49 protein-coding genes and 5 pseudogenes (1 of these 54 cut by a window edge) are annotated in these 86,439 nt (G+C 73.2%); 38 read left to right on the top strand and 16 right to left on the bottom strand.

Features of this window, described 5'->3' with window-relative positions:
- Positions 1–281: 281 nt before the first annotated feature.
- From CC117_RS37025 to CC117_RS10020, 8 genes and pseudogenes are all read right to left on the bottom strand, one after another.
- Positions 282–818 carry a hypothetical protein gene (locus CC117_RS37025; protein WP_131803046.1) on the bottom strand — a complete coding sequence of 179 codons (537 nt, stop codon included), beginning with the start codon at positions 816–818 and terminating at the stop codon, positions 282–284.
- Between the two features lie 60 nt (positions 819–878).
- A pseudogene (locus CC117_RS10050) lies at positions 879–1,076 on the bottom strand (DDE-type integrase/transposase/recombinase); the annotation flags it as partial.
- Positions 1,077–1,841 carry a 5'/3'-nucleotidase SurE gene (surE, locus tag CC117_RS10045; protein ID WP_071083454.1) on the bottom strand — a complete coding sequence of 255 codons (765 nt, stop codon included), beginning with the start codon at positions 1,839–1,841 and terminating at the stop codon, positions 1,077–1,079.
- Positions 1,841–2,764, bottom strand: a complete 924-nt coding sequence (locus tag CC117_RS10040; RefSeq protein ID WP_071083453.1) for a PfkB family carbohydrate kinase — start codon at positions 2,762–2,764, stop codon at positions 1,841–1,843. The genes surE and CC117_RS10040 overlap by 1 nt, the downstream gene beginning before the upstream one ends.
- Positions 2,765–3,110: 346 nt before the next feature.
- Positions 3,111–3,434 (bottom strand): annotated as a pseudogene (locus CC117_RS10035) (endonuclease/exonuclease/phosphatase family protein); the annotation flags it as partial.
- A 124-nt stretch (positions 3,435–3,558) separates the two neighbouring features.
- The gene (locus tag CC117_RS37990; protein WP_198541793.1) at positions 3,559–4,437 is read right to left on the bottom strand and encodes a tetratricopeptide repeat protein; all 879 of its coding nucleotides are present in this window, start codon (positions 4,435–4,437) and stop codon (positions 3,559–3,561) included.
- A 35-nt stretch (positions 4,438–4,472) separates the two neighbouring features.
- Positions 4,473–8,429 (bottom strand): protein kinase domain-containing protein, encoded by a 3,957-nt coding sequence (locus CC117_RS10025; RefSeq protein ID WP_131803044.1) that lies wholly within the window; start codon positions 8,427–8,429, stop codon positions 4,473–4,475.
- 158 nt (positions 8,430–8,587) lie between these two features.
- Positions 8,588–10,195, bottom strand: a complete 1,608-nt coding sequence (locus CC117_RS10020) for a rhodanese-like domain-containing protein (protein WP_071083449.1) — start codon at positions 10,193–10,195, stop codon at positions 8,588–8,590.
- Between the two features lie 29 nt (positions 10,196–10,224).
- Here CC117_RS10020 and CC117_RS37985 point away from each other — a divergent pair, with 29 nt between their 5' ends.
- The 3 genes and pseudogenes from CC117_RS37985 to CC117_RS10010 all read left to right on the top strand — a co-directional run bounded on the left by CC117_RS37985 (position 10,225) and on the right by CC117_RS10010 (position 12,843).
- Positions 10,225–10,446: a hypothetical protein gene (locus CC117_RS37985; RefSeq protein WP_071083448.1), complete on the top strand. Its 222-nt coding sequence runs from the start codon at positions 10,225–10,227 to the stop codon at positions 10,444–10,446.
- Positions 10,349–10,705 (top strand): annotated as a pseudogene (locus CC117_RS40475) (sigma factor-like helix-turn-helix DNA-binding protein); the annotation flags it as partial. The gene CC117_RS37985 and the pseudogene CC117_RS40475, both read left to right, overlap by 98 nt.
- Before the next feature lie 308 nt (positions 10,706–11,013).
- Positions 11,014–12,843, top strand: a complete 1,830-nt coding sequence (locus CC117_RS10010) for a flavin-containing monooxygenase (protein WP_071083447.1) — start codon at positions 11,014–11,016, stop codon at positions 12,841–12,843.
- Positions 12,844–12,949: 106 nt separating this feature from the next.
- On the opposite strand, the gene CC117_RS10005 is transcribed toward CC117_RS10010, so the two are convergent.
- The gene (locus tag CC117_RS10005) at positions 12,950–14,200 is read right to left on the bottom strand and encodes an acyl-CoA dehydrogenase family protein (protein ID WP_071083446.1); all 1,251 of its coding nucleotides are present in this window, start codon (positions 14,198–14,200) and stop codon (positions 12,950–12,952) included.
- A 163-nt stretch (positions 14,201–14,363) separates the two neighbouring features.
- Entirely contained in the window at positions 14,364–14,867 is a 504-nt protein-coding gene (locus tag CC117_RS10000) for a DUF5990 family protein (protein ID WP_071083445.1), read from the bottom strand.
- A 157-nt stretch (positions 14,868–15,024) separates the two neighbouring features.
- Between CC117_RS10000 and CC117_RS09995 the strand changes: the two are divergent.
- The 9 genes and pseudogenes from CC117_RS09995 to CC117_RS09960 all read left to right on the top strand — a co-directional run.
- Positions 15,025–15,471 (top strand): annotated as a pseudogene (locus CC117_RS09995) (LLM class F420-dependent oxidoreductase); the annotation flags it as partial.
- 10 nt (positions 15,472–15,481) lie between these two features.
- On the top strand, positions 15,482–16,483 hold the full coding sequence (locus tag CC117_RS09990; protein WP_084131859.1) for an LLM class flavin-dependent oxidoreductase: 1,002 nt from the start codon (positions 15,482–15,484) through the stop codon (positions 16,481–16,483).
- A gap of 408 nt (positions 16,484–16,891) precedes the next feature.
- A complete protein-coding gene (locus CC117_RS09985) occupies positions 16,892–17,692 on the top strand; it encodes an SAM-dependent methyltransferase (RefSeq protein ID WP_084131857.1) in 801 nt (266 codons plus the stop codon).
- 107 nt (positions 17,693–17,799) lie between these two features.
- On the top strand, positions 17,800–18,426 hold the full coding sequence (locus CC117_RS09980) for a PaaI family thioesterase (protein WP_071083444.1): 627 nt from the start codon (positions 17,800–17,802) through the stop codon (positions 18,424–18,426).
- A gap of 480 nt (positions 18,427–18,906) precedes the next feature.
- Positions 18,907–19,038: a hypothetical protein gene (locus tag CC117_RS39780; protein ID WP_256385368.1), complete on the top strand. Its 132-nt coding sequence runs from the start codon at positions 18,907–18,909 to the stop codon at positions 19,036–19,038.
- 120 nt (positions 19,039–19,158) lie between these two features.
- Positions 19,159–19,488, top strand: coding sequence for a GPP34 family phosphoprotein (locus tag CC117_RS09975; RefSeq protein ID WP_071083443.1), 330 nt, complete (start codon positions 19,159–19,161; stop codon positions 19,486–19,488).
- 534 nt (positions 19,489–20,022) lie between these two features.
- Complete coding sequence (locus CC117_RS09970) at positions 20,023–26,673, top strand: type I polyketide synthase (protein WP_084131855.1); 6,651 nt, start codon at positions 20,023–20,025, stop codon at positions 26,671–26,673.
- Between the two features lie 381 nt (positions 26,674–27,054).
- On the top strand, positions 27,055–27,744 hold the full coding sequence (locus CC117_RS09965; protein WP_071083441.1) for a TetR/AcrR family transcriptional regulator: 690 nt from the start codon (positions 27,055–27,057) through the stop codon (positions 27,742–27,744).
- A 369-nt stretch (positions 27,745–28,113) separates the two neighbouring features.
- Entirely contained in the window at positions 28,114–29,079 is a 966-nt protein-coding gene (locus CC117_RS09960; protein WP_071083440.1) for an SDR family NAD(P)-dependent oxidoreductase, read from the top strand.
- Between the two features lie 43 nt (positions 29,080–29,122).
- On the opposite strand, the gene CC117_RS09955 is transcribed toward CC117_RS09960, so the two are convergent.
- Positions 29,123–29,635: an NUDIX domain-containing protein gene (locus tag CC117_RS09955; protein ID WP_071083439.1), complete on the bottom strand. Its 513-nt coding sequence runs from the start codon at positions 29,633–29,635 to the stop codon at positions 29,123–29,125.
- Between the two features lie 121 nt (positions 29,636–29,756).
- On the opposite strand from CC117_RS09955, the gene CC117_RS09950 reads away from it, so the two are divergent.
- The gene (locus CC117_RS09950; RefSeq protein ID WP_071083438.1) at positions 29,757–30,203 is read left to right on the top strand and encodes a nuclear transport factor 2 family protein; all 447 of its coding nucleotides are present in this window, start codon (positions 29,757–29,759) and stop codon (positions 30,201–30,203) included.
- Between the two features lie 46 nt (positions 30,204–30,249).
- Here CC117_RS09950 and CC117_RS09945 read toward each other — a convergent pair whose 3' ends face one another.
- Positions 30,250–31,005: a DUF3710 domain-containing protein gene (locus tag CC117_RS09945; RefSeq protein WP_071083437.1), complete on the bottom strand. Its 756-nt coding sequence runs from the start codon at positions 31,003–31,005 to the stop codon at positions 30,250–30,252.
- A gap of 240 nt (positions 31,006–31,245) precedes the next feature.
- Here CC117_RS09945 and CC117_RS09940 point away from each other — a divergent pair, with 240 nt between their 5' ends.
- The 3 genes from CC117_RS09940 (at position 31,246) to CC117_RS09930 (ending at position 34,923) form a co-directional block, all read left to right on the top strand.
- Entirely contained in the window at positions 31,246–32,502 is a 1,257-nt protein-coding gene (locus CC117_RS09940) for an amidohydrolase family protein (protein WP_084131849.1), read from the top strand.
- Positions 32,503–32,764: 262 nt separating this feature from the next.
- Complete coding sequence (locus CC117_RS09935) at positions 32,765–34,690, top strand: HAD-IIIC family phosphatase (protein ID WP_084131874.1); 1,926 nt, start codon at positions 32,765–32,767, stop codon at positions 34,688–34,690.
- Positions 34,687–34,923, top strand: coding sequence for an acyl carrier protein (locus tag CC117_RS09930; protein ID WP_071083436.1), 237 nt, complete (start codon positions 34,687–34,689; stop codon positions 34,921–34,923). Before CC117_RS09935 ends, CC117_RS09930 begins: the two co-directional genes overlap by 4 nt.
- A 124-nt stretch (positions 34,924–35,047) precedes the next feature.
- Here CC117_RS09930 and CC117_RS09925 read toward each other — a convergent pair whose 3' ends face one another.
- On the bottom strand, positions 35,048–35,830 hold the full coding sequence (locus CC117_RS09925; RefSeq protein ID WP_071083435.1) for an AfsR/SARP family transcriptional regulator: 783 nt from the start codon (positions 35,828–35,830) through the stop codon (positions 35,048–35,050).
- A gap of 1,480 nt (positions 35,831–37,310) precedes the next feature.
- On the opposite strand from CC117_RS09925, the gene CC117_RS09920 reads away from it, so the two are divergent.
- From CC117_RS09920 to CC117_RS09860, 13 genes and pseudogenes are all read left to right on the top strand, one after another.
- Complete coding sequence (locus tag CC117_RS09920; RefSeq protein ID WP_071083434.1) at positions 37,311–38,234, top strand: TauD/TfdA dioxygenase family protein; 924 nt, start codon at positions 37,311–37,313, stop codon at positions 38,232–38,234.
- A 677-nt stretch (positions 38,235–38,911) separates the two neighbouring features.
- Entirely contained in the window at positions 38,912–40,504 is a 1,593-nt protein-coding gene (locus CC117_RS09915) for an ABC transporter substrate-binding protein (RefSeq protein ID WP_198541791.1), read from the top strand.
- An 85-nt stretch (positions 40,505–40,589) separates the two neighbouring features.
- Positions 40,590–41,558: an ABC transporter permease gene (locus tag CC117_RS09910; RefSeq protein ID WP_071083432.1), complete on the top strand. Its 969-nt coding sequence runs from the start codon at positions 40,590–40,592 to the stop codon at positions 41,556–41,558.
- Entirely contained in the window at positions 41,555–42,505 is a 951-nt protein-coding gene (locus tag CC117_RS09905) for an ABC transporter permease (protein ID WP_084131843.1), read from the top strand. Before CC117_RS09910 ends, CC117_RS09905 begins: the two co-directional genes overlap by 4 nt.
- Entirely contained in the window at positions 42,502–44,268 is a 1,767-nt protein-coding gene (locus tag CC117_RS09900; protein WP_071083431.1) for a dipeptide ABC transporter ATP-binding protein, read from the top strand. Before CC117_RS09905 ends, CC117_RS09900 begins: the two co-directional genes overlap by 4 nt.
- Before the next feature lie 133 nt (positions 44,269–44,401).
- Complete coding sequence (locus tag CC117_RS09895) at positions 44,402–44,596, top strand: ferredoxin (RefSeq protein ID WP_071083430.1); 195 nt, start codon at positions 44,402–44,404, stop codon at positions 44,594–44,596.
- A gap of 106 nt (positions 44,597–44,702) precedes the next feature.
- Positions 44,703–45,956 carry a cytochrome P450 gene (locus tag CC117_RS09890; RefSeq protein WP_071083429.1) on the top strand — a complete coding sequence of 418 codons (1,254 nt, stop codon included), beginning with the start codon at positions 44,703–44,705 and terminating at the stop codon, positions 45,954–45,956.
- A complete protein-coding gene (locus CC117_RS09885) occupies positions 45,956–46,510 on the top strand; it encodes an allene oxide cyclase barrel-like domain-containing protein (RefSeq protein ID WP_131803042.1) in 555 nt (184 codons plus the stop codon). Before CC117_RS09890 ends, CC117_RS09885 begins: the two co-directional genes overlap by 1 nt.
- 76 nt (positions 46,511–46,586) lie before the next feature.
- Positions 46,587–47,156, top strand: a complete 570-nt coding sequence (locus CC117_RS09880) for an allene oxide cyclase barrel-like domain-containing protein (RefSeq protein WP_198541790.1) — start codon at positions 46,587–46,589, stop codon at positions 47,154–47,156.
- A gap of 55 nt (positions 47,157–47,211) precedes the next feature.
- Positions 47,212–48,252 carry a 3-oxoacyl-ACP synthase III family protein gene (locus tag CC117_RS09875; RefSeq protein ID WP_071083427.1) on the top strand — a complete coding sequence of 347 codons (1,041 nt, stop codon included), beginning with the start codon at positions 47,212–47,214 and terminating at the stop codon, positions 48,250–48,252.
- An 86-nt stretch (positions 48,253–48,338) separates the two neighbouring features.
- A pseudogene (locus CC117_RS09870) lies at positions 48,339–51,767 on the top strand (type I polyketide synthase); the annotation flags it as partial.
- An 87-nt stretch (positions 51,768–51,854) separates the two neighbouring features.
- Positions 51,855–52,901, top strand: a complete 1,047-nt coding sequence (locus CC117_RS09865; protein WP_071083425.1) for an LLM class flavin-dependent oxidoreductase — start codon at positions 51,855–51,857, stop codon at positions 52,899–52,901.
- A gap of 168 nt (positions 52,902–53,069) precedes the next feature.
- Positions 53,070–54,134 (top strand): LLM class flavin-dependent oxidoreductase, encoded by a 1,065-nt coding sequence (locus CC117_RS09860; RefSeq protein ID WP_071083424.1) that lies wholly within the window; start codon positions 53,070–53,072, stop codon positions 54,132–54,134.
- Between the two features lie 123 nt (positions 54,135–54,257).
- On the opposite strand, the gene CC117_RS09855 is transcribed toward CC117_RS09860, so the two are convergent.
- The gene (locus CC117_RS09855) at positions 54,258–55,703 is read right to left on the bottom strand and encodes a DHA2 family efflux MFS transporter permease subunit (protein ID WP_071083423.1); all 1,446 of its coding nucleotides are present in this window, start codon (positions 55,701–55,703) and stop codon (positions 54,258–54,260) included.
- A 199-nt stretch (positions 55,704–55,902) separates the two neighbouring features.
- On the opposite strand from CC117_RS09855, the gene CC117_RS09850 reads away from it, so the two are divergent.
- From CC117_RS09850 to CC117_RS38845, 9 genes are all read left to right on the top strand, one after another.
- Complete coding sequence (locus tag CC117_RS09850; RefSeq protein WP_084131837.1) at positions 55,903–57,357, top strand: LLM class flavin-dependent oxidoreductase; 1,455 nt, start codon at positions 55,903–55,905, stop codon at positions 57,355–57,357.
- A 77-nt stretch (positions 57,358–57,434) separates the two neighbouring features.
- Positions 57,435–59,006: an ABC transporter substrate-binding protein gene (locus CC117_RS09845; RefSeq protein WP_071083474.1), complete on the top strand. Its 1,572-nt coding sequence runs from the start codon at positions 57,435–57,437 to the stop codon at positions 59,004–59,006.
- 7 nt (positions 59,007–59,013) lie between these two features.
- Positions 59,014–59,988 (top strand): ABC transporter permease, encoded by a 975-nt coding sequence (locus CC117_RS09840; protein ID WP_071083421.1) that lies wholly within the window; start codon positions 59,014–59,016, stop codon positions 59,986–59,988.
- A complete protein-coding gene (locus tag CC117_RS09835; RefSeq protein ID WP_071083420.1) occupies positions 59,985–60,821 on the top strand; it encodes an ABC transporter permease in 837 nt (278 codons plus the stop codon). Before CC117_RS09840 ends, CC117_RS09835 begins: the two co-directional genes overlap by 4 nt.
- Entirely contained in the window at positions 60,818–61,903 is a 1,086-nt protein-coding gene (locus CC117_RS09830) for an ABC transporter ATP-binding protein (RefSeq protein ID WP_241829973.1), read from the top strand. Before CC117_RS09835 ends, CC117_RS09830 begins: the two co-directional genes overlap by 4 nt.
- Positions 61,900–62,913, top strand: a complete 1,014-nt coding sequence (locus CC117_RS09825) for an ABC transporter ATP-binding protein (protein ID WP_071083419.1) — start codon at positions 61,900–61,902, stop codon at positions 62,911–62,913. Before CC117_RS09830 ends, CC117_RS09825 begins: the two co-directional genes overlap by 4 nt.
- A 135-nt stretch (positions 62,914–63,048) precedes the next feature.
- Complete coding sequence (locus CC117_RS09820; protein ID WP_071083418.1) at positions 63,049–63,837, top strand: 2-oxo acid dehydrogenase subunit E2; 789 nt, start codon at positions 63,049–63,051, stop codon at positions 63,835–63,837.
- Positions 63,834–64,925, top strand: coding sequence for an alpha/beta hydrolase (locus CC117_RS09815; protein ID WP_071083417.1), 1,092 nt, complete (start codon positions 63,834–63,836; stop codon positions 64,923–64,925). The genes CC117_RS09820 and CC117_RS09815 overlap by 4 nt, the downstream gene beginning before the upstream one ends.
- A 168-nt stretch (positions 64,926–65,093) precedes the next feature.
- On the top strand, positions 65,094–85,310 hold the full coding sequence (locus CC117_RS38845; RefSeq protein ID WP_071083416.1) for a type I polyketide synthase: 20,217 nt from the start codon (positions 65,094–65,096) through the stop codon (positions 85,308–85,310).
- Between the two features lie 95 nt (positions 85,311–85,405).
- Here CC117_RS38845 and CC117_RS09805 read toward each other — a convergent pair whose 3' ends face one another.
- The gene (locus CC117_RS09805) at positions 85,406–86,074 is read right to left on the bottom strand and encodes a TetR/AcrR family transcriptional regulator (protein WP_241829972.1); all 669 of its coding nucleotides are present in this window, start codon (positions 86,072–86,074) and stop codon (positions 85,406–85,408) included.
- A gap of 94 nt (positions 86,075–86,168) precedes the next feature.
- Positions 86,169–86,439 carry the final stretch of an MFS transporter gene (locus CC117_RS09800; RefSeq protein WP_071083414.1) on the bottom strand. Its footprint extends 1,265 nt past the window's final position, so only the last 271 of its 1,536 coding nucleotides appear in the window; the start codon falls outside the window, past its right edge; its stop codon occupies positions 86,169–86,171.

The following is an 86,439-nucleotide window of genomic DNA, read 5'->3' as shown; positions in this document are numbered from 1 at the left end:
CAGTACTAGAACAGCCCGTAGATCGTCTGCCAGGTGCCATACCCGGACCGGGACGTCCCGACACGGTGTCCCGGCCCGGGCCGGGACACCGTGTCCCGTCGATCAGCTTCCGGCGGGTCCACGTCTGTGGCCGCTCCGGCTTCCCTTCTCGCTAGGCAGCAGCGGCTCCAGCACAGCCCACTGCTCGTTCGTGAGGTCACCCCGCGCCACACAACGGATCATGCAACCCGAAAGGCGCCAGCAGATCCCGGACAACCTCAGGATGCATTTCTGAAACAATCCTAATAGTGGATGCAGCGATCACCGGTGGTATAGAATACGCTACCTATGCTGTAGCCAAGGTACCCACAAACCCAATAGTTCAACCCGTACTCAATATCGGAGCACCACGCACCAGTCGGAGCCACCCCAATATCGCCGGTCTGTCCAAGTTGGGCGCCCCCCGAAGAAGTCCCCGCCTTTCCTAGCACGCCAGACTTTCCGTTTGCTTGAAGATTGACGATTCTCACTACATTGAGCGCAGGGTCGGGGTTATAGCGAAGAAACTGAACAGCTGCACCGTAGTTGATATTTCCCGTGTTATTCTTCTCGCTCGGGTATATGGTCTGTACGACCGACCAGTCCGGATTGTACTGACCGCACAAACTTGCCGCGCTGGCGGGCGAGGAGGAAAGGAAGGAAAGAGAGGTAGCCGCCAACAGCGTGGCGGCAAACAGTACTAGACGGCGCACTCGGTCAACTCCTTGCTGATCGATCCGGGCAAGCAGACTTGAAAAGAGTATCGACTCGCCATAATTCTGCGATAATTCGGATATCACGAGGGCGCTGTTGCGTTACGGGAAGTTGGACATGCCAGCTGGCGCCGGGGCGGCTGCCGATCAGACGGCGGCGGCGAGTTCGGTGAACGCGGCGGCCAGCCGAAGCTGTGGGTTGCTGTCGATCCCGAGTTCGTAGTAGCCGCGGCGAATGTTCTGGACCAGGGCGTGGCCGGCGCTGATCGTCTGGACGGACCGCAGGCGTTTCAGCCCGCGCATCGGCCGCAGCCGTGCTTTCAACCGGCTGTGGCCGGCTTCGATTCAGGCGCTGGTGTCCCAGGCGAGCTGTGTGAGGTCGATGGCTTCGGATTCCGTGGGCCGTTCGAGGGCGGTGATCGTCGCCCAGCCCTGTCGGAGCAGGGCGACGTCGCTGCCCGCACCGGCCTCCTCCGAGGTCTCACTGAAGGTGGTGGTGAGGTAGCCGCGTCCCCGTTCACCGATTCGCGCCTGCACCGCGCCGAAGGGCGCCAGAGCCGCCGGCCGCATTCCGCGCAGCTGCTCGGACGGCAGGTCGGGCACGTTCACGTTGAGCACGAACGGCGCGCCACGGTACGCGAGCAGCCAGCCGAGGGCCCGGTCCGCGACCAGCACCGACGACTCCCAGTGGACGGGCTGCGTCGCGGCGCACGAGACGGCCAGCGCCGGCAGGCCGTGGGTGACCGCCGTGAGAGCCGCCCCGACCGTGCCGGAGTGCAGCACGGCCTGACCGGTGTTCGGTCCGTGGTTGACGCCCGTGAGCACGACGTCGGGTACCGTGCCGAACGCACCGCGGACACCCACGAAAACGATCAGCGCGGGCGACGCGTGGACGGACAGAGCTGCCAGATCCGGGACGCCGTCGAGCACGCGTTCCTCCACCAGCAGGCGCCCCTGCGACTCCAGCGCGGACAGGGAGGCGCTGCTCCCGCTCCGTTCGCCGTCGGGCGCCGCCACAGTCACGTCCAGCCCACACGCGACGGCGGTCCGGACGAGGGTGCGCAGGCCACCGCTGTCGATACCGTCGTCGTTGGTGATCAGTGCGTGCATCAGCGCGTGGCGTCCTCGCTCGCCGGGCAGATCTCCACCCGGGCCGCCAGACGTTCGATCAGGTCCCGTTCGCCGGTGGCGAGCCCGTGCCGGGTCGTGTTCAACGCACCGGCCGCCGCCCCGAGGCGCAGCGCCTGGTCCATGTCCGCCCCGCGTGCCAGGGCGGCCGCGACACCGGCCGTCATCGAGTCACCCGCGCCGCGGTGGTCGAGCATGGTGAACCGGGGCGTGCGGATCTCGGCCGCGCGGTCGCCGACCAGTGCCAGCGCCGGCTGCTCCGCGCGGGACACGATCACCGTCTCGGCACCGGAACGGGCCAGCTTCCCCATGACCGCCCGCAGCTCGTCCGGGTCGTCGGAGCCGGCGTGCCCGTCCCGGACAAGATCGTCGTGGCTGACCTTGAGCACCGCGACCCCGCCCTCCAGCGCCGCCGTCAGGCACTCCCCCGACAGGTCCGCCACCACCCGGGTGCCCGCCCCGGTGAGGTCCGCCGCCAGCCGCCGGTAGGTGTCGGCGGGCAGCACGCCCGCACCGTCAGGGCCACCGAAGACCGCCACACCGGCGTCGAGCCCTTCGACCAACGCCGTGTTGTACAGCCCGTCGAGGTCGTGACGGGTAAGCGGCGGCGCCGGAGCCGTCGCCACAGCCTCGCGCCGTCCCGCGCGGCGGTCGTGCACATAGCCCCCGTTGTCGCTGCCGGCCGCAACCGGCCGGATGGCGACACCGCTGTACCCCAACAGGGTCATGAGCACCTCGCCGGTCTCCCCGCCGAACGGCGCGCACAGCCGGGCCTCGACGTCCAGCACCATCATCAGGTGCGCGATCCACACCCCCTGGCCGCCCGCGTGCAGGTGGATGTCGCTCGCCCCGTCCGGTCGCGCCTCGATCGTCACCGTCAGCAGTGGTGACGGGGCGAACACCATGACCCGCGGTGATCGGGATCGCTCTCCCCCGATCGTCCGTGGTGCGGGGTGCGTCGTGACGGATGCGGCCACGCGGTGACTGTTCCCGCCGGGCGGGCCCCGACACGCCCTGCCGGCCTGCCGATGGGCCCACCGTGCCCGCCGAGGCCCCCTGGCCGAACAGGCCGCGCCTGCCACACCGCTGCCCGGGGCCGGCGTGTGTCCGCGGCAGCGCCCTACGGTCGATCAGGCCGTTCAGCCCGGTGATCAGGTCAGGCCACGCCGTCGGTGCTGGCCGCCGGTGTACGGGCGGCCAGCGCCCCACCCCACGCTGTGACGCGACGTGCCCGTCCGTGGGCCTCCGCTGTCAGCGGCGGAGAGTTCGGACGTCCAGCCAGACCAGCCGGTGGTCGGAGCTCGGGAACGGGTAGGTGCCGGTGAGCTGGGACAGCGGGTCCGAGGACGGCGGCCAGAACACCCCGGCGCCCGCAACGGCGAGGGTGCGCGACGGCAGGACGTAGTCGGCGCGCAGGTTGCCCGGGGCCGTGTCCGCGAAGTCGGCCGTGTCCTGGGCGGGGTCGCCTCGGTGGGTGGCGTTGGCACCGCCCTGCAGTGCGGCGGCCTCGACGGCACCGGCGCTCGTCGGGGTGGCCGAGGCATTCACCCAGCGGCTGTCGAGCAGCTGGGTCGCAGCGGACATGTCGACATCTGACGGTGCTGTCGCCGAGGTTGCGGCAGCGACCGGCGCCACGTCCACGCAGACTGCACTCGCCTGGCTGCTGGCCCGCGCGGACGTGGTAACCATCGCCGCGCGGCTACCGCCCGGCCCGGGCTGCCGCCTCCGCCTCCAGCCGGCGGGCCAGGTCGGCTTCGGCCGCGCGACCGAGCCGTTCCAGCGCCAGGGCCTTCATCGCATAGTGGAGGGGGATGTCCGGGCCGGATTCGATCGCCTCGTCCGCGGCGGCGAGGGCCTCCTCGTTCCGCCCCAGGTTCAGCAGCGCCATCGCCCGCACGTTGCTCGCGTAGGCCAGCAGGCCGGCCGTGACGCCGAGCGCCCGGGTGTCCCTGCTCAGCTCGCTGACGCGCCGGGCGGCGTCGAGCGCCTCCTCGTACCGGCGGGAAGCGTTGAGAACCGAGGCGAGGCGGGCCAGCGCGACCATGTGCAGGGGTGACAGCCGCAGCGCGCGGTCGAACCAGGCCGCGGCGGCGTCGAGCTGCTGGCGGTCGGAGAGGCCGTCGGCCTTCTCGAGGATCGCGCTGACGTTGGTCGGGTCGAGCGCGAGGAGCGTGTCGTACGCCGCGTCCGACTCGTCGTGGCGGCCCAGCCTGACCAGTGCACGGGCCCTGCCCTGGTGGGCGGCGTAGTAGGTGGCCCGCTCCGCGACGGCCCGTTCGAAGGCGGCCAGCGCATCCTGGTGGCGGCCTTCGCCGGCCAGTTCGGTGCCCTCGTTGAACCGGAGCACCGGCTCCGGGTAGCGGCGCGCGGCCAGGCTCTCCCGGTGCGAGCCGTCGAGCAGCTCGCCGTCGCACCGGCGGCAGCCGCCCAGCGGGCCGGCCGGTCCCGGCCGCGCGAGCATGCAGCGGTCGCAGTAGGTGGTCCGGCAGTCGGCGCACACGACGTACGTGATGGAGAAGTGCTCGGGATCCTTCAGCGCGGCCGGGTTCCCCCCGGGGATGGCCGAGACGGAGATCATCCGTTGGCAGCTGTAGCCTCCGCAGTAGAGAAGCATCACCACGTCCCTTCGGGTTGTTGTTGGTCGGCCCGGGCCAGCTCGGCGCGGATCCCCGCCGGCCGAATCCAGCCGAGGCCGGCGTCCTGCAGGCCCGCGAGCAGGCGCTCGACGTCCTCGTTCGTCCACTCGGCACCGCGCCAGCGGTGGCGCCGCAGGAACGCGTCCAGGTGCCAGCGGGCTGACTCGTCCCAGTCGGCTGCGGCTGGGAAGGCGTGGTCCCAGTCGAGCTGCCACGCCCGCACCCGGCCGTCCTCGCCCAGCGACAGCAGCGTGCGCGCGTCGGCGCTGGCGAGCACCGCCCGGACGGGGCCACGGTGTGCCGACAGACTCCGCAGGCAGCTGCCCTCGGCAAGGTCCCAGACGCGGACGGTGCCGTCCGCCCCGCCGGACAGCGCGAACCGGCCGTCGGTGGTCAGCCCGAGCGCTGTCACCGCCCCGTCGTGGCCGGTCAGCCGGTGCCGCGGCTCGTGCCATCCACCGTCGTCGGCGCCGGCCAGGTCCCAGACCCACAGCGATCCCGCGCTGGTCGCCGCGACCGCGAGCTGACCGTCCTGGCTCATCTCGATCCTGGTCAGCGGTTCGCGGCCGCACAGCAGCATGCCCCGCAGCTCACCGGTCGGCGGGTCGAACAACCGAAGGGCGCTCGCGGTGCTGCTGGCGGAGATCCCGAGGCAGCCGCCGGGACCGACCCGGGTCGTGTGCGCGCTCGTCACCCAGCAGGGGACGGTGGCGGGGGGCGCGTTCCGCGGCAGCTCCCAGACGAACGCGAAGTGCAGGCTCTCCAGGCCGCCGACCACCTCGAACTCGTGGGAGACGAGGAAACGCGCGTCGGCGCCGAGGGTGAGCCCGGTGACGAACCTCGGCGAGTCCCGCATCGTGCGCAGGCACCGCCGCGTCACCGTGTCCCAGACCTTCAGCGTGCCGTCCCGGCAGCCGGTGACCAGCAGCCGGCCGTCCACACTGGACGTGACGGCCTCCACCGCCGCCGGGTGGTCGTCGAGTGCGAACAGGCGCTGCCCGGACTCCACCTCCCAGACCAGCAGGCTCCCGTCGTCGCCGCCGGTCAGTGCGAACCGGCTGTCGGGAGTGAACCCCACACAGCGGACCTGCGGCCCGAAGGTCGACAGCCGGTGCCGGCGCTCGCCGGTGGCGACGTCGACGAGCGCGGCGGACGAGTGCTGCCGGCTCAACGCCAGCCGGCCGTCCGGGCTCAGCGCGAACCCGCCGGCGACCAGCGGCGAGTAGTCGCTGCGGGTGCCGGCCGCGATGCCGAGCTGGTCGGACAGACCAGCCGGGGGGTCGCGCAGGTCGCGCAGGTGCCAGGCCCCCAGCAGGCCCGTCCGCCGGCCGTGCCGTCCGACGGCCGCCCACCGGGTGAGCAGGTCCGCGTCGCGTTCGTGGCCGGCGACGCCGCGGGCCGCCCGGAGCTCGCCGGCTGCCTCCGCCCAGCGGCCCTCCCCCGCGAGCCGTTCGCCGCGCCGTGCCGCGAGCTGGACGGCGCCCGCCTCGCGGGACGCCTCGCCCGCGTCCCGCGGCCGCGCGTAGCTCCACGGCGACAGCGCCACCGACGGCCCGGCGGTCCGCCACACCAGTACCGATGTGCCCTGGCCGCAGGCAGCCACCTCGCCTGCGTCGTCGAGCGCCAGGACGGCGTCGCCCGGGCCGGGCAGGGTCCCGCCCGGGCCGGGCAGGGTCCGCAGGCAGCGGCCGGCCGCCAGGTCCCAGACCTCCACGCCGCCCGCGACGGACATCACCGCGCGCCGCCCGTCGCCGCTGACCGCGCCGAAGCGCCGCGTCACGGCCAGGGTGCGGAGTTCGCGTGCGGCCACCGTGTCCCAGACCTGGGTCCGTCCTTCGCCGTCGACGACGCCCACCCGACCGCCGGGGCCGAGCAGGCCGGTCATCCGGTGGAACTGGACCGAGTGCAGGAGCTGGCCGGCGGCGGCGTCCCAGACCCGGAGCCGGTTCGTCCCGGGCTCCCAGTGGACGACGCGCCGCCCGTCGGCGCTGACCGCGACCTGTTCGCCGTGGCTGTGGTCGACGCGCCGCCGGCGCAGCGCCCGGGCGAGCCGGCCGCCGGCGACGTCCCAGACCAGGAACGTGCCGTCGTCGGCCACCGACGCCGCGGTCGTGCCGTCCTGGCTGACCGCGACCGACCGCACCCGCAGGGAGTGTTCGCCGAAGCGGTGAAGCGGCCGCCCCGAGTCGACGTCCCACACCACGACCGACCCGTCGTCTCCCCCGGAGACCAGGACCCGTCCCGCGCCGTCGAGGGCGACCGTTCCGATCGTGCCCGCGTGTCCGGGCAGCACGGCCACGCATCGTCCGCCGGCGGCGTCCGGCGCTGCGGCGTCCGGCGCTGCGGCGTCCGGCGCTGCGGCGGCACCGCCGTCGACGTCCCAGACGCGGATCTCGGCGGCGTGGCCGGGTCCCGTCGGGCGTGACGGGTCCGCCGTGGCGGCGGCGACCCGGCGGCCGTCGCCGCTGACCGCCACCGCCTGGACGGGGTTGCGGTGCCCGGCGAGGATCCGGGCCACCGGCACGGGCGCTGCCCGGCGGGCGGATGCGAGGGCCCGGGCGACCTGGGGGTCGGGCCCGCCGGGACCGTGGGGGCTGCCGGACGCGCCGGAGCGGGCGGCCGCCGTGGCGAGCAGCGGTTCCGCGCTGCCCGGATCGCCGCGTTCGAGGTGGACGAGCCCGAGCAGGTGGTCGTCGAGCCAGTGCTGCCGCCGGTTGCCGGCTCGGATGTCCGCCAGCTCGGCGACGAGCTGCAGGTCCGTGCACGCACCCGTCCGCCAGCGGTGCAGGCCCCGGTTGTAGACGGCGTGCGCGTGCCGCGGGTCCGCCCGCAGTGCCTGTTCCCACAGTGCCTCGGCCTGCTCCGCCCGGCCGAGGTCGAGCAGCGACAGCGCCTGGTTCGACAGGCCGTCGGCGAGCATGCGCACGGCGGACGGCCGCTCGCGCGGATAGGGCTCGCCGATCACCTCGCTGTAGAGGGCGACGAGCTCCTCGGCGACCTGTTCCATTCGGGACGGCCGGTCCGCCGGCCGGCGCGCGAGGCAGCGCCGGAGCAGGTCGGCGACCGCCGAGGGCAGGGCGGGTGGGATGTCGGCCGGCCCGGTGGCACGCGGGCGGTTCGCCGGCGGCCGGCCCACGAACGACTCCAGGGCCGCGTCCGCGAGGTGCCCGTACCGGGCTGGCGGCCCGCCGGTGAACAGGTCCAGGACGCTGACCGCCCACGACCAGATGTCGGTGGCCCGGGAGACCCGCACGTACCGGCCGGCCGCCGCGTCAGCCTGTTCCGGCGAGCAGTAGGCGGGAGTGAGACCACCGTAGGTGACCAGCACGGTGCCGGCCGGGGCGGCCGCGGCGCCCACGGCGGCCGCGGCGGCCGGTGTCGGACCGCCCGCCACCATCCGCGCCCGGGCCAGCCCGAAGTCGGTCACCTTCACCGTGCCGCCGCGGGTCAGCATGACGTTGGCGGGCTTGACGTCCTGGTGGACGAGCCCGCTGCGGTGCGCGTGCTCCAGGCCCCAGGCGAACTGGATCGCCACGTCGAGCACCCGCCGCAGCGCCTCGGCCGGCCCGCCCTGGTACAGCCGGCGGCTGCGGACGGCCTCGGCCAGGCTGCCGCCGTCGACCCACTCGGCGAACACCCTTGGCACCGCGCCCAGCCGGCGCACGTAGGCGCAGCTGACGACATGTGGATGCAGGCCGAGGGCCATCCAGGCCTCGGCCTCGTGCTCGAACGCGACCCGCCCGCGTTCGGTGGCGACGAACTCCGGGCGGGGCGCCTTCACCGCCAGCTCGATGTTCCAGCCGCGGTGCCGGACCCGGTAGACCAGGCCCATCGCGCCGGAGGCCACCACGTCCAGGACGTCGTAGAGCCCGAGCACCACGTCACCGGGACGCCAGGGTCGGTCGGGCCCGGCCGACCACGCAGCCTCACCCACGGTGGCACCCACATCGCGGAGGCGCGTCGACCATGGGCGCAGTCTGTCACGTTACGTGGCGATTCCGACCGGGCTAGGCCTATCGGACTCTGGACACCACGGACACCACGGCGCACGTCGCCGTGACGGTGCCGTCCGGCGGTTGGTCAGCGCCGGTCTCAGACCGGCGCGAAGAAGTGGGTCCCGTCGCGCTCCAGCTGTGCGACCAGACCGAACTCCCAGTCGAGGTAGGCCTGCATCGACTCGTGGGCGTTGTCCGTGCCCTCGTACGGCCGGCGGTAGCGGTCGGTGGCCGGGGTGAGGAACCGCTGTTCGCCGGTCTCGATCGCGGCGCCCGACGCACGCCAGGCCCGTGTACCTCCGGCGAGTGCGAACGCCGGCAGACCGGGTCCGTCCGCCAGGTCGGCAACCGCCCAGCGGGCAAGATCGCCGGTGGGCGAGGTGACGACGAGGCGCGGGTGTGACGGCAGCCTGCGCAGAGCCGGCTCCAGCTGGGCCCGGATCGCGAACCACGCCCCCGGTAGATGGCCCTGTGCGTACGCACGGCTCGGGCCGATGTCGACGACCACGGCGGTGGACGCCGCCAGCCAGGCGGCCAGTTCAGCGGGCTCGACCTCGTCGACCGCCGGAGGGTCGGGCGCCCGGGTGGGCGCGTGCCCCACCTCCGTGAGGCCGGGGCCGGCGTCGACGACGTAGGTCTCCCAGCCCATCTGGGCCAGCCACGAGGCCGTCATGCCTGCGCGGACCCCGTCGTCGTCCGCGAGGACCAGACGGGCGCCCCGGACGGGCGCGAAATGATCGGTCTCCTGGACCAGCTGCCCGCCGGGCGCATGGCGGAAGCCGGGCAGGTGCCCCGCCACGTACTCGTCCTCGGTGCGGACGTCGAAGCGATACACGGTTCGCCCGGGATCGTCGAGGGTCGCGAGCTCGCAGGGTTCGAGCGGGCGCACGCCCGCGCGCAGCGCCATCTCCCGTGCACCGCGCCGTGCTGCCTCGCGGTGATCCGCCCGCACCTGCGTCGGCGCGCGCCGGGTGGCCCCGTGGTCGAGACCGAGGCCGGCCAGCTTCCAGCCGATCGTGCCGTTCCGCAGCGCCGTGACCGGATTGGGCAGACCCGCGTTGATGAGTGACTGGGTGCCGATGATGCTTCGCGTGYGACCGGCGCAGTTGACCACGATCGGCGTGCGAGGGTCGGGTGCCAGCTCACGGATGCGCAACACGAGYTCGCCTCCCGGAACGCTCACCGCAGACGGAATGCTCATCGTGTGGTATTCGTCGTACCGTCGTACATCGACGATGAGCGGCGGCGTTTCGCCGAGCAGGCGTCGGACCTCCTGYGCCGGCAGCGAGGGTGTGTGCCTGACCGCCTCGACGAGCTCACCGAACGCCTTGCTGGGCACGTTGACGTCCCGAAAAAGCTCACCGCCGGCCGATCGCCAGCCGTCGAGCCCGCCGGCCAGCTCCCAGACCTGGGAATAGCCCAGCTGGTGCAGGCGGGCGACCGCGCGCGGTGCCAGATCAACGCCGTCGTGCTCTCCGTAGACCACGATGGGCGTCTCCGGGCGTGGAACACGCTCCCAGATCTCCGCCTCCAGGCGTGAAAGCGGAAGACTGGCGGCCCACAGCGGGTGCTCCTGCGCGAAGGGATCCTCCTCCCGCAGGTCGAGCAGAGCGATCTCCTCCCGTTTCAGCAGAAGGCCGCGCACCTGGCCGGCGTCCAACGTTCGGGTCGCTCCCGCTTCCTGCGCACGCTCCACGGGCCCCATTCTTGCCGGTGGCGGGTCGGGACAGCGCCATGTCCGGCATCCGGGTGGACGGCGCGGCCTCCCTCGTCACGGAGGACTGCGTCCTGGACGGGAACGCGACCGGGCTCGCCCTCGCCCCGGAGACGTCCGCGACCTGCTCCGCCACGGTGGTGAGTGCGAGCGCCGGGGCGGGCTCGCCGCCCATGCCAGCGCCCGGGCGTGGCTGTTCCTCGTCGCGCGCAATCTCACCGTCGACTGGCACCGTCGACTGACACCGCCGGCAGGCTGCGCGCCCGCAGGAACTGCCCGTGCCCACCGCCGAACCGGCGCGCGCGACCGACCGGCGGGCAGCCGACAGCCTGGACGCCGCACTGCTTGCGTACCGATCTGGTCCGGGCGCTGCGCACACTGTCCCGGCAGCACCGCGAAACCCTCGTCCACCTGCACTGCCTGGATCGGACCCAGCGCGAGACGGCCGGCGTCCTGGAGATCCCGCTCGGGACCGTCAAGTCACGCCACCACACCGCCGTGCAGGAGTTGCGCCGGGCGCTCGCCACCCGGGGAATCCACGGCCGCCGATCAGACGGATGGGCCGTTGATGGGCGCAGTCAACATTGCTATCCTTGCAAGGATACATGGCATAAGCGCGTGGCGAAATGGCATGCGGCGTGCCGCCGACGGCCAGCGACGGAGACGTGTCAGAACACCGGCGTCCTCACGTGCAGGGGGTCTCGACCGTGGTTTGTCACCGGTGTCGGCCGCCCAGCCAGGCGCGGAGCCGGCCATGACCGGATCCGCAATACCCGACAACACCCACGAGCAGGACCGAGGATTCTCCTATGCAGCCCTGTGAACCCACGAACACCCCGGAAGTCGTCGACCAGGAGGCGCTTCACCAGAAGTACCTCGCCGAGCGCGACAAGCGGTTACGTCGCGACGGCCAGCGGCAGTACGTGGAGACCGGCGACGATTTCGCCGAGTTCTACGAGGCCGATCCGCACACCCCGGTCACGCCGCGCACGCCCATCGACGGCGATATCGAGGTGGTGATCCTCGGCGGCGGCTTCTCGGGTCTGATCGCCGCACACCGGCTGCAGCAGGCCGGCATCACCGACTTCCGGATCGTGGAGCTGGGCGGGGACTTCGGCGGCGTCTGGTACTGGAACCGCTATCCGGGAATCCAGATCGACTCGGACGCCTACTGCTATCTCCCGCTTCTTGAGGAGACCGGCTACCTGCCGAAGGAGAAGTTCTCCCACGGCGACGAGTGCTACGAGCACGCACAGCGCGTCGGGCGCCATCTCGGAGCGTACGAGAAGGCACTGTTTCACACCCTGATCCGTTCGCTGGAGTGGGACGAGGAGATCCAGCGCTGGCGGATCGCCACCAACCGCGGTGACACGATCCGGGCCCGGTTCGTCATCATGTGCCAGGGCCCCTACAACCGGCCCAAGCTCCCCGGCATCCCCGGCATCTCCGACTTCCGCGGGCACACCATCCACACCGCACGCTGGGATTTCGACTACACCGGCGGGAACCTGCACGGCGGGCTCGACAGGATCGCCGACAAGCGGATCGCCGTGATCGGCACGGGTTCCAGCGGCGTCCAGGCGATTCCGCACCTGGCCCGCGGCGCGAAGCACCTGACGGTGTTCCAGCGGACGCCGTCCTACGTCTTCGAGCGCTCCGACTCCCCGACCGACCCGGAATGGGCGGCGTCCCTGAAGCCCGGGTGGCGGGAGGAGCGCCAGCGCAACTTCCACAACGCGACCTTCGCCTTCTACTCCCCCGGCGAGCAGGACTGGATCTGCGACGCCTGGACGGAGGTCTCCCGCAACCTGGCAGCCCGCCTCAACGCCACGGACGGCTGGGGCGCGCTGGCCGACCCCGTGAAGTTCGCCGAGATGCACGAGGCCGAGGACTACCGGGTCGCGGAGCGGATCCGTCAGCGGGTCGACAGTGTCGTCACCGACCCGAAGACCGCGGAGGTCCTCAAGCCGTACTTCCGCATCCTGTGCAAGCGCCCGGTCTTCAACGACGAGTACCTGCCGACCTTCAACCGCCCGAACGTGACCCTCGTCGACGTGTCGGACGCGAAGGGCGTAGAGCGGATCACCGAGCGCGGGGTCGTCGCGAACGGCATCGAGTACGAGGTCGACTGCATCGTCTTCGCCAGCGGCTTCGAGATCACCAGCTCCCTCGACCGGCAGCTGGCCATCCAGCCGCTCGCCGGGCGCGAGGGCAGGTCCCTCTACGACCACTGGGACAAGGGCTTCCGCACGCTGCACGGCATCATGTCGCACGGCTTCCCGAACTACTTCTCGACCGGCTTCATCCAGGGCGGCGTCACCGCGTCCACGACCAAGATGTTCGAACAGCAGGCCGACCACATCGCCTACATCATCGCGGCGGCGAAGACGCGCGGGGCGACGGTCGTGGAGCCCACCGCCGAGGCGGAGGAGAACTGGATCCGCACCATCCGCGAGAACAGGATCGACAACACCAGGTTCGTCGGCGAGTGCACCCCCGGCTACTACAACAGCGAGGGCGAGACGAACGGGCGCTTCTTCCTCGGCGAGCCGTACGGCCCCGGCTTCTACGCCCTCGAGGAGCTGCTGCAGAACTGGCGTGACGCCGGCGATCTCGCCGGTCTCGACCTGACCAGCTGACACCGCGCGACCTTGTCGGCCGGTCCCGCCGCCCGTGGCGGTGGCGGGACCGGCCGGCTGACCGGGTCGGTCCGGCCGGCCAGACGCCCAGCCGGACCAGCCTGGATCAGCCGGGCTGGCGTGCCGCGCGGGCGGCCGCCTGCCGGCGGATCTCGGCGCGGGCCAGCGCCGCCCGGTGGACCTCGTCGGGCCCGTCCGCGAAGCGCAGCGTCCGGATGCTCGCGTAGGCCTCCGCGAGCGGGAGGTCCTGGGACAGGCCCGCGGCACCGTGCGCCTGGATGGCCTTGTCGAGGATCCACTGCACCGCGGCCGGGGTAGCGATCTTGATCGCCTGGATCTCGGTGTGCGCCGCCCGGTTCCCGACGGTGTCYATCAACCAGGCCGTCTTGAGGACCAGCAGCCGCAGCTGCTCCACCCGCACCCGGGCCTCGGCGATCCAGTCGCGGATCACGCCCTGCTCGGCCAGCGGACGCCCGAACGCGACCCGGTTCTCCACCCGCTCGCACATCAGCGAGATCGCCCGCTCCGCGACGCCGATCGAGCGCATGCAGTGGTGGATCCGCCCGGGCCCCAACCGGGCCTGCGCGATCCCGAAGCCCTGCCCCTGCGCGCCGATGAGGTTCGCGGCCGGCACGCGGGCGTTGACGAACTCCAGCTCCGCGTGGCCCCCGTGGTGATGGTCGTCGTAGCCGAACACCTCCATCCCCCGGCGTATCACCAGCCCGGGGGTGTCCCGCGGGACGAGGATCATCGACTGCTGGTGGTGCCGGTCAGCATCGGGGTCGGTCTTCCCCATCACGATGAAGATCTTCGCGTCGGGGTTCATCGCACCGGTGATCCACCATTTCCGGCCGTTGATGACGTACTCGTCGCCGTCACGCTCGATCCGGGTGGAGATGTTGGTCGCGTCGGAGGAGGCCACGTCCGGCTCGGTCATCGCGAACGACGAGCGGATCTCGCCGGCCAGCAGCGGCTCCAGCCACTGCGCCCGCTGCGCCTCGCTGCCGAACATCGACAGCACCTCCATGTTGCCCGTGTCCGGCGCGGAGCAGTTCAGCGCCGCCGGCGCCAGGCGGCCACCATGGCCGGTGATCTCCGCCAGTGGCGCGTACTGCAGGTTCGTCAGGCCGGCGCCGTGCTCCCCGGGGAGGAACAGGTTCCACAGCCCACGGCTGCGCGCCTCGGCCCGCAGCTCGGCCAGGACCGGCGGCCGCGTCCAGGCCCACCGCTGCCCCTGCTGCTCAAGCTCGGCGAGCTGCTCCCGGAACACCGGTTGCGCCGGCTCGACGTGGGTCGCCATGAAGTCGAGGAGGTTCTCCCGCAGCTCCTGGGTCTTGGCGTCGAAACCGAAGTCCATCAGTGGTACTCCTCCTCGAGCACGGCGAACTGGCCTCGAGGAGCGTATCGACCCGCGGCGTCCCGGTCGTTGTTTGCCTGATCGGCCGTTCAGGGCACCGATTCCGCCTACCGTGCCTGTCTCGGGGCGTACGGCCGCGGCAGAGCGACGGTTCCAGGAGGCGTCAACCGACCTGGCCTGCGCTCCAGTCGATGAGCGGTGGTCGCACGGCGGCGCAGAGCGGGTTTCCCCTGGCGTCGCTGAGTTTCAGGCGGGCGAGGAGACCGCCGGTTCGCCTGGCGGCGTCGAGGGTGGCGGGGTCGACAGCGTCGAACATCAGCTTCGCTCGGCTGAACCTGGCGAAGGTGCCGGCGCCGTCGACGGTGCCCCAGGACAGGTAGATGAACCGGCCCCCGGGCCGGCCCTGGATATGGGGCCCGGTGATGTCCAGACCGGCCTGTGTGGGGGTCGCGGTGGCCGGCAGCGTCCAGACGGCCGTCGGCGCGTCGCCGGGGTGCAGGTCCAGCAGGTCCTGTTGGCTGTTTCGCCGCTGCACTCCGACCTGGATACCGCGGTGGCGGGGCAGGTCGCGGCCCGGGAGGTCGGTGGCCTCGATCCGTATCCGGATGCCGGCCGGATCTCCGGCTGCGGCGCGTCGGCCGGTGGGGATGGTGTCACTCCCGGTCATGGGGCGCAGGATAGCGCGACTTCCCCGTACCCACAGGTTCTGCGGGGCTGCCTACTAACAGCCAGGACCGGGACCCGTCGACGCGAAGCTGCTGGTGGGGAGGCCGCAGCCCGCTATGAACGGGGACAGCGGGCCGGTGTTCGACACCGTCGCCAACCTGCTGGCTGCGCTGGGTCCGAAGATGCTGGACGTCGCGGCGACACGGGCCCGTGGGGCGCATCCGTACCTCGTGACGCCGGAGCACACCCGGCTCGCCCGCGAGGCACTGGGCTACGGACCACTTGTGCTCCCCGAGCAGACCGTGATCCTGTGCGGCGGGCGCGACGAGGCGCGGGTGGTCGGGGCCGAATGGCTGCGCAGATATCTCGCTCATCCGAACTACGCCAACAATCTGCTCCGGCTGGGCTTCYCCCCCGGCGACCTGGCGACGGTCAGCGACCGGCTTTTCGATGCGCTGATCGCGTGGGGGGACGAGGAGGCCATCCGGCGGCGGGTGGACGAGCACCGTGCCGCTGGCGCCGATCACGTGGCCCTGCAGGCACTCGCGCCCGACCAGGGCGCATTTCCCCGCGAGCAGTGGCGTCGCCTCGCGGCATTGCTGTAAACAGGCTCCCATGCCGGAATCGAGCACGTTCGAGCTGTCCTGCGGCCTTCCGCCGGGCCCGGATTTCGCGGATCTCGCCGTCCTCGCCGAGGAACTCGGCTACGCACGGGTCTGGATCTTCGATTCGGCTCCGCTGTGGGAGGACCCGTTCGCACACCTCGCCCTGGCCGCTGTGCGGACGAGTCGGATCGGTCTCGGCACCGCGGTCCTGATTCCCTCCCAGCGGGCGGTCATGACCATGGCGTCGGGCATCGCGACCATCGCCCGGCTCTCCGCGGGTCGTTTCCGCGCCTGCTTCGGCACCGGCTACACCGCCCGCATGACCATCGGCCAGCCGCCGATGCCGCTCGACGGCCTCTTCGACTACGTCGCCTCGATCCGCCGGCTACTCGCCGGCGAGACCATCCTGCTCGACGGGAAAGCGGCCCGCATGTTGCACGGGCCCGGCCTGACCGCGCAACGGCCGGTCAACGTCCCACTGTGGCTCAGCGTTCTCGGCCCACGCGGCAACAGGCGAGCCGGCGAGGTGGCCGACGGCACGATCGGCCCGCCGCATCCCACGCTTCCGACCGCCACCATGGTCACCGGCACCGTGCTCGATCCTGGCGAGAACTCCGACTCAGCGCGCGTCCGGGAAGCGGTCGGCCCCTGGCAGGTCGTCCGCTGGCACACCGCCTATGCCGTCGGCGGTCCGGCGGCGGTGGACGCCCTGCCAGGAGGCAGGCAGTGGCGCGAGGCCCTCGAAGGCCTCGCCCCCGCCGACCGACGCCATCTGCTCACCTTCGAGGGGCACGTCACCCACCTCTCCGAGCGAGACCGCCCGCTGCTGGACCACCTTGACCTCGATGCCATGGTCGGGGACCTCACCAGCATGATCGGGGATGCGGCCGCCGTCCGACAGAAACTCGCCCGCCTCGCCGAGGCTGGTTTCCGTGAGGTCATGTACCAGCCCTCCGGCCCCGATATCGCCCGCGAGCTGCGGACCTTCGCGCAGACCCGCCCGGCGGGGTAGCACCGGCCTCCGGTATACAGATCGCCCGGCGGACCCTCGCCCTGCCATGCCGCACCGACCGGCGTGAGCCGGCGAGCGAAAGTGATCATTTTCGGTCGGATCGTGCTGCGGGACCGAAGTCCGGTTCCGCCGGCAGCTCACTGCCGTTGTGCCACGTTGGGGGAACGAGTCGGCATAATAAGTGACATTGCACCTTCGTGCTACCCCGCTCGACCGGCGGCCGGTGGTTCCCTGCCGGCCGGCAGGGCGGCAGGGCGGCCCGCAACGCGCGGTCGCTGCGGTGGGCGCGATGGCGGGCGGCACCTGGCCGCCCGGCAGCCTGCGGGGGCGGGTGCGACGATCGCGAGAGGGCGGGCTGTGAGTAGCGAACCGAGGCGCGTTCTTCGCTGGAACCGGCTGGTTGATCACGTGGAGCCGGTGAACCTGCGGACGGACGTACCGCACTCGGCTCGGGTCTACGACTACTTCCTCGGCGGGAAGGACAACTTCCCGGCCGACCGGGAGGCCGCCGAGCAGACGCTGGCGATCTTCCCGGACATGCGGACCGGAGCGCGGGAGAACCGGGCCTTCCTGCACCGCGCGACCCGCAAGCTCGTCGGGGAGCTGGGCCTTCGGCAGTTCATCGACATCGGCACCGGCATCCCGACATCGCCGAACCTGCACGAGGTCGCGCAGGAGAGCGCCAAGGACGCCCACATCGTGTACGTCGACAACGATCCGATCGTCCTGGCGCACGCCCGGGCACTGCTCACCGGTTCCACGCAGGGCCGCACCGCGTACCTCGACGCCGACCTGCGCGAGCCGGAGAAGATCCTGCGCTCGACCGAACTGGCCGAGACGCTCGACCTCGACCAGCCGCTTGTGCTTTCACTGATCGCCGTGCTGCACTTCATTCCCGCGTCCGACGACCCGTACGGCCTCGTCCGCCGCTACACCGAGATCCTGCCCTCCGGCAGCTACGTCGTCCTCACCCACGCCACCGGGGACTTCGCGCCGGAGGCGGCGGCGAAGGTGTCGGCCACCTACCAGGCGCGCGGTATTGCACTGACGCCGCGCTCCCGGTCCGAGATCGAGGATTTCCTCACCGGCCTGGAACTCGTCGATCCGGGTGTCGTGCCGGTGCACCGGTGGCACCCCGAGGAGAACACGGGTGAGGAGCTGGCCGACGATCGCGTGAACGTCTATGGCGTCCTGGCCCGCGTCCCCTGAGCTGGCCGCCGGCCCACCGCCGCCGGCCAGCGCACCGGCCGGCGGCAACTGAACAACGCGAGGGATCCAGCCACACACCCCGGCCGGATTTTTGGGACGCTTGGGCGGTGACGGAACCCTTCACCGATTTACCTGACGTACCGACTGTTCCCGCACCGGACCTCGGCGCCGACCTGCCCGGCGGCCCGGACTTCGGTCGTTTCGTCGACAACCTGCGCCACCTGCTCGATGTCGTGACCGACGCCTGCCCGCCGGCCGAGGTGGTGACGCAGGTTGCTGATCATTTCGCACAGATCAGTGCACGGCTGGCACCGTTCGCGGTCGCGGAGTCCGAACGGGCGACCGGGCTGCGACTGGATCTCGCGGGCCGCGGCCAGACGATGGCGCCCGTCGTGCTGTGGGATGTGCGCGCCCGGGACCGGGCCACCTGCCACGTGACGTTCGGCCGGCACTACGTGACCGTGAACGGCGCGGTTCACGGCGGTGCCATCCCGCTGGTGTTCGACGAGGTGCTGGCCGTGCTGGCCAACGCCGGCGGCGTCTTCGCCCGGTCGGTGTACCTGAACGTGAACTACCGTGCGCTCACTCGGGTCGGCGTTCCCCTGCGGGTGGAGGCGACGGTCGACCGTGTCGAGGGCCGTAAGCTCGTTCTCACCGGCCGGCTTTTCGACGGCGACACGTTGTGTGCGGAGGCCGAAAGCCTGTTCGTCCAGCTGAGAACCGGTCAGCCCTGAAGTGCCCAGTCGGTCCCGAGGCGACTGAAGGCCTGTCCAGGGCACGGTTTCAGAGCAATCCAGTGCCACATTTATGCCAGCGTTCACCGGATTTTTCTGGTTTCGCCACCGGGAAGCACCACTTCCTCTGCCGTTCCGTTTTTCCCGCGCACTCGAAGGTTTGACCCCATCAGATGCGTGCAGAGCAACGGATCCGGCGCACTCATCACGACCGGTTGCGACGGCGGTGCCTACCAGCGCTGGCGTCGCGGCTGATGCCGCGACCCGCACGGATCGCTTCGCCTGCCACCGGGGCCGCCGGCGCTGAGTGCCCCCGGAATCCTTCTCGCATCGTCCCAGCTCACGGGCCCCACGAGGACGTCTGCCGCTCCGCCTTGCGAGACAAGGTGTGTTACGGGCGGAAGAGCGGGCATGTCCCCATCAGGYCGGCACGGGACGAGGCCGACGCACCAGGGACACGACGAAGCCGAGGAGGAAGCGATGAAGTTGCTACGGAGGCTCCGCAACGAGGCCCGGCGTGACGTGAACGCGGCCGACCGGTCGGCGGCACGCGGTCTGCGGCGACTGCGGCGGCGGCCGCGGAACCGCTCGACGGCGGGCACCCGCTACTGACAGGGCCACGACCCACCGACAGACCATGACGCCGGCCCAGATCCGCCGCCCGCCCACCGCACTCCGGTGGGCGGGCGGCGGCTTTTCACGACCAGACGACGATCACCCTGGGGGTGGACCGTGCTCATCGCCGGGGAACTGCTCCTCCTTGCACTCGACCCGGCCACGGGCGCACCCGTCAACTCGTCGAGGCAGCCGCTGGCCATGACGCTGGGCGGCGCGCTCATCGCCGAACTCGGCCTGACGGGCGGCGTGGTCGCGGATCGCCACCGCGACGGCCGCGACGCCGGTCGCCCCGGTCGTGGTGCAGGTCCTGAAAGAGGCTCAGGCAGCGTCCGCCGCGGCGATCGGGGCCGCCGCCGCGACGACCGCGGCGAGCGGCTCATCCTGATCTCCTGCCGCGCCGGCCACGGCGGTCACCTCGCCCTGGAGACCGACGCCGAGGCATAACCGAGCGTCACCATCAGGGCATCGATCTCCGCCAGGGCCCACCGCTCGGCGGCGGCTCCGATCGCCGGGCACCTGTTTCCGCAGTTCCGCCCCCGGAGCCATCCAGGCCACGGGACTGCCGACCGCGCGCCAGTCGCCAGGCCGACCACCTCGGGTAGCACTTTCGGGCTGCGCGCGCCCAGGACGGCTGTGAGCGCGTCACCACGCGAGGCCAGCCACCCTGGTGCTGGTCGGCAGAGCGAACCCGTAACTTTGATCTTGCCATGCGGGTGGACCTGTCACCTTTGGCCGTCAGACGAAAGCGGACGGTGGTTGCTGGGTAGCGTTCATCCTGCCTATCGTCGGCCCTGCTTGCGTGCCTGGTGTAAGCCGAAGGAAAGCTCACCGCGGCACAGAGGATGCGTGGTGGCGGGATAGCAGTGCCTGGTTTCGCCGTACTCCGCGTGTTATGTGGCTGCGCCCGCATGTCCAGGGCTCCAGCGTTTTGCGCAACCGCTGTCGGCACTGTTCCCAATTTCGGAGACGGACAATTCCATGGCCAAATACGCCTCTTCCCCGGATACGACCCGAAAGAACAGCGATCTACCAGACGCCGAAATGGTCGCGATCGTTGGAATTGGATGCCGGCTGCCCGGAGGGGTGACCTCCCCCGAGCCGCTGTGGCGCGTCCTGCACAACAGTGTCAATGCCGTCACCGACATTCCGGGCGACCGCTGGGACGCGGACGCCTACTACGACCCGGAGCCTTCCGTCCCCGGCCGGATGTGCAGCCGCTGGGGCGGGTTCCTTGACGATGTCGGCGGCTTCGACACCGAGTTCTTCACGATCAGCCGGGCCGAGGCGCTGGCGATGGACCCGCAGCAGCGGGTGCTGCTCGAGGTCGCCTGGGAGGCCCTGGAACAGGCCGGCATCCCGCCGGCTTCGGTCGCGGGGACCCGCACCGGCGTGTACACCGGGATGTCGACCGTGGACTACCTGCTGCGCAGCCAGCTCGGCGGCGCCGCGTCGAGCCCCTACTCGGCCACCGGCAACGCGCACAGTGTCGCGTCCGGCCGGATCTCCTACCTGCTCGGCGCGCACGGCCCCGCGGTGTCCGTCGACACCGCCTGCTCGTCGTCGCTGCTGGCCGTGAACATGGCGGCCCGCAGCCTGCTCTCCGGCGAGACGGACATGGCACTGGCCGGCGGGATCAACCTGGTCCTGGGTCCGGAGACGGGCGTCGCCTTCTCGAACTGGGGAATGCTCTCACCGCGTGGGCGGTGCGCCCCGTTCGATGCCGAGGCCGACGGTTTCGTCCGGGCCGAAGGCTGCGGGATCATTGTTCTGAAACGCCTGCGGGACGCCGTCAGGGCCGGCGATCGGGTTCTCGCTCTGATCCGGGGCGGGGCGGTGAACCAGGACGGCCGGTCGAACGGGCTGACGCAGCCGTCGCAGCCGGCGCAGGAGGCACTGCTGCGGGAGGCGCTCGCGGCCACCGGGATCGACCCCGCGCAGATCGGTCTGGTGGAGACCCACGGCACGGGTACCCCGGTGGGTGATCCCGTCGAGTTCGGAGCACTCGCGGCGGTGTACGGGACCGGGGAGAACCCGTGCGCGCTGGGTTCGATCAAATCGAACATCGGCCACCTCGAGGCCGCGTCGGGTATCGCGGGTCTCATCAAGGCCGTGCTGTGTCTGCAGCGCGGTGTCATCCCGCCCAATCTGCACTTCCGGTCCTGGAATCCCAGCATCGACCACGGCGGCAGCCGCTTCTTCGTCCCCACCGAGACGGTCAGCTGGCCGGTTCCTGACGGACCGCGGCTGGCCGCCGTCTCGTCGTTCGGGTTCAGCGGTACCAATGCGCATGTACTGCTCCAGTCCGCCGATCCGGCGGTCCTCCCCCGCCAGCGGACCGCGCGCACCGCCGTCGACGTCGCCGGGGCGCACGCCACCCAGGCCACACCAGTCACGCCGGTCGCGGAGACCACGCCGATCACGGAGACCACGCCGATCACGGAAGCCGCGCCGATCACGGAAACGACGCCGGTCACGGAAACGACGCCGGTCACGCGGGACGTCCCGCGCCCGCTGGTCATCCCCGTGTCCGCGAGTTCGCCGGCGGCGCTGGCCCGGACCGCCGACGGCCTCGCCGACTGGCTTGACGACCACGTGGACGTCCCCCTGCGCGACGTCGGGTGGACGCTGGCGCGGCGCCGCGGTAGCCGCCAGGCGCGGCTGGCGATCACGGCCGCCGACCGCGGCGAGCTGGTCGAGCAGCTCCGCGGCTTCGCCCGCGGCGAGTCCTCGCCCGTGACCGAATCCCGCACGACCCGGGTCCGGGTTCCCGGCCCGGTGTTCGTGTTCTCCGGCCAGGGTTCGCAGTGGGCGGGCATGGGTCGCGAGTTCCTCGAGCGGGAGGCCGCCTTCGCGGCGACGATCGCGCAGGTGGAGCCGCTCGTCCAGGCCGAGTCCGGGTTCTCCGTGACGGGTGAGCTGATCAGCGCCGCGCCCTCGGCCGCCATCGACCGCGTCCAGCCGGTGATCTTCGCGATGCAGGTGGCGCTGGCGGCGACCTGGCGGGCGCACGGCGTCGAGCCCGCGGGGGTGCTGGGCCATTCGATGGGTGAGGCGGCGGCCGCGGTGGTGAGCGGCGCCCTGCCGCTGGCGGACGGGGTGAAGGTGATCTGCCGGCGCTCGCGGCTGATGCGGCAGCTGTCGGGCTCCGGCCGGATGGCCTCGGTGGAGCTGTCCGCCGCGGACCTCGACGCCGAACTGGCCGCGGCGGGCATCGACGACGTGGTCGTCGCGGTGCTGGCCGCACCGACGTCCACCGTGGTGGCGGGGGACGCCGAGCGGGTGAGCCAGCTCGTCGCCGCCTGGGAGGCGCGCGGGCTGTTCGCCCGCGAGATCGCGGTGGACGTCGCCTCGCATTCCAGCCAGGTCGACCCGATCCTGCCGGATCTCGTCGCCGCCCTCGGTGACCTGGCGCCGCGCGAGGCGGCGATCCCCTTCTTCAGCACGGTGCTCGGCGATCCGCTCGGGCAGCCGTCGTTCGACGGTCCCTACTGGTCGGACAACCTGCGCCGGCCGGTTCGCTTCGCGAGCGCGGTCACCGCGGCGCTCGACGACGGGCAGCGCTGCTTCGTCGAGGTCGCGCCGCATCCCCTCCTGCTCCGCTCGATCACCGAGACGATCACGAAGGTCGGGCGGGACGCCGCGGTCGTGGAGACGATGCGGCGGGGCGACGACGTCCACCGCGCGTTCCTCACGCGGCTCGGCGCCGTCCACTGCGCCGGTGTGGCGGTGGACTGGAGCCTCGATCATCCGTCCGGCCGGCTCGTCGACCTGCCGGCCACCGCGTGGAACCACGAGCATCTGATGATCGAGCTCGCGGATGCCACGAGCGCGCGGGTCGTGGCCGTGCACCCGCTGCTCGGCGTACACGTGCAGGTCCCGTCGGCCGAGGGCGGTCATGTCTGGCAGGCGGACGCCGGCACCGCGGCGCTGCCCTGGCTCGCCGACCACCAGGTACGCGACGCCGTGGTCCTCCCCGGCGCCGGCTACTGCGAGATGGCGCTCGCCGCGGCGACGCAGATCTTCGGCACGGACACGGCGACCGAGATCGTCGACATCGAGTTCCGGGGCGTGCTGTTCCTCGACGACCACACCCCGCTCTCCCTGATCGCCGACTACCAGGCAGAGGACCAGGCCGCGCTGCGCATCGTCTCCCTCGGCACGGACGAGGTGTGGGCGGAGCACGCGGTCGCCCGAGCCCGCCGGGTGCCGCGACCGCGGCCACCGGCCCCGGTCGACGTCGAGGCGGCACTGCGGGAGCACCCGACGGCGGGGGACGTCGACGCCTTCTACGAGCGGCTGCGCGCCACCGGGATCCACCACGGGCCGAACTTCGCCGGCCTGACCGCCATCCACCACGGCGACGCGGACACGTCCACCGTGCTGGGACGCCTCGAGCTGCCGACCGGGCTGCGGGCCGAGGCGTCGGCGTTCCGCCTGCACCCGGTGGTGCTCGACACCTGTCTGCAGACGCTGGCCGCGCACCCGGCGCTGGCCACGGCCCGCGACGCCGTCGACGGCCTGAGCCTGCCGCTGGGCGTCGGCACGCTGCGCGTGTACGGCGACACCTCCCGCGGGCGCTACTGCCTCGCCCGGCTGACCCGGCAGGAGGCCACCGCCGCGTTCGGTGACCTGACCCTGCTCGCCGCCGACGGCGCCGTCCTGGCGGAACTGCGCGACGTGCACCTGGGCGGGGCGAGTGCCACCACGGCCGACCTGCGTTTCGCCCGGCGGCTGCTCGGCGTCGACTGGGAGGAGCGGCCGCTGCCGCCGGCCGCCGGCGAAGAGGCGGGCACAGGCAGCTGGCTGCTGCTCTCGGAGGAGGACGACCCGCAGGACATCGCGGGCGAGGTCGTCGTCGGGCTGCGCGCCCGGGGTCTGCGGGCCGAGGTGGTGCGCCTTCCCGCCGGCGAGGAGGGCGACCGCGCGCAGACCGAGCTCGTCGCCGAGTGGCTGCGTGCGGTCCCCGACTGGCGCGGGCTGGTGTTCGTCGCGCCGGGGGCGGCTCCGGGGGCGGCGCCGCACGTCGACCCGCGCGGCCTCACCCGGGCCCGCGACCGCGTCCGCCGGCTGGCTCGGCTGGTCCGCGCGCTCGTCGAGGAGAACGACACGGCGGTGCCCAGGCTCTGGGTGCTCACGCGGGACGTCCAGCCCGTGTTCGAGGGCGAGGGAACGGCGCTGGACGCCGGCGCCCTGCGCGGCCTGTACCGGGTCATCAGCTACGAGCACGCCGAGCTGCAGATCACCCATCTGGACGTCGACGCCACCGCTGGTGGCAAGGACCTGTGCGCGGAGCTGTGCGCCGGGCTTCCCGACGACGAGGTGGCCTGGCGGGCCGGGAACCGTTACCTCGCCCGGCTGCGCACAAGCCCGCTGCGGGACGGCGACCGCCGCACCCAGGTGCGCCGGTTCGGCCGTGACGGCATCACGCTCGGCGTGCGCCAGCCCGGCGACCTCGACTCCTTCGAGTTCGTCGCACGGGACCGGCGCTCCCCCGGACCCGGCGAGATCGAGATCGAGCTGCGCGCGGCGAGCATCAACTTCGCCGACGTCCTGAACGCCATGGGGGTGTACCAGACCGCGGACGGCAAGCCGATCCCGCTCGGCGCCGACGGCGCCGGCACGGTCACGGCCGTCGGCCCGGGCGTGGAGGGCGTCCGGCCCGGCGACCGCGTCGCCGTGATGGACTTCGGGGCGCTCGGAACCTTCCACACGACCCGGGCGACGCGGGCCTTCCCGGTGCCCGACGGCATGACGCTGGAGGCTGCCGCCGCCCTGCCGGCCGTCTACCTCACCGCCTGGTACGGCCTGCACGAGCTGGCCGGTCTCCGGGCCGGGGAGCGGGTGCTGATCCACGCGGCGAGCGGCGGCGTGGGCCTCGCCGCGATCGCGATCGCGCGTGCCGCCGGCGCGGAGATCCTCGCCACCGCCGGTTCCGAACGCAAACGCGCCTACCTGCGCGAGCTCGGCATCCGGCACGTCTTCGACTCCCGGTCCGCGCGGTTCGCCGAGCAGATCCGCGAGCTCACCGGCGACGGCGTGGACGTCGTGCTGAACTCGCTGACCGGGCCGGCGCTGCGGGCCGGCCTCGACCTGCTGCGCGTCGGCGGCCGCTTCATCGAGCTCGGCAAGCGGGACATCTACTCCGACGCGAAGCTCGGCATGTTCCCGTTCCGCCGCAACATCACGTTCGCCAGCGTCGATCTCGGCCTGCTCGGCACCGACCAGCCCGCGCTGCTCGACCGGCTGGTGCGGGAGGTCGGCGAGGAGCTCGCCGCCGGCCGGCTCACTCCGCTGGAACACACCGCGTTCCCGATCGCCGAGGCCTCGGGGGTCTTCCGGTCCATGGGCGCCGGCGAGCACATCGGCAAGCTGATCCTCACCATCCCGGCCGACGGCGAGACGACAGTCGTCGTGGCGCCCAACGACATCCCGGTGATACGGGGCGACGGCGCCTACGTCGTCACCGGCGGCCTCGGCGGGCTCGGCCTGGTCCTCGCCCGCTGGCTCAGCCGCTCCGGCGCCGGCCGGATCGTCCTCAACGGCCGGTCCGCGCCCTCCGCCGCCGCCGAAGCCGTGCTCGCCGAACTGCGGGGCGCCGGCACCGACATCGAGGTCGTCCGCGGTGACATCGCCGTCGGTGACACGGCACAGCGCCTGGTCGCCGCCGCCACAGCCACCGGGTTGCCGCTGCGGGGCGTGCTGCACGGCGCCGCCGTCGTCGAGGACGCCGTCGTCACCCTGATCTCCGACGAGCTCCTCGACCGGGTGTGGCAGCCGAAGGTCGTCGGGGCGTGGCGGCTGCACGAGGCCTGCGAGGGCCACGACCTGGACTGGTGGTTCGGGTTCTCCTCGGCCGCCGCCCTGCTCGGCTTCCCCGGCCAGGGCTCCTACGCCGCGGCGAACGCCTGGCTCGACACCTTCACCAGCTGGCGGCGCGCCCAGGGCCTCCCCGCGATCAGCGTCAACTGGGGGGCCTGGGCGGACCACGGCCGCGGCGCCTCGTTCGAGGAGCGCGGCTACGCCATGATCGACGTCGAGGAGGGGCTGGACGCCTGCGAGCGGCTCCTGCGCCACGACCGGGCCCGGGCCGGCTACCTGCCGGTCGACCAGCCCACCTGGCTGGCGCACTTCGGCGCGACGATCGACTCGACGTTCCTGGCCACCGTCGCGATCGGCGGCGGTGCGGGCGGCGGCCAGGCGGCGAACGCCCTCCTCGACGAGCTGGGCACCGCCGACCCGGCGACCCGGCGGAGCCTGCTGGAGAACTACCTGATCGGCGAGGTCAGCGGCATTCTCCGGATCGACCGGGCGGCCATCGACCCGCGGACTCCGCTGCTCGACGTCGGTATGGACTCGCTGATGATGCTCGAACTGCGCACAAGGATCGAGAAGGGCCTGGGCCTGCGGGTCGCGACCAAGGTCCTGTGGGCGCACAGCAGCCCGACGGCTCTCGCCGCCCACCTGGCCGACCGACTCGACCAGGTCGCAGGCGCCAACCCGGTGCCGGCGCCCGGCGCGCCCGCGCCCGCGCCCAGCACCACGACCTCGGCCACGGCCACGGCCACGGCCACGGCCACCAGCGCATCGGCGCTGCGCACCGCGACGCCGACCGGTGGGACCGCCGGATAGGCGACACGCGACGTCGCCCGCGCGACGGGCCACAGCGGTCGGTCGCCCGCGGCGAGCGCGTTCCTGACCGGGACGCGCTCGCCCAGGGCCCACCCGCCGGCAACATACGGAGTACTCGTCCTTGTTTCCCCCGCTTTTACTTCCTCCTCCGTGACATTGCCGGATGGACGCGTGGCGACCATCATCGCGATGGCCACACCACCACCACTGGCGCATCCTCCGAATTTGGCGCGCTGCCGACGCCCAGGATCGATATCCTGCCCAGGACCTGTCCCGTCGGACCATCTTCCCCGTCAAACCAGCCGCCTATTTCGAGACCGTGGAAAGGCTCCGTCTGTGTTAATTCGGGTCGGTTCGGGTTCACCAGAGGCAGAACGAAACGTGGACGCGACCGCGCAGACACCGGCTCCCCACACCGGGGACGGGGGCCGGCGGCGGTCGGGGGCCAGCCGCCGCGAGGACATCATGAGGGCCTTCGCCATGCTGGTCACGGACAGAGGCCTCGACGCGGTGTCCATGGAAGCGGTCGCGGACCGCGCCGGAATCAGCCGGGCACTGCTGTACAAGCATTTCACGAGTCGGGATGGTCTTATCACGGCGGTCTACCGAAGAGAAGTAGACGTCGGGCATCACGAGATCCTCGCGGCGATGCGAGCGGCCAGAACAATCGAGGGGATGTACGAGGCACTCGCCCGCGGTTCGCTCCGGGCGGGCAGACAGCGCTACCCCCTGTTCGTGGCCCTGTTCGCGGCGGCCCAGCGCAGCCAGGAGGTACGCCATGAGGTCCACACGCGGGTGGATCAGATCTGTCAGCTCCTGGTCGAGCGAACGTCGCGGGAGCTCCGTGTCCCCGCGGAGCGGGCCCGGCTCGCGAGCGACATCCTGATCTCGGCGATCTCCACGATCATGCGCGAGTGGTACGGCAATCCGACCGACAGCACCGCCACCCGCCTGATCGACACCTACCTGACGCTCGTCCGCGGCGGCCTCGCCGGACTCGCCGACACCGAACCCGCCCCCGCGACCGCCCCCGCGACGGCTTCCGCCGCCCCGTACGTCGGAATGAGCTGACAAGCGGCTATAGCGGCCGGGCATAGCCCGCCGCCCAAAGTTGTATTGGCAGGGCCTGACAGCACGGCCCTAGCATTGCTGCGAACAGCCACAACGGGGCTGCGTCGTTTCGGCCGCATGCAGGTAGGCATGCATGACGGCAGCCATGTTCCTTTCCCTGCCCGGGTGCGGTCGATCGTGCCCCGAGCATGGAGACTTACAACGTTTCCGGGCACGCCCGCCAGCATCTCGATACAGCGACGCCCGGGGGGAGAGAGAAACCATGGAACCTGATCTGCGCGGCGGACTCCCGGAGGACCGCATGGGCAACACCCACAGCCCGTTCGGGGCGGATGACCGGCCCCGGTCGAGCGTTTCCGGCGCCGCGCGGTGAGCGGGTTCGGCTGGGCGACCACGGCCCTCGAGGTGGTCCGCACCACGGACCTGCGCGGTCGGCTCGCCATCGTGACCGGGGCGTCGTCCGGAATGGGGATCGAGACGGCCCAGGCTCTCGCCGTCGCGGGTGCCGACCTCGTCCTGGGCGTCCGTGACGTCGCCGCCGGCGAGGCGGTCGCCCGTGACGTCCTCGCCGGTGCCGCCGGAACGATCAAGGTGGCCCGTCTCGACCTGAGCGACCTGGACGCGGTCGCCGAGTTCGCCGGGGCGGTCACCGGGCCGGTCGACCTGCTGATCGCCAACGCCGGGGTGTCGCAGACCCCGGACACCCATCTCCCCAACGGGCTGGACGTGCGTTTCGCCACCAACCACCTCGGCCACTTCCGGCTCGCGGCCCTGCTCCGGAGCCAGCTGGCCAAGCGGGGCGCCCGGATCGTCGTCGTGAGCTCGGGCGGGCACAAGGGAATCCCCGTCAGTCTCGACGATCCCGGTTGGCGGACGCGGGAGTACAGCATGGGGCTGGCCTACGCCGAGTCGAAGAGCGCCAACATCCTGTTCGCGCAGGAGGCGACCCGCCGCTGGAGCGGCGAGGGGATCTTCGCCAACGCCGTGCTGCCCGGGACGGCTCTGACCGGGCTCCAGCGCCACCACTCCGACGCGCAGATGCGGCGGATCGGCTTCGTCACGGACGAGGGCACACCCGCGCCGATGGTCAGGACGGCGGCGCAGGCGGCGGCCACAGCCGTCTGGGCCGCGACCGCGCCCGAACTCGCCGGTCGGGGTGGCCTGGTGCTGGAGGACTGCGGCCTGGCCAAGCCCGTCGGCCCCGACACCCATCCATGGTCGGGCTACGACGACTCGGTCGCCGACCCCGACAGCGCCCGCCGCCTCTGGGAGATCTCGACCCGGCTGATCGACGAGCTCACCGCCCCGGCCGGCCCAGGACCTGCCCCGTCCTGACCCGACGTGGTCGGGTCAGGACGGGGCGCTGCGCAGATCAGGGTCATGGCCTCCCGTCCACCTGGACGAAGTAGGAGGCCATCGCGTCGGTGTGGGTGGGGAACACGAGCCGGTGCGGTCGCGTGAGGACCAGCCACTCCGCGGCCTCCTCCGTCCGCACCACGGGAGGCAGCTCGGCCCGCGACCGCACCGGCAGGAGGCCGAACACCAGCACGAAGCCGCCGTCGTTCCCGCTGTGCACGTCGAACAGGCGGACGTCACCCGCGGGCGCGGGGATTCCCGTCTCCTCCCGCAGCTCCCGCACCGCGGCCTCCTGCCAGGTCTCGCCGACCTCCATGAAGCCTCCGGGCAGTGCCAGCTCGCCACGACCCGGGTCGATGTCGCGGCGCACCACCACCAGACCGCGCCCGCCGTCCGGCTCGGCGACGGGCAGCAACACCACCGCGACCGGAAGCGGGTTCCGCCAGGTGGTGTCGCCGCAGGCGGCGCACACCCGCGGCCACACCGCGTCGGGTTGGTACCGCGTACCGCAGGAGGAGCAAAACGCATTCCGCATGGGCCCTGACGATATTCGGTCCGTGCCAGGGCTCCAGCCCCGCACGGCCTCGCACGGTCTCGGGCCCACCCGCCCGGGATTTTCTTGACTAAGTACAAATACAGAGGTCAAGCTAGCCGTCATGACCAAAGGCGAGTTGGGCCTCGAAGAGCGTGTACGGCTACTGGAGGACCGGGCGGAGATCCTGCAGAGCCTGTACGACTACGGCGAGCTGCTCGATACCCGTGATCTCGATGCCTGGGCCGAGCTGTGGGCCGAGGACGGCGTGTTCGAGATGAGCACGGGCCGCACCGCGAACGGCCGGACCGCGATCAGGGACATGCTCGCCGCGGTGATGGAGCGGAGCGCGACCCCGGTGATCCACATGGAGATGAACCCGCGGATCACGCTGGAGGGCGACACCGCCCGCTCGACGATGCTCTACGGAGTCGCCCGCACGCAGGATGACGGGCTGACCCGCGTCATCTGGCTCGGCCACCACCACAGCCGTCACGTGCGCACGCCGGACGGCTGGAAGATCAGTTACCGCCGCAACACCGTGGACCTGCCGGAGACCGGCCATCCCTGATCGGATCGATCGCCCCCGGAGCGTCGCTCGGGACCCGTCGCCCGGGTCAGCCCCAGGTGGAGAGATCGCGACTCAGGGAGCCGGTGAACGCCCCGGCGTACTCGTGGACGGCAGGTCTGCGCTCCAGCGTTCCGGTTCCCGCCGTCGTCGGGTCATCCGTCCACAGGTCGGACAGCGTGACGACGGCCGGGCCGTCGGGCGTGGGGTGGCGAAGCGGGAGCGCCGCGCCGGCCGGCATGGCGGTCGCGCCGCGCACGACCACCGTGGCCCCGAGGATCTCGTCGAGGACCGGCAGAGCCGTCGTCGCGTCGTCCCCGGCCGAGGCGGTCGTGGTCGTGGTCACGGCGACCCGCAGGTACCAGCGGGGACCCGCAATCCCGATCACCCGGCTGTCGCCGCTGCGGAACTCCGGGCCGTACCGACCCGAGACGACCCCCGAGGCGCCGGGGGCCGCGGCGTGATCACCACGGATCCCCTCCCACCCGTCGTGGCTCCTCGGCGCGGCGAAGGCGGCCATCCGCACGGTGAACTCGCCGGTCCGCAGGACGAGTTCCGGAACGGAGCGCTCACCGAGGCCCGGCAGTACCTCCGCCGTCATGCCGGCCTGGACGGCGACACGCAGCGCGCCGAAGTCGACGTGGCGGGACGCCGCTGCGGATGCGTCCCGGCCGGACGGGTCGAGTCGTGCCGCGTCGACCTCGCCCCAGGGCCCGGCGTGCGTGGGCGCGCCCTGGCCCGGTTCCGCGTCCTGGCCCGGCTCCGAGGGGACACCGTCCGCTGCGGGCCTGCGACGACCGAACATCGTCGACCTCCGGCATGCTCCGGCGACCGCCGGATGGATCGCCTCTCCCGCAGTGTCACCCGACCCCCTCCGCGCCGCAAGGCGCCGTCGCACCGAGGACAGCCAGGCAGGCCGGCCGGCGTCCACGCGGAGGCCGGGCGGGAAGGGCCGGGTTCCGCGACTCGCACAGGGACCCCACAGGCGCACAATGAGGGCATCGGATTTGAACTTCGTCAAGAACTGCGGAACGAGGAGAGACTCGTGGACAAGAACGAGATGATCCTGGTCAGCGTGGACGACCATGTGATCGAGCCACCGGACATGTTCGAGCGCCACCTGCCGAAGCGCTGGGCCGAGGCCGCCCCGCACGTCGTCACCCAGGGCACCGCCAACCAGTGGATGTACCGGGGTAGGCCGGCCGGGCTCGTCGGCCTCAACGCCGTGGTCGGCTGGCCGCCCCTGGAGTGGAACAGCGAACCGTCCGGGTTCGCCGAGATGCGTCCGGGTGCCTACGACATCCACTCCCGCGTCCGCGACATGGACCGCAACGGCGTCCTGAGCTCGATGTGCTTCCCGACCTTCGCCGGCTTCAGCGGTGGCCACCTGATCCAGTTCCGGGACGAGACGACGACCGCGGTGATCCAGGCGTACAACGACTGGCACATCGACGAGTGGTGCGCCACCTACCCGGGCCGGTTCATCCCGCTGGCCATCGCCCCGATCTACGACCCGCAGGCGGCCGCCGCGGAGATCCGCCGCGTCGCCGCGAAGGGCGCCCGGGGCATCGCCATGCCCGAGATGCCGCACATCGACAACCTGCCCAGCTACCACGACGAGGACTACTGGAAGCCGATCTGGACGGCCATGTCCGAGTGCAACGTGGCCATGACGCTGCACATCGGGATGGGCCTGCGGTCGCTCACGATGGCTCCCGGAGCGCCCCGTGACCACACCATGATCCTCGCGTGCCAGATCTCGGCGCTCGCCGCCCAGGACCTGCTCTGGGGCCCCGCCTACCGCAACTACCCCGACCTGACGTTCTCCTACGCGGAGGGCGGCATCGGCTGGGTGCCCTTCTACCTGGACCGCTGCGACCGCCACTACACGAACCAGAAGTGGYTGCGCCGCGACTTCGGGGGCAGGCTGCCGAGCCAGGTCTTCCTCGAGCAGTCGCTGGCCTGCTTCGTCACGGACCCGCACGCCGTCGCCGCGCGCCACGAGGTCGGCATGGACATCATCGCGTGGGAGTGCGACTACCCGCACTCCGACTCGATCTGGCCGGACGCGCCCGAGTGGCTCGAGCAGGAGTTCACGAAGGCCGGCTGCACCGACGCGGAGATCAACAAGATGACCTGGGAGAACGCCTGCCGGTTCTACCACTGGGATCCGTTCGCGGAGCTGCCGAGGGAGCGGGCCACCGTGGGCGCGCTGCGGGCGCTCGCCGCCGACGTGGACACGACGATCCGGCCGCGCGCCGAGTGGGCCGAGCTCTACCGCCAGAAGCACGCCACGGTCTGATCCCGGCCAGCTCACTCACGCAGGCGGCGGCCTCGGAGGACTGGCCGCCGAGGCCGCCGCGCCGTCCGCTGCCCTCGAGCACTGCAGCGTCGCGCTGTACATCCCCGAGGCCGGCGGCCCGACGGGTATAGCGGCGCAGCAGTGTGAAAGCGAAGGACAAGGAACTGTTTAGCACCAGCGGGAAACATCGGCTCCAGGCGCCGTCGCGCGGACATCGCCGCTCGAGGCGTACGAGGACTGGACGTCGACTATGGAGAAACCGATGGTGGCGACCGCTGCCGGGATCGTGGGAACACAGCCCGCCCACGATGACGGAACCGTTCCTGATCTACTCGACCTGCACCGCTCGGGACAGCTGGTGGAGCACTACCCGGCAGTCCAGGGCCTCCTGAGCGACCTGTCCGAGGAGCAACTGCTGCGCGCCGGCCGTCTGCTGGCCAGGGTCGACCCGGCGGAGGTGCTGGCTCGCCATCCTGGGATCACTGCGCTGACGATCGCCGTGGTCGGGCACGGGACGCTGGCCGGGCTCGTCCCGCCACTGACCGCGGAACTCGCCCGGCACGGACTGCTGGCACGTCTGCACCTCGGAGCCTTCGGCAGCTACGTCGCCGACCTCGCGGATCCCGCGAGCGACCTGTACGCCGCACGGCCCGACCTGGTGCTGTGCCTTCTGGGCCCCGATCTGATCTGGTCCGAGGTCACCGCCCCGTGGCGGCCCGACGACGTCGACCGGATCTGGGCCGAGAAACTCGCGCTCCTCGAGGGCCTGGCGCGGCATTTCGAGGACGTCGGACACGGCGTTCTCGTGCTGAACACCACGCCGCTGACCCGCACGCACACCGCACAGCTGGTCGACCATGCCTCCCGCGCCCGGCTCGGAGCGGTCTGGCGGGAGGCCAACGCCCGGTTGCTGGGGCTCGCAGAACAGCACCCGGCCCTTGTCGTGGTGGACACCGACCCGCTGCTGGCCGGTGGCATCCCCGCCCGGGACACCCGCATGAGCCTCTACGCGAAGGCGCACCTGTCCGCCGAGCTGCTCGCCGCGTACGCCCGCGAGATCGGTCACCTCGCCCGCGCGGTCACCGGCCGGACGAGAAAGACCCTGGTGCTGGACCTCGACGGCACCGTGTGGGGCGGAGTTCTCGGTGACGACGGGATCGACGGCATCGAGATCGGCGAGACGTACCGGGGTGAGGCGTTCCGCACGTTCCAGCAGGTCGTGCGGCAGCTCGGTTCGCAGGGCGTGCTGCTGGCCGCCGTCAGCAAGAACGACGCGGAGACGGTGCACGACGTCCTCGCCCACCATGCCGACATGGTCCTGCGCGAGAGCGATCTCGTCCGGGTGGTCGCCAACTGGCACCCGAAGCACGACAACCTGCGGGAGCTGGCCACCGACCTCAACCTGGGTGTCGACAGCCTCGTGTTCGCCGACGACAGCCCGTACGAGCGGGGCCTGGTACGCCGGGAGGTACCGGAGGTGGCGGTGGTCGCCCTCGACGACGAACCGGCCCGCCACGTCGAGGCACTGCTCGCCGACGGCTGGTTCGACGTCCGGGTGCTGACCGAGGAGGACCACGAGCGGCCGGCCCGGTACCGCGCGGAGGCCGACCGCCGCGGCTTCCTGCACAGCTTCGACTCGCTCGACGGCTACCTGCGGGAGCTGGGAGTCCGCGTCCTGCTGGCGCCGGCGACGGACAGCCAGGTCAACCGGATATCCCAGATCACGTTGCGAACCAACCAGTTCAATCTCACCGGCGAGCGGCTGCAACCGGCCGCGGTCGCCGCGCGGACCCGGGATCCGGAGTCCCTGGTGCTGGGCATCCGCTGCTCGGACCGGTTCGGGGACAACGGCCTCGCCGGCGCCGTGCTGGCCTACCGCGAAGACGACACCGTCCACATCGACAACTTCCTGCTCAGTTGCCGGGTGTTCTCCCGGGGCATCGAGCAGGCCTGCCTGTCCGCGGTGCTGCGGCACGCGCGCGACACCGGAGCGGACGCCGTCGTCGGCACCTACCGCGAGACGCCCAGGAACGGCAAGGTGCGCGACTTCTACCCTCGGGCCGGCTTCGTCCCCGTCGGGGCGCCGACGGCACAGGGGGCCGTGTTCCGCCACGACCTCACCGAGATCCTCCCACCCCCCGACCACGTCGCGCTGGCCGTACAGCTGGCGGGAGGAGAGACGCCGTGAAGACCGTCGACGACCTCGTGACCATCATCCGCGACGAGATCGGCCTGCCGGTCACACCCGCGGACGCCGAGCTGCCCCTTCCCGACGTGATCGGCTGGGACTCGGTCCACCTGCTTGCCCTCTGCGTGATCCTGGAGCGCGAGACCGCCCGCCCGATCTCCCTGCCGGACGTCCTGGAAGCGCCCACCCTGAAGGCGATCTACGAGGTGGCCGTCAGCACCGGGCAGTCCTGACTGATCGCGCCACAGCCGACCCCCACCCGGCCGCGGTGCGTGAGCGGCAGGTGACCGCACGCCGGTGCGCCGGGCTCGGCGGCCCCGGCGCACCGGCGCGCCGGCAGCTCAGGCGCCCGGCCGCTCAGGCGTGCACGGCCCTCAGGTCGAGCTGATGGTCCGCGGCGAGGATCGCGCGCTGGAGATCTCGCAGCGCGCGGCCCGGTTCCAGACCGAGTTCGTCCCGCAGCGTCGCCCGGGCCGACTGATAGACCTTGAGCGCGTCGCCCTGCCGCTCCGACCGGTACAGCGCGATCATGAGATGCCGGTGGAAGGTCTCCCGCAACGGGTGTTCGGCCGCCAGCGCGTAGAGCCACCCGACGAGCTGACGGTGTCGACCGAGCGTGAGTTCGCATTCAATCATCAGCTCGATCGACTCCAGACGGTACTCCTCGAAACGAGTCGAGAAGTTTCGCACGACCGGGCTGTCCCGCAGCTCGTCGAGAACGGGTCCGCGGTAGAGATCAAGCGCCGTGCGGAGGCTTTCGGATGCCTCGTGATAACGCTCCGACCTGTACAGGGAACGCGCGGACTGGACCTTGCGGTCGAATTCGTGAAGATCGAGCTCTCCGGGGCGGACGCGCATCATGTAGCCCGAGGTCATGGTTTGCAGGGGTGATCCGGAGCCACCGGATCCACTGGAGCCGCCCCAGAGTTTACGCAGCCGCGACACGTGGACGTGTACCGCGGCCGCCGCCCTGCTGGGCGGGTTTGCACCCCAGATCTCGCCCTGCAGCTGCTCGATTGTGRCTCCCTGCGGGGATTTGATGAGCAAATTGGCAAGGAGGATGGCTGGCTTGCGCGCGCTGGGGGTCAGGTTGCGGTCTCCGTCGCAGACCCGGAGCGGGCCGAGGATCTTGTAGTTCACGTGGTTCTCCGACCTTCGTGACGGCTCTTTCAGGGTTTCGACTACTGCCTGTGGCACCGGATGAAGAGGCCCGACAAACCGCGGCGCCGCCGGCCGCCGGAGGCGCGGAACACCGGGCGACCGGATGGCGGGCAGGCAGTGGCGGACGGACGCCYGGCGACCGTCCCGACCGGCACGGGTACTCCAACCGACGTGGGACGCGTCCCGTCCAGCCGACGCGAGAAGCACCCCGGGAAAGGCGGCTATTCGCTTGTAGGGCAGAGGAACCACGACAGGCACGTGCGCCCTCCGCCTGGAGCACGGCTACGGCCTCCCGCCGCACCGGTGCCGGCGAGAGGCCCGGGCCGAGACCCGAGGCCGGAGCGCGCGGGTCGGTTCACGCCACTCGGCTCCCCAGGCGGGACGCCACGCTCGCCCGCCCGGAAAGCGGGAGAGCATGAGCGACAAAAAAGTGACGACCCTCACTGCCCAGGACAGGAGGTCGTCACCACCAGGCAGAAATCGATGTGACGACGGCGGGACAGCACGAGAAGCCGTCTTCCCATCAGCCCGACCCCTCCCACAGACGCGATCAACTCGTCCTACCAGCACGCTCGCCGACCTGGCGTACTTCCGACCACRCACCCGACCGCGGGTACGGCTAACGGACAGCACACTTAATCGGGGGTATTTGACAGAATACGTACCGCGCACGACGTTGGCAAGCGGTCCCTATCAAGGGCGGCGGGAGGCGGCCGACGGAGGACCCAGGAAGGAGAACCTGAAGCATTCGACACCGCCGGATCGGCGGCCTTCCGCGGCCCGCACAGGAGGTGATCAGCCCTACGGGACGTGGATTGACCGCATCTTCGACGCTCCCCAACCATGGCCTGGAGAGCGCGGAATTAATTCGAGAACGAAAACAGAAAACAGCAGGAAAAGCTCGGGGGAAGCCAACGAAAAGCCGGCTCACCGACACGCGAAGACCACTCGTAGCACATTCGGCCGGACGCATCGGCGGCTTGCGCACACCGGTACGCATACTCCGGCCGACCCGGGCACCGCGGGGCGGGGACGCCCGCCGGAGGCTGCCGGAGCTCCCGCCCCGGGGACAGTGCGGGGCCCACCCGCATGACGGCACCGGGGACCGCACACCTGCCCTGCCTGGTCGGAAGGTCGCCGAGCGAGCCCCGCCGGCCGGCGTGCCTGCCGCACCCGCCAGCCGGCCCGCGACGGCATGCGGATCATCGCCCACCCGGTCGACCCCCGGGAAAACCCTTCCGGTGTCGTACTTAGTATTGTACTGACAGGTTCATATAACTAGAGTGGTAGATAAGGTGGACTACGGAAGGGCGAGCCACCCCCGACCCACCCGTAAGGGGAGAAAGAACCGTCGCATCAGTGCCCGCCCGGCCCGCGACAACTCTCCGCAACGACTCCCGTCCGACATACCCGCATGCACATCGAGCACCCGAGGTGGACAGCAGCCGTGGCAGACGCGATGGGCCTGACCCGCATCGGGGTCCGGCCGGTTACCGCCCACACCGGAGCGGACGTCGACGGGGTCGACCTGGGCGAGGACCTCGACGACACGACGGTCGCGGAGCTCCGTGCCGCACTGCTGCGCTGGAAAGTGATCTTCTTCCGCCGGCAGGCCATCGGCCATCGCGAGCATGTCGACTTCGCCCGCAGGTTCGGCGTGCTCACCCGCGCCCATCCGCACGAGGACGAGACACCGCCGGGCTTCCCCGAGGTGCTTCCGCTCGACAGCCGGCGGTACGAGGCCGCGTTCGGCCGCAAGTGGGCCACCTTCGACAACGGATGGCACTCCGACGTGACAGYCCTGGTCAACCCGCCCGCCGCCGCGGTCCTGCGGGCCGAACAGGTCCCTCGGTACGGCGGGGACACCGTCTGGACGAACCTCGTCGCGGCATACCAGGGACTGCCTGGTCCGCTGCGGGACCTGGCCGACCGGCTCCGCGCCCGGCACAGCTTCGGCCGCACCCACGAGACCGGTGGCTCCTACGCGAGCCGGGACGCACGCAGTCCGCTCTCGGCCATTCACCCGGTCGTCCGCGTCCATCCCGAGACCGGGGAGCACGCTCTGTTCGTCAGCCCCAGCTTCACGCTGGCCGACCAGCAGGTGGTCGGGCTGTCACCACGGCAGAGCCAGGACGTCCTGGCTCTGTTCCACCGTGAGATCACCCGGTTCGAGTACACGGTCAGGTTCCGCTGGGAGCCCGGGAGCGTGGCGTTCTGGGACAACCGTGCCACCGCCCATCTCGTGCCGGGCGATCTGAACGACCTCGAGTTCGAGTTCGACCGGGTGCTCTACCGGGTGACCCTCGAAGGCGATGTCCCGGTGGGGGTCGACGGCGAGCCGTCCGAGCTCGTCTCCGGACCGCCCTACCAGGGCGGCGGCTGAACCGACGGCAGCACGGCGGCCGGAGACCGCGTACCGACACCGCCCCTGGGGATCCAGCCGATCGCCAGGGCACCAGCCCCGTCCAGGGACGGGAACGCATACAGACAGGAAGGGAGCGAGCATCGATGAGAGCATCGCGACGGCCGGTGCCGGCACCGCCGGCTCCCGTGGCCACCGCCGGTGACGGCTCCCTCCTGCCTGGGCGCACGACGTCTCCTCGGACGGGGCCGACCCGGCCGGGGGCGGAGTGGCTCGGGGCGGTCTGGGCGCCGCGRCACGACACCCCGAATGTGGTTCTGACGTCCCGACGCCATGTCGACTACGGGCGGCTGAGCACCACGCTCTGTCGACGCTGACCGTCCGGAGCCGCCGCCCGGGAACAACGCCAGGTCTCGACCACCTCCTGCCGCGGCAGCTTCACACGAGGACATCCCCGCGGCGTCCGGCGCGCCCCTCCCGGTCGGGCCGCCGAGGTCGCGGGCCTCACGGTCATCCCAGGCCCGACCGGGCCTCCTGAGCCGGGCCTCCTGAGCCGTGCTTCCCGAACCGTGCCCCGGCCGTCCGCCGGAGGTCGCCGTCCTTCGTCCTTCGTCCTTTCGTTCTTCCCCGGGGGGAGTCTTTCCTTGTCGTCTCGAGTGCATCCATCCAGACGTCTCGGGCGCGCCCGAGCCGTCCTCGTGCCCGTGCTGGCGGCCGCTCTGGCAGCCACCGCCTGCGGGTCGGACAGCGAGGACGGCGCCAACAGCGCTGCCCGGTCGCCGAAGCCCGGCGGCACGCTCACCTTCGCCTTCGCCAGCGACCCCACCTGCCTGGACCCGCACCAGATCCAGCTCAGCGAGGGCCTGACGATCGGCAGGCACATCGTGGACACGCTGACCGACCAGGACCCGAAGACCCTGGAGATCGTCCCCTGGCTGGCCGAGCGGTGGGAGGTCAGCGAGGACGCGAAGTCGTACACGTTCCACCTGCGGGACGGTGTCACCTTCAGCGACGGCGCCCCGCTCGACGCCGCGGCGGTCAAGGCCAACTTCGACGCCGTGGTGACCCTCGGGGCCAAGGCCACGCTGGGCTACGCCTACCTCAGCGGCTACGCGCGCACCGTCGTCGTGGACGACCGGACCGCGCGGGTCGAGTTCGACACCCCGACCGCCCAGTTCCTCCAGGCCACGACGACGCCGAGTCTCGGCCTCGTCTCGCCGGCCAGCCTGAGCCGCACCCCGGCCGAGCGGTGCTCGCAGCCCCCGGTCGGCTCGGGTCCGTTCGTCGTCGACAGCTACGTTCCCAACCAGCGCGTCGAGCTCAGCCGGCGGGACGACTACGCCTGGTCCTCCCCGCTCGCCCGGCACCAGGGCGCGGYCTACCTCGACAAGCTCGTCTTCACGGTCGTCACCGAGTCCGGCGTCCGCACCGGCAGCCTGGAGTCGGGCCAGGTCGAGGGCATCTCGGCCGTCGCGCCCCAGGATGCGCCCGGGCTGGAGACGCAGGGCCTGACCCTGCTGCCGACGGTCCACGCCGGGATCGTGTCGAACCTGCACGCGAGCCCCAGCCCCGGCCGCCCGGTCGTCAGCGACCCGAGTGTCCTGCCCGCGCTGCAGCGCGCGATCAACCGGGAGCAGATCGTCGAGGCGCTGCTCAACGACGACTTCCTGCCGGCGACGAGCATCGTGTCCAGCAGGACTCCGGGCCACGCCGATCTCAGCTCGCTGATCAGCTACGACCCCGCCGCCGCGGAGAAGCTGCTCGACGACGGCGGCTGGCGGCCCGGCGAGAACGGCATCAGGTCCAAGGACGGCCAGCGCCTGCACCTCGACCTGCTGTGGGTGCCGTCCGGCTTCGGCCCGGAGCAGTCGATCATCGAGCTCATCGGGCAGCAGCTCGCCGAGGTCGGCATCGACCTCGGGGTGAAGCGGCTCTCGCTCGCGCAGTTCCAGCCGCTCTACCAGGCCAACGACTACGACCTGTTCTGGGCCCGGGGAACGACACGGGCCGATCCGGACATCCTGCGGACCATCTTCGGCTCCAAGAAGCCCCCGGCGCCCGGCTCCGTCCAGGAGAGCATCGACCGGATCCTCGGCGACCAGAACGCGGCCACCGACCCGGACCGGCGCTCCGAGCTCGTCGAGCAGGCCCAGCGGCGGGTCCTGGAGACCGGCTACGGCATCCCCGTGCACGAGCAGACCACGATCATGGGCTTCTCGCCGAAGGTGCGTGACGTGACCTTCACCGCCCACTCGTGGCTGCGGTTCACCGACTCCTGGATCGCGGACTGACCCACGGCGGTCCAGGGCCGGGCCCGATCCGCGCGGGGGCGGACCGGGCCCGGCGGCACGTCCGACGGGTGCGGAGGGCACGACGATGACGAGATACCTGGTACGCCGTTTCCTGCAGGCACTGTTCGTCCTGTGGTCCGCCTACACCGTCTGTTTCGCGGTGCTGTACCTGCTGCCGAGCGACCCGGTGTCGCTCATGGTCAGCGCCGGGTCCGAGCAGAGCATGGTCGACGACGCGCAGGTCGAGGCGCTGCGCGCGCAGTACGGGCTGGACCGGCCGGTCACCGTCCAGTACGTCGACCACCTCTGGCACGCGCTGCGCGGCGACTTCGGCGTCTCGGTGCAGAGCGGCCGGGACGTGACCCGGGTCTTCCTCGACGTGCTGCCGGCCACTCTGGAACTGGCGGCGGCCGCGTTCGCGCTCGCCCTGCTGCTCGGCCTCGGGCTGGCCTACTGGGGCACGTACGCGCGGCGGTCGTGGATCCGCCAGACGCTGTTGTCGATCCCCCCGTTCTGGGCGTCGCTGCCGACCTTCTGGGTCGGGCTGATGCTGGTCCAGCTGGTGTCCTTCCGGTGGGGCCTGCTGCCTGCCACCGGGAACGAGGGCACGCGCAGCCTGCTGCTGCCCGCCGTCACCCTCGCCCTGCCGACGGCGGCCGGCATCGCCCAGGTGTTCGCCCGGAGCCTGCGCGCCACCGAGACGGAGCACTACATCACGACCGCGGCGGCGAAGGGCGCCTCGCCGCGGCGGGTGCATCTGCGGCACTCCGCACGCAACGCCGCCCTGCCCGCGCTGACACTCGCCGGTGTGTGGGCGGGCAACCTGCTCGCGGGCTCGGTGGTCGTCGAGACCGTCTTCTCCCGGACAGGGGTCGGACGCACCACCGCGACCGCCGTGGGCACCCAGGACATCCCGGTCGTGCTCGGTCTGGTGATCCTCAGTTCCCTGCTGTTCACGGTGGTCAACCTGGCCGTGGACCTCACCTATCCCCTGCTGGATCCGCGGATCCTGGGCAGCGCCGCGACACACCCGTTGAAAGCGCGGGCACGATGACCGAATCACCTGCCGTGACCGCCGCGGTCACGGCTGCCGGCCCGGTCACCGGGACCGGCCGGACGGGCCCGCAGCCCGCCCCCGACCGCCGGGCGGCGGCCGGCACCGGAAGCGGCCGCCGGCTGCTGCGCGCCGCGGGATACCTGCTGCGCCGCCCCGGGCTGGCCCTGTCGATCCTGCTGTTGCTCACGGTGCTGGTCGCCGCCTTCTTCCCGACCCTGCTGACCTCGGACAACCCGCTGCGCGGCGAGGTGGCCGAACGGCTGCGGGGACCGAGCGCCGACCACTGGTTCGGCACCGACCAGCTCGGCCGCGACCTGTTCACCCGGATGGTGCACGGCGCCGCGCTGTCCCTGCAGGCGACCGTGCTCGCGGTGGCGGTGGGCCTGGCCAGCGGGGCGGCGCTCGGGCTGGTGTCGGGCTTCTTCGGCGGCCGGACCGACGCGGTGATCATGCGGCTGGTCGACCTCGCCCTGGCCATCCCAGCCCTCCTGCTGGCCCTCGCGCTGATCACCGCACTCGGATTCGGCACCGTGAACGTCGCACTCGCGGTCGGGGCGACCAGCGTGGCGGCCTTTGCCCGCGTCACCCGCGCCGAGGTGCTGCGGGTGCGCACGGCCGTGTTCGTCGAGGCGGCGGTGTCCTGCGGGGCCCGGCGCGATCAGGTGCTCCTACGGCATGTGCTGCCGCATGCATGGGGGCCGGTCCTCGTCCTCGCCGCACTGGAGTTCGGCACCGCCGTGCTGGCCGTCTCGGCGCTCAGCTTCCTGGGGTTCGGCGCGGCGCCACCCACGCCCGAATGGGGCTCCCTGGTGTCGGACGGGCGCACCTACCTCGCCACAGCCTGGTGGCTGACGACCATGCCGGGGCTGACCGTGGTCGCCACCGTCCTGGCCGCCAACCGGGTCGCCCGTGCGTTCGAGGGAGAACAGGAGAAGGGACGTTGACCGACTCGCCGGACGGCGCGCTGCTGGCGGTGCGCGGCCTACGGGTGTCCTACCGCAGCGGCGGGACGGCCACCGACGTGGTGCACGGGATCGACCTCGACGTCCGGCCCGGCCAGGTCGTCGCCCTGGTTGGGGAGTCCGGGTCGGGGAAGAGCACCACCGCGCACGCCGTCATCGGCCTCCTCCCGGCCGGAGGACGGATCGAGGGCGGCGCCGTCCGGTTCGCCGGCGTCGACCTGACGGCCCTGCCGGAGGCGGGGCTGCGCGGCTACCGCGGCCGCGACATCGCGCTCGTCCCGCAGGACCCGACGGTGTCGCTGAACCCGGTCCAGCGCATCGGCGCTCAGGTCGCGGAGGTGCTGCTGATCCACGGCCTGGCCAGCCGGCGGACGGCACCGGCCGCGGCGGTCGCCGCGCTGGCGCAGGCCGGCCTGCCCGATCCGGCCCTGCGGGCCCGGCAGTACCCGCACGAGCTCTCCGGCGGTATGCGGCAGCGGGCGCTGATCGCGATCGCGTTCGCCGCCGAGCCCAGGCTCCTGATCGCCGACGAGCCGACCAGCGCGCTCGACGTGACGATCCAGCGCCGGATCCTCGACCAGATGGAGAAGATGATCGGCGAGCACGGGACAGCTGTCCTGCTGATCACCCACGATCTCGCGGTGGCCGCGGACCGCGCCGACGAGATCGTGGTCATGTCCGGCGGCGCCGTGGTGGAACGCGGCCCGTCCCGCCAGATCCTGCGCGACCCGTCCCATCCCTACACCCGCCGGCTGATCGCCGACGCGCCCAGCTTGGCCGACGTGGCCGACGTGGCCGCACAGGCCGTAATCGCACGGTCGCCGACGGTCGCACGGTCCGTCGCGGCCACGTGGTCCGTCGCGGCCGAGTCGGTCGAACCGACCGGGGCCTCTGCCGCGGCGGCGGAGGCCGGAACGCCGCCGCTGCTCGTGGCCGACGGCCTCGTCAAGGACTTCCCGCTGCCCCGGACCTCCGGGGGTCCGCGCTCGGTCCGCGCCGTCGACGACGTCAGTTTCACCGTTGGCCGGGGCGAGACGTTCGCCCTGGTGGGCGAGTCCGGCTCGGGCAAGTCCACCACCGCGAGGCTGGCGCTGCGACTGTTGGACCCCACCGCCGGCCGGATTCATCTCGACGGCGTCGACGTCACCGACCTGCGCGGCGCTGCGCTGCGAAGGCTGCGCCGGCGCATGCAGGTGGTGTACCAGAACCCCTATGCCTCGCTCGATCCGCGCTTCAGCGTGGCCGAGACGATCGAGGAGCCGCTGCGGCTGTTCGGAGTGGGATCGCGCGCGACCCGCCGGGCCAGGGCCCGGGAGCTCCTGTCGCAGGTCGCCCTCGCCGAGCAGCTTCTCGAGCGCCGCCCCGCCGAGCTCTCCGGCGGCCAGCGTCAGCGCGTCGCCATCGCCCGTGCCCTGTCCCTGCACCCCGACCTGGTCGTCTGCGACGAGCCGCTGTCCGCCCTCGACGTCACCGTGCAGGCGCAGATCCTCGACCTGCTGGCCGGCCTCCAGACGGAGCTCGGCCTGTCCTACCTGTTCATCACGCACGACCTCGCGGTGGTCCGGGCGATCGCGGACCGGATCGGGGTCATGCGCGGCGGGAAGCTCGTGGAGGTTGCCACTCCTCGCGAGCTGTTCGACAACCCCCGCCACGAGTACACCCGGGAGCTTCTCGCCGCCATCCCCGGGCGGCGCACCGGGTTTAGCCGCGGACAAGGCGGTTGTCAGGCCCCCCGGCGACGATGAGTCCAGCAACGGACCGCCACGCCGGCCACGGAAACCGCGGTGCGGGGAGTGGAAGAACGTCTTTTCTCGACCGCCCACGCCGCGCGGATCCGGCGTTTCGGGACTTCCGCGCGGCGAGGAGAGGCAGGGGTACGTGGCACGCCTGACGGTGGACGAATCCTGCTGTGTCGGCGCCGGGCGATGCGTCTCGGTCGCGCCGGCCCTGTTCGACCAGGACGAGGACGGACTGGTCGTGGTGGTGCATGAGGTCCTGCCCGCAGGTGCGCTGCCGGCGGCGCATGAGGCCGCGGATCTGTGCCCGTCCCGGGCGATCACGGTGACGGACTGACCCGTCCACGGACGCCGCCCCGGCCCACTCCCGGCGCCAGAGGTGGCGGCGCGTTCTCGCGCGCCCACGAACCAGAAAGCGCCCCGAACCAGAAAGGAGGTGGAAAGTGTCCGACCAGGCCACCGTTCCGACCGCCACCCACCCCCCCGCGTCACCGGAGTTCCCCGAGTTCCCCACCGCCCGCCGGTGTCCGTTCGCGGAACCGGCCGGATATCCCGAGCTGCGCGCACAGGGGCCGCTGTCACAGGTCACGCTGTACAACGGCCGCCGGGTGTGGATCGTCACCGGCTACGACGAGGGACGCCGGGTCCTCGCCGACCACGGGTCGTTCTCCTCGGTGCGCGCCGACCCACGCTTCCCGGCCACCGCCCCGCGTTTCGAGGCGGCGCGTGCGGTCCGCAACTTCATCGGCATGGATCCGCCGGGCCACACCACGCAGCGGAGGATGCTGACCGCCAGCTTCACCGTCCGCAGGATCAACGATTTCCGTCCCCGCATCCAGCAGATCGTCGACACGCTGCTGGACGGACTGCTGCGCCGCGGGACGAGCGCGGACCTCGTACCGGACTTCGCCCTGCCGGTGCCCTCCACCGTGATCTGTGACCTCCTGGGTGTCCCCTACGACGACCACGCGTTCTTCGAGGCCCAGGCGCGCCGCATCGTGCACGGCGACTCCAGCCAGCAGGACAGCGCGGACGCCTTCACCCGGATCCGCCTCTATCTGGAGGAGCTGATCCGGACGAAACGCACGAAGCGCGGGGACGGCCTGCTCGACGAGCTGATCACAGAGCACGTCGACCAGGGAGAACTGGACACCCGCACCCTCGCCGAGATCTCCCTGCTGCTGCTGGTCGCCGGGCACGAGACCACGGCGAATGCCATCGCACTCGGCGTGCTCACGCTGCTGGAGCGCCCCGACGTGCTCCGGCGGGTCCGCGCCGAACCGGCGGCGGTCGCCGACGTCGTGGAGGAGCTGCTGCGGCACCTGTCGATCGCGGACGGCGCCGCCCGGTTCGCGACCCGGGATGTGGAGATCGCCGGCCAGCCCGTCCGGGAGGGCGACGGTGTCATCGTCGCGATCGCGGCGATGAACCGGGACTCGGCTGTCTTCGGCGAGCCGGACGCCTTCGACCCGCGCCGGTCCGCCCGCCGTCACGTCGCCTTCGGATACGGAATCCACCAGTGCCTGGGGCAGAACCTGGCCCGGGCCGAGATGGAGATCGCCCTGACCTCGCTGTTCCGGCGGATCCCCGACCTCCGCCTGGCGGTGGGCGTCGACGAGCTGGAGCTGCGGCACCCCGCCGGACTGCACGGCGTCGTCGCGCTGCCGGTCGAGTGGGAGACCGGGAGCGCGGCCTGATGGCGCCGACCGGGCAGCGGACGGACCTGCTGGCGGCGGCCGCGGCCTTCCTGACCGAGCACGTCCCGGGCCTCGCCACCGTGGCGGACCCGCCCGCCCGCGTCCCCGCCGACGGTTCCGCGGCCCTCGGGGGGCTGGCGACCGAAGCGGACGTCGCCGGTGTCGTCCGAGTCGCCGGCCTGACCGAGCGGGTGCTTGGCGGGCACGGAGAGATCACACCCGTGCCGCGCACGGGACAGGTCCGCTACTACGAGGACGAGATCCGCACCGCCGCCGGGACCCTGATCGGGACGGTGTCGGGGCGGTTGGAGGTCGTCCACGAACGCCCGGGTGACGGGCACCGGTTCGCCGTGCGGACCGAGCAGGTCCACCTGTTCGGCACGCTCTTCCACTTCTCCGGCCTCAACGACCTCACCGCCGAGTTCGCCGGTGCCTACGTGTCGGTGCCCGGCTTCGCCGTCGCCGGTGAGCTCGTCGGCTGGTCCGCCGTCCGCAGCATCCACATGACGCCGACGCCGTTCGTCTCGAAGGTCCAGCTCGTCCTCGCCCGCTGACCGGCCGAGGTTCTCCCTGTCTCGCCTGTGAACTGCCCCGACCATCCAGCCCGCCCGCCCAGAACAAAGGATGACGATGAACATCCGCCGCTCGATGACGGCCTCCGGGCTCGTCTCCGGATCCGTTCTCACCGCCGCCTGGATCGCGGCCACCCGCCTGCTGTCCGTCTCCCCGTCCGCCGTGCGCGCGGGCGACCCCGGCGACCCCCGCGCCACCGTCGATGCCGGTGATGCCGGTGGGACGAGCGGCCTGTCCGTGGTCCACGAGGGGATCTGGGAGCCGCAGATCAGAAACGAGCAGAACGTCAATGTCGCCGATCCCCAGGTCGGCCAGATCGGCAGCTACTACGACGAGCTCTACGACTCCTCCCGGGAGCTGCTCGGGATCACCATCGGCCGGTACGAGATCCGTTACAAGAAGGTCGGCGGTGCGGTCCTCACCTACTACTCGGAGGACCTCTTCCTGCGTGACGGGATCATCCACGCCGAGGGCTGGGCCGACTTCAACGACGTGAAGAACGGTGTCTGGGTCGGCTATCCGGCGGTCGGTCTCGACGGCGTCTACCGCGGCCTCGATGGCCGCCGCGAGTGGCGGGTCATCGAACCCGACCAGCCGGTCGAGGCGCGGATCTCCCTGCACGGCTGAGYCGCCTTCCCCGTTCCTGGCCGCGAAGGACAGGACCAGCTGCGAAAGGACCGACGTGGGCGCGCCCGAGATACACATCCTGTCCGCGGGATCGGCACTGCCCGGACCGGCGGTGGACAACGCCGCGCTGGCCCGGCGATTCCGGATGGACTCGCTGTGGGAGCAGTGGGTCGACACCTTCATCGGTACCCGCAGCCGGCATCTGGCCGTCGACCTCGACTCCGGTGAGATCGGCGCGTCCCTGGCCGATCTCGGCGAGGCCGCGGCGCGCACGGCGCTGACCCGGTCGGGCCTGCGGGCCGCGGACGTCGACGTGATCGTCATGGCCACCGCGACGCCCGACAGCCTCATGCCGGCGACGGTGAACGTCATCGCCGACCGCCTCGGCGTCGACCAGGTCCCCAGCTACCAGTTGCAGTCCGGCTGCTCGGGCGCCGTGCAGGCGCTCGACCTGGCCTGCCAGATCCTGCGGGCCGGCCGACACCGCACCGCCCTCGTCCTCGGCGGCGACGTGATCGCCCGGTTCTACGACCTGGACGTCGACCTGCGCTCGGTCCCGCCCTCGGAACTGGTCAACTTCGTGCTGTTCGGCGACGGCGCGGGCGCGGCCGTCCTGAGCGCCGACCCCGGGCCGGGATCGGTGACGGTGCGCTCGGTGCTCACCCGGCTCGTCGGGCTGGGCCGGGCACCGGGCGCGACCCTCGAGTGGTTCGGCCCGGCCGGCCACGGTGCCTCCCGGGCCCAGGAGCGCCCCGCCGCCACGGAGGACTACAAGGCGATCGAGAGGCTGGTCCCCGCGATGTCGCTGGAGGTCCTGCACGAGCTGCTCGACGAGCTGGAGTGGAAGGGCGACGACGTCGACTACCTGCTGCCGCCGCAGCTCTCGGGGCGGATGACCGCGCTCATCGGGCAGCGTCTCGGTGTCGGTTCCTCCCAGGTGAGCTGCGTGGACGAGACCGGCAACGTCGGCAACGGCGTCGTGTTCTTCCAGCTCGAGCGGATGCTGGCGCGGATCTCCCCGGGTGAGCGCGCGGTCGTCGTGTCGATCGAGTCGAGCAAGTGGATCAAAGCCGGGCTGGCGCTGGAAGCGACCTGACCCTGACCGCCGCCCGACCCCGGCGCCTCCAGCGCGAGCCCGGTGACCAGCGAGGAGAGCCCGACTCCATGTCGAACGAGGACAAGCTGCGCGCCTACCTCAGGCGGGTGACCAACGACCTGGTGGAGGCCCGCCAGCGGCTGGCCGAGGTCGAGGCCGCGAACCAGGAGCCGATCGCGATCGTGGGCATGGCCTGTCGCTATCCCGGCGGGGTGCGCTCGCCGGAGGACCTCTGGGAGCTGGTCGACGCCGGCCGGGACGTGATCTCCGGATTCCCGACGAACCGGGGCTGGGACCTGGACGCCCTCTACGACCCGGACCCGGACCGGCCGGGGACGTCGTACACACGGTCCGGCGGGTTCCTGCACGACGCCGACCTCTTCGACGCCGAGTTCTTCGGGATCAGCCCGCGGGAGGCCCTCGCGGTCGACCCCCAGCAACGCCTGCTGCTGGAGGTCGCCTGGGAGGCCTTCGAGCGGGCCGGGATCGACCCGGGAACGCTGCGCGACAGCAGGACCGGCGTGTTCGCGGGAGTCATGTACGACGACTACGGGTCACGCATGCACCGCTACCCGGAAGGGCTGGAGGGCTTCATCGGCACGGGCAGCGCGGGCAGCGTCGCCTCCGGCCGGGTGGCCTACACGTTCGGTCTGCGGGGCCCGGCGGTGACCGTGGACACCGCCTGCTCGTCCTCGCTGGTGGCGCTGCACCTGGCGAGCCAGTCCCTGCGCCAGGGAGAGTGCACGCTCGCCCTGGCGGGCGGGGTGACGGTGATCTCCACCCCCGGCCTCTTCATCGAGTTCAGCCGCCAGCGCGGTCTCGCGCCGGACGGGCGGTGCAAGGCGTTCGCCGCCGCCGCCGACGGCACCGGATGGGCCGAAGGGGTGGGTCTGCTCGTCCTGGAGCGGCTCTCCGACGCCCGGCGCAACGGCCACCGCGTCCTGTCCGTCGTCCGCGGCAGCGCGGTGAACTCCGACGGGACCAGCAGCCAGCTGTCCGCCCCGAGCGGGTCCGCCCAGCGGGACGTCATCCACCAGGCCCTCACCAACGCCCGCCTCACCCCCGCCGACATCGACACCGTCGAAGCCCACGGCACCGGCACCACCCTCGGCGACCCCATCGAAGCCAACGCCCTCCTCGCCACCTACGGCCCCCACCACACCCCCAACACCCCCCTCTGGCTCGGCTCCCTCAAAACCAACATCGGCCACACCCAGGCCGCCGCCGRCATCGCCGGCATCATCAAAACCACCCAAGCCCTCCACCACCACCGCCTCCCACCCACCCTCCACATCGACACCCCCACCCCCCACGTCGACTGGACCCCCGGCACCCTCGCCCTCCTCACCCACCCCCAACCCTGGAACCCCACCCCCACCCGACCCCGCCGCGCCGCCATCTCCTCCTTCGGCATCAGCGGCACCAACGCCCACGTCATCCTCGAAGAAGCCGACGGGCAGGACGCGAACCCCGTCGGTGCGCCCGCACCCGCGCCCGACAGGGCGGGGCCGGCCGCGCCGGTGCCGTGGGTGATCTCCGCGCGCAGCCCTCAGGCACTGCGGGACCAGGCACGACGGCTGCGCGCGCACGTCACCGCGCACCCGGAGCTGTCCGTGGCGGATGTCGGGCTGTCGCTGGCGACGACCCGCACCGCGTTCGAGCACCGGGCGGCCGTCACCGGAACGGACCGGGCCGTGCTGCTGGACGGTCTCGGTGCGCTGGCGCACGGCCGCCGCGCGCCGGCGCTGGTGCGCGGGAGCACCACCGAACCCGGGCGGACGGCGTTCCTGTTCACCGGCCAGGGCAGCCAGCGGCCGGGGATGGGCCGCGAGCTGTACACCGCGTACCAGGTGTTCGCCGACGCGCTCGACGAGATCTGCGGGCACTTCGCGCCGCACCTGGCCCACCCGCTGCGCGACGTCGTCCTGGGCACCGGCGGGGACGTCCCCGCCGACCTGCTGCACGAGACGACCTACACGCAGCCGGCGCTCTTCGCCGTGGAGGTCGCCCTGTCACGGCTCCTACGGCACTGGGGTGTCGTCCCCGACCTGCTCATCGGCCACTCGGTGGGCGAGCTGGCCGCCGCCCACGTGGCCGGCGTCTGGTCGCTGCCGGACGCGGCTGCCCTGGTCGCCGCGCGGGGTCGCCTCATGTCGTCCGCCCGCTCCGGCGGCGCGATGGTCGCGATCGAGGCGACGCCGGAGGAGATCACCGCCGCGCTGGCCGGGCACGAGGAGCAGGTGTCGATCGCTGCGGTGAACGGCCCGCGGGCCACCGTGGTCTCCGGCGACCGGTCGGCCACCGACCAGGTCACGGACCACTTCCGAGACGCCGGCCGGCGGATCCGCCGGCTGCGGGTGAGCCATGCCTTCCACTCCCCGCACATGGACGACATCCTCACCCACTTCCGCGACATCGCCGCCACCGTCGACTACCACGACCCCCACACCCCCCTCATCTCCAACCTCACCGGCCACACCGCCACCCCCGACCAGCTCCGCTCCCCCGACTACTGGACCGACCACATCCGCCACCCCGTCCGCTTCCACGACGGCATCCGCCACCTGCACTCCCTCGGCGTCACCACCTACCTCGAACTGGGACCCGACGCGGTCCTGACGCCGATGGCCCACGAGTGCCTTCCGGTGGGCGGCGCCGCCACGGTCACGCCGGTGCTGACACGCGGACGCCCCGAACCGGCGACGCTGGTCGGGGCGCTGGCCCAGGTGCACGCCGACGGGAGCGCCGTCGACTGGCGGGCGTTCTTCGCGGGCACCGGCGCCCGGCCCGTCCCGCTGCCCACCTACGCCTTCCAGCACACGCACCACTGGCTGCCCGCGGGGCCGGCGGCCACCCGGGAGCACCACCGGACCCGGCTCACCGACGACGAGGCGCAGTTCTGGGACGCGGTCGGGCAGGGCGACGTCGCCGCCGCCGCGGGTGCCCTCCAGCTGCCCGAGACGGACCACGAGGCACTGGCCGTACTGCTGCCCGCGTTCGCGCGGTGGCGGCAGGGACGGAACCCGGCCACGCCGGGCAGCGGGCCGTGGCCGGAGGGCGCCGACACCCCCCGTGGAAGCGACCTGGCCGGTCCCACGGGCACGGACGGCGGCGCCGCACTGCGGGAACTGGCGACCACCGCGGGCGCCGAGGAGGTGGAGTCGGCGCTGCTGGACCTCGTACGCATCCAGGCGGCCGAGGTACTGGGACACGCCGGACCGGAGGCCGTCGGTGCGGGCGACGACTTCCTCGAGATCGGTTTCTCCTCGTTCACGGCGCTGGAGGTGCGCAACCGGCTCTGCGAGGTGACCGGGCTGCTGCTGCCCCCGGTCGTGATGTACGAACACCCGACCCCGCGGGCGCTCGCCGCCCACCTGCGGGCCGAACTCGCCGCGCAGCCGGCGGCAGCCGATGCGCCCTCGACGGTTCCCGCCATCAGGCCCCCCGCGGTGCGGACCCCCGACACGGAGTCCGGCGCCGTGGAGTCACGCGCCGTGGAGTCACGCGCCGGCTGATCCGCGCAGGCGCCCCGTCCCAGCCCCCGCCGCGCGGCACCCGCCGGGCGGCACCCAGCTCCGCACGACCCGAACCGGAGGACTCACATGCGCGTCGGCCTCGGATACCTGAACATGGCCCCGGCAGGCGACTCGGCAACCGCCCGGTCGATCTACGCCGACTTCCTGCACGACGCCCGCTGGGCCGAGGACCGTGGGTTCGCCGGCATCTGGGTGACCGAGCACCACTTCTCCACCTACAGTCTCACCTCCTCCCCGCTGCTCCTGCTCGCCCAGGCCGCCGCGGCCGCCCCCCGGCTGCGGCTGGGGACGTCCATCCTCGTTCTGCCCTTCTGGGACCCGGTCCGCCTCGCCGCCGACGTGCTCACCCTGGACGCGCTGTCCGGGGGGCGGTTCGACCTGGGAATCGGCCGCGGCTACCAGCCGCACGAGTTCCTCGGGTTCGGCCGCGACCCAGCGGACAACCGGGAGATCTTCGCCGAGGCGGTGGACGTCGTCGTGCAGCTGTTCACCCAGGAGGACGGGGACTTCAAGGGCCGCTACTTCCAGATCGACGCGCCGGTGACGCTGCTGCCGCGCCCGACCCAGCAGCCGCACCCGCCGATCTGGATGGCGGCGACAAGTCCCGAGTCGCTGCGGTTCGCGGCCGACCAGGGCTTCCACTTCATGCTGCCCGCCGTCACCACGTTCGAGGAGATCGTCGAACGCCGGCGCTGGATCGAGGAGGCCGGTGGGCTGCCCGACGGCCGCGAGTTCCAGGTCAACCGCTTCGTGTACCTGGGGGATGAGGAGGGCCGCGAGCGGGTGGTGCGCGAGATCGCCCGCCAGCTGCAGACCTCGGCAGGCCTGACCAACAGCGTCTACCCGGTGCTCGGCGCCGCCCCGGCCCCGGAGGAGATCGACCCGGCCGTCGAAGCGAAGGTCCGCGACATTCTCATCACCGGTTCGGCGGACGAGGTGGTCGACCAGTTCCGGGCGCTGGCCGAGACCGGCATCACCTACGTCATCGCCGGGTTCGAGTTCGGCTACCTCGACACCGGGACGGCCCGGCGGTCGAGGGAACTGTTCGCCACCGACGTCCTCCCGCACCTCGCGGAGATCTCACCGCCAGGGCACATATCGAACTCGGTGTAGCGATAGACTGAACCAGTCGGTAAACAGGTCACAGTCGGGGCCGCAACGACGGTCGGCACCGGCGGCGTCCCATCCCTGCGTCAACCCATTCTGCGGCGCGGCGAACTCGCGGCGTCTGTTCGGCCTGGCAGACCTCCGGTTCCCGCTCCGGCAAGAGGAGCGCCTGGCATGCCGATTCCTTCCGGAGCAGACGCCGAGGCTCCGCGACTCTCCGTCCTGGACGTGGTCCCGGTCTTCTCCGGCAGCGACACCGCGCAGGCCCTGTGCAACACGGTGGACCTCGCACCGCGGGTGGAGGCTCTGGGCTATCTGCGCTACTGGGTCGCCGAGCACCACAACATCCCCAGCCTGGCGACGTCCTCGCCCGCGGTGCTCGCGGGGCAGCTGGCGAGCGTGACCACGCGCCTGCGGGTCGGCTCCGGCGGCGTGCTGCTACCCAACCACGCACCGCTGGTGGTCGCCGAGCAGTTCGGCACTCTTGAGGCCCTGTATCCGGGGCGGATAGACCTCGGGATCGGGCGTGCGTCAGGCGGCGACCCGCTGACGGCCAGGGCGCTGGGCCGCCCGTTCGCGCCCGACGACTTCCCGCGCCAGCTGCGGGAGCTGACCGGCTACCTGGCGGGCACGGCCGACACCGCGTCGGAACGCTCCGTCGCCGCGATCCCCGCCCCGCCGGGACAGCCGTGGCTGTGCATCCTGGGGTCCAGCCTGGCGAGCGCCCGGTTCGCTGGCGTGAACGGGCTGCCCTACGCCTTCGCCCACCATCTCGTGCCGCACCTGACGGTGGCCGCTCTCGACACCTACCGGTCCGCGTTCCGCGCGTCGTCCCACCTGGACGAGCCGTACGCCGTCGTCGCCGCCGCGGTCGTGGCGGGCGAGTCCGACGAGCACGCGCGCGAGCTCGCACTGCCCTATCTGCTGCGCAAGATCCACATTCAGCGGGGGCTCGTCTACGGCCTCTACCCGAACCCGGCGGAGGTCGCCGCCCACAGCTTCTCCCGCCTCGAGGAGAAGTACCTGGAGGAGCACAGCGCCGACCAGTTCTTCGGGGGGCCGGCAACCCTGGCCGAGAAGGTCGCGGAGCTGGTCCGGCGGTCCGGCGCCGACGAGCTGATGGCGCTCTCCCTGATCCACGACCACGCCGACCGGGTCCGCTCCTACGAGCTGCTGGCCGGCGCGGTCCCGGCGGCGCACCGGTCGTCCCCGCACCAGATACCGGCCAGCGAGAACTAGGGAGACGGCCTCCTGCCGGAACTGGCACCGGAACCGGCGAGGTGCGGCGGAGGGCGGGCCTGCGCCGCACCGGATCCCGGCCCGGGCCACAGGGTTCCGGGAGTCCTGGTGCGGTCCGGAGGGTCACCCCGTCGTGGCGGGCTCGCTCTCCCTCGGCCCGGCGACGCTCTCCGGCGCGGGTGCCGGCCGGCCCGGTAGGAAGAACCCCGCCACCAGAACCGCGAGCGACGCTCCGAAGACCCACCAGAAGGCCGACTGGAACGCGCCGACCGTCGGCACCCCGCCGGAGAACCCGCTCTGCAGGATGAACGCCACGATCGCAATCCCGAGGGACGCCCCCAGCTGGTTGAGCACGTACAGCGCCGAGGTCCCCTGCGGCACCGACTCCGGCGGCAGCGTCCGGTACAGCGCCCCCATCGTCGGAGCCCCGACGAAGCCCAGCCCGAGCCCCGTCACGAAGACGGCCGCCGCCAGACCGGCCTCGCTGGTGTCCGTCCCGGCCTGGGTGAACACCAGCGCGCTCACCGCGATCAGCACGGCACCGCCCGGGGCCAGGGCCCGCGCTCCGACCTTGTCGCTGAGTCGCCCCGCCAGGGGCATCGCGATGAACGAGCCCGCCCCCAGCGGCGCGAGCAACAGGCCGGCCTCGAGCACTCCGTGGTCGCGTAGCAGCTGGTAGTACAACGGCACGACGAACAGCATCGAGAACAGCATCACCCCGGTGATCGCCATGACCGCCACGCTCGCGCTGAAGCTGCGGCTGCCGAACAGCCGCAGATCGATCAGCGCGGCACCGCCGGCCCGCAGTGCGTGCCCGATGTAGGCGACGAGCAACACACCCCCGATCGCCAGCGTCACCGGCACCCGCGCCGCGTCGAACCCGTGCTCGCCGGCCTGGGAAAGGGCGTACACCAGCACGGCGAACGCCGGGCACAGCAACGAGACCCCGACGATGTCGAGACGCCCCGCCCCGCGCTCGGAGCGCGGCGGATCGGCCGGGACCACCCGCAGGGAGGCCAGCAACGCCGCCAGACCGATCGGCAGGTTCACCAGGAACATCCACCGCCAGTCCAGGTGCTCGATGATCACGCCGCCGATGATCGGGCCCAGAACGGGGCCCAGTGGGATGACGACCCCCATCAGCCCCATCACCCGCCCGACCCGGGCCGGGCCCGCCGCGCGGGCGAGGAGCGTGAGCATCAGCGGGTCGAGCATCCCGCCGCCAAATCCCTGTATCACCCGGAAGATGATCAATGCTTCGATCGACGGTGCCACACCGCAGGCGAGCGACCCCGCCAGGAACAGCGACAGGCCGGCCAGCCACATCCGCCGGGCCCCGAACCGGTCGACCGCCCACGCGCTGAGCGGGATCGCGACGGTCACCGCGAGCAGGTAGCCGGTGGCGACCCAACCGACAGTGCTCAGAGACGTGTCGAAGTGCTCGCCGAGCGTATCGATCCCGACGTTCACGATCGTTCCGTCGAGCAGGCCCATCATCCCGCCCAGCAGAAGCACCCCGATCAAACGCAGCAGCGCGGGATCCAGGCGGTCGCCCTGCTCCTGACCCATGCCATCTCCATCTCGTACGAGAAAACTTACTGGCTGGTTAAAAATACTGTACAGGACAGGACTCGGAGAGTCGCGCTCATGGCACGCCCTGTCGCCGTGGCCCACACCGAGCCCTCACCCGGACAACCGCCACAGAGCACAGCCACGGAGCACAGCCAGGCCACGACCGGTCACCGGACCGACCAGCCGGCCATTCCCCATGAAGACGACCAGTTTTGTGGGTAATGTTCTCGACACCGAGAAGTTCATTATTCTTGTCTGGAGGTCGACCCGAGTGATCGGCACGGGCAACCGCCGGCTCCACCTGAGCCTCAACCTCAACGGCCTGGGCTTTCACCGCGCCGGCTGGCGGCATCCGAGCAGCCAGCCCGATCGCGTGTTCTCCGCGGACTACTACGTCGAGCTGGCCCGGACCGCGGAGCGCGGCCGCCTGGACGCGATCTTTCTGGCCGACACCCCGGCGTTCGTCCTCATGCCGGGCCGGTCCGTCACGCTGCAGGCGGAGCCGGTGGCGCTGCTGTCCGCGCTGGCGGTGGCGACCACCCGCGTCGGTCTCATCGGGACGATCTCGGCCAGCTACAGCGAGCCGTACACCGTCGCCCGCCAGTTCGCCATGCTCGACCACCTCAGCGGAGGCCGGGCGGGCGTGAACGTCGTGACCTCGGCGGGCGACCGCGTCGCGCAGAACTTCGGCCGGAACAGCCACTTCGAACACGCCACGCGCTACGAGCGCGCCGCGGACTTCCTGACGGTCGTCACCTCGCTGTGGGACAGCTGGGCCGACGACACGGTCCAGGCCGACAAGGCCAGCGGTGTCTTCGCCGACCTCGACACAATCGTCGAGATCAACCACATCTCCGAGCACTTCCGGGTCCGGGGGCCGCTGAACATCCCTCGTCCTCCGCAGGGCCGGCCCGTCCTGGTGCAGGCGGGCGCGTCGACGCGCGGGCGTGACCTCGCGGCCCGCTGGGCGGACGCCGTGTACACCGGCTCGTCCACCGTCGAGAACGGCCAGGCCTTCTACCGGGACGTCCGGCAGCGCGCGGCGGACGCCGGCCGGTCCCCGGACAGCCTGCGCATCCTGCCGGGCCTCATCCCCTACGTCGGCTCCACCGAGCGCGAGGCACGGGAGCTGCGCCGGGAGCTGGAGGACCAGCCGGAGCCGCTCGCCGGGATGATCGAGGAGCTGGGCGCCGTTCTCGAGACCGACCTGGGTGGGCTCGACCCCGACCGGCCCATGGACCTCGCGCTGTTCCCGGACGAGGCCACCTACGGGCAGTCGGTGAGCCGGCTGGTGCGCTTCCGGCAGTACGTCCACGAGGAGTCGCCGACGATCGCGCAGTTCGCCAAGTGGGTCCGGGGCAACCTCGGCGTCGTGCACTGGATCGCCACCGGGACCGGCGAGCAGATCGCCGACCAGCTCGAGTCCTGGTTCCGGGCCGGGGCCGCCGACGGTTTCAACCTGCTCGTCCCGCTGCTGCCCAAGGGCCTCGACGACTTCGTCGACCAGGTCGTGCCCGAGCTCCAGCGCCGCGGCCTGTTCCGGCGCGAGTACGAGGGGCGGACGCTGCGCGACCACCTCGGGCTGGAGCGCCCGGCGGGCCGCCGTTCCGGCGCGGGCCCGCGCCCCCACGAGCTGCACGCCGAGGCATGACGGGCGTCATGCCCGGGCTGAACCGCCGTGGCGCCACCACGCACCCGACCCACCGAGTGACGGAGCTACCCGAACCCATGGAACGCAGACGCCTCCCACGGCCCGTGCGCCCGATGTCCCGCCTGTTCGCCCTGCTGACGGCGTTGGTCACGACGGCAGCCGTCGGTCTGCTCGCGGCCTGYGGCTCCTCCGCCGGCGAGGCGGGCGCGCCGGCGGGCGGGCGGACGCTGACGATCCTGTGGCCGGCCGACCCCATCGACCTGTCCACCGACGACGGGTTCGGGCTTCAGATGCTCGCCGGCACGATCGAACGGCTCGCCGTCTACGACGCCCTGATCGCGCTCACCCCGAGTGCCGGGCTGGAGTACCGCCTGGCCACCTCCCTGGACTCCGACGACGGCCTGACCTGGACCCTGCGCCTGCGTGACGGCGTGAGGTTCAGTGACGGCACCCCGCTCGACGCGGCGGCCGTCAGGGACAACTGGACCCTGCTGGCCGATCCGGCCCGGCGCTCCCCGAGCGCCTCGGTGGCCCAGCAGATCGGCGCGCTCGCGGTGGTCGACCCGGTGACGCTGCGGATCACTCTGAAGGAGCCCGACAACCAGTTCCCGCGGCTGGTCGCGCAGACCGTGCTGACCTTCATCGGCTCCCCCACCGCGCTGCGGGCCAAGGGCGACGCGTTCAGGACCGCGCCGGTCGGCGCCGGGGCGTTCACCGTCCGGGAGTGGCTGCGCAACGATCACGTGACGCTGGTGCGCAACCCGGGCTCCGCCGTGCGGGCCGATCTCGACACGATCGTGATCAGGTCCGTCCCGGACGAGACGCAGCGCTACAACACGCTGCTGGCCGGCGGCGGGGACATCGCCTTCTCCGCGAACCTGCGCACCGGCGTCAACGCCGGCGAGGCCGGCCTGGTCAACCAGCGGGCGTTCAGCGACGGCGGTCTCAACCTGCTGTTCAACGTCACCACAGCGCCCTTCGACGACCTCCGCGCCCGCCAGGCCGTGGCCCACGCACTCGACCCGCGGGCCCTCAACAAGGCGCTGTTCGACGGGACGGCGAACGTCCCGACCACGTTCCTGCGCGAGGAGTCGCCGTTCCACAGCGCGGTCGCCCTGCCCACCCCGGACCGGGCCCGGGCCCAGGCCCTGTTCGACGAGCTGGCCGCGGCGGGGAAGCCGGTGCGGTTCACCATCGTCACCCCGCTGAACTTCAGCAACGTCGCGGAGTGGGCGCAGTCCCTGCTGGGCGGGTTCCGCAACGTCGAGGTCAAGGTCGACGCGATGGCCCAGACCCTGCCGGTCCTCAAGGGCGGATTCCAGGCCACGCTCACCGGAACGCCGCGGTTCGTCGACCCCTACCCCCAGCTCGCGCTCAACCTGGGAACCGGCGGTCCCAACAACTACGGCCGGTTCTCCGACCCCCGGCTCGACGCCGCGCTGCAGGACGGGCAGCAGGCCCGGGACACCGCCGGCCGCACCCGGGCGTACGAGACGGCCCAGCGGGTCATCGCCGAGCAGCTGCCGCTCGCCGGCCCGCTGTACCGCCTGCCCGGGCAGTACATCCACCAGCAGGAGACCTTCGACGGCGAGCTCCCGATCATCAACGACGGCGTCCTCGACGTCACCCGCCTGTCGAAGGCGGGGTGAGCCGCTGGTGAGCGGGCGCCGCGGCGGCACGGTCCTCCGCCTGGTCCTGCCGCAGCTGGCGCGCACCGCCGCGGTCCTGCTGCTGGTGGGCTTCGGCGCGGCCTTCCTCCTCGACCTGGCTCCGGGTGATCCCGCCTTCGCCCTGCTGGGCGAGCAGGCGACCGCGGAGCAGATCGCCGCCACCCACCGGGCACTGCACCTCGACGACCCGTTCCTCACCCGCTACTGGACCTGGATGAGCGGGGTGGTGCGCGGCGACTTCGGGACGTCCTACCTGACCGGCGAGCCGGTCATGGCCTCGGTGGCGGCCAGGCTGGAGGTGACCGGCGAGCTGGTGCTGCTCGCGCTCGCCGGCGCGCTGGCCGTCTCCGTGCCGATCGGGGTACTCACTGCCCACCGCGCGGACGGGCGGGCGGACCGGGCGTGGTCGCTGGTCTCGTCGGGCCTGATCGCGACACCGCCCTTCGTCCTCGCGCTCTTCCTCGCCTACGTCCTGGCGCTGAAGGTCGGCGGGCTGCCGGCGACCGGCTGGGCGGCCTGGGCGGACGGACCCGGCGCCAACCTCCGGCACGCCGCGCTGCCCGCCGCGACGCTGGCGCTGGCGCTGGTCCCCACCTACTCCAGGATGCTGCGCGCCGACATGATCGCGACCCTTCAGGAGGACCACATCCTCGCCGCCCGTTCCCGGGGGCTCCCGGTGCGCCGCATCCTGTTCCGGCACGCGCTGCGCCCCTCGTCGTTCTCCCTCGTCACCCTCACCGGGATCAGCATCGGTCAGCTGATCAGCGGTGCCGTGGTCGTGGAGGTGCTGTTCGCGCTGCCGGGGCTCGGGCAGCTGGTGGTCACCAGTGTGACCGCGAAGGACGTGCCGGTCGTGCAGGGCGTCGTCATGTTCCTGGCAGTCGTGTACTGCGCGGCGGGTGCGGTCACCGACGTCCTGTACGGCTGTCTCGACCCGCGGGTGCGGGTGCGGCCCACATGAGGGCGCGACGGGAGGCGGACGGGCTGTCGCTGTGGCTGGCCCTCGCCTGGGTCGCCGTCGTGGTCGCCGCGGCCGTGCTCGCCGGCGCGCTGCCGCTGCGCTCCTACGGCGCCCTCGTACCCGGCGTCGACGCCCGGACGCCGCCGGGCTGGCGCCCCGAGTTCCTGGGCACCGACGCCATCGGCCGCAGCGTGCTCGCGCGGGTGGTCCACGGGGCCCGGGAGTCCCTCCTCGTCGGGATCGGATCGGCCGCGCTGGCGATGGCCGCGGGGCTCGCCACGGGGCTCGCGGCCGGCTACTTCCGGAGGTGGGTCGACACCGCGATCGGGGTGGTGCTCGACGCCGTGCTGGCGGTGCCCGCGCTGGTCCTGCTGATCGCCGTCGCCGCCGTCGGCCGCCGCGGCACCGCCACGATCGTCCTCGGTCTGGCGGTCGTCGGGACCCCGAGCTTCGCCCGGCTGGCCCGTGCCAGCACCCTCGCGGTGGTCGACCGCGAGTACGTGGCGGCCGCCCGCGCGCTGGGCACGCGGCCGGGCCGCATCCTGCGACGGGAGCTCCTGCCCGAGGTGGTCCTGCGGCTGGCGCCGTTCGCGTTCGTGTTCATGGCGTTCGCGGTCGTCGCGGAGGCGTCGCTGAGCTTCCTGGGGCTGGGCCTGCCCCCGCCCGCGCCGAGCTGGGGCGGGATGATCAACGACGGCCGGCCGTACCTGGACGGCGATCCGTTCCTGGTGTTCGTGCCCGCCGTCTGCGTGTTCCTGACGGTCGCCTCGTTCACCGTGATCGGGGAGCGGGCACGCCGACGGTTCGACGCCCGCGAGTCGAGGCTGCGGTGACCACCGGCAGGATGACCATCCTGGGCCCGCCCAGCGGCCTGCCCGCACCGCTGCTGGCCGTGCAGGACGTCTCGACCACGCTGCCCACGGCGGCCGGCCCGCTGCACGCCGTCGACCGCGTCTCGTTCACCCTCGCCGCCGGGGAGGCCGTCGGAGTGGTCGGCGAGTCGGGCTCGGGGAAGTCGATGCTGGCCCGCACGGTGATGGGGCTGGCCCCGCCCGCCGCGCGCACGACGGGCTCGGTACGGTTCGCCGGGCACGACCTCCTCACCGCCTCCGCCCGCGACCTGCGCGAGGTGCTCGGCTCCGGAGTCGCGATGGTGTTCCAGGACCCCGCGACGGCCCTGAACCCGGTGACGCGGATCGGGCGGCAGCTCGCCGAGACACTGCGGCTGCGCGGCGGCCTCGACCGGCGCGCCGCCCGCGACCGCGCGGTGGAGCTGCTGCGCACCGTCGGCATCCCCGACCCGGCGCGGCGGGCGCGCAGCTACCCCCACGAGCTGTCGGGCGGGATGCGCCAGCGGGTGTGCATCGCGCTCGCCGTCGCCTGCGGCCCGCGGGTGCTGCTCGCCGACGAGCCCACCACCGCCCTCGACGTCACCGTGCAACGCCAGATCCTGGATCTGCTGGCGGACCTGCGGGCCGCCTCGGGCATGGGCATGCTCCTGATCACCCACGATCTCGCCGTCGTCGCCGGGCGGACGGAGCGCCTGCTGGTGATGTACGCCGGTCAGGTGGTGGAGACCGGCCCGACCACCGAGGTGATCCGCGCGGCCCGCCATCCCTACACCGCCGCGCTGCTCGCCTCGGTGCCCCGGCTGGAGCAGCCGAGCCACACCCGACTGGCGACGGTCGCCGGCCTGCCCGCCACCGCGGTGGGCGCGACCCGCGGCTGCCGGTTCGCGCCGCGCTGCCCGCGGGCGCGGGCGCGGTGCCGGCAGGAGGACCCGGTACTCGCCGATCCCCGGGCCCGCCATGGCGCGGTGCCGGGGCGGGACCGGGAACACGCTGTGGCCTGTTTCCATCCGGTCGGCGGCGGCGGCGGGGCCGCCGTCCGGGACACCGCGGAAAGGATCCGATGACGACGTCCGAGGTGCTGCTGCGGGTCCGCGACCTCGCCGTCGACTACCGCGTACCGGGCGGCGCGCCGCTGCGCGCCGTCGACGGGGTCAGCTTCACCGTCCGGCGCGGAGAGACCCTCGGGCTCGTCGGCGAATCCGGCTGCGGCAAGTCGTCGACCGCCCGGGCGGTGATGATGCTGCGCCGCCCCACGGGCGGGCGGATCGAGTTCGACGGGCAGGACCTGGCCCGGCTGCCGGCGCGGCAGCTGCGCCGGCTCCGCCCGCAGCTGCAGATGATCTTCCAGGATCCGGCGTCGTCGCTGAACCCCCGCCGTACCGTGGCCGCGATCGTCGCGGAAGGGCTGGCGGCCCACCGCCACCCCCGTCCCTGGACCCGCCTCGTCGACGACGCGCTGTCCGCGGTGGGCCTCGACCCCGAAGCCGTCGGCCACCGCAGGCCCACCGAACTCTCGGGCGGGCAGTGCCAGCGGGTCGCCCTCGCCCGGGCTCTCGTGCTCGCCCCCGCGCTCGTCGTCTGCGACGAACCCGTGTCGGCGCTCGACGTGTCGGTGCAGGCGCAGATCCTCAACCTGCTGGAGGACACCAGGCGCCGCCACCGGCTCAGTCTGCTGTTCATCGCCCACGACCTCGCGGTCGTCAAACAGGTCAGCGACCGGGTGGGCGTCATGTACCTGGGGCGGATCTGCGAGCTGGCGCCCGCCGAGCAGCTCTACCGGCAGCCCCGCCATCCCTACACCCGCGCGTTGCTCGACGCCGTCCCCCTCCTCGAGCCGGTCCCTCCATCCGGCGCGATCGCGGCCCCCGGCAGCATCGCCGTGCCCGGCACCGTCCCCACGCCGGGCACCGCCTCCACGCCCGGCGAGCCGCCGTCGCCACTGCGGCCGCCGAGCGGATGCCGCTTCCGCACCCGCTGCGACCGGGCCCGCGACCGGTGCGCCGAGGAGACCCCGCCGCTGCACCCGGTGACCGAGGACCATCAGGTCGCCTGCCATTACCCCCTCCCCGGCTGACGAGAATTGATCTCCCGCGCTGCGCCGGAACCCGGTTTAGCCGTCGGAAAGCACTCGGCTAGGACGGCGGGCAACGATGTTCCCGCAGCCGCGGCGACCGGATCCGGGCGCATCCGGCAGGAGGGTGGGACACCGTTGACGATCACTGATCTGGCCCCGCAGCGCCGGCACACCCTGTACTTCCTGCGGGAGACGCGGGCCTTCGCGCCCGTCTTCCTGGACACCGAGGTCGACATGAGCCGGGTCGCGGCCCTGCGGGCCGCGCAGCGCCACTCGGTGGTCTCCTACGTGCTCCACGCCGCCGGTCGGGTGCTGGCACGTCACCCGGAGGCGAACGCGGCCATCCTCGACGGCCGCCGACCGAAGGTCGTCCGCCATGACGCGGTGCACGGCAAGCTCACCCTCGACAAGACCCTCGACGGCCACCGGGTCGTGCTCGCCACGGTGCTGCGGAACCTCGACCGCCTCGACCTCGGCGAGATCCAGCACCACGTCGAGCGTTTCCGCGACGGCGACCCGGCCACGATGCCCGAGTTCGCCGGGGTGCGCGCGCTGCACCGGGCCGGGACGGGCCGGGCCGGCTGGCGGCGGGCCGAGCAGGCCTTCCGCCGGGTCGTGCGGCCGTTGGAAGGCCGTGCCGCGGTCTGGGGGACGGTGGCGGTCACCTCGCTCGGGCACGGGGTGGTGGACACCTTCCAGTCGGTCGGCGGCACCACCGTGACGCTCGGTCTGGGGCGCACCCTCGATCGCCCGGTGGTCCGCGACGGCCGAATCACGGTGGCACCCGTCATGCGGCTGAGTCTGGCCTTCGACCACCGGGTGATCGACGGGGCGGAGGCCGCGGACGTGCTCGCCGAGATCAGGGAGGCCCTGCAGAGCTTCCCGACTCCGAAGGCGGACGGCGCGGCGGAGGAGAACCGATGAACGACGTCGCCGAGCTCACCGTGCACGTCGCCGCCCACGCCGCGGCTCTGGACATCGACGCCGCCGGGTACCGGGACCTGACCGCGCGCATCCACCACGACGGCGCCGGCCCGGGATCCTGGGTGCACGAGTGGTCCGGCCTCGCCGCGGCGCGGGAGGCGCGCGGCGATCTGCTGGGCGCGGCGGCCTGCTACAGCTTCGCCAGGTTCCCGTTCGTCGACAGCCCCGCCCGCCAGGGCGCGCTGGACAACTGCGTCCGGGCGACGGACCGGTGGCGGCTCGAGGTCGCTCCCGAGGTTGCCGACATCGAACGGCTGGAACTGGACGTCCTCGGCGGAAGGGTCGTGGCGTGGACGACCGGGCTGGTCGGCCGGGGCGTTCACGCCGGCGGCCCCCCGGCGGGGGCGTTGCCGACCGCCGCCGTACCGGCCGGGGGCAGGCCGCTGCTGATCGTCACGGGGGGCATCGTCAGCGTCAAGGAGCAGTGGGCTCCCCTGCTGCTCCTCGCGGCCCGGCTGGGCCTCGCCGCGGTCGTGACCGAGATGCCCGGCGTCGGCGAGAACACCCTGCGTTACACCGCTGACAGCTGGCGGATGTTCCCGGCGATCCTCGACGCTCTCGGCGGCGGCGCCGACGTCACGCGCACCTTCGCGCTCGCGCTCAGCTTCAGCGGGCAGATGGCTCTGCGGTGGGCGGCCGAGGACACGCGGGTGCGCGGGATCATCACCACCGGCGCGCCGGTACGCGCCCTGTTCACCGACCGCGCATGGCAGCGTGCGCTGCCGCCGGCGACGGTGGCGACACTCGCCCACCTGACCGGGGCCGACCCCGGCGAACTGCCGGACCTGCTGCCCGGGTGGGCGCTGTCCGACGACCAGCTCACCGCCGTCGGCGTACCCGTGCGCTACGTGGCGAGCACCCGCGACGAGATCATCCCGCCGGCCGACGTGGCACTGCTCCGCCGAACCCTGCGTGACCTGGCCGTCCTCGAACACGACGACGTCCATGGCGCGCCGGGGCATGCCGTGCAGACCCGCGGGTGGATGAGCCGGGCGCTCGTGGACCTCCGCGACGCCACATCGGGCTGACCGCGCCCGCCGCAGTCCGCGCACCCGTACCCGTTCACCCGTACCCGCCGCGGTGGCCGGCGCCGTCCGCTTCGGCGGGCCACCGACCGCCCGACCGCCCCAGCGCCCGACCGGTCAGCCGGTCGGCGGCCCAGAGACGGTGCTCCACCACGAGGGGTTAACCGAAAAATGACGACTGAGCAGGCACACCGGGATCGCATCGGGCACGACGGAGAGCCCCCCGCACATGGTGACGCGGTGGCCGTCGTCGGCCTCGCCTGCCGGCTGCCGCAGGCACCGGACCCGCAGGCCTTCTGGCACCTGCTGCGGGAGGGCCGTGACGCCGTGGTCGACACCCCTGCGGACCGGTGGCCCGTCACCGCCGGCTCCGGGGCGGAGGACGTGCCCCGGCGGGGCGGTTTCCTGGACCGGGTGGACACCTTCGACGCCGCCTTCTTCGACCTCTCCCCCGGCCAGGCCGCCGCGATGGACCCGCAGCAGCGGCTGGCCCTGGAGCTCGGCTGGGAGGCGCTGGAGGACGCGCGGATCGTCCCGGCCCGGCTGCGGGGCAGCACCACCGGTGTCTTCGTCGGGACCACCTCGGCCGACTACGCCACCGTGGCGGACCGGGCCGGGGCCGGCGGGATCACCCGGCACACACTGACCGGGCTGAACCGGAGCATCATCGCCAACCGGCTCTCCCACCTGCTCGGGCTGCGCGGGCCCAGCCTTGTGATCGACTCGGGCCAGTCCTCGGCGCTGGTGGCGGTGCACGCCGCGGTCGAGGCCCTGCACCGCGGCGAGGCGGACCTCGCACTGGCGGGCGGAGTGAACCTCGCCATCACGGCCGAGGGCGGCGTCGCCGCCGCCCGCTTCGGCGCGCTCTCGCCGGACGGGCGGTGCTTCACCTTCGACGCGCGCGCCAACGGCTACGTCCGCGGCGAGGGCGGTGGGCTGGTCGTCCTGCGGCCGCTGAGGGCCGCGCTGGCGGACGGGAACACGATCTACTGCGTGATCCGCGGTGGCGCCGTCACCAACGACGGCGCGACGGACGGGCTGACGGTTCCCGGCGTCGACGGCCAACGGGCCGCGCTGCAGGCCGCCTACCGGCGGGCGGCGGTCGATCCGGGCGAGGTCTCCTACGTGGAGCTGCACGGCACCGGCACGGCGGTCGGCGACCCGGTGGAGGCCGCGGCGCTGGGCGCGGTCGTCGGGCGCGCGCGGCCGGCCGGCTCACCGGTCCTGGTCGGCTCGGCCAAGACGAACGTCGGCCACCTCGAGGGCGCCGCCGGCATCGTCGGGCTGCTCAAGGTGGCGCTGAGCCTGTGGCACGGAGAGATCCCGCCCAGCCTGAACTTCGCCCGGCCCCATCCGCGCATCGCGTTCGACGAGCTGAACCTCCGGGTGCAGACCGAGCTGACCGCATGGCCGGGCCCGGCGGGTACGCGGGTGGCGGGGGTCAGCTCGGTCGGCATGGGTGGCACGAACTGCCACCTCGTGGTGTCCGCCGCGCCACCGGCGGTCGCCGCGGACGGCGGTGGACCGGGCGTCGACACGGCGGGCGGCACGGGTGCGGACGGCGCCGACCAACGTGACAGGCAGGGTGACACGCGGGATGGTGACGGGCCGGACGACGGGGACCGCCCGGGCCCGCTGGTGCCCTGGGTGGTCTCCGCGCGGGGCGAGGCCGCGCTGCTGGCCGCGGGCGGCCGGCTCGCCGCCCTCGCCGGCGACCGCCCCGACCTCGACCCCGGGGACGTCGGCCTGGCGCTGGCCACCACCCGGACAGCCTTCGAGGACCGCGCCGTCGTGCTGGGCCGGACCGCCGGCGAGCTGCGCGAGGGCCTGGCCGCCCTGTCCGGCGGGCGGGAGGCGGCGAACGTCGTCCGCGGGACCGTGAGCCGCGCGCCCGACGGCGGACGGGGCCGGCTGGCCATCCTGTTCTCCGGGCAGGGCAGCCAGCGGGCGGGCTCCGGCCGTGAGCTCTACGCCGCCTTCCCCGCCTTCGCGGACGCCTTCGACGAGGCGTGCGGGCATCTTGACATCCACCTGGACCGGCCGGTGCGCACCGTCGCCTTCGACGGGCCGCCCGACCTGCTGGCCCGCACCGGCTACACCCAACCGGCGCTGTTCGCCCTCGAGGTGGCGCTGTTCCGCCTCGTCGAGCACTGGGGGGTGCGTCCCGACCTGCTGCTCGGGCATTCCGTGGGTGAGCTGGCCGCCGCGCACGTCGCGGGCGTGCTCTCCCTGCCCGACGCCGCCGCGCTGGTCGCGGCCCGGGGACGGCTGATGCAGGAGCTGCCGCCAGGCGGCGCCATGGCCGCGGTGGAGGCCTCGGAGGAGGAGGTCCGTCCGCTGCTGTCGGAGCGGGTCGGGCTCGGAGCGGTCAACGGGCCGCGGGCGGTCGTGGTCTCCGGCGACGACGCGGCCGTGACGGCGCTGGCCGGTCACTTCCACGAACGGGGCCGACGCACCTCGCGGCTCGCGGTCAGCCACGCGTTCCACTCCGCGCGGATGGAACCGATGCTGCCCGCGTTCCGCCGGATCGCGCAGGGACTGTCCTACTCGGCCGCGGCGGTGCCGGTCGTCTCCAACCTCACCGGTGGCGTGGCCGGGCCCGCAGAGCTCGGCGCCGACCACTGGGTCGCGCATGTGCGCGAGCCTGTCCGCTTCGGGGCGGGGGTGCGCACGCTCGCGGACCTCGGCGCGACGACCTATCTGGAGCTCGGTCCCGGAGCGGCGCTCACGGCCCTCGCCCGGGACGTCCTGCGGGACGAACCGCGGAAACGCGGCGGGGTGTCCGGAACCGGGGACGCCGCGGCGGCGCCGTCCGGCGGCGACGAGGCGGTGCTCCTGGCCGCGTTGCGCCGGGGCCGGCCCGAGGTCGAGGCCGCGGTCGCCGCCGTGGCGAGTGTGTTCACCCGGGGCGGCGACGTCGACTGGACGGCGCTGCTGGCCCGCCGGTCCGGCCGGACCGTCGCTCTGCCCACCTATCCGTTCCAGCGACGGCGCCACTGGCTCGACGCCTCGCCTGCTCCCGCGGACACCAGCGCCGGCAGCGCCACGGGGCCCGTCCACGACGGAGCCGGCGCCAGCGATCATGCCGACCGACTGCCCGCCGGCAGCGATCCCGCCGACCCGGGCGGCATCGGCTCCTGGGCCGGCCGCCTCGCCGGTCTGGACAGGCCCGAACGCGAGCGGCGGCTGCTGGATCTCGTGCTGACCACGGTCGCGATCGTGCAGGGCCACGTCGGCACCGAGGAGATCGACGCCCGGCGGACGTTCCGCGAGCTCGGCTTCGACTCGCTGGGAGCCGTCGAGCTCCGCGACCGGCTCTCCCGGGCCACCGGGCTCCGGCTGGCCACCGGCGTGACCTTCAACCATCCGACGCCGGCGGCACTGGCCAGTCATCTGCTGGCCGGTCTGGCGCCCGCCGGCACGACCGCCACCGCCGGTGCCGTCGGGTCGGGCACCCGCGACCGCGGCGAAGGTCGCGCCGGGAAGGCGGACGGGACCGACGAGCCGGTCGCCATCGTGGGCATCGCCTGCAGGTACCCCGGAGGCGTCACGTCGCCGGAGGAGCTGTGGCGGCTCGTCGCGACCGGCACGGACGCCATCTCGCCCTTCCCGACGGACCGCGGCTGGGATGCCGACGCCCTGTTCGACACCGACCCCGACCGGCCAGGGCACTCCTATGTGCGCACCGGCGGGTTCCTGCACGACGCCGGTGACTTCGACGCCGCCTTCTTCGGCATCGGCCCCCGGGAGGCCGCGGCCATGGACCCCCAGCAGCGCCTCCTGCTGGAGACGTCGTGGGAGGCGGTGGAGCGGGCCGGCATCGACCCGCTGTCGCTGCGCGGCACCCGTACCGGGGTCTTCGTGGGCGCGTCCGCGCAGGACTACGGGCCGCGCCTGCACGAGCCGGTCGACGGCGCCGACGGCTACCTGCTCACCGGCGGCGCCGCCAGCGTGGTCTCCGGCCGGGTCGCCTACGCGCTGGGCCTGGAGGGCCCGGCGGTGACCGTCGACACGGCGTGCTCGTCCTCGCTCGTCGCGCTGCACCTGGCCGGGCAGGCGCTGCACCTGCGCGAGTGCGAGCTCGCGATCGCCGGCGGCGTGACCGTCATGGCCACACCGGGCATGTTCGTCGAGTTCAGCCGGCAGCGCGGTCTGGCCCCGGACGGCCGCTGCAAGGCGTTCGCCGCGGCGGCCGACGGCACCGGGTGGGCCGAGGGCGTCGGCATCCTGCTGCTGGAACTGCTGTCGGACGCGCGCCGGCGCGGGCATCCCGTGCTCGCCGTCCTGCGCGGCTCGGCGGTGAACCAGGACGGGGCGAGCAACGGGCTCACCGCCCCCAACGGGCCGTCCCAGGAGCGGGTGATCCACGCGGCGCTGGCGAGTGCCGGCCTGCGCCCCCGCGATGTGGGCGCCGTCGAGGCACACGGCACGGGCACGATGCTGGGCGACCCGATCGAGGCCGAGGCGATCATCGCCACCTACGGGCAGGACCGCGGCGTGCGCGGGCCGGTCCTGCTGGGCTCGCTGAAGTCCAACATCGGTCACACCCAGGCGGCCGCCGGCGTCGGCGGGGTCATCAAGATGGTGCTGGCCATGCGGCACGGCGTCCTCCCGGCCACGCTGCACGTGGACGCCCCCTCCCCGCATGTGGACTGGTCGGCGGGCGAGGTGCGGCTGCTGACCGAGGCCACCGCCTGGCCGGCGACCGAGGGGCCGCGGCGGGCGGGCGTGTCCTCGTTCGGGATCAGTGGCACCAACGCTCACGTGATCGTCGAACAGGCCCCCCACTTGGAGGGCTCCGCACCCCCGGCCCGACCGCGGCCGGATGCAGGCGCGGGCGCGGCGGTGGTGTGGCCGCTGTCGGCCAGGTCCGACGAAGCGCTGCGCGAACAGGCCCGCCGCCTGCACGGGGCGGCGGCTGCGGCCGATGGTGCGGGCGGGCTTCCCGGGCCCGACGACCAGGATGCGCCGGCGGGACCGGCCGTGCGGCTCGGGGACCTCGGCTTCTCGCTGGGAACCGGGCGCGCCGCACTGGAACGGCGGGCCGTGGTGAGCGCGGGCAGCGTCCCGGAGCTGCTCGCCGGGCTGGACGCGCTCGCCCGCGGCGCGGAACACGCGGCCGTCATCCGGGGCGGCGCCCGGATCGCCACCGGGGCCGCCCCCGCACCGACCGCGTTCCTGTTCGGCGGGCAGGGCGGGCAGCGGGCCCGGATGGGCGCGCAGCTGCGCCGGGCGTGGCCGACGTTCGCCGCGGCGTTCGACGAGGTCGTCACCGAGCTCGAGCCGCACCTGAGCACGCTCGAGCGGCCGCTGGCGGAGGTGATCACGGCCGCCGCGGGCTCGCCCGGAGCCGATCTGCTCGACCACACCGTGTACACCCAGCCGGCGCTGTTCGCCCTGGAAGTGGCGCTCTTCCGGCTCGTCGTCTCGTTCGGGATCACCCCCGACCTCCTGGTCGGCCACTCCATCGGAGAACTCGCGGCCGCCCACGCCGCCGGGGTGTTGTCGCTGGCCGACGCGGCCGCGCTGGTCGCCGCCCGCGGCCGGCTCATGCAGGCCGCACGGCCCGGCGGGGCCATGATCGCGATCGCCGCCCGCGAGGACGAGGTGCGCGCGAGCCTGCGGGGGCTGGAGGCCGAGCTGGCCGTGGCGGCGGTGAACGGTCCGACCTCGGTCGTGATCTCCGGCGACGCCGACGTGGCCGAACGCGTCGCCGCCGGCTGGCGGGAGCAGGGGCGGCGGACCCGCCGGCTCCGGGTCAGCCACGCCTTCCACTCCCCGCACATGGACGGCGTCCTGGCGGAGTTCCGCGAGATCGCACGCGGGCTGGCCTTCAAGCCGCCGCGGATCCCGGTGATCTCGACCGTGACGGGCGAGCCCGCGACGGCGGACCAGCTGGCCTCCCCCGACTACTGGACCGGTCAGCTCCGCGGCACCGTCCGCTTCCACGACGGTGTCCGCGCGCTGGCGGACCGGGGTGTCACCACCTTCGTCGAGCTGGGGCCGGACGCCACCCTGTCCGCGATGGCGCGGGAGTCCCTCGACGGGGAGACCGGAGCCGCTTCCGCCGTGCTCGTGCCGCTGCTGCGGGCCGACCGGTCCGAACCCGCGACACTGGCCGCCGCGCTGGGCACCCTGTGGGCGCACGGAACGGCGCCGGACTGGCGCGCCGTCCACCCCGGCGCACGCCGGGTCGACCTGCCGACCTACGCCTTCCAGCGGCGCCGCTACTGGCTGGCGCCCGTCAACGGGCCCGCCTCGGGACCCGACCGGCTGGGACATCCGCTGCTCGACACCCGGGTCGAGCTCGCCGACGGAGGCGCCGTCGTCCTCACCGGGCGGCTCTCGCGGTCGGCGCAGCCCTGGCTGACCGACCACACGATCGACGGACGGGTGCTGCTGCCGGGCACCGCCTTCCTGGACCTCGCGGTCACCGCCGGCAAGCAGGTGGCCGCGGCGCACCTCGCGGAGCTGACGCTGGAGGCACCGCTGCTCGTGCCCCGGACGGGGTCGGTGCGGCTGCAGCTCGTCATCGGCGGCCCGGACGGGTCGGGGCAGCGGACGCTCGCCATCCACGCCCGCACCGAGGCGCCCGCCGAGGCGGGCCGGCACCGGCCGGAGGGCGACGGCGGAAATGGCGACGCCGGGACGGAGCGCGGCGCGGGCAGCCCGGCGGCGGCCTGGACGAGGCATGCCTCGGGCGTACTGACCGCCCGCGCAGCCGACCCTGCGGGCCCCTCCCCCGCGGACCCCTCCCACCTCGCGGGCCCGGACCAGCCGCCGGCGTGGCCGCCCGCGGGCGCCGAGCCGGTCGACCTTGCCGACGCCTACCGCCGGCTTGCCGCACTCGGCTACGAGTACGGGCCCGCCCTGCGCGGTCTGCACCGGCTCTGGCGCGACGGCGACAGCCTGCACGTCGAAACCCGGCTGCCCGAGGCCCTGGGCGCCGACGGCTTCATCCTGCATCCGGCCCTGCTGGACGCCGTGCTGCACCCGCTCGTCCAGGCGGTCGCCCCGGACCCGGCGGTGGCCGCGCGCAGGATCAGCCTCCCCTTCCTGTGGAGCGGAGTGTCCCTGCGCCCGACGGGCACCGGCCCGGCCGCCGCACGCCCCGCGCCGCCGACCACGCTGCGCGCCAGCGCCACCCGGATCGGGCCGGACGCGTTCTCGCTGGCGCTGTCCGACCAGGACGGTGCCCCGATCGGTTCGATCGACTCCCTCGTCCTACGGTCGGTGGAGAAACGGAAACTCGGTCACACCGGCGACCTCGCCGCCCTGCTGCACGAACTGATCTGGACGCCGGTGGCGCCGGAGGGCGAGGGCGGGAGTCCGCCGCCCGCCGGTAGGACGGCGGCGCGCGTCGCTGTGCTGACCGAACGGCTGCTCACCGCGCAGATTCCGCACAGCCGGGACACCGTCGAGGCAGCCGAGGCGGACGAGCCGCCCGACACCTGGCCGGCCGCGGTCGCGGCAGCCGATGTCGTCGTGGTCCCGCCGCTGCCCGGCCCTGTGCCGCACCCCTCCGGCGGCGACGCGCCGCGTTCCCTGCCGGCCGAGGCCGGGCGGGCCGCGCAGCGGGCGCTGCGGCTGGTGCGGCAGTGGCTCGCCGCCAACCCCGGTACCGACCGCCGGCTGGTGTTCCTGACCCGCGGCGCGGTGGCCGCCCGCCCCGGTGACGCGGTGAGCGACCTGGTGAACGCGCCGGTGTGGGGGCTCGTCCGGGCAGCGCAGTCGGAACACCCGGGCCGGTTCGTCCTCGTCGACACGGGCGGGGACACCGCCCTCGGCTCGGGTGGGCCGAACAGCCCGGAAGGGCCGGACGGGCCAGCAGCACCGGAGGGGCCGGAAGCATGGGAATGGCTGGAAGAGCTGCCGGGGCTCGTGCTCGGCGATGAGCCTCAGCTCGCACTGCGTGACGGCGAGTGGCTGGTGCCGCGCATCTCCCGGGCGGACCCGGCGCGGGCCGCGTCCGACCCGTGGACCGGGTGGGACCCGGACGGGACGGTCCTGATCACAGGCGGGACCGGGGGCCTCGGCGCGCTGTTCGCACGTCACCTGGTCACCACCCGCGGTGTCCGCCACCTGCTGCTGGTCAGCCGGCGCGGGCCGCACACCCCGGGTGTGGACCAGCTGGTCGACGACCTGACCGGGCAGGGCGCGCAGGTCACCGTGACCGCCGTCGACGCGGCCGACAGTGAGGCGCTCGCCACCGTGGTCGCCGCGGTGTCGGCCCGCCGTCCGCTCACCGCGGTGGTCCACGCCGCCGGGGTCCTCGACGACGCCACCATCACCGCGCTGACCCCCGGCCAGCTCGACACCGTGCTGCGCCCGAAGATCGACGCCGCCTGGAACCTCCACGAGCTGACCCGCGGACGGCCGCTGGCCGGCTTCGTCCTGTTCTCCTCCATCTCGGGGCTGACCGGGACGGCCGGCCAGGCCAACTACGCCGCGGCCAACACCTTCCTGGACGCGCTCGCGTCCCACCGGCGCTCGCTGGCGGAGCCCGCCGTCGCACTGGCCTGGGGTCTGTGGGACGGCGCCGCCGGCGGAATGGCCACCGGCCTCACGGCCACCGACCTGACCCGCTGGCGGCGCGGGGGCGTCGCGCCGATCCCGGCCGGGCTGGGGACCGAGCTGTTCGACGAGGCGCTGGCACACGGCGGCGCGCTGCTCGTACCGGCCCGGCTCACACCGGCCGCGATCGACGGCGAGCCTCCCGCTGTCCTACGCGGCCTGCTGCCTCCCGCCGCCCGCACAGCGCGGGCCGCCGAACCCGCGGACGGCGCCGCGGGGGACGGGCCAGCCGGCCTCGCCGGAATCCTCGCGCTGGCCGCGGGCGAACGGGAACGCGCTCTGCTGGACCTGGTCCTCTCCACCGCCGCGGTGATCCTGGGCCACGCGCCGGACGCCGGGCTCGACCCCGACCTGCCCTTCCGCGATCTCGGCTTCGATTCTCTCGCCGGCGTGGACCTGCGCAACCGCCTTGCCCGTGTGACCGGCCTGCCGGTGCCGGCGACCGCGGTGTTCGACCATCCGTCCCCCGGTGCGCTGGCCCGGTACCTGCTCACCCTGCTCCCGGCGACAGCCGGCGGGCCGCGACGGTCCGCGCCGTCCGCGCCAGCCGTCGCGCGGGCGCGGACCGACGCGGACGACCCGGTCGTGATCGTCGGTCTGGCCTGCCGGTACCCGGGCGAGGTCCGGTCCCCCGACGACCTGTGGCGGCTGGTCGCCACGGGCACCGACGCCGTCAGCGGCTTCCCCACCAACCGTGGGTGGGACCTGGAGGCGCTCTACCATCCCGATCCCGACCATCTCGGCACCAGCTACACCCGGCACGGCGGGTTCCTGCACGACGCCGACCAGTTCGACCGCGAGTTCTTCGGCATCTCCCCGCGGGAGGCCCTCGCGACCGACCCGCAGCAGCGGCTGCTGCTGGAGGTGGCCTGGGAGACGTTCGAACGCGCCGGTCTCGACCCCGCGACCCTGCGTGGCTCCCGCACCGGCGTCTTCGCCGGTGTCATGTACGACGACTACGCCGCCCGGTTGCCGGCGGCCCCGGACGACGTCCAGGGCTTCCTGCTCACCGGCAACACCTCCAGCGTGGTCTCCGGCCGGCTGGCCTACACCTACGGGCTGGAGGGACCGGCGGTCACCGTCGACACCGCCTGCTCGTCCTCCCTGGTGGCGCTGCACCTGGCGGCGGCGGCGCTGCGTGCCGGTGAGTGTGACCTGGCGCTGGCCGGCGGGGTCACCGTGATGGCCGGGCCGTCGACCTTCGTCGAGTTCAGCCGCCAGCGCGGCCTGTCCGCGGACGGGCGCTGCCGATCGTTCGCGGCCGGTGCCGACGGCACCGGATGGAGCGAGGGCGTGGGCCTGCTGCTTGTCGAGCGGCTCGCGGACGCCCGGCGCAACGGCCATCCCGTGTTCGCGGTGCTGCGCGGCTCGGCGGTGAACTCCGACGGTGCCAGCAACGGGCTGACCGCCCCGAACGGCCCCGCCCAGGAACGGGTCATCCAGGCCGCGCTGACCAACGCGGGCCTGGCACCGGGCGACGTCGACGCGGTCGAGGGACACGGCACCGGGACCTCCCTCGGCGACCCGATCGAGGCCCAGGCCCTGCTCGCCACCTACGGGCACGACCGGCCGGCGGACAGCCCCTGCTGGCTGGGCTCGTTGAAGTCCAACATCGGCCATGCCCAGGCCGCCGCCGGGGTCGGCGGCGTCATCAAGATGATCGAGGCGATGCGGCACGGCGAGCTGCCCCGCACGTTGCACGTGGACGCGCCGAACGGGCACGTCGACTGGGCGACGGGAGGCGTGCGGCTGCTCACCGAGCCGGTGCCGTGGACGGCACGGAACGGGCGGCCACGGCGGGCGGCGGTGTCGTCCTTCGGCATCAGCGGCACAAACGCGCACGTGATCCTCGAAGAGGCACCGCCGCCGGACACCGCCGGCACGGACACCGCCGGCGACCCGACGGCCCCGGCCGTCGACGCCACCACCGACCCGGGCGAGGTCAGCACGGACGGCGGGACCGTCGAGGCGGACCCCACCCCGGTGGCCTGGGTGGTGTCCGCACGCGATGAGGCGGCGCTCGGCGCCCAGGCCCGCGAGCTGCGCCGGCACATCGCCGAGCAGCCCTCCCCGGACCCACGGGACCTTGCCTTCTCACTGGCGACGACCCGCGCCCGGCTCGGCCGCACGGCGGTCGTGCTCGGCCGGGACGTCCCCGAGCTGCTCGCCGGCCTGGCGGTCCTCGAGCACGGCGAGGTGCACACGCACACGGTGGTCGAGACCACGGTCCGCGGCGCCAGGACGGCGTTCCTGTTCTCCGGGCAGGGGTCGCAACGTCCGGGCGCCGGTCGGGAGCTCCACCGCGGTGAACCGGTGTTCCGGGCGGCGCTGGACGAGGCTGTCGCGCATCTCGACCCGCTGCTCGCGGCGTCCCCGGCCGGTCTGAGCCTGGCCGGGCGGTCGTTGCGTGACCTGTTCTTCGCCGCGCCCGACAGCCCGGAGGGGGCGCTGCTCGACCAGACCGCCGTGACCCAGCCGGCGCTGTTCGCGCTGCAGGTCGCCCTGTTCCGGCTGGCCGAACACCGCGGGCTCGTCCCCGACTTCGTGGCCGGGCACTCGGTCGGCGAGCTGGCCGCGGCCCACGCGGTCGGTGTCCTGTCGCTGGCTGACGCCGCCACGCTGGTGGTCACCCGCGGGCGGCTGATGCAGGCGGCCGGCGCGGGCGGGGCGATGATCGCAGTGGAGGCCACCGAGGAGGAGGTCCAGGAATCCCTCGCCGGCCACCGTGACACCGTCGCGGTCGCAGCGGTGAACGGACCCACCTCGGTGGTGATCTCCGGGGACGCCGCGGCCACCGGCGCGGTCGCCGACGGCTGGCGCGCCCGCGGCCGGCGCACCCGCCGGCTCCAGGTCAGCCACGCCTTCCACTCACCTCACATGGACGCGGTCCTCGACGAGCTGACGGCTGTCGCGGCGGGGCTGACCTTCCGCCCGCCGCGCATCCCGCTCGTCTCCACCGCGACCGGGCGGGCAGCCGATCCCGAGCTGCTGCGGTCGCCGGGCTACTGGGCGGGACACGCTCGAGGCACCGTCCGCTTCCTCGACACCGTCCGCTACCTGAGCTCCCAGGGTGTCTCCGGATTCCTGGAGATCGGGCCGGGGGCCGTCCTCACCGCCATGGCGGACGACTGCCTGGGCCGGCCGGCCGGGGTCGCTGCTCTCGCGCCGCTGCTGCGCGCGGGGCGCCCCGAGGCCGAGACCGTCCTCACCGCACTCGCCCGCCTCCACGCGCACGGCGGCGAGCTCGACTGGGCGAAGACCCTGCCGGGAGCCCGCCGCGTGCCGCTGCCGACCTACGCGTTCCAGCGCGGCCGGTACTGGCTGGAGGCGGCGCCGTCCGGGACGGACGCGGGCGACCTCGGGCTGCGGCCCGCGCAGCACCCGCTGCTCGGCGCGGCGGTGGACCTACCCGACGACGCCGGCGCGGTCTTCACCGGCATGCTCTCCCGTGCCGCCCACCCGTGGCTGGCCGACCACGCCGTGGACGGCCGGCCGGTGCTGCCCGGTGCCGCGCTGGTCGAACTGGCCCTGCGAGCCGCCGAGCAGGTCGGTGCGGACACGGTCCGCGAGCTCACGCTCGACCGTCCGCTAGCGCTGCCCGACCAGGGGAAGATCCACATCCAGGTGACCGTGGGTGCGGCAGGCCCGGATGGCGCCCGGCCGCTCGCCGTCCACTCCAGCCCGCCAGGGGGCGACCAGCCGCACTGGAGCCGACACGCGGTCGGGACGCTCGCCGCGCCGGAGGCCGAGAACCGCCCAGCGGCCCCGGTTTCCGCCACATGGCCTCCGGAAACGGCGACGGAGATCGCCCTGGACGGCGCCTACGATCTGATGGCCGAGCACGGCTACGACTACGGCCCGGCGTTTCAGGGCCTGCGGCGGCTGTGGCGCGACGGTGACGAGATCCACGCGCTGGTGGCGCCGCCGGCAACCGAGGCGGGTTTCGGCGTCCACCCGGCGCTGCTGGACGCGGCGCTGCATCCCCTCGCCCTGCAGACCGCCACCGCGCACCGCGGCAGCCGGACCGGCACCGACATGCTGCGGGTGCCGTTCAGCTGGGCGGGAGTACGCCTGCATGCCCGCACCGTGACCGGCGAGGGCGGGGCGGCCGGCACGGGCGGTGTACGGGTCCGGATCGTGCCCGCCGCCGCGGACACCGTGTCGCTGACCGTCAGCGACGAGCACGGGGCGCCGGTCCTGACGGTGGACGCCCTCGCCCTCGCGACGGTCGAGCGCGGCCGGTTCGCGGCAGCCACGGACACCGGCTCGCTGTTCGTCCTGGACTGGACCCCGGTGCGGGGCCCCTCGGTGACCATCCCGACGGGCTGGGCGGTTCTCGACCTCAGCGCCGGCAGCCCGGACGCCGCCGGAACGGCCCGGCACGCCGCCCGCGCCGCACTGCGCGGCGTCCAGGAGTGGCTGGCCGCAGACCCTCTGCCGGGCGACCGGCTGGTGGTCGTGACGCGGGGTGCCGTCGCCGCTGCCGGCAACGACACCGTGCCCAACCCGGGCGCGGCGGCGGCGTGGGGGCTCGTCCGCACCGCGCAGACGGAGCACCCCGACAGGTTCGTCCTCGTCGACGTCGCCGACGACGCCGGGCCGCCCACCGCGCTGCCCGCGGGAGAGCCCCAGCTCGCACTGCGCGGGCCCGCCGTGCTCGCGCCCCGCCTGGTGCGGGCGCCGGCCGCACCAGGCCTGCCGGCCGCCCTGTCCGCAGCGGCGCAGCCGGCGGACGAGGGTGCCGCGGCGGCCGCCGGGACGCGAGTCGGCGCCGGGACGGTCCTCGTGACCGGCGCGACCGGCCTGCTCGGCGGCCTCGTCGCCCGCCGGCTCGTGACCGCGCACGGCGCCCGCCGGCTGCTGCTGGTCAGCCGGCGCGGCCCGGCCGCCGCCGGCGCGGACGAGTTGATCGCCGACCTGACCGCGCTCGGGGCCGAGGTCGACCTCGCCGCCTGCGACGTGGCCGACCGGAACGCGCTGCGGACGCTGCTCGCCGGGCTCCCCCCGGATCGCCCGCTGACCGCCGTCGTCCACGCGGCCGGGGTGCTCGACGACGGAACCGTCGAGGCGCTGACGCCGGAACGCCTCGACACGGTGCTGGGCCCCAAGGCGGACGCGGCCTGGAACCTCCACGAGCTCACCCAGGGCCTCGACCTTGCGTCCTTCGTGCTGTTCTCCTCGGTGACCGGGACACTCGGTACCGCCGGGCAGGGGAACTACGCCGCCGCGAACGCCTTCCTCGACGCCCTGGCCCAGCACCGCCGCGCCCGCGGACTGCCAGCGGTCTCGCTGGCCTGGGGGCTGTGGGGTGCGGACGCGGGCCTGGGCGCCGAGCTGGCACGCGCCGACCTCGCCCGGATGGCCCGCCTCGGCATCGTCCCGATGAGCGGCGACGAGGGCCTGCGCCTGTTCGACGCGGCGTTCGACACCGACCGCGCCGTCCTCGTTCCGGCCCGTCTCGAGCTGGCGGCGCACCGGCCGGCCGGGCCGGTGCCGCCGCCGCTGTGGGGCCTTCTCGGCCGCCCGCGCCGCGCCGGTGCCGCGGGCGCCCGCCCGGACGAGCGGACCGGCGGCCTGGCGGCGCTGCTCGGCGGCCTGGCGAGTGAGGCGGAACGGCGCGACGCCGTCGCCGACCTCGTCCGGCGCAGCGTCGCCACGGTCCTCGGTTATCCGGCCGGCGACACGGTCGACGCCGCCCGCGCGTTCACCGAGCTCGGCTTCGACTCACTCACCGCGGTCGAACTACGCAACCGCCTGACCGCGGCCACCGGGCTCTCCCTACCGAGCACCCTGGTCTTCGACCATCCGACCCCGACGGCGCTCGCCGACCATCTCTTCACCGACCACCTCTTCACCGACCACGTCGCCACCCGCACCGTGGGCGCCGCCACCGGGACCGCCGGCCCCGGCAGCCGGCTGGGCACCGCCGGCCCGGACGAGGGCGCCGGTCACGGCGACGACCTGATTGCGATCGTGGGGATGGCCTGCCGCCTCCCCGGCGGGGTGCACACCCCCGACGACCTGTGGCGGCTGCTGGTCGCCGGAACCGACGCCGTGACCGGCTTCCCGACCAACCGCGGCTGGGACCTCGACCGCCTCTACCACCCGGACCCGGACCATCCCGGTACCAGCTACACCCGGCACGGCGGCTTCCTGCACGACGCCGGTGACTTCGACCCCGAGTTCTTCGGGATCTCCCCGCGAGAGGCCCTGGCCATCGACCCCCAGCAGCGCCTCCTCCTCGAAACGGCCTGGGAGGCTCTCGAACGGGCCGGGATCGACCCCACCAGCCTCGCCGGCACCCCCACCGGCGTCTTCGCCGGTGTCATGTACGACGACTACGGGGCCCGGCTGCACCAGTCACCGGCCGCGCCGGCCGGGTTCGAGGGCTACCTGGTCAGCGGGAGCGCGGGCAGCGTCGCGTCGGGCCGGATCGCCTACACCCTCGGTTTCGAGGGGCCAGCCGTGACCGTCGACACCGCCTGCTCCTCCTCCCTCGTCGCGCTCCACCTCGCCGCGCAGGCGCTGCGGTCCGGCGAATGCGCCCTCGCGCTGGCCGGCGGCGCCACCGTCATGGCGAGCCCGGCGACCTTCGTCGAGTTCAGCCGCCAGCGCGGGCTGGCGCCCGACGGCCGCTGCAAGCCGTTCTCCGCCGACGCGGACGGCACCGCCTGGGCCGAGGGAGCCGGCGTCCTGCTGCTCGAACGCCTCGGCGACGCCCGCCGCAACGGCCACCCCGTCCTGGCGGTCGTCCGCGGCAGCGCCGTCAACTCCGACGGCGCGTCCAACGGGCTGACCGCGCCCAACGGCCCCGCCCAGCAGCGGGTCATCCGGGCGGCCCTGGCAAACGCCGGGCTGGCCCCCGCCGACGTGGACGCCGTCGAGGCCCACGGCACGGGAACCACCCTCGGTGACCCCATCGAAGCCCAGGCCCTGCTGGCCACCTACGGCCAGGCCCGCCCGCATCCGCTCCAGCTCGGCTCGCTGAAGTCCAACATCGGGCACACCCAGGCCGCCGCCGGAGCCGCCGGCATCATCAAGATGGTCCTCGCGCTGAACAACGGCGTCCTTCCGGCGACTCTGCACGCCGCCACGCCGTCCCCGCACGTGGACTGGAACGCGGGCGCCGTCACCCTCACGACCGCGACGACCGCCTGGCCGGACGCGGGCCGCCCGCGCCGCGCCGCCGTGTCCTCGTTCGGCATCAGCGGGACCAACGCACACGTCATCCTCGAGCAACCTCCCGTCCTCGGCCCTGGCGACGGGTCCGGTCCCGGCGCTGGCGCGGCCCCGTCCGAGGGCGGGGCCACTCCCCCGGAGAGCCGAATTCCCGAGCAGCGCGGTCCCGACGGCCCCGGGCAGCCGGACACCGCCACGGGTACCGACATGGGCGGCGGCGACGCAAGCACGGTGCCGGTGCCGTGGGTGCTGTCCGGTGCCACGGCGGAGGCGGTCCGCGCCCAGGCCGGCCGGCTCGCGGGCTTCCTCGCCCAGCACCCGGACGCCTCCACGCACAACGTGGGGCTCGCACTGACGACCGGTCGGGCGAGACTCGCGCACCGGGCCGCCATCATCGTCGCCGATCGCGCCGAGGGCCTTGCCGGGCTCGCCGCCCTCGCCACCGGCCAGCCCTTTCCCGGCGCGCTCCACGCCGTCGCCGGACAGCCGGGACGGACGGCGTTCCTCTTCTCCGGGCAGGGGAGCCAGCGCCCCGGGATGGGCCGGGAGCTGCACCGCCATTACCCGGTCTTCGCCGCCGCCTGGGACGAGGCCGCCGACCTGCTCGGCCCACACCTCGACCGCCCCCTGACCGACATCGTCCTCGCCCCCGGCGACGCCGGGGTGGACACAGAGGGTCCGCAGACCACGGCGCTGGACGACACCGGGTATGCCCAGCCCGCCCTGTTCGCCTTCGAGGTGGCGCTGCACCGCCTGCTCGGCTCCCTCGGACTGGTGCCGGACCAGCTGGCCGGCCACTCCGTGGGGGAGATCGCAGCGGCCCACGTGGCCGGCATCCTCACCCTGGCCGACGCCTGCGCCCTGGTGGCCGCGCGCGGCCGGCTGATGAGCCAGCTTCCCCCGGGCGGGGCGATGGTGTCCCTGCAGGCGCCCGAGGACGAGGTGCTGGCGGCGCTGGCCGGCCTCGAGGGCCAGGTCGGGGTCGCCGCGGTCAACGGCCCGGCCGCCACCGTCATCTCCGGTGCGCACACGGTCGTCGAGGCCGTGGCCGCGGCCTTTGCGGCGCGCGGGGTGCGGACGCGGCGGCTGCGGGTGAGCCACGCCTTCCACTCCCCGCTCATGGAGCCGATGCTGGCCGAGTTCGGCCGGATCGCGGCCGGGCTCACCTACCACGAGCCGCGGATCCCGGTCGTCTCCACCGTCACCGGCGCTCCCGCCACCGGCACCGACCTGCGCTCGCCCGAGTACTGGGTCCGCCACACTCGTTCCGCCGTCCGGTTCGCCGACGCGGTGCGCGCGCTGCGGGCCCGGGGTGTCATCCGCTACCTGGATCTGGGTCCGGACGCCGTGCTCACCCCGATGACGGACGAAGTCCTCGCCACCGGGGACGGTGCCGAAACCGGCTCCGGGGCCGGCCACGGCGCTGGAACGGCACCCGCGCTCATCGCGGTGCTGCGGCGCGGCCAGTCGGAGCCGCGCACGCTGGCCACCGCCGTCGCCGAGGCCCACACGCACGGCGCCGCCGTCGACTGGCCGGAGGTGTTCAACGCCGCAACCGGGCCCCGGGTGGCCCTGCCGACCTACCCGTTCCAGCGACGGCGGTACTGGCTGGACCCCGTACGCCCGCTGGCCGACGTCAGCGCCGCCGGCCAGCGGGCGACGGCCCACCCGCTGCTGGCGGCCGAGATCGACCTGCCCGACAGCGGCGGGGTGGTCTTCACCGGCCAGCTCTCCCTCCGTACCCAGGGCTGGCTGGCGGACCACACCCTCGCCGGTGTCGCCGTGCTGCCCGGCACCGCCCTCGTGGAGCTCATCCTGCATGCCGGCAAGCGCGTCGACCTCGACCACCTTGCGGAGCTGGTGCTGGCGGAACCGGTACTCCTGCCCGGGGAGGCCCCTGTCCCGCTCCGGGTGACGGTGGCGGGCGACGACGGCACCGCCCGCCGGACGGTCGTCGTGCACACCCGTCCAGGCGGCGCGGACGAGGAATCCTGGCACCTGCACGCCACCGGCGTACTCGGGGCCGGGCCTGTCATCCCCGCGGGCGGGCCTGCCCGGAACGCCGGGCCCGGCGGGGAGGCGCGGCCGGCCGGCGCGGACCTCGCCGAGGCCTGGCCACCACCGGGGGCGGAAGTGCTCGACCTCTCCGGCGCCTACCCGGAGCTGGCCGCCCGGGGCCACGGCTACGGACCGGCCTTCCAGGGGCTCAAAGCCGCCTGGCGGCGCGGCGAGGACCGGTTCGTCGAGGTCGCCCTCGACCCGGACACTGTGGACCCGGACGGTTTCGCCGTCCACCCCGCGCTCCTCGACGCCGTCCTGCACGTGCTGCTGGCAGATGCGGAACCCCGCCCCGGGCGCCTGCGGCTGCCGTTCTCCTGGAACGGGGTCGTGCTCCGGCCGACCACGGCCACGGCGCTGCGGGCCAGGCTGACCAGCCTCGGTGAGAACGAGCTGAAGATCCTGGTCACCGACACCGCAGGGGCGGCGGTGGCCGAGGTGGCCGCGCTGCGCGTCCGGGAGACGACAGCAGCCCAGCTCGACCCCGGCGGCCCACCGCTGTACACCCTGGACTGGAACCGGCTACCGGTCTCCCCCGCCGAGCCGCCGGCACGCTGGACGGTGCTGGGCTCGGACACCCTCGGCCTGCCCGGCGCCGAGTGCCACACCGGCCTCGACACCGTCGACGAGCCCGGCACGGTCGCCGGCCGGGCGACCGTCCTGGTCACCCTGACCAGCGCGACCGACGTCGCCGCCACGGCCGATGGTGTTGCCATCGCCGATGGTGCCGAAGCAGCCGGTGGGGCTGCCCCGGGGAGTGGGACGGTCGCGGACGCCGCGCACAGGCATGCCCGCCGGGCACTGGAGCTCGTCCAACGATGGCTGGCCGACGACAGCTTCGAGGACGCCCGAATCGTTCTCGCCACCCGGCGGGCGGTGGCGGCGACCGGACCGGCTGACGTCCGCGATCCGGCTGCGGCCACGGTGTGGGGCCTGGTCCGCACCGCGCAGGCGGAACACCCCGGACGCTTCGTCCTGGTGGACCTCGACGACGGCGTCGCCGCACCGTCCGCGCCGGACGCCCTCGCGGCGACGCTGGCGGGCGCGCTTGCCTCGGACGAGCCGCAGCTCGCCTTCCGGGAGGGGACCGTCCTGGTCCCACGGCTGTCCAGGAACCGCCCCCGGGCGGACCGGCGGGACACCGCACTCGGGCCGATCCCCACCGGGACCGTTCTGGTCACCGGGGCCACCGGGGCGCTCGGCCGGCCGGTGGCCCGCCATCTGGTGACCGAACACGGCACGCGCCACCTGCTGCTGGTCAGCCGGCAGGGCGAGCGGGCCGCGGGGGCCGCGGCACTGCGGGCGGAGCTCACCGAGCTCGGCGCCGAGATCACCTTCGCGGCGGTGGACGCCRCCGACCGCGACGCCCTCTCCGCACTCCTCAACGCCCTCCCCGCGGACCGCCCGCTCACCGGCGTCGTCCACATCGCGGGAGTCCTCGACGACGGCACCGTCACGGCGCTGTCCCCCGAGCGGCTCGACACGGTACTGCGTCCCAAGGTGGACGCGGCGTGGGCACTGCACACCCTGACCGCCGGCCGTGAGCTGTCACTGTTCGCGCTGTTCTCGTCGATCGCCGGCATCGTCGGAAATCCCGGGCAGGCGAACTACGCTGCCGCGAACACGTTCCTCGACGCTCTCGCCGCCCACCGCCGTGGCCTGGGTCTCCCCGCGATCTCCCTGGCCTGGGGGCTGTGGGAGGACACGGCCGGTATGAGCGGCACTCTCGACGACGCGCAGCTGCGCCGGCTGTCGCGCTCCGGCGTCCTGCCGCTGGCCACCGACGACGCGCTGGAGCTTCTCGACGCCGCCCTGGCCGCCGGCGAGCCGCTCGTCGTCCCGGCCCGCCTGGACCCACAGGCGCTGGCGGCCCGGCCCGGCGCGGACATCCTGGTGCGCGCACTGACGCCGGGCGGATCCAGCGACGGCACGGCCGCGCGCCCAGGCGGTGGCCGCGCGGCCGGCGGGACCGCCGCCTCGGTACCACCGCCTGGTCCACACGGGCAGGAGGCGGCCGGGCGGATCGTCGCCCTGGCGGAGCCCGCCCGCACGAACGCCATTCGTGAGCTCGTACGCGGCGAGGTGGCGGCCGTTCTCAGCCACGACTCCCTCTCCCGCACCGACGACGGGCGCGGCCTGCTCGATCTGGGCATCGACTCGCTCACCGCCGTCGAGCTGCGCAACCGGCTCGCCGGCGCCACGGGCCTGCGGCTGACCAGCACACTGGTCTTCGACCACCCGACCGTCGAGGCGCTCGCCGGGCACCTCCGCGACCAGCTGGTGGCCGCCGCCACGCCGGACCCGGCGCTCGCGCTGGCCAGCCTGGAGGAGATCGCGGCAGTCGTGCCGTTGCTCGCCGCCGACCGGGAGCGGCGTACCGCCCTCACGGACCGGCTACACAGTCTGCTCGACGCCCTGAACGCCGTCGACGGGCAGGGCTCGGGGCCGGACAGCCCCGGTGATGCCGTCCAGGCCGGCCAGAGGCCCGGCGGCGAACCGGGCACCGCGGCACCGGCGCCTGACGCCTCCGACGACGAGATCTTCGACTTCATCGACAACGCGCTCGGAACCTCGTGACCGGGCACCTGGTGCGGGCGCATCTCTCGGCCGCGGCGCCGCCGGCAGGTCCGTCGGCAGCCCCTCCCCCGGCGCGCCACCCGCGGGTGGCGCCACTACTCGATGTCGGGCAGGCCGACCGGCATGGCGGCGAAGGCGCGCAGGAAGGTCGTGGTCGCCACCTCGGCCACCCGCCGCAGCTGCTCCTCGCCCAGCGGCCTGGTCCCCAGGGCGGAACGACTCGCGACGGGACCGGTGAGCAGCGCGAGGAACTGCTCGGCCGCCTCCACCGGATCCGTCAGCCGCAGGCGGCCCGCCAGGGCGAGCCGGGCCAACCGGTCCGCGAACGCCTCGCCCACCTGGTCAGGCCCGCTGGCCCCGATGGCATCGAACAGCTCCGGGAACCGAACGATCTCGGCGTGCAGCAACCGCCGCAGCGCCCAGGACTCCTCCGAGCAGTAACAGCCCAGCAGCGCCTCGCCGACGTCGGCGAAGGCGGTGTGCAGATCCGCCACGTCGACCGCGAGCCGGGACACCACGGCGAGACTGCGCGCCGTGGCCTTCTCCGCGGTCGCGGTCATGGCGTGCAGGAAGAGGTTCTCCTTGCCACCGAGATGGTTGTAGATCGTCGGCTTCGCCACGCCGGCCTCGGCCGCGATCGCATCCACACTCGCCTGCGCGTACCCCTCCCGCGCAAAGATCACAAAGGCGGCGTCCAGAATCGCCTGCCGTTTGTCGATCCGCCCCCGCGTGCTCGGACTTCCGGCCGTCGCTCCGGCCCTCACTCTTCGCACCCCATCACCCTACCTTCCAGGACAACGGATGGCGGGAGCTCACATCGGTCGAGGGCCGGTCCGACGGGGGTGGGAGGTGGTGGCCTCAGTCGCCGTCAGCCGGCACCGGGTCTGGCACCGGCCCCGGGGAGGCCTTCCCGGGCGGGACGTTCGCCGGCGACTCGCCACGGCGGGGGTGCCGGGTGAGCATCACGATGCCGAACACGGCGACGACGAATCCCGTCGCGACGGTGAAGGCGCTGGCCATGCCGTGGGCAAGCAGGTAGTGGTTCAGTTCCCGCGGGCTGCCACCGGCCGGCGGGTGGCGGGCAGCGTCGCGGCTCGCCGCGCCGTAGACAGTGACCAGCACGGCGAGA

The organism is Parafrankia colletiae (assembly GCF_001854655.1).
GTDB classification, from domain to species: domain Bacteria; phylum Actinomycetota; class Actinomycetes; order Frankiales; family Frankiaceae; genus Parafrankia; species Parafrankia colletiae.
This window is presented reverse-complemented; position numbering and strand designations above follow the sequence as displayed.

Bases quoted from the DNA above. Each gene is read 5' to 3' on its own strand.
- surE (WP_071083454.1), bottom strand. From the start codon at position 1,841: ATGCACGCACTGATCACCAACGACGACGGTATCGACAGCGGTGGCCTG.
- CC117_RS10040 (WP_071083453.1), bottom strand. From the start codon at position 2,764: ATGGTGTTCGCCCCGTCACCACTGCTGACGGTGACGATCGAGGCGCGA.
- CC117_RS37990 (WP_198541793.1), bottom strand. From the start codon at position 4,437: ATGATCTCCGTCTCGGCCATCCCCGGGGGGAACCCGGCCGCGCTGAAG.
- CC117_RS37985 (WP_071083448.1), top strand. From the start codon at position 10,225: ATGTCCGGCATCCGGGTGGACGGCGCGGCCTCCCTCGTCACGGAGGAC.
- CC117_RS10010 (WP_071083447.1), top strand. From the start codon at position 11,014: ATGCAGCCCTGTGAACCCACGAACACCCCGGAAGTCGTCGACCAGGAG.
- CC117_RS10000 (WP_071083445.1), bottom strand. From the start codon at position 14,867: ATGACCGGGAGTGACACCATCCCCACCGGCCGACGCGCCGCAGCCGGA.
- CC117_RS09990 (WP_084131859.1), top strand. From the start codon at position 15,482: ATGCCGGAATCGAGCACGTTCGAGCTGTCCTGCGGCCTTCCGCCGGGC.
- CC117_RS39780 (WP_256385368.1), top strand. From the start codon at position 18,907: ATGAAGTTGCTACGGAGGCTCCGCAACGAGGCCCGGCGTGACGTGAAC.
- CC117_RS09970 (WP_084131855.1), top strand. From the start codon at position 20,023: ATGGCCAAATACGCCTCTTCCCCGGATACGACCCGAAAGAACAGCGAT.
- CC117_RS09955 (WP_071083439.1), bottom strand. From the start codon at position 29,635: ATGCGGAATGCGTTTTGCTCCTCCTGCGGTACGCGGTACCAACCCGAC.
- CC117_RS09950 (WP_071083438.1), top strand. From the start codon at position 29,757: ATGACCAAAGGCGAGTTGGGCCTCGAAGAGCGTGTACGGCTACTGGAG.
- CC117_RS09945 (WP_071083437.1), bottom strand. From the start codon at position 31,005: ATGTTCGGTCGTCGCAGGCCCGCAGCGGACGGTGTCCCCTCGGAGCCG.
- CC117_RS09935 (WP_084131874.1), top strand. From the start codon at position 32,765: ATGGTGGCGACCGCTGCCGGGATCGTGGGAACACAGCCCGCCCACGAT.
- CC117_RS09910 (WP_071083432.1), top strand. From the start codon at position 40,590: ATGACGAGATACCTGGTACGCCGTTTCCTGCAGGCACTGTTCGTCCTG.
- CC117_RS09905 (WP_084131843.1), top strand. From the start codon at position 41,555: ATGACCGAATCACCTGCCGTGACCGCCGCGGTCACGGCTGCCGGCCCG.
- CC117_RS09885 (WP_131803042.1), top strand. From the start codon at position 45,956: ATGGCGCCGACCGGGCAGCGGACGGACCTGCTGGCGGCGGCCGCGGCC.
- CC117_RS09880 (WP_198541790.1), top strand. From the start codon at position 46,587: ATGAACATCCGCCGCTCGATGACGGCCTCCGGGCTCGTCTCCGGATCC.
- CC117_RS09865 (WP_071083425.1), top strand. From the start codon at position 51,855: ATGCGCGTCGGCCTCGGATACCTGAACATGGCCCCGGCAGGCGACTCG.
- CC117_RS09860 (WP_071083424.1), top strand. From the start codon at position 53,070: ATGCCGATTCCTTCCGGAGCAGACGCCGAGGCTCCGCGACTCTCCGTC.
- CC117_RS09855 (WP_071083423.1), bottom strand. From the start codon at position 55,703: ATGGGTCAGGAGCAGGGCGACCGCCTGGATCCCGCGCTGCTGCGTTTG.
- CC117_RS09850 (WP_084131837.1), top strand. From the start codon at position 55,903: ATGAAGACGACCAGTTTTGTGGGTAATGTTCTCGACACCGAGAAGTTC.
- CC117_RS09835 (WP_071083420.1), top strand. From the start codon at position 59,985: ATGAGGGCGCGACGGGAGGCGGACGGGCTGTCGCTGTGGCTGGCCCTC.
- CC117_RS09825 (WP_071083419.1), top strand. From the start codon at position 61,900: ATGACGACGTCCGAGGTGCTGCTGCGGGTCCGCGACCTCGCCGTCGAC.
- CC117_RS09815 (WP_071083417.1), top strand. From the start codon at position 63,834: ATGAACGACGTCGCCGAGCTCACCGTGCACGTCGCCGCCCACGCCGCG.